The sequence below is a fragment of the Leisingera sp. SS27 genome, from assembly GCF_028368855.1.
In the GTDB taxonomy this organism is placed as follows: domain Bacteria; phylum Pseudomonadota; class Alphaproteobacteria; order Rhodobacterales; family Rhodobacteraceae; genus Leisingera.
In genome coordinates this window covers 220,365-329,643 of record NZ_JAQNCY010000004.1, presented here as the reverse complement: position 1 = coordinate 329,643, position 109,279 = coordinate 220,365, and the positions used below count along the sequence as shown (strand labels likewise).

The following is a 109,279-nucleotide window of genomic DNA, read 5'->3' as shown; positions in this document are numbered from 1 at the left end:
ACGGCAAGTTCCTGTTCATCTCCGCAGGCTCCGGCATCACGCCAAGCCTGTCGATGACCCAGTACCTGTTCGACCGCGGCCAATCGCCGGACGTCTGTTTCATCAACTGCGCCAAGCGCCCGAGCGAGATCATCGCCCGGCGCCAGCTGGAAGGCATGGCGGCGCGGGTGCCGGGGATCAAGCTGCATTTCGTGGTGGAAGAGGACGACTCCTATCAGGTTTGGACCGGCTACCGCGGGCAGCTGAACCAGATCATGCTGGGTCTGATCGCCGGCGACTATCTGGAGCGCGAGGTCTACTGCTGCGGGCCGGAGCCGTTCATGCAGGCCGTGCGCGACATGCTGAACGGCCTTGGCTTTGACATGGAGAACTACAACCAGGAAAGCTTTGGCGCGCCGGTGGAGACTGAGGCCGATGCGCCTGAGCTGGACGATGTGGTTCCAGAGGAGACCGCGGCGGCGGAGATCAGCTTTGCCGCGTCGGGCGTCACCTCCGCCTGCACCGAGACCGACACCGTACTGGCCGTGGCCAAGGCGTCGGGCCTCAACATCCCGTCAGGCTGTACCTTCGGCATCTGCGGCACCTGCAAGGTCAAGAAGACCGCAGGCGACGTGCATATGGTCCACAATGGCGGCATCTCGGAAGAGGACATCGAGGCAGGGTATATTCTGGCCTGCTGCTCCAACCCGATTGGCCGTGTCGAAGTGGACATCTGATCTGACGGAGGGCCTCCTGAGGGCCCTCCGCTCCCTTCTGGTCCGGGCCTGCGGCGATAAAGGGATTGACGCCGCGCCCGTCCCTTGGTCAACACGGGGCCAAGCCTCATACCCCCGTTGCGACACAGGACCATCAGACCATGACTGCCAGCAAACGCATTGCCCTTTCCAGCGACCACGCCGCCATCGAGCTGCGCAAGGCCGTTGCCGCCCATATCGAAGCCCAGGGCTGGGAGGTTGAGGACATCGGCCCGCAGACCCCGGAAAGCACCCATTACCCCAAGCATGGCGCCGCCGCGGCACGGCTGGTGGCTTCGGGCGGCTGCGCGCTGGGTATTGTCCTGTGCGGCACCGGCCAGGGCATCATGATGGCAGCCAACAAGGTGAAGGGCATCCGCTGCGGTGTCTGCTCCGACACGTTCTCTGCCAAGATGATCCGCGCCCACAACGACGCCAACATGCTGTCGATCGGCGCCCGTGTGGTCGGCGAAGGACTGGCACTGGAAATCGTCGATGCCTTTCTGGGCACTGAGTTCGAGGGCGGCCGCCACGGCACCCGCGTCGACATGATCAAGGCGCTGGAAGACTAAGGACTCTCTTCAGTTTTGATGCGGGGCGCAAGAGCCCCGTGTCAGTCGGCAAACAGATAGCCGGTCCCGGCAATCTGCCGGGCCTTCTCTTCGGTCAGGTTCAGGAAGCTGCTGAGTTCGCCCGCGTTTGCCTCGGGAGTGCTGCCTTCGCGGATCTTGTAGAGATGGCTGAAGCCCGCATCGCGGATGCGGTCGCTTTCATGCAGGATGTCATTGCGGATTGTCGGCAGCAGCCGCTCCAGCGTTTGCTGCGGCGTGCGTTCGCCGGCCAGGCCAACGCGGTGGGCATGGCCAATCAGGTAATCGTCGCTGAAGTCGCATTCGATATGCAGAAAGCGCGTCGAGGACCGGTCTGAATGAAAATCATTCATCAGCTCAATGGCCCCGGGATCCAGGCAGATGATCAGCTGGTCGGACTCGTAATATTCGAACAGCATCCGCATCAGCGCCCGGCGGTGGCGGGTGCGTTTCATCAGTGCCGCCTGAATCCCGCCGAGGTCGGGCAGGGGGGTGTCCTCCTCGTTGAACAGGTATTCGATCGCCGGAATGTTGGTGACCTGGCGGATCTGTTCCAGCAGCCGCTTCGCGACATGCCATTTCTTGCAGACCACGATCAGCAGTTCGCGCTCCCGGCCGAGGGTGCTTTCCGTCTCCCAGAACCGCGGCGCAAAGCGGCGTCCGTCGCGGCCGCGCTGTGCGAGGAACTTGTAGAGGCTGCGTCCCTCGTTGGAGATCTGGAACTCCACCCCCTGTGCTGCATAAAGCCGCCCGAGCCGTGACTTCAGCTCCTTGGCGTCAGAGCTGATCTTGCGGGCGAACAGAAAGTCCTGGCTGAGCAGAAGGTCATAGTGGTCATTGTAGAAGTTCACCGGCATCCCGTAGTCGGTGAACATCAGAAAGGTGAGGGTGCGGGCCTCGATCTCAGCCTCCGGGATGAGGTGGCGCACCAGGGTCTGAAAGAAGGTTTCATCCGGAATCCAGGTGGTCCGGAAAAAGCGCATCACGTCGCGGCGCTTGCGGATGAAGCCCAGGATCCATTCAACGGTGCGGCGGCGCAGGCACCACCATTGACTGCCGATCTGGACCTGTATATCGGCCGGGATACTCCGTTGCAGCCCCAGCCGTTTCTGCAGGCCGTGGCTCCAGTAGAACAGCTGCTTGTGCTTGCGCTCGTTGAAGAAGTGCCGGTAAATCAGCCGGTCCTCCTTCATGCCGGTCTTGATCCAGTCGCTTTCGAAGAAATCGAAGCTCTCGATGAAATCCTTGTCGTTTTCGTCAAGGAACCGGTGTGCGTATTCCGCGGTCTTCACCGCCATGCAGTCCCCGGACAGCATGTAGAAGTGGGTGGCGCGCGGAAACTCCTCAACGGCGCTGCGCAGGGCGTGCAGCGTGGCCTCTACCAGCGACCATTCCCCCCAGCCGCATTTGATCCGCTTTTTGGCAAAAGTGACGTTGGGGTTGTCCGCAAGCTCCGACCGGATCCTCTGGTAGTCCTCCGGAGCCGCCCGCCCGTCGAAGTGAATCGCCATGCAGTCACCAGCCGCCGTCAGCCGCTCAGCCTGCTGGATGATCGCGTCGGGGTCTTTATGGCACAGCAGAATATATGCGATTTTTGCCATAGTGGGGACGGACTGCCTTGTTCTGCCTGATTGTTTACCTTGATAAGCGGGCGGCGCGCGCGAATAAACCAGATAGTTCCCGTTTCGGTAAACATATGCAATTACTGCTTGGAACAGGCAAAGACGGACAAGAGGGCGGCAAATGGGGTTCCCAGGCACCTGGATGACGGAAAGTGAAACTGTGGTCTACCGGGTGGTGCCGAAATGCGCCTGCTCGACCATCGGGCAGATCCTTTACTATTCCGACCACGGGCAGTTTTTTGACGGCGACATCCATGATGCCAAGGACGGTCTGCATAAATGGGCGCTGGAGCACAGTCAGGGGCCGATCACCCGTAACGTGCAGGGGCAGCAGTCCTATGCTTTCACCTGCGTGCGCAACCCCTACACCCGTATCCTGTCGTCTTTCTTCGACAAGATCTGTGGTATCCAGCGCAACGGCAAGCGCTACCGCGGCAATCTGGTGCCGAAGCTCGCGTATGAATACGGGATCGAAGTCGGCGGCGATGACGGCAAGCAGGAGTTCGATCAGATCGCCAGCTTCCGCCGCTTTCTGCTGTTTGCCCGCGACACCATCCGCTGGCGCCGCCCGATGGATCCGGACATCCACTGGTCGGCGATGTCGGGGCATGTGTCGACCTTCATTCTGAACGGCGGGCGCTACAACCGGATCTTCTGGACCGAGGCGTTCAATGACGGAATGCAGGGGGTGCTGAACGCAATCGAAACGCCGCATCCCGTGGACCTGGCTGCGATTCCGCGTTTCAACGAAAGCGAAGGCCACGGCCCCAAGCGCGCGCATCCGGTGGAGGAGTACTTCGACGACCTGTCGATGCATCTGGTCTACGAGATCTACAAGCGGGACTTCGAGCTGTTCAAATACGATTTCGAGAACCCGGCCAATAAGATGCCGGTGGGAGAGATCGACCTGGACGAGGTGCACGCCAAGCTGGGGGAATAGAGGCTCCCGCGCCTAGCCGCAGCATCACAGATGCAGCGCCAAGCCTTGGGCCCGGCGCCGCTGACGCGGCGCAGGCGTGTGCTGCAATGAGCCATTTGGCTTCACTTTCGGCCAAATACTCCCGCCGGAGGCACGCCGTGCGTCAGCACGGCGCCGCGCCTAACACCGCAGGGGGTGTTGGCGTCAGCCAGCAGGCTGCAGCGGGGGGCGGGAGATCTAAGGTGCTGAAGGAAATTTGCTGAGAAGCGGTTCAGGGGCAGGTGTGCCCTGAACGCGCCTTGTCCGTTGTGAAGCCCCTGATGCCGCCTCAAGAGCAAGCGGCTGCGCCGCCGCGCTTTGCGCGGCCCTTGACCCGGCCTCAGGAGCGGAGGCCAAAAGAAAACCCGCCGCGATTGGGGCGGCGGGTTCTGTGTGCTCCAGGTCTGAGCAGTATCAGTCTTCGTCGGGCAGTGCGCGCACGGCGCCCTTGGCCGCAGACGTGGCCAGCAGCGCATAGGCTTTCAGCGCCTTGGAGACCTTGCGCTTGCGCGGCTCAGCGGGTTTCCAGCCCTTGGCGTCTTGCTCTTCGCGGCGCGCGGCCAGCTCTTCGCCGGAGACCGCCAGATGGATCGAGCGGTTGGGGATATCGATCTCGATCTTGTCGCCCTGACGCACCAGGCCGATGGTGCCGCCTTCGGCCGCCTCGGGCGAGACATGGCCGATCGACAGGCCCGAGGTGCCGCCGGAAAAACGCCCGTCAGTCAGCAGGGCGCATTTTTTTCCGAGGCCCTTCGATTTCAGATAGGAGGTCGGATACAGCATTTCCTGCATGCCGGGGCCGCCGCGCGGGCCCTCGTAGCGGATCACCACCACGTCGCCTTCGGTCACCTTGCCGGTCAGGATGTCATTGACCGCCTGATCCTGGCTTTCGCAGACATAAGCGGTGCCGGTGAAGGTCAGGTTGCTTGCGTCCACGCCTGCGGTTTTCACAATGCAGCCGTCCAGCGCGATATTGCCGAACAGAACCGCAAGGCCGCCGTCCTGGCTGAAGGCGTGCTCCTTGGAGCGGATCACACCGTTTTCACGGTCGTTGTCCAGTTCTTTGTAGCGGTTGGACTGGCTGAACGCCTGCGTGGTGCGCACGCCGCCGGGGGCCGCTTTGAACAGCTCTTCAGCTTCGGGGTTGTTGGCAACCTTGATGTCCCACTTGGCGATGGCTTCGCCCATGGTCGAGGAGTGCACGGTGCTGCAGTGGTTGTGCAAGAGGCCTGCACGGGACAATTCACCCAGGATCGAGAAGATGCCGCCGGCCCGGTGCACGTCTTCCATATGCACATTGGCCGTGTTCGGCGCCACCTTGCACAGGCAGGGCACCTTGCGGCTGAGGGCGTCCATGTGGGACATGTTGAAATCCACCTCGCCCTCGTTGGCGATCGCCAGGAGGTGCAGCACGGTGTTGGTGGAACCGCCCATGGCGATATCCAGGCTCATTGCGTTTTCAAACGCCTCAAACGTGGCGATCTCGCGCGGAAGCAGGCCTTTTTCCTCTTCCGCATAATGCCGCTTGGTGATCTCAACGATCTTGCGGCCCGCCTCCAGGAACAATCCCTTGCGGTCGGCGTGGGTGGCGAGCGTCGAGCCGTTGCCCGGCAGCGCCAGGCCCAGGGCCTCGGCCAGGCAGTTCATCGAGTTTGCGGTGAACATGCCCGAGCACGACCCGCAGGTCGGGCAGGCGTTTTCCTCGATATGCTTCACCTGATCGTCGGTGAATTTGTCATCCGCCGCCGCCACCATGGCATCGACCAGGTCGATCTTTTTCATGTCGAGATCGGCAATGTCGATCTTGCCCGCTTCCATCGGGCCGCCAGAGACGAAGATCGCAGGGATGTTGAGGCGCATGGCAGCCATCAGCATGCCGGGCGTGATCTTGTCGCAGTTGGAGATGCAGACCATGGCGTCAGCGCAGTGCGCGTTGACCATGTATTCGACGCTGTCGGCGATCACCTCGCGCGAGGGCAGCGAATAGAGCATGCCGTCATGGCCCATGGCGATGCCGTCGTCCACCGCGATGGTGTTGAATTCCTTGGCAACGCCGCCGGCCGCCTCAACCTCGCGGGCAACCATCTGGCCCAGGTCTTTGAGGTGGACGTGGCCGGGCACGAACTGGGTGAAGGAGTTGACGATTGCGATGATCGGCTTGCCGAAATCATCGTCTTTCATGCCGGTTGCGCGCCATAGTCCGCGCGCGCCCGCCATGTTGCGGCCATGGGTGGAGGTTCTGGATCGGTACATCGGCATTTGAGCGCTTCCCTTTGAATTTGACCCCAAACACACGATTTGCGCAATAAAGGCAACCTGCCGGGGCATGCTTCGGTAATTTTGGCGCAGATTGCGCCGGAATTTGTTGGCGGTTTCTGTTTTGCGGCGGCTCTGTCAGGCGCGGGTCGGGACGGGGGCGTGGCCGCGCAGCCAGTGATTCACAGCCAGCCCCAGCACCAGTGCCCAGAACGGCGCGCCGATTCCGTAAAAACTGATGCCGGAGACCGTGGTCATAAAGGTGATCAGGGCAGCTTCCCGCCCCTGCGGTTCTTTCAGCGCGGCGGAAAGGCTGTTGCCGATGGTTGCCAGCAGCGCAAGGCCTGCAACGGTGGCAACAAGCGCCTTGGGTGCGATCAGGAACAGGCTGATGACGGTGGCGCCGCCAAGCCCCACCAGGATGTATACAAGGCCCGTCATCACCCCGGCCAGATAGCGGGTGTCTGGGTTCTCATCCGCCTCCGGGCCTGCGCAGATGGCGGCGGTGATGGCGGCGAGGTTGAAGGCAAAGCCGCCGAAGGGGGCAAGCAGCAGCGACGCCAGGCCGGTGACGGTGAGGCTGGCGGAAACCGGCGGTTCATAGCCGCAGGCCTTCAGCGCCACGACGCCGGGCATGTTCTGCGAGGACATGGTGACGATGTAGAGCGGCAGGCCGATACCGATGAGCACCGGTAATGAGAAGGCAGGCATGACGAATTCGGGGCGGGCGAGCGTCAGGTCCAGTGCCTCCAGGCTACCGAAGGCGCCGGTGGCAGCGCACCACGCCACACCGGCGGACAGCACGGCGGGAATCGTGTAGCGCGGGAACAGCTTGCGCCCGGCCAGGAAGGTAAGGCCCATCACGGCCACCAGTGCAGTGTCGGTCTGCAGCGAGGTGAAGGCGGACAGCCCGAACTGGAACAGGATGCCCGCGAGCATCGCGCTGGCCAGGCTGTCCGGGATCAGCCGGGAAAGGGCGGCGAACCAGCCGGTGATGCCGGTGAGTGTCAGGAGCACTGCGCAAAGGAGAAAGGCGCCCACCGCCTCCGCCAGCGGCACGCCGTTGAGGCTGACCGCCAGCAGCGCCGCTCCGGGCGTCGACCAGGCGGTCAGGATCGGCATACGGTACACGAGCGACAGGATCAGGCAGGTGATCCCCATTCCAAGCCCCAGCACCAGCATCCAGCTGTTTGCCTGTGCCTGGGTGGCACCGACGGCCTCGATCGCCTGGAAAATGATGGCAACCGAGCCTGTGTAACCGACCAGCACTGCAACCGCGCCGGAGACGAGATGCGAGAGCTTCAGATCTTTGAGCATGCGGGTTTTCCTTGGCGGCCGGGCAGGGTAGGGTTGCGTGCGTTATAGCGCACACTACAATCCGTGCGTTATAGCGCACAAGGCTTTTTTGACGGGCAGACACAATGAACAATGACGGCATCACCCTGAACCTGCGGGAAATCCGCGCGGCGGCGGGGCTTAGCCTCAGCAAGGCGGCGGAGGCCACAGGCGTCAGCAAGGCGATGCTGGGGCAGATCGAGCGCGGCGAATCAAGCCCGACGATTGCCACGCTGTGGAAGATTGCCAAAGGGTTCCACCTGCCGCTGACCGCCCTGCTAGGAGAGGCCGCACGGCCGGTGAGCGAAGTGACGGGCGTCTATGAGACGGTGCAGTTTCCCGGCAGCATCGGGGTGAAGATCGTCTTTCCCTTTGATCCGCTGCTGGGTGCGGAGACCTTTCAGGTGACGCTGAAACCCGGTCAGAGCCACCAGTCGCAGCCACACGATACCGGCGTGACCGAGGAAGTCTATGTGCTGCAGGGCTCCATGGAGGTGCTGCGCGATGGCGCGTGGGTGGCGCTGGAGCCGGGGCAGGGCCTGCGCTTTGCAGCCGATCAGCCGCATGGCTACCGCAGCCTTGAGACCGGCGCGTCTTTCCTCAACATGCATCACTATCGGCAGGCGGTTCTGACGCAGCGGGATTGATCCCCGCTCTTGTGCATGGTCCGCTGCGCCCCTACCACTTGCGCAAGTGATTGAGTTTACGGGATTTGGAACCGGGAATGGATACGCTGCGCGGAAGCCTTCTGATGGTGCTGGCCATGGCCGCCTTTGCGCTAGAGGACATGTTCATCAAGTCCGCCGCCGCCAGCCTGCCGGTGGGGCAAATCCTGATCCTGTTCGGGCTGGGCGGCATGGCGGTCTTTGCCGCGCTGGCGCGTGCGCAGGGTCACGCCCCCTGGCACCCGGGCTTCGGCACGCGCCCGATGGTTTTGCGCTCTCTGGCGGAGGTGGTCGGGCGGTTGTGCTTCACGCTGGCAATTGCGCTGACACCTTTGTCTTCGGCCTCCGCCATTTTGCAAGCGACACCCTTGGTGGTGGCCGCGGGTGCGGTGGTGTTCTTTGGCGAGACCGTTGGCTGGCGGCGCTGGCTGGCAATCGGGCTGGGCTTTGCCGGGGTTCTTCTGATCCTGCGGCCGGGCCTCAGCGGGTTCGAACCAGCCTCGCTGTTTGCGGTGGCGGGCACGCTGGGATTTGCGGGCCGCGATCTGGCGACCCGCGCGGCGCCGAAGGACATGAGCAACAACCAGCTGGGATTTCTGGGGTTTGCCATGCTGGTTGTTGCCGGGATCATTGCGCTGGGCTGGACCGGCGGCGCAGTCTGGCCGGAAGCGCGCAGCTGGCTGGATATCGGTGCTGCGACAGTGATCGGGGTGATTGCCTATAACGCTCTGTCCGGCGCGATGCGGGCAGGGGAAATCTCTGTCATCGCACCGTTCCGTTACACACGGCTTGTTTTTGCCATGGTGCTGGGGGTGCTGGTCTTCGGCGAACGCCCCGACGCGCTTACCTTGATCGGGAGCACGGTGATCGTCGTCAGTGGTGTTTTCACGCTGCTGCGCAGCCGCAAGGCGTAAGCGGCATCTTGCGCCTGCCGCAGCGCGGCCTTACATCTGCCGCCCATGGCCAAGAAGAAGCAGACATCAGACCCGAACTACAAGGTGATCGCCGAAAACCGGCGGGCGCGCTTTGACTACGCGATCGAAGACGATATCGAATGCGGCATCGTGCTGGAAGGGTCCGAGGTCAAGGCGCTGCGCGGCAACGGAACCAACATCGCCGATAGTTATGCCGCGGTGGAAGATGGCGAGCTGTGGCTGGTGAACTCATATATCCCGCCCTATGCGCAAGCCAAGGTCTTCAAGCACGAGGAACGCCGCCGCCGCAAGCTGCTGGTGTCGCGCAAGGAGCTGTCGGACCTTTGGAACCTTACCCAGCGCAAGGGCATGACCCTGGTGCCGCTGGTGATCTACTTCAACCACCGCGGCCGCGCCAAGATCAAGCTGGGCATCGCCAAGGGCAAGAAGCTGCACGACAAGCGTGAAACCCAGGCCAAGCGCGACTGGGGCCGCCAGAAACAGCGGCTGCTGAAGGACGCGCGGTAAGCTTCGGGCTTGTCATTCATGCTGACGCGCACCGGTGACGTATCTGGCGATCTGCTTCCGCCCAAGCAGCCGCCTGTGCGGTCCGCTTTCCGGCCCGGCATAGAGGATTCTCAGGTTTTCCGTTCTGAGCAGCGGCAGGAGAATATCTTGAGGCAGGCCAATGGCCCGCAGGATCGACAGGTTCTTCAGACCTTCGAGCGGTTGCAGGTCCCGGATGCCTGTTCCGGAAATGCCGAGCTCCTTAAGCTCTTGCATATGCCGGACCGGTGCCAGGCTGGTCACTGCGGTGCCAATTGCTGAGAGTTCCCGAAGGCTGCCGCCTGCGAGCGGTTCAAGGCTGCTGACCGGGGTTCCGTCCAAAATCAGTTTGCGCAGCAGAGTAAGGTTCGACAGGGGGGCAAGGTCTTGGATTTGCGTATCCGCAAGGTCCAGCTCTGCCAGCCTTCGCGAGCCTGCCAAAGGCGACAGGTCGGCAACGCGGCTGCCTGCCAGGATCACGGTATGAAGGGCTGGTTTGTTCTGCAGGCCCTCCAGGCTTTGCAGACTGCTTCCGTCCGCGCGCAGCATTTCCAGGTTGCTGGAGGCCGCCAGCGGCGCCAGGCTCTGGACGGGGCAGCCGGAGATCCAGAGCACGCGCAGGTTTGCTGCGGCAAGTGGTGCCAGGTCGGATATCCCGGTGTTGAAGGCCAGCAGGTTTTCCAGTGACGCGACCCCTTCCAGAGGAGTCAGATCCGTGACACCGGTGCCAGCAATATTGAGGCTTTGCAAACGGGTATAGCCGCGCAGGAAAGAAAGGTCGGTTACCTCCCCGATACCCCAGATGGACAGGTGCTCAAGCGCGGTCATTTGCGTTAGCGGAGTGAAATCCGGCGCGTGAACAGAATCAAGGCTCAACCGCCGCAGTTCCGGCAACCCGGTCAGTGGCGTCAGGCCGGATACGGTAAGCCCCACCAATGCCAGCTTTTGCAAGCTGGCAAGTTGAGCGAGCGGCGACAAATCCACCAGGCCCTGATATCCCGGTTCAGCTATCAGCGACAGATCGGTCAAATGCTGAAACTGTGCCAGTTCCTGTAGGTCTGATGTGGTCCCGCCGATCCGGATGCTCGCCTTTAAGTCATTGACGGATATGCATGCATTTTCAAATTGTGTGCATTCTGCGCTGGCGGGCGGCGGTGCTCCTAAACAGGCTGACGTCAGGAAAAATGCGAAGTAACTGCGCAGACTGGGCATTTGAATACCTTATCGGAAACATGTCGCAATTATGCAGTATACTTGTTGCTGCTTCGTAAAACGCGGGCAAGATGCATGCATTGGCGTGTGAGGCGTCAGGATGGCTTGCACCGCCCAGCCCCGGGATGTACCCATGGCGCTAAATGCAGATAGGGAGACGCTTTGATGCAGGACGATCCGAAGACGCTGGTTTCCACGGACTGGCTTGCGGCCCATCTGAAGGACCCGGATCTTCGGGTGCTGGACGCATCATGGTATTTGCCGCAGCAAGAGCGCGACGCCAAGGCGGAGTATGAGGCCGCCCATATCCCTGGCGCGCGGTTCTTTGATATCGACGAGATTTCCGACAACCGCTCCGACCTGCCGCATATGGTGCCGCCGGTTGAAAAATTCATGTCCAAGCTGCGTGCCATGGGCGTCGGTGATGGCCACCAGGTGGTGGTCTATGACGGTGCCGGGCTGTTTTCGGCGGCTCGTGTCTGGTGGCTGTTCCGGCTGATGGGGCAGACCAATGTTGCGGTGCTGGACGGCGGCTTTCCGAAATGGCAGGCCGAAGGCCATCCGGTCGAGGACCTGCCGCCGGTGATCCGCGACCGCCATATGACCGTGCGGGTGCAGAACCACATGGTGCGCGATGTGACCCAGGTCTCTGCCGCGGCCAAGCTGGGCGATCACGAAATCATCGACGCCCGCTCCGCGGAACGGTTCCGAGGCGACGCGCCGGAGCCGCGCGAGGGGCTGCGGGCCGGCCATATTCCCGGTTCCCGTAATGTGCCTTTCGGTCAGGTGCTGAATGATGACGGCACGATGAAGGATGCCGCTGGCATCCGCGCCGCCTTTGAGGCCGCCGGCGCCGATCTGAGCAAGCCTGCGATTACTTCCTGCGGATCGGGCGTTACCGCCGCTATCCTCAGCCTCGCTCTGGAGCGTATCGGCAAGGCCGATCATTCGCTTTATGACGGGTCCTGGGTGGAGTGGGGTGCCTTCCCGACGCTTCCCGTTGCTACCGGAGAGAACTGAGCAATGTTCGAGACCCTGAAACCCCAGCCCGCCGACAAGATCCTGGCGCTGATGCAGATGTACCGCGACGACCCGCGCGCGGACAAGATCGACCTTGGCGTCGGCGTCTACAAGAACGCTGAGGGCGTCACCCCGGTGATGCGCGCGATCAAGGCGGCTGAGCACAAGCTTTGGGAAGAGCAGACCAGCAAGTCCTATGTCGGCCTGGCGGGGGACCCGGCTTACTCTGATGCCATGATCAAACTGATCCTGGGCGATGCGGTTGCACGTGAAAACATCGCGGCTGCTGCGACCCCCGGCGGCACCGGTGCGGTGCGGCAGGCGTTTGAACTGATCAAGATGGCCAACCCCAAGGCGCGCGTCTTTGTGTCGGATCCGACCTGGCCGAACCACGTGTCGATCCTGAAATACGTCGGCATCGAAGCCGTCGTCTATCGATATTTCGACCGCGACACCCGCGGTGTGAACTTTGACGGGATGATGGAAGACCTGAAAGGCGCGCAGAAAGGCGACGTGGTGCTGCTGCACGGCTGCTGCCACAACCCGACCGGCGCCAACCTCAACGAGGTGCAGTGGAAAGAGGTCATCGCGCTGTTGAACGAGCGCGGCCTGATCCCGATGATCGACATCGCCTATCAGGGCTTTGGCGACGGCCTGGAAGAAGACGCGCTGGGCGTGCGCCTTGTAGCCTCCAGCTGCCCCGAGACTCTGATCGCGGCCAGCTGCTCCAAGAACTTCGGCATCTACCGGGAGCGCACCGGCCTGCTGATGGCGGTCTCCAACGACGCGGGTGCTCAAGCGCTGAACCAGGGCACCCTGGCGTTCCTGAACCGGCAGAACTACTCCTTCCCGCCGGATCACGGCGCCCGGCTGGTGACCATGATCCTGAACGACGACGCCCTGCGCGCCGACTGGGCCGCAGAGCTGGAAGAGGTGCGGCTCGGCATGCTGGGCCTGCGCCAGAGCCTTGCGGATGAGCTGCAGCGGCTGACCGGCTCTGACCGGTTCAGTTTCATCGCCCAGCACCGCGGCATGTTCTCGCTTCTCGGCACCACGCCGGAGCTGGTCGAGAAGATGCGCGTGGACAACGGCATCTACATGGTCGGCGACAGCCGCCTGAACATTGCAGGCCTCAACGCGCAGACCGTGCCGGTGCTGGCCAAGGCGATTGTCGACGCCGGCGTCTGAGCGTCAGGCACGTTGAAATTCAGGAACGCGCCCCTTGCGGGCGCGTTTTTTTGGCGCGGTGACTCGCAGCATTGCAGGGGCAGGGCTCCCGCGGCTGCTGTACACGCTGGCTGCGCCAAGTTCCTTGCAGGCTTGGGGGTGGCACCGCTGACGCGGTGCGGGATGCCGCTTGACGCCAGGTTATGCGTGATGGGGCGACGGAAGCGCCAAAGCCCCGCGTTTGTGCTTGCGGAAGCCACATAGCAACACAGCCCAGGAGACCTGAAATGACCCTCGCAAAATCCGCCCTCGCCGTGATCCTTTCCGCGGCCGTTGCCCTGCCGCTGGCCGCCCCCGCCTTTGCAGCAAACGGCGAGGTCATCGACCGGGTTGAAAACCGCGCCGACCGCCGCGAGAACCGCCGGGATGAAGCCATCGACACTGGCGTCTGGGACGTGGTTGAGGATCATCTGGACCGCGCCGAAGACCGCCGCGATTACCGGGACCAGAAGGTGCCCAAGGTGATTGTTGTCCCTCAGGGCTGAGCCCGGGACCGTGCCGCACCAGCGGCGCCCGGCCCAACAGGGAGGGATCATCTTTTGATGATCCTGCACCTGGCGGGAGCCCGCCGCCGAAACGCAAGCGCGGCGCCTGAAACAGGCGCCGCGTTTTTTGTCCTCTGGGTCCGCATTCAGCTCGGCGAGAACTCCGGGTAGGCCTCCATGCCCAGTTCCGCCATGTCCAGGCCGTTGACCTCATCCTCTTCCTCGACCCGGATGCCGGTGGTTGCACGCAGGATGATCCAGACCACGGCAGAGGCTGCGACTGTGAATACGCCCACCACGGCAATGCCGGTCAGCTGGGTCAGCAGGCTGGCTTCGGGGTTCGACAGAACCACGGCCACGGTCCCCCAGATGCCGCAGAGCAGGTGCACCGGGATGGCGCCGACCACGTCGTCGATCTGCAGTTTGTCCAGCATCGGCACGGCGAAGACTACGATCACACCGCCGATGGCGCCGATCAGGGTGGCCAGGCCCAGGCCCGGGGTCAGCGGCTCAGCGGTGATCGCCACCAGGCCGGCCAGCGCGCCGTTCAGGATCATGGTCAGGTCCGGCTTCTTGAACAGAAGCTGGGTCAGCACCAGAGCAGCCACTGCGCCGCCTGCCGCAGCAGCATTGGTGTTGGAGAAGATGCGGCTGATGTCAGCCACGTCGCCGATCGAGCCCATCGCCAGCTGCGAGCCGCCGTTGAAGCCGAACCAGCCCATCCAAAGGATGAAGGTGCCGAGGGTTGCCAGCGCCAGGTTGGAGCCGGGCATCGGGATGGTCTTGCCGTCCTTGTACTTGCCGATACGGGGGCCGAGGATCAGCGCACCGGTCAGCGCGGCCCAGCCGCCCATCGAATGCACCACGGTGGAACCTGCGAAATCCAGGAAACCCATCTGCTCCAGGAAGCCGCCGCCCCATTTCCAGCTGGCCTGGAACGGGTAGATCACGGCGGTCAGGATGATGGTGAAGATCAGGAACGGCCACAGCTTGATGCGCTCTGCCAGGGTGCCCGACACGATCGAGGCGGTGGCGGCACAGAACATCAGCTGAAAGAAGAAGTCGGAGCCGGTGGAGGCATAGGAGTAATCATCCGCACCTTCCGCGGTGATCCCGACCGCCTCCAGCACCCCGGGGCCAAAGACGCCGGACAGCACACCGTCGATGGCCCAATTGCCCAGCGGATACATCAGGTTATAGCCGATCAGCCAGTAGAACACGGCGGCCAGAGAGAACAACGCCATATTCTTGGTCAGCTGCATGGTGACGTTTTTGGAACGCACCAGGCCGGCCTCCAGCATGGCAAAGCCTGCTGCCATCCAGAACACCAGGCAGCCGCCGATCAGGAACAGCAGCGAGTTCAGGATGAACACGGTGTCGGTAGCAGGGGTCACGCCCGGGGCCGGGCTGTCCTGGGCCAGCGCCAGGCTTGGCAGTGCCGCCAGTGCCAGCGCCGCAAGGGGGAGTTTCAGGGTCTTCATAAATCTTTCCTCCATGCCGGGCTCGCTCAGAGCGCCTCGAGATTGGTTTCGCCGGTGCGCACCCGCAGGGCCTGTTCCACATCCAGAACGAAGATCTTGCCGTCGCCGATCTTGCCGGTGCGCGCGGTCTCGGATATCGCGCTGACGGCCTGTTCGGCCTGGTCTGCAGGCACCACCAGTTCCAGTTTCAGCTTCGGCACGAAATTCACTTCGTATTCGGCGCCGCGGTAAATCTCGGTATGGCCCGCCTGGGCGCCGAAGCCCTTGATTTCGGTGACCATCAGCCCGCTCACGCCAAGACCGGTCAGCGCCTCGCGGACCTCGTCCAGCTTGAAGGGCTTGATGGCGGCTATGATCATTTTCATCTCTGCATCCCTTAGGTTTTGCGCTGCCCCGGCCCCCTGCCGATGCATTGTGCACCTGCAGCAAAACCGCCGCCCCGAGTCGTGCAAAGTGAACGCCAGCAAATTTCCGCGCGTCTTTCTGCGGGCGCACAATAATTTTGCGCCTTTTGACCGGTTCGCTTAAAAACCGGCCATCTGGCAAAGGGGGAAAGGTCCGGATTCTGCCCCCTCTACAATCCGGCGCGGGCAGGGTATTGTCGCCGGACAACGGGCAAACCGGGCAGGAACAGACGATGGCACAAGGATCCGGGCGCAAGCCTTTGGTGGCAGAGAAACGCTATTCCGCGGGCGGCAAGGGGAAACCAGCTGCCAAGAAACCTGCGCGCAGGAAAACGGCAGCCAAGGCGAAGAAGCCGGGTCTGCTGGGGCGGCTTTTCGGCCGTAAGAAGTCCCGCGCCAGGCCCGCACCCAAAAAACGCGGGCCCATTGGCTGGCTGCTGGCGCCGTTTGCCTTTGTATTCCGGCTGGTCTGGGGGTTTACATGGCGCATTGGGATGGTGGTCTGCGGGCTTGTGGGCCTTGCTGTGGCCTTTCAATATGCGCGCCTGCCGGATGTCTCGGCGTACCTGGACGGCCGCGCCCGCGGTTCCGTCACCATTCTGGACCGCGAGGGCGAGGTCTTTGCCTGGCGCGGCGACCAGTTCGGCGGTGTGGTGACAGCGGACACCGTCTCACCGCATCTGAAGAACGCAATTGTGGCGACCGAGGACAAACGGTTCTACCGACATCTCGGTCTGTCGCCGCGCGGCATCGCAAGCGCTGTGCGTATCAACCTGAGCGAGGGCCGAGGGCCGCTGTCAGGCCATGGCGGCTCCACCATCACCCAGCAGGCGGCAAAACTCCTGTGTTTGGGCAAGGTCTATGACCCAACGGAGTGGAAAAGCGAAAGCGCCTATGAGGCGGACTGCCGCAAAGGTTCGCTCTGGCGCAAAGGCACCGAGGCGATCTTTGCCCTGGCGATGGAGGCCAAGTACACCAAGGATGAGATCCTCTCGATCTATATGAACCGTGCCTACATGGGCGGCGGCGCCTATGGGGCGGAGGCTGCGGCGCAGCGCTATTTCGGCAAGTCGGCGAACCAGCTGAACCCGGCGGAGGGCGCAATGCTGGCGGGGCTGCTGACCGCGCCCTCGACGCTGGCACCCACCAACAACCTGCAGCGCTCGCAGGACCGGGCCGCCACTGTGCTGCGGCTGATGCAAGAGCAGGGCTATCTGACCACGGCGGAGATGCAGAAGTACCAGAACAAACCGGCAGAGCTGAGCGAGGCGGCAGCGGCACGGGCGGGCGGGTACTTTGCCGACTGGGTGATGGACAGCATCCCGGATTTCCTGGGCGATCAGACGACTGAGGACGTGGTGATCCGCTCCACCATGGACCAGCGCCTGCAAAGCGCGGCTGAGGAAGCGCTGAAATTTGTGTTTGAGAACAAGGTCCGTCAGGGCTCCAAGGCGCAGGCCGCCATCGTGGTGATGAGCGCCGACGGCGCCGTGCGGGCGATGGTGGGCGGGCGCAAGACCCGCGTCTCGGGTGTGTTCAACCGCGCGACCCAAGCCAAACGGCAAACGGGTTCGGCGTTCAAACCCTTTGTCTACGCCACCGCGCTTGAGTTGGGGTATTCGCCCTATGACCGGGTGCTGGATGCCAAGTACTGCCTGCAGATTCTCGGCTCCGGCCAGTGGTGCCCTGACAACTACACTCGCAAGTTTTATGGCGAAGTAACCTTGGCGCGGGCGCTGCGGGACTCGCTGAATGTGCCGGCTGTGAAAGTGTCCGAAGCCGTTGGCCGTGACAAGGTGAGCCTTGTGGCCAAGGATTTCGGCATTGACAGCGACCTGGCTGCAGGCCCGGCGCTGGCGCTGGGCGCGTCGGAAAGCACGTTGCTGGAGATGACCGGGGCTTATGCGGGTATCCTGAACGGCGGTTCCTCTGTGACGCCCTATGGTGTGACGGAGCTGAAGCTGGTCGAGGACAGCGAGGCGCTGATGGGCGCCAGCGGCGGTATCGGCGAGCGGGTGATCCGGCCGGAAGCCGCGCAGCAGTTGGTCTGGATGATGGAAAAGGTGATTGCCGGCGGCACCGGCCAGCGGGCGAAGATCCCGGGCTGGCAGGCGGCGGGCAAATCCGGCACCACGTCAGCCGCGAAGGACGCCTGGTTCATCGGTTTCACGGCCGACTATGTTGCCGGTGTCTGGATGGGCTACGACGACAACACGCCCCTGTCCGGCGTGACCGGCGGCGGCCTGCCCGCCGAAATCTGGCGCGAGACAATGGTGCGCGTGCACGACGGGCTGGAGCCGAAGCCGCTGCCGATGCTGGAACCGGCACCGATTGCTCCGCCGCCGCAGCCAACCCGCCGCGAGCGCCGCCGCCAGGGGCCGAACCTCGGTCAGGAACTGGGCCGCGCGGTCGACAACATCCTGCGCGATATTCTCGGCAACTGAACCTGAGGACAGGGCGTGCTCCCGCCCGTCGCCAGCCTCCTTGCGGAGGCATCGCCGGTTGGGCCCGGCGCCGCACCTTGCAGGTGCGGCGCGCGCCCGTCCCGCAGGGCCGGGCGCCGTGCCCAACGGGAGCGCGGTATCCTGGATGCCGCTGCGACGGGCGGGAGGACTTGCCGCATTCAGCTGGCAGTCCGAATGGTCTGCCCTCTAACAGTAAAGAAAAAGGCTCCCCGGAGGGAGCCTGTCTTGCAATCTGCATTCTGCTTCTCAGCTGAGCCGCTTCAGCTCGCCGATCAGTGCGTCGATGTCGCCCTTCTTGCTGTCCAGAATCGCACCAATTTCTGTGCGCTCGGTCAGCAGAAGGTTCACACCCTCAATGAACATGTTGAAAAACAGGTCGCGGCCGGAGCGGTCCGACACCAGGAAGGTCACCTCAAATGGGGACTGGCCCTTGAGGTAGGCAATGGTGCTTACCTCATACCATTTCTTCACCTTCTTGACGCCCTTCACTTCCAGCTTGCCGCCGATGAATTCGCGGAAGCGCTTGCCGTATTTGCGCGAAATATAGCCCTGGAAGGCTTTGGAGAACGCCTTCTTCTGGGCCGAGGACGCGCGGCGCCCATCGGCACCCAGCGCATAGGCTGCGATATAGGATGTGTCGCTGTATTGCTGGAAGATCCGCTCGAAGTCGCGGAACATGGCAGTTTCACCCTTGCCGGATTCAATCACCCGGTTGATGTCGGCCACCAGCCGGTTGATCAATGTGCTGGCACTGCTTTCGGTCAGCGCCCACAGGGCCTGCGGTGCGGCAACCAGTGCGGCAGCTCCGGCACACAGGCCGGTCAGGAATTCGCGGCGGTCCATGTTCAAAATCCTTCAGTGTTCAGTTCGAACGGGTCGATTTCCTTGATCTCCTCGCCATCCCCCAGCTGGAACCGGCGGTTCTGCAGGTAGATCAGCCGCGATTGCGCATAGCTGTCGGCGCTCTCATAGAGAATCGAGTCGATCGTGTCGGAATAGTTGCCACGATCGCCCATGCGGCGCACGATCTCGGCGTAGATGGTGATGTTGTCGGCAGTATTCTGCTCGACATGGCCAAGAGGGTTGGTGAAGAAATCAACTGCTACCCCCACGGCGTCACGGCTGGTCGAGGGGCCGAGCAGCGGCAACTCGACGTAGGCGCCTTCACCAACGCCCCATTTGTGCAGTGTTTCACCGAAATCGGTATCGACCGCAGGCACCTTGAATTCGGTAGCAGGGTCAGCCAGGCCCGCAAACCCCACAGTGGAGTTGATCACGAAGCGCGAAAATGCATTGCCGGCCGTTTTCAGATCACCCTGCAGCAGCGCGTTGACCATCTGGCCGGGCATCGAAAGGTTCTCTGCGAAGTAGGAGAAGCTGGTGACCATCGGGGCGGGCACAATTGCCACATAGCCCTTGGACGCAGGGCGGAAAGCGACCCGGTCCACACCGCGGTTGAAGGCATGAATTGTGCGGTTTGTCCGCTCATAAGGGTCGAACACTTCGCCGGAGGCGCGCGCAACCGGGTCCTGGGTGGCGCAGCCCGCAGCAAAAGCGGCCAAAATCAGCGCAGGTACAAATTTAAGCGGTCGCAACATCAAGGGCATTCGGATAAGTGTCCAATTGGAACTGGAACGGGCGCATCGGAGGGCAAATAAGAGTTCTTGGCCCGAATTCCAGTCTGATTACATTTTTTTACCTGGCTATGCCACAACTGGTACTATTCCAGCCCTGACCTGAAGCCATCGAACCACTATTGCAGTCTGAGCATGAATAAAACCCTTTACAAAAACGGATATGAGGAACTGCGACAGGTGCGGCGGCAAAGCCGCGGCTTGTACTGGTTCACCGGGGTCTTCAGTTTCTTTGTGAATTTGCTGATGCTGACCGGCCCTCTGTACATGATGCAGGTTTATGACCGGGTGCTGGGCAGCCGGTCGGAGGCGACGCTGCTGGCGCTGTCGCTCTTGGTCGTGTTCCTCTACGGGATGATGGGGCTGCTGGATTACGCCCGCGGCCGCATTATGGCGCGGGTCGGCGCGCGGTTCCAGGCAGCGCTGGACAAGCGGGTGTTCGACGCAATGATCCGCCGCTCGTCGGTTGCGCAGGATCCTGTGGCGCAGACTGGCCTGTCCGATCTGGAGGCCCTCCAGCGGCTGATTGCCTCGCCGGTGCTGACTGCGGCCTTCGACCTGCCTTGGACGCCGGTATTTTTGGCGGGGATCGCGTTGTTCCATCCCTGGCTGGGTTTGCTGGCACTGGCTGGCGGGGCGGTGCTGGTGGTGATCGCGCTGCTGAACCAGCTGTTCACGCGGGTCCCGCAGCAGAAGGCGAACATGACCGGCCACAAGGCCAATCTGATGTCCGAGGAAATCCGCAATGAGGCGGAGATGATCCAGTCGATGGGGATGCGGGGGGCGTCTTTCGCACGCTGGAAACAGGCCAGGGATGCGGCGCTGACCGATAGTGTGACGGCCAATGACACCGGCGGCGGTTTCACCACGCTGACCAAGACGCTGCGGCTGTTCCTGCAATCGGCGATGCTGGGTCTGGGCGCGTATCTGGTACTGCAGAACCAGGTGACACCGGGGGCGATGATCGCTGGCTCCATCCTGATGGGGCGGGCGCTCGCACCGATTGAGCTGGGGCTGGGGCAATGGGTGCTGGTACAGCGGGCGCTCAAGGGCTGGCACAATCTGGCGGAGCTACTGGACAAGGTGCCTGAGGAGGATACGCGCACCGCGCTGCCCAAGCCAAAGGCGCTGCTGGAAGTGCAGGGACTGGCAGTGGTGCCGCCGGGCAGCAGCGCGCCGCTCTTGCGCAACGTGAATTTCCGGGTGCAGCCCGGCCAGGCGATCGGGGTCATCGGGCCGTCCGGGTCGGGCAAGTCGACACTTGCCCGCGCCTTGACTGGAGTGTGGCGGCCTGCGGCGGGTTCTGTCCGGCTGGACGGAGCCTCGCTGGATCAGTACGCACCGGACGTGCTGGGCGGGCACATTGGCTATCTGCCGCAGCGGGTGCAGGTGTTTGATGGCACAATTGCCCAGAATATTGCCCGCCTCCATCAGCAGCCAGACGCCGAGAAAGTGGTGGAGGCCGCCCGCAAGGCCGCCGCGCATGAGATGATCCTGAAGCTGCCTGAGGGATATGACACCCGTGTCAGCGCCACCGGCGGCCGGCTGTCGGGCGGGCAGATGCAGCGTGTCGGGCTGGCACGGGCACTGTTCGACGATCCGGTGATCGTGATCCTCGATGAGCCGAACTCCAACCTCGACAACGAGGGCTCGATCGCGCTCAACCAGGCGATCAAGCAGATCAAGGCGGAAGGACGCTCGGTCCTGATTATGGCGCACCGGCCAGCGGCGATCCAGGAATGCGATATGCTGCTGGTGATCGACAAGGGCACCCAGACGGCCTTTGGCCCCAAGGACAAGGTGCTGCAGGAAATGGTCGCCAACCATCAGAACATCCGCCAGGCAACTGGCACGGGAGGTGTGCGATGAACGTGGAAACCAGCTGGCCTGCGCGGCGGCCGCTGATGATCGGCCTGATTGCCCTTGTGGTGCTGGTGGGCGGCTTTGGCTCCTGGTCGGTGCTGTCCTCGATTTCCGGTGCGGTGGTGGCAACGGGACGCATAGAGGTCGATCGCAACCGGCAGGTGGTGCAGCACCTGGATGGCGGCATCGTTGCGGAGATCCTGGTGGATGAAGGCGATACCGTAACAGAGGGCACGACCCTGATCCGGCTGGACGCCAATGAACTGGCCTCTCAGCTGGTGATCGTGGAAGGCCAGCTTTTCGAGCTGATGGCACGGCGCGGCCGGCTGGAGGCGGAACGGGACGAAGCGGCGGAGGTCGCCTTCGACCCTGAGCTGCTGAAAACCGCAGAAGCCCAGCCGGAGGTCGCGGATCTGGTCGATGGCCAGCGGCGCTTGTTTCAGGCCCGCAGAGACACGACCGCACGTGAGATTGAGCAGCTTGAGAAACGCCGGGCGCAGATCCAGGAACAGATCCGGGGCATCCAGGCGCAGCAGAAATCGATGAATGTGCAGCTTGATCTGATCGGCGAGGAACTGGGCAACCAGCAATCGCTCCTGGACCGGGGTCTTGCGCAGGCGGCCACGGTTTTGAACCTGCGCCGCACCCAGGCCAGCCTGGAGGGGCAATTGGGTGAGCTGGTCGCTTCAGAGGCACAGGCGGAGGGGCGGATCACCGAGATCGACATTGAAATCCTGAAGCTGGGCACAGGCCAGCGTGAAGAGGCGATTACCCGCTTGCGCGACTTGCGCTACCAGGAACTGGAACTGGCCGAGACCCGACGCTCCCTGCAGCAGCGTCTTGCGCGGCTGGACATCACTGCACCGGTTTCAGGCGTGGTCTACGGGTTGCAGGTTCAGACCCCCCGGTCGGTGATCCGGCCGGCCGATCCAGTGCTCTACCTGGTCCCGCAAGACCGGCCGCTTGTGATTGCAGCACAGGTTGCGCCCACTGACATTGATCAGCTTTTCACCGGGCAGGAAGTGACCCTGCGGTTCTCGGCTCTGGATCAGCGCTCGACACCGGAACTGTTCGGCCGTGTAACCCAGGTTTCGGCCGATGCGTTTGAGGATCAGGGCAGCGGCCTTTCCTACTACCGGGCTGAGATCGAGCTGAACCCCGGGGAGCAAGGCCGCCTGCCTGCGGGCGCGGTGCTGATCCCTGGGATGCCGGTGGAAAGCTACATCCGCACCGCCGACCGTTCGCCGCTGGCCTATCTGGTCAAGCCGCTGGCGGATTACTTCAACAAGGCCTTCCGCGAAAGCTGACGCCCCGCCGTTTTGATCGCATGAAACCGGAATGCGGCGGCCCCCGCGCCTGCAGGTGCGGAAAGCTGCGATGGGGCACCGCATTTTCCCTTTCCGAAACCTGCCGGGGCGGGTAGCGTCCCGGCAATTGAAGACTCGGAGGAATGCGCCATGAGCATCGAAGCAAAACTGAAAGAGCTGGGTGTGACCCTGCCTGACGCGCCGGCACCGGCAGCCAACTATGTGCCTTATGTGGTGGCGGGCGACATGGTCTATATCTCCGGTCAGATTTCTGCGGATGAAAACGGGCTGATCACCGGCACCCTGGGGGCCGACATGGACGTCGATGCAGGCCAGGCTGCTGCCAAGCGCTGCGCGATTGCGCTGCTGGCACAGCTGAAGGCAGCCTGCGGCGGCGATCTGGACCGTCTGGTCCGCGTTGTGAAACTGGGCGCCTTCGTGAATTCAACCGCTGATTTCACCCAGCAGCCGCAGGTGGTGAACGGCGCCTCCGACTTCCTGGTCGAAGCGCTGGGCGACATCGGACGACATGCGCGGTCCGCCGTCAGCTCGCCGTCGCTGCCGCTGGGCGTTGCCGTTGAAATCGACGGCGTGTTCCAGATCAAATGACACGGTCCCTGCCTGCCGCATTCCTGACCGTCCCGCTGGCCCACCGTGCCTTGCATGATGTTGCGGACGGGCGTCCGGAGAACAGCCGGGCTGCCATCCGTGCAGCAATTGCGGCAGGCTACGGGATCGAGATTGACCTGCAGCTGTCCAAGGACGGCTGCGCAATGGTTTTTCATGACTATCAACTGGACCGGCTGGCCGAAGGCTCTGGCCCGGTTCGTGCGCTGACCCGTGAGGCGTTAGGCTCGGTTCCGCTAAAGGGCGGTGATGGTGAAGGCATTCCTGATCTTGCAGAGGTGCTGGACCTGGTTGCAGGCCGGGTACCGCTGCTGATTGAACTGAAGGACCAGCAGGGGGAGATGGGGATTGCCGATGGTGTTCTGGAGCGTGCCACGGTGGAAGCGCTGCATGGCTACACCGGCCCGGTAGCGCTGATGTCCTTCAATCCTAACTCCGTGGCAGCACTGGCCTCTCTGGCACCGGATATTGCCCGCGGCATCACCACCAGTGCCTATGATCCGGCGGACTGGCCGGAGTTGCCCAAGGCAGTCTGCGATGACCTGCGCGGCATTCCGGATTTTGACCGCAGCGGTTCCAGCTTTATCAGCCACGAGGCAAGCGACCTGGCACGGCCGCGGGTTCAGTCGCTGCGCAGCAGCGGGGTGCCGGTGCTGTGCTGGACCATCAGATCGGCGGCTGAGGAATCCGCGGCGCGGGCCTTTGCCGACAATGTGACATTTGAACAGTACCTTTCGCCGCTAACATCTTGATCGGTCTGGTCTGCACCCCACATCTGAAAAACGGTGCGGAGGAATTGCATGGCTCAGGCGCAAATCGACATCCGGGTGCTGGCGTCGCTGTCTCAGATCACGGCAGCGGACTGGGATGCCTGCGCTTGTCCCGAAGCCGCGGACGGCGGCCATCCTCTGGACCCTTTCACATCCCACCGCTTTCTCAGCGCGCTGGAGGACAGCGGCTCAGTCGGGCCGGGCACCGGATGGCAGCCGCAGTATCTGACCGCCTATCAGGAGGGCCGTCTGATTGCGTGTGCCCCGCTTTATGCCAAGGGGCACAGCCAGGGCGAATATATCTTTGACCACAACTGGGCGCATGCCTATGAGCAGGCGGGCGGCCATTATTACCCCAAGCTGCAGATTGCGGTGCCTTTTACCCCCGCCACAGGCCGCAGGTTCCTGGTGCGCCCTGGTTTTGACGGCATCGGTCATTCGGCGTTGCTGCAGGGGGCGGTGCAACTGGCAGCTGACAACAACCTGTCGTCGCTGCATGTGACCTTCTGCACCCAGGATGAGGCGCGGCTGGGTGAGGAAATGGGCCTGATGCAGCGCACGACGCAGCAGTTTCATTGGCAGAATGATGGCTACGCTGATTTCGAGGCATTCATGCGGGCCCTGTCCTCGCGCAAGCGCAAGAACATCCGCAAGGAGCGGATGCAGGCGCAGTGTTTTGGCGGCGATATCCGCGTGTACCAAGGCAGTGACCTGCGTCCGGAGCACTGGGATGCTTTCTGGGAGTTCTACCAGGACACCGGCGCGCGAAAATGGGGCTCCCCCTATCTGACACGGCACTTCTTTGACATTGCCCACAGGACGATGGCGGATGACATCGCTCTGATTCTGGCGGAGCGCAACGGACGCTACGTCGCTGGGGCGCTGAATTTCATTGGCCGCAAAACGCTTTACGGCCGCTACTGGGGCTGCGTCGAACAGCATGCCTGCCTGCATTTCGAGTTGTGCTATTATCAGGCCATAGAACTGGCGATCGCTTTGGGCCTTGACCGGGCGGAAGCCGGCGCACAAGGTGAACACAAGCTGGCACGCGGCTATATGCCGTGCCAGACACACAGCTTGCACTGGATCGGCGATCCCGGGTTTGCCGGGGCCGTTGGACGCTACCTCAAGGCTGAGCGGGCCGCCACCGAGGAAGATATCGAAATCCTGACCGATTACGGCCCGTTCCGCAAAGCCAATGTGGAGGAGCAAGAATGACGGAAAAACTGTCCGACGCCACCCGCGGCCCGCTGCTGGAGCCGCTGTTCGCCACCGGCTGGGAGATGGTGGAAGGCCGTGACGCCATCACCAAGACCTTCAAGTTCAGCAATTTCGCGGATGCCTTTGGCTGGATGACCCGTGCCGCGATCTGGGCTGAGAAATGGAACCACCATCCTGAATGGAGCAATGTCTACAACCGGGTGACGGTTGTGCTGACCACCCATGATGTCGACGGGATCAGCGCCCAGGACGCCAAGCTGGCGCGCAAGATGGATGGGCTGTTCGGCGAGCCGCAGGAGTGATGCTTGCCGGTTGAAAGTAGGTCAGAAATTCTGTCCAAATGTTTCGCGCGCGAAACATTCCGGCAGTGATTATGACCTTATTTTTTACCAAATATTAAGAGGTTGGCGCGGCGGCCGCCTGCTCCGGCGGCCGCCAGAAACTCAGCTTCAGCCCATGGACTCCAGTAGGCCTTCGCCTGCGGACAGTTCGCACTGACCGGGGTTTTCTTCCTTGTTGAGGATCTTCACTTCGCCGTCTTCCACCAGCATTGCATAGCGCAGGGAGCGGCCGATAAGACCTGCCGGCGGGGCGTCAAAACGCATGCCGATGGACTCGGTAAAGCTGCATTCGGCATCCGACAGCATTGTGATGCCGGCTTCGGTGGCACCGGTGTTGTCGCCCCAGATCGACATCACGAAAGGATCATTGCCGGCCAGGCAGATGATCTCCTCGACGCCTTTGGCGGCGAACTGGTCTTTGGTGCGGATGAAGCTGGGCACATGGGCGGAATGGCAGGTGCTGGTAAAGGCACCGGGAACCGCAAAAATCACAACTTTGCGCCCTTTCAGCTTGTCCGCGAGCTGCACCTGTTCAGGGCCGTCCTCCCCAATCCGTGTCAGTGTCGCGTCCGGCAGCTGGTCTCCAACAGAAATCATTGCACGTTCCTCTTTCTCCTGATTGCGTTTTGGGGCCCCGGGTATATAGGGTCCGGTGAAAGCGTGACGGGAACTATTGCGGGAGGCAAGGGGATATGTCCCATATCGTCGTGATTGGAGCGGGGCAGGCAGGATCCTCGCTGGTGGCAAAGCTGCGCAAGGATGGGTTTGACGGGGAGATCACCCTGATCGGTGCGGAAGCAGCGCTGCCCTATCAGCGGCCGCCGTTGTCCAAGGCATACCTGCTGGGTGAGATGGAGCTGGAGCGGCTGTTTCTTCGCCCTGAAAGTTTTTACATCGACAACAACATTACCCTGAAGCTGGGCCGGCACGTCACCGGAATTGATCCTGCGGCCAAGACGGTCTCGCTGGGTGATGAGGTGATCTCTTACGACCAGCTGGCGCTGACCACAGGGTCCGACCCGCGTCGCCTGCCTGCTGCGATTGGCGGTGATCTGGACGGCGTTTACGTTGTGCGGGGCCTGACGGACGTGGACGCGATGGCGCCCAATGTCACTGAGGGCAAGCGCGCGCTGATCGTCGGTGGCGGCTATATCGGGCTGGAGGCGGCAGCAGTCTGTGCCAAGCGCGGTGTCAAGGTGACCCTTGTTGAGATGGCCGACCGCATCCTGCAGCGGGTTGCGGCGCCGGAAACCTCTGATTTCTTCCGCAACCTGCACACTTCGCACGGCGTGGATATCCGCGAGGGTGTCGGCCTGGAGCGGCTGGAAGGCGAAGGCGGCGCGGTCACCCGCGCTGTGCTGAGCGGCGGCGAAGTTCTGGACGTGGATTTTGTTGTTGTTGGTGTTGGCATCACACCGTCCTCGCAGTTGGCAGAGATGGCCGGGCTGGAACTGGACAACGGTATCAGGGTGGATGCCAAGGGCCGCACCTCCGATGCGTCCATCTGGTCGGCGGGCGACTGCGCGTCCTTCCCGTTCCAGGGCGGCCGGATCCGGCTGGAAAGCGTGCCCAATGCCATCGATCAGGCTGAAGTGGTGGCGCAGAACATGCTGGGCGCGGACAAGGACTACATCGCGACACCCTGGTTCTGGTCGGATCAATACGACGTCAAGCTGCAGATCGCAGGCCTGAACACCGGCTATGACAATGTGGTAACCCGCCAGGGCGAGGGCAGCCAGGTCTCCTTCTGGTACTACAAGGGCGATCAGCTGGTGGCCGTGGACGCGATGAACGATCCGCGTGCTTATATGGTCGCCAAGCGCCTGATCGATGCGGGCAAGACTGCGGACAAGACGGTTGCGGGCGACCCAGCCGCGGATCTGAAGCCGCTTCTGAAAGCGTGAGGATCATCGCAGGAGATTTCCGCGGCCGGGCCTTGGCCGCGGTGGGTAAGGGGGATGCAGGCGCTCATCTGCGTCCCACCACCGACCGGGTGCGCGAAAGCCTTTTTAACGTGCTGATGCATACAGGCGCCATTCCAGGCGCCCGGGTGCTGGACCTGTTCGCAGGAACCGGTGCCTTGGGGCTGGAGGCGCTGTCGCGCGGTGCGGCGGAAGTGGTGTTTGTTGATGATGGGCGTGTCTCCGGCGGGCTGATCAAGAAGAACATTGCTATCTGCAAGGCAGAAGGCCGCTGCACGCTGGCGCGCCGCGATGCGGTGAAACTGGGGCAGAACCCGCATGCGCCCTATGACCTGATCTTTCTTGACCCGCCCTATGGTAAAGGCCTGGGGGAGAAGGCGCTGGTGGCTGCTGTGGCGGGGGGCTGGGTGGCCGATGAAGCGCTGGTGGTCTGGGAGGAAAGCACCCCGATGGCAGTGCTGGAGGGATTTGAACTGCAGGATAGCCGCAAATACGGAGATACCCATATCACTCTGATGTGGCGGGACGCAGCAGCCTGAGCCGACGCAGGCAGAATACAGTTTGCCGCTCATTTGCTGCGAGGCAGATGCTGCACTAGTAATGTGAAGCAGTAGGGCCTGCGTGCCGCGCAGGTGTCGCCTTTCCCGCGATGAGGTGCCTTTACATGCCCAAAACCTTTCCAACTCCTAAGCTGGTGGTCTTTGCTTGCGACGGCGTCTTGGTGGACAGCGAACCGGTGTCGAGCCAGGTGCTGATTGCAAACCTGGCCCACCATGGGCTGGCGCTGACAATGGAACAGTCGATCGAGTTGTTCGTTGGCGGCACCATGTCCGGGGTGATGGCCAAGGCCCGCATGCTGGGCGCGGAACTGCCGGAAGACTGGACCGCGGAAGTTAACACCGAGACCTATGCACGGCTGCAGCAGGGCGTGCCGCTGATACCGGGCATTCCCGGACTTCTGGCGCGGCTTGATGCTGCAGGTATCTCGGTGTGTGTTGCATCAAACGGCAGCGAGGAAAAAATGCGCATTACCCTGGGCCAGAACGGGCTGTGGGAGCGGTTTCACCCGCTGGCGATGTTTTCGGCCCACGCGCTGGGCGTGGCCAAGCCGGAACCTGGCCTGTTTCTGGCGGCGGCCAGCCACTTTGGAGTGCAGGCGCGCGATTGCCTGGTGATCGAGAACAGCGGCAGCGGTGTGACAGCGGCAGTGCGCGCAGGCATGCGCTGTCTGGGCTTTGCGCCGCAAGGCGGCGGCAAGAAGCTCGCTTCATTGGGAGCTGAAGTTTTCACCGGAATGGAAGAAGTGCCGGCGCTTTTGTCGATCTGAAACTGTTATGGTAGGGTCCTGCGTATGGAACAGAGCTTGCGCGCACCCATACTGCGGTACTCAAAGGACGCTGAAACGCAAAGCCGGCCTAAGCCGGAACGCCTGCGGGCACCGGTGTTCATTCAGGATGCTGTGACACCGCTTGGCGATGGCACGCTGTTGCTGGCGCTCTGGCGGTTTCAGAAAGCAGAGGGTCAGGACGACGCAATGTCCTGACCGGATCAGTCCTTCATCTGGCTGAAAATATCCCGGGGGTGCGGGGGCTGGCCCCCGCCGCCGTCCTTGCAGTTTAGCCGTAGGTCGGGTGGAACTTGCCTGCGGGTGAGAGGGTGAAAATCTCAGCCCCGTCAGCGGTGACTCCAATCGAATGCTCGAACTGCGCCGACAGGGACTTGTCGCGGGTGACGGCGGTCCATTCGTCTGCCAGGATCTTGGTTTCCGGGCGGCCCAAGTTGATCATGGGTTCGATGGTGAAGAACATGCCTTCCTCGAGCACCGGTCCGGTACCAGGACGGCCGTAGTGCAGCACGTTGGGCGGCGCGTGGAACACGGTGCCGAGACCATGGCCGCAGAAATCGCGCACCACGCTCATCCGCTGCGCCTCTGCATAGGTCTGGATTGCATGGCCGATGTCGCCGAAGGTGTTGCCTGGCTTCACTGCCTCGATACCCACCATCAGCGAATCATGGGTGACTTGAATGAGCCGTTCCGCCTTGCGGCTGAGCTTGCCTGCGACAAACATGCGTGAGGTGTCGCCGAACCAGCCCTCAACGATCACGGTCACGTCGATGTTCAGGATATCGCCATCCTTCAGTTTCTTGTCGCCAGGAATGCCGTGGCAAACCACATGGTTCACCGAAATACAGCTGGCGTGCTGATAGCCCTTGTAGCCGATGGTGGCTGACTTGGCGCCCGCGTCCTCGACCATTTGCGTGATGATACGGTCGATCTCGCCGGTCGACTGGCCCGGGAAAACATGCGCTGCGATGTCATCCAGAATGCGCGCGGCAAGCGCACCCGCCTTGTGCATGCCGGCATAGTCACCAGCTTCATGAATGCGGATGCCGTCCTTGGTAGTGCGGCCGTCTTTCGATCTCATCACGCAGAGCTCCATCACGTTCTTTGCGTAGCTATGTAAGGGGTTCCTGTCAAAAGGGCCAGACCGGGGTTGCGGGAACTTTTGCCGCCACGGTGCGTTCAACCGTTGGCATATTCGATTTGGCAACAAGGGGAACGCAGCGGAATGGACAGCTTCAACAGTCTTATGCAAACCGAAATCTATGATGGCAGGACGATTGCGGATCTGGTGACCTTGGAATTCCTGGCGCAGGCGCTGGGCAGCGTTCTGGCTGCAGTCATTATTCTTCTGGCCGGCTTCATCGTTGCCGGATGGGTCAAGCGGCGGATCGTGCAGTTGGGCGACAGCAACGCCAAGCTGGATGTGACCCTGTTCCACTTTCTGGGCAATCTCGCCCGATACGTTATTTTGGCCTTTGCTGCCTTGTTCGTGCTCAACACCTTTGGCGTTAAGACCACTTCCATTGTGGCGGCAATCGGTGCTGCCGGATTGGCCATTGGCCTGGCCATGCAGGGGGCACTGTCGAATGTGGCGGCAGGGGTTATGATCATCCTGTTCCGCCCGTTCAAGCTGGGCGATTTTATCGCAGTGAACGACGAGATGGGCACAGTTCAGGAAATCACCTTGAACAATACCGTCATTGCCAGTCTGTCCAATCTCAAGGTTATTGTCCCGAATTCCGAAGTCTGGGGTAACACGATCACCAATTACTCGTCTTTCGACACCCGCCGTGCTGAGTGGACATTTGGTGTCGGTTACGGTGCCAATCTGGCAACAGCAGAGCGGGTGATCCGTGACACGATCATGGGCGACCGCCGGTCGCACAGCGATCCGGAGCCGTTCATCCAGGTCAATGAGCTGAACAGCAGCTCGGTTGATTTTCTGGTGCGCGTCTGGGTCAGCGCTGAGGACTACTTTCAGTACCAGGCCGATATGAAGCGCAAGGTGAAAGAGGCGCTTGACGATGCGGGAGTGGATATTCCCTTCCCGACCCGTACGCTGATCCAGGCCCAGCCGGAGCGTGAGGAGGAGGGGTCCGGAAAGCAAGTGGGACAGGCAGCCTGATCTGCCGCCCGGTCCGGGTTGTTACTCTGATGAGAGCGGCCCGGCGACCTCAACACCCTGCGGGGTAATCCGGGTGCCCAGAACCAGTTTCTCTACCCCGGCGGCATAGGCGCTGGCAAAGGCATCTGCGTAGGCCGGATCAATGTCGGCGGCCAGTTGGAAGCGTTCGCAGTCGGTGCGCTGGACCAGATACAGCATGACAGCCCGGTGGCCCTGGGCCACCATGTTGGCCAGCTCCACCAGATGTTTGGTGCCGCGGGTGGTGACGCTGTCGGGAAACTCAGCCAGTCCAGGTTCACGGGACAGTGTCACGCTTTTCACCTCCACATAGCAATCTGGCAGCCCGTCCTGGCTCAGCAGGAAGTCGATGCGGCTGTTTTCCCCGTATTTCACCTCGGCGCGTACGGTTTGATAAGCGGCAAGGTCCGCGACCGCACCGGCCTCCAGCGTGGAGCGCAAGGCACGGTTCGGCACCGACGTGTCGACGCCGGTGAAATGGCCGTCTGAGTGCTCCACCAGCCGCCAGCCGAATTTCAGCTTCTTCTTAGGGTCGTTGTTGGGCTCCAGCCAGATCTTCATGCCCGGTTCCGCCAGCCCCATCATGCTGCCGGGGTTGGCGCAATGGGCGGTAACTTCCTGTCCGTCCTCCAGCCGGCAATCTGCAAGAAAGCGTTTGTAACGGCGGATAAGAGTGGCGGGGATGAGGGGCTGGGAAAACTTCATAACCGGATGACTATATCAGCCCCGCCCTGCGGCAAAGTCTTAGTTGCGGCCGGCCATGATGCCGCCGTTAACATCCCAGATGGCGCCGGTTACCCAGGCAGCCCTATCGCACAGCAGGTGCACAACCGTTGCCGCAATGTCAGCCGGAAGCCTGCGCGTCCAATCGGATGGAAAGTGCCGACGCCGGCTGTCAGCTTATCATCGATCTGCGCGGGGTCGGTAAATGCGCCGTAAATCGGGGTGACCACCACTGCAGGAGCCACCGCGTTCACCCGGATACCATGGTCTGCCAGCTCCATAACCAAGTGCTGGGTCAGGGCACGCAAGCCTGCCTTGGCCATTGATTAGGCGGAGCTGGGTGCCGCCTCGATTGCTTGTTTGGCCCGCATTGAGCCGGTGTTGACGATAGCGCCGCCGCCATTGTGCGCCATGTTGGCTGCAACTGCCCTTGTCAGGAAGAAAGCCGCGCGGTTCAGGCCCATGTAGCGATTATAATACTCAGGGTCATGCTCCAAAGCCGGCTTGGGGGAAAGACTCCGGCTGCATTGACTAGTTTGCTGAAATGGCGGCTGTCAGCCTTAAGCTCTCCCGTCAGCGCCTGAACGGCTGCGAAGTTCATCAAATCAACTTTCCGGGCCTCTGCGAGGGTTCCAAGCTCAGTCTCGGCAGCCTCCAGCGTGGCAGCAGACGAACCGAGCAGGGTGACATGATGTCCCGTTTTTGCCAGCTGGCGGGCAATTTCCAGACCCATTCCCGGCGATCCGCCGATGATCAATGCGGTCTCAGTGCTCATTGCGATTAATCTATCTATTGGTAAGTGGCAGATGTGGATTGTGCTCCATTCTGCCAAGACCTATCTGCAGGTAGGGCAGCGACGAGGTGAGCATGCCTGGATCTGACACCGCGGAACGTATACTGGGGGTCGCGGAGAAGGCCGCGCGCTTGGGTCGTTGCAACGCTTTCAGTTTTCGGGAAATCGCTGCCGAAATCGGCACAAAGTCAGCCTCGGTCCATTACCATTTTCCTGCCAAGGAAGCGGCGGGAAAGGCCTTGGTTGAGCAGTATTCAGATAATTTTTCAAGATCTTGGGTGATCCGCAAAGCGCGGCTCCCGCGGAGTTGATCAGGCGTTAGGCAGCAGCTTGCGGCGCGGCTATGAAGAAGGAAGGCCTGATTGCCTGTGCGGTTCTTCGGTGCCGAGATCGCTGATCTGCCACCACTCGTGGCCAGCACCACGCGGGTTTTTTGAGCGTGACCTGGAATGGCTGCAGCAGGTTCGCAGCCGGAAGGGGCTGGGGCCAGAAGCTGCCGAACAGGCCGCGGTGCATATGGTTGCGACCCTGGAAGGTGCGATGATCCTTGACCGTGCAATGGGAGATGCCGCACTGTTCGACGCTGCGGCTGCCGGGCTTTCCTAATCGCTTTGGCACTTGTGCCGACTGGGCTGCGGGGTATCTTCACGAACAGCAAAGGGAGATGCCTGATGTCCGCTACACCGAACCCTACTGCCGCCATGCTGGTTATCGGGGATGAGATCCTGTCGGGCCGCACCCGCGATGCCAATATGCACTTTCTGGCGGGGGAACTGACCAAGCACGGTATCGACCTGAAAGAAGTGCGTGTTGTGAGTGATGACGAACCCGCGATCATCGCTGCGGTGCGGGCACTGTCTGGCGGTTTTGACCATGTGTTCACTAGCGGCGGCATCGGGCCGACCCATGACGATATCACTGCGGATTGCATCGCCAAGGCATTTGGGGCGCGTCTGGATGTGCGCAACGACGCCCGTGCGATCCTGCAGGCGCATTACGATACTCAAGGGCTGGAGATGAACGAGGCGCGGCTTAGGATGGCGAGAATTCCCGACGGTGCGGCCTTGATTGACAATCCTGTCTCGGCGGCGCCGGGGTTTACTATCGGAAATGTGCATGTGATGGCCGGGGTTCCGATGATATTTCAGGCGATGGTGGCCAGTGTGATGCCGACTCTGACCGGTGGCCGCCCGATGCTGTCGCAGACCCTTCGGGTGCTGCGCGGCGAGGGCGAAATCGCGGCTCCGCTGCGCACCTTGGCGGAGGCTTACGAGGATCTTTCGGTCGGCTGCTACCCGTTTCAGAAAGACGGTGCATTCGGCGCCAACATTGTCATCCGCGGTACTGATGGCGCCCGCATAGATGCAGCGATGACCAAACTGGCAAAGGAGCTGGAGCTGTGACCACCGACCCACGTTACTATGCGGTAACTGAGGCAACATGGCCGCCTGCTTCGGTGCGCGAGCTGGGGCCTGTCGTGGTGCGCGAAGGGCAGGGCGGCGGCAGCCGGGTGTCGGCGGCGACAGTCAACGGCGCAGCCTCAGACGCAGAGATCGGTGCGGCTGAAGATGCGATGCGTGCGATGGGCCAGGATTGCCTGTTCATGATCCGCGATGGCGAGGCCGAGCTTGATGCGCAGCTGGAGGCGCGCGGATACGTGATAAAGGATCCGGTCAACCTCTGGACCTGCCCGGCGGAGCAGTTGACGGATGTCGCCGTTCCGCGTGTCACTGCCTTTTGCGTCTGGGAACCGCTGGCGATCCAGCGCGAAATCTGGGCGCAGGGCGGCATAGGGCCCGAACGGCTGGCTGTGATGTGCCGGGTGCAGGGGGCAAAGACGGGGCTGCTCGCCCGCCATAAGGACAAACCGGCGGGCGCTGGTTTTGTGGCGGTTCACGACGGGGTTGCGATGGTGCATGCGCTTGAAATCCTGCCGCATCAGCGCCGGGCTGGCATGGGTGCCTGGATGATGCGCCAGGCGGCATTCTGGGCGCTGGAGAATGGCGCCAGTGAATTGGCAGTTCTTTGCACGAAGCGTAACGAAGGGGCAAACGGGCTTTACGCTTCCCTAGGCATGGACTGTGTTGGAGAGTATCACTACCGGATTTTGCAACAAGGCGATTGAACACCATGAGTGACCAGACCCAGCCCACAGCCCTTGACCTGCCAATGGTGGACCCGCTGCCGCCGGAAACGCAGAAATACTTCGACATCTGTGTCGAAAAACTGGGCTTTGTGCCAAATGTGCTGAAGGCGAACGCCTTTGATATTGATAAGCTCAACGCTTTCACCGCCATGTATAACGATCTGATGCTGGCGGACAGCGGCCTCAGCAAGCTGGAGCGGGAGATGATTGCGGTTGTGGTCTCGTCGATCAACCGGTGTTTTTATTGCCTGGTTGCACATGGCGCGGCGGTGCGGCAGCTGTCTGGCGATCCGCAGCTGGGCGAGATGCTGGTGATGAACTACCGGGTGGCGCCACTGGAGGCCCGTCAGCGCGCGATGCTGGATTTCTCGGCCAAGATGACCACGGGGAGTGCGGAGATCGAAGAGGCGGACCGGCAGGCCCTGCGGGATGCGGGTTTCAGCGATCGGGATATCTGGGATATCGCGAATGTTGCAGGTTTCTTCAACATGTCCAATCGTGTAGCCAGCGCAACTGCCATGGTGCCTAATCCGGAATATCACAGCCAGTGCCGTTGAGATGTTTGATTGCAGCGGCTGCGGCGGCATTCTTACCTGGAATGCTGACCGCGGCCGAGCTTACTTTGCCTGCTGATTCTGCAGCTGTTTCCGAGCGGGCTACGGTGCTTGGTGTTTACCAGTTGCCCGTTGGCCCGGAGCAAGGCGATAAAGTGCCCTCTGAGCGGTTCGAGGGGCAAATCAACCGTCGGACCTGGCGCGTTGAAGGCAGCGGCACGGTGTTGCAGATTCTGGCCCCGCTGCGGGAACAGCTGGTTGAGCAGGGCTATGAGGTGCGTCTGGACTGCGCAGCACGCGATTGCGGCGGCTTTGGCTTCCGGTTCGGAATCGAGGTGGTGCCGGCGCCGGACATGATGGTCGATATTTCCCGCTACCATTTTTTGTCAGCCGTCCGCGGGCAAGAGGCAGTCTCTGTCCTGGTGTCCCGTGCCGGGGAGGCCGCCTTTGTTCAAGTGATCAGTGCAGGACCGCGGGATGCAGCCGCTGAAGTGCAAAAGCCCTTTGTGCAATCAGAGACGGGTCCGGCGCGGCCTGTTGATCTGTCCAAGGTTCTGGAAGTGCGCGGCCATGCCGTGCTGACCGATCTTGTTTTTGAAAGCGGTTCCACCCGCTTGCGCGATGGTGAGTATGACAGCCTGAGAGAACTGGCGGTGTTTTTAGACGCCAACCCGCAGTACCGGCTGCTGCTGGTGGGCCACACCGATACAGTCGGCTCGCAGGCGCAGAACGCCGGTATTTCGGAGCGCCGGGCGCAGTCGGTGAAAGACAGGCTGATAGAAGCTCACACAGCGGACGAAGGACGTATCGACGTTGCAGGCGCCGGATACCTGGCGCCGATTGCCAGCAATCTGATCCCGGAAGGCCGGGAAGCCAACCGGCGGGTCGAGGCGGTTTTGCTGGCCGATTGAGGCTCTTGGCCTGAGATCCGCGTCGCAACACCCGCTTTTACGGAAGCACTGGAATGGAATGCATCTTAAAAAAGCAGCCCAATTTGAGACGAACGGCAGGCTGTCTTGAGGGCTTGCGGGTTTTCACCCATTTGGGACGAAATCCCGGGTCGTGAACTTTTGCTAGTTGCGCATCACATTAACAACTGCTGCGCTTAATTCCTTAAGCGCAGTGTTGCGCGCCGCGAAATCCGCATCCGTGTCGGATATATAGATGGCGGCGACCCAAGGGGCGCGGCCTTCGGGCGTGACAAGCGCAATGATGTTTCGGGTGTGGCTGCCGGCGCCGGACTTGTCTGAAAACGCCCAGGTTGCAGGTGCTTTATTTCGCAACAGTGTGCTGGTCACATTGCCATGGCTCATCCATTCGGCCAGAAGGTTGCGGGAAGACACCGACAGCGCATTGCCAACCAGAAGGGCGCGCAGCGTTTCTGCCATTGCGGCTGGTGTCGTCGTGTCGAGAGGGCTGTCAGGAGCGAAGGCGTTCAGTTCCGGTTCATACCGGTCCAGCCGGCTGACCGTATCGCCGATGCTGCGGAAGAAATTTGTGACCTCATCGGGGCCTCCGAGACGTGAGATCAGCAAGTTCGCCGCGGTATTGTCGCTCCAGTCGAGCGCAGCCAGGCAAAGATCTGCAATCGTCATGGTTCCGCCGGCATGTTCCTTGGTAACCGGAGCATAGGAGAGCAGATCGGATTCGCGGACAGGAAGTTGCTCTGAGAGGGACAATTCTCTTGCATCGCTGCGCGCCAGAACGGCTCCGCAAACCGGTGTCTTCACAGTGCTGTTCATGAGGAACTTCTCGTTTGCACGATGGAACCACACCTTGCCCGTACCTGTATCCACCAGTGCAATTCCCACGCGGCCCTTGAGCCGTTCTTCTATTTGAGAGACAGAAGCGGTCAGTATCTTGAGGGGCGACTGCGCAGCGGGAGCGGTGGCAAGAGACAAGCCGAGAGAAATCCCTGCCGCAATGCGCAGCAGGACGGAGGCGGAGAGCCGCATGAGTGAATTCCTTTTGAAAGTGTGCCCTGAGCGGCGCGTCAATTTTGTGGGGACATCAATTGATGTCATGCGGAAGTCATAAATCAACTTGAATTTCCGGATCAAACGACAAATTTTATAGGCTGCCATTAGGTGAGATAATGCATTGGACCGTCCTGATCTGCCGCTGAACGCTCTTAGGGTGTTCGAAGTTGCCATGCGTCAAGGCAGTTTTACCCGGGCTGCAGTAGAGCTGCGCGTGACACAGGCCGCCGTTAGCCATCAGATTGCGCGGTTGGAGGATCTGCTGGGAGCCACGCTCTTTTTGCGCACGCCACAAGGCTTGATGCCGACAGATGAGGGGCTGCTGCTGTTTCCTGTCTTGGAGCATGGTTTCGAAGCGATTTCCCGTGTCCTTGACCAGCTCGGCGGACGCCGGGATGTTGAGCTGCTGAAAGTCGGTGTGAACACTACCTTTGCGCTCGGTTGGCTGCTGCCCCGGCTTGATGTCTTTCACAGGCTGCACCCAGAAGTCGATCTCAGGATATCGACCAACAACAACCGCGTGGAAATTTTGCGCGAAGGGCTCGACATGGCGATCCGGTTCGGATCCGGAGCCTGGACGGGCCATGATGCGGTGCCGTTAATGGAGGCGCCACTGGCACCTCTCTGCGCGCCTGCCCTTGCCGCGCGCTTGAAGCATCCGGCGGATCTAGGGGCGATTACTTTGCTGCGGAGCTATCGCAGCGCGGAATGGCCAGGCTGGTTTGACGCGGTTGGTGCTGCTTGTCCTCCTGTCACCGGTCCTGTTCTGGACAGTTCGATTGCTCTTGCCGAACTTGCCGCTTCTGGTGCAGGTGCCGCGCTGCTGCCAGTCCGCATGTTCGAACGCTATCTGGAGCAGGGCCGTCTCGCACAGCCTTTCGGTGCCACTGTGGCGGCTGGTAACTACTATCTGGCTTGGCCGTCAGACCGTCCGTTTACTGAGGCAATGAGGAGTTTTTCGAACTGGCTGACAGGCGGGTAAGGACACGTTTAAGGTAAAGGCGGAGCGGTGCGGTCTGGAGAGGCACTGCGGCAGCGCCGGCAGACCCCACGGGTTCTGGAATTGGAAACTGACAATGCCGGGCGCACAAAAGAGCCCCCGCAAACAGTGCGGGGGCAGGTCTTCGAGGGAGGTCTTGGTTTTGCTGAACCGTTTCAGGTTTTCCATTCAGACGGGTCGCGGTCGGCAAAGGCCGCCACCAGGAAGTCGATAAAGGCCCGCACCTTGGGCTGGGTGAACTTGCCGGGCGGGTAGACCGCATAGATGCCTTGGGTTTCCACCGGCAGGCTGGGCATCACATCCTCAACGAGGCCCTCTTCCAGGGCCTCTGAGTAAAGGTAGCTGGGCAGATAGGCGATGCCGAGGCCGGAGATAGCAGCGTTCAGAAGGGATTGACCGTCGTTGACGGACAGCCAGCCAGAGGTGCGCACCTGACGTTTTTCACCTGATGGCGCAGTAATTTTCCACACATTGCCGCTGGATTGACTGGAGTAGTGCAGGAGCTTGTGGGTGTTCAACTCGTCGATCTTTTGCGGGCGGCCGAATTTTTCCAGATACTCTGGAGAGGCGATCATCCGCTTTGTTGTCTCGGTCAGCTTGCGGGCGCGGAGGCTGCTGTCCTCCAGTTCGCCGATCCGCACTGCCATGTCGAAACCTTCAGAAATCAGCTCCACATAGCGGTTGTTCAGCACCATGTTGACGGTAATATCCGGGAAGTCGCGCAGGAAGTCCGACAGCACCGGCGACAGATGGTTCACGCCGAAATCGGTGGCAACGGAAATCCGCAGGAGGCCGGAGGGGGCGGATTGCATCGAGGTGACCAGCGCATCCGCTTCGCCTGCATCATTCAGCACCCTGCGGGCGCGGTCGTAATATGCAAGGCCGATCTCGGTCGGTGACACCCGGCGCGTGGTGCGGTTGAGAAGCCGCGCGCCCAAGCGCGCCTCCAGGCTGGAGACATGTTTGGAGACAGCCGACTTGGAGATCCCCATTTTCCGGGCCGCATCGGTGAAGCCGCCTTGATCCACCACATTGGCGAAGGCTTCCATTTCCATCAATCGGTCCATTTTCACCCATCCTCGTAAAGCCGTGTTGCCCCGAACCTGATGGTGAAATCGGGCAAGAACGGGGCGGGGGTGGGATAATTACGAGGTTTCGCGGGGATCGTTTGCGTTGTGGAAACGGCTGCCGCGAGATGGGAACGAAGATCTTGAGGAGGTTACTGAAACCTTAAATCACAAGCCTGATTGTGAGTATCCACAGCGGCAGTGTCACCGCGCTGAGAAGGGTGGATTGCGCAATAAGTGTGGCAGCCAACGTGCGGTCGGCGCCAAAGGCGGATGCGAGCACATGAGCGGCGGAAGCTGTCGGCAAGGCCGCAAACAGCACCAGCACTGATGCAAAGCCAGGATCAGTCCCCAGCAGCAGGCAGGCAGCCAGAACAATGGCGGGTACCAGAACCAGACGCACCAGGCAGAGGTAGCCGTTGAAGAAATCAAGCCGTGCCAGCGCGCTCCAGTTCATGGTGGCGCCAATCGACAGCAGTGCAATTGGAATCGCGGCATGGGCCAGCATCTCGGCCGGAGCCAGGATCGGGGCAGGGATTCTGTAGCCGGAAAGCCCAACGGCGACGCCTGCGACTGATGCCAGCAGAAACGGATTGAGCGCGATCTTTACTGCGGTTTCACGCAGTGGAAGGCTGCCGCCGCGCGACAATGCAGTGACAGCCATGAAATTGGCTACCGGAACGGCCATGCCGATGGCAACCGCCATCTGGCCAGTCAGCTCCGTGCCGATTGATGGCAGGGCGACAAATGCAATGGCCGTGTTGAAACGCCACGCAGCCTGCCAGGCACCTGCGAAATCAAGAAACTTATCCGGTCCGGCTCTGCGCGCCAAGAAACCAAGGGCAAGCGCGAGGGCCAGGATGCTCCAGACGGCGGGTCCGATGCGGCCGAGGTCTGAAAAGGCAATCGGGCGGCCACTGGCGGCAAAGAACAGCAGGGCTGGAAACAGCACCTCAAAGTTCAATTTGTCCAGGCCTTGCCAGGCGTGTGGTGACAGCCGCCTGCGTACCAGTCCGCCAAGGGCGACCATCAGGAAGCTGGGAGACAGGCCCATCAGGATGACTGCAAATACCACGGGTGCCCTCGATTTGCGGTTCGGGTGCAACACTGCCGCCCGCGGAGTGTGCGGGCAAGAGGAATGCGGGCCGCCACGGTGGCCTTCTGTGAAGATGACGCAAAATTGTTCCTCCAGCGCGGCCGAAAGGCTTGCTGCCGCCGGCCGAACGCTTAGCTTTACTCCGATTGTTGAACACATTGCTGGAGGATCCGCCATGAAAGTTTTGTTTGCTGCCGCAGCCGCCCTTTGCCTGGCCGCACCGCTTGAAGCTCAGGAGCTCACACCGTCTCACCCGGATGCCAAGGTGTATTTCGTCAACCTGATGGATGGAGATACCGTCACCTCTCCTGTGACTGTCATCTTTGGCCTTTCCAGCATGGGGGTTTCACCGGCGGGTTTGGAAAAGGAGAATACCGGCCATCACCACCTGCTGATTGACCGGCCAGCTATTGGCAAGGGCGAGGATGGTGCGGATGAGTTGCTGTACGGGCTGCCTGCGGACGAGCACCATGTGCACTTCGGGGGCGGGCAGACCGAAACCGTCATTGAGCTGTCCCCGGGTCGCCACACGCTGCAGCTGGTGCTTGGCGATGCCAGCCATGTGCCGCATGAAACGCCCGTGGTGTCTCAGGTTATTACGATCAATGTGGAGTGACACTTCGGTCCGCGGCGAAGCTTCGGACGGTTGATGCAGGCTACGCAGGAGGTCCTGAGAAATCAAAGGACCTGACATGCTGACTTGCATCATCCGCTACCACATCGATCCCGCCAAGAAAGCGCAGTTCGAACAATACGCCCGAAATTGGGGTCAGGCGATCCCGCGTTGCGGAGCGGACCTTGTTGGCTACTATGCGCCGCATGAAGGCTCCTCGACATTGGCTTACGGGATCTACAACGTGGACAGCCTTGCGGAGTACGAAGCCTACCGGACGCGTCTGGCGGCAGACCCATTGGGGCGCGAGAATTACGAATTTGCGCAAAAGGGCCGGTTCTTGCTGCGCGAGGACCGGACCTGGCTCAAGCTGGTCTCGTTGCCGCATGGGGATGGATGAGAGGTGCGCAAATGATTGCCGTGATATTCGAAGTGGAAATCGCCGCGGGACAGAAGGATGCTTATCTGGAAATTGCTGCAGAGCTGCGCGGACTGCTGGAAAAGACGGAGGGGTTCATTTCCGTTGAACGATTTCAGAGCCTGAGTGCGCCTGACAAACTGCTGTCGCTATCCTTTTGGCAGGACGAAGCCGCCGTGCAGCGCTGGCGTCATCTGGCGGAACACCGTGTGGCACAGAGTAAGGGCCGGGCAGGGATCTTTGCAGACTACAGGCTGCGGGTCGCCGGGGTGATCCGGGACTATGGCATGGCGGTGCGGGAGGAGGTCCCGGCGGACAGTGTGGCAGCACACGGCTGAGCGCGTCTGGAGACTGGATGCTGCAGGGATTCCGCGGAGCGCCAGTCCGGCTTAAGCGCATTGAATATGCGCCGCGCCCGCTAAGCGCAGCGCAGAGCAAAGTGCGGTGCCACCCGCCGCGCCGGCGGCGCGGCGCCCGGCCCAACTGCGGGCCGGGCCTGACAGGACCGGCTGCCGCAGGCGGGAGATCCTTGTTTGCTTCAAAGACTGGCGGCCAGGCGGGTGCCTTGGTTGATGGCGCGTTTGGCGTCCAGTTCTGCGGCAACATCCGCACCGCCGATCACATGGGCGGTGATACCGCGTTCTGCCAGCAGATCCGCCAGCGATCGCTCGGAAACCTGGCCTGCGCAGAGGACGATAGTGTCCGCCTGGATCACCCGCGGATTTTCCCTTGCCTCGCCAAAGCTTACATGCAGGCCTTCGGCGTCGATGCGCTCGTAATTGACGCCGCCGACGAATTCCACATCTTTCATCTTGAGCGTTGCCCGGTGAATCCAGCCTGTGGTCTTGCCCAGCCGCTTGCCGTGGCGCTCGGCCTTGCGTTGCAGAAGAGTCACCTGGCGCACAGGCGCTGCGGGCTGCGGACCCTCAGGGGCTAGGCCTGCACGGTGTTCTGCCGGGTCGGCCACGCCCCATTCCTTCATCCAAGCGGGCAGGTCGGTGGCAGGGCTGTGGCCCTCTTCCAGCAGGAATTCGGACACGTCAAAGCCGATACCGCCTGCACCGATCACGGCGACCTTTTGGCCTACTCGCTTATTGTGTCGCAGCACGTCGATGTAGCTCAGCACATTGTCCCGGTCCTGGCCCGGAATAGCGGGGTCGCGCGGCAGGACGCCGGTGGCGATCACCACCTCGTCAAAGCCGGTCAGATCGTCCGCAGAAACCTCGCGGCCCAATTCCAGCGTGATACCGGCACTGTCCACCATCGCACGGTACCAGTCCACAAGGCCCCAGAATTCTTCTTTGCCAGGCACCTGCTTGGCCATGTTCAGCTGGCCGCCAATTTCGTCGGCGCGGTCGAACAGGGTGACCTTGTGGCCCCGTTGCGCTGCCGTCAGTGCGGTCGACAGCCCGGCAGGGCCAGCGCCCACTATGGCTACCGTCTTGGCGGTTGCGGCCGGTTCGATCACCAGCTCGGTCTCGTGGCAGGCGCGCGGGTTCACAAGGCAGGAGGTGAGCTTGCCGCTGAAAGTATGGTCGAGGCAAGCCTGGTTGCAGGCGATGCAGGGGGCGATCTGGTCTGCCTGTCCGGCCTCGGCCTTGGCCACGAAATCCGCATCCGCCAGCATCGGCCGGGCCATCGACACCATGTCGGCGCAGCCCTCGGAGAGCACTTGCTCGGCCACTTCGGGCGTGTTGATGCGGTTGGAGGTGATTACTGGGATGCCGACTTTGCCCATCAGTTTCCTGGTGACCCAGGCGAAAGCCGCGCGCGGCACGGAGGTGGCGATCGTGGGGATGCGCGCTTCATGCCAGCCGATGCCGGTGTTGAGGATGGTGGCGCCGGCCTTTTCAATTTCCTGCGCCAGTTGCACAACTTCCTCATGCGTTGAGCCGTCCGGCACAAGGTCGATCATAGACAGGCGGTAGATGAGGATGAAATCGCGGCCCACGGCCTCGCGGGTGCGGCGCACGACCTCAACCGGCAGCCGCATCCGGTTTTCATAGGAGCCGCCCCAGCGGTCGGTGCGCTTGTTGGTGTGGGTAACCAGGAACTGGTTGAGGAAATACCCCTCGCTCCCCATGATCTCGACGCCGTCATATCCTGCTTCTTGCGCCAGCCGGGCGGCGTTCACGATGTCGGCAATCTGCTTTTCGATACCATCCTCGTCCAGCTCATGCGGCGGGAAAGGGGAGATCGGAGATTTCACAGGGCTGGGACCGACGCATTTGGGACCATAGGCATAGCGGCCGGCGTGCAGGATCTGCATGGCGATCTTGCCGCCCGCTTCATGCACGCGGCTGGTAATCACCCGGTGGTTTTCTACGTCCTTGGGTGTGGTCATCATCGAGGCGCCGGGCAGCACCGAGCCCTCCAGGTTCGGGCCGATCCCGCCGGTTACCATCAGCGCCACGCCGCCGCGGGCGCGGGCCGCGTAGAACTCGGCAACCCGGTTCCAGTCTCCGGTTTCCTCCAGCCCGGTGTGCATCGAGCCCATCAGCACCCGGTTCTTCAGCGTGGTAAAGCCCAGATCCAGCGGGGCAAGCAGATTGGGGTACGCAGTCATCTTGAAACTCTCCCTGGCAGTTGCCCCTAGGATCAAGGGCGCGGGCCGCCTTGTCACGGGCAAACGCCGCGTCACCCCCTTGCGTGCCCCGGCGGCAAGCGGTCTAAGGTTGTGAAAACCTATGTTGAGGAGAGCCTGATGACGCCGGAAGAAATTGCCAAGCTGCCCTACCGCCCCAACGTAGGGGTGATGCTGATCAATGCCGAGGGTGCGGTGTTCGTCGGCCAGCGCAAGGACCGCTACAAGGATGCCTGGCAGATGCCGCAGGGGGGGATCGACGTGGGCGAGGACCCGCGGATTGCAGCGCTGAGGGAGCTGGAGGAAGAAACCGGTGTGGCACCTGACCTGGTCGAGATCATCGCTGAGAGCAACGGCTGGCTGCCGTATGACCTTCCGCATGACGTGGTGCCCAGTTTCTGGGGCGGCAAATACCGCGGGCAGGAGCAGAAGTGGTATCTGATGCGGTTCCTGGGCACGGACGATCAGGTCAATATCGAGACGGATGATCCCGAGTTCTCAGCCTGGTGCTGGCAGCCGTTGGAGAGCCTTGTGGAGAAAATCGTGCCGTTCAAGCGTGAGGTCTATGCGCGGGTGGTGGCAGAGTTCCGGGAGTATCTGTGAGATGGATTTGCGAGCCTGTTTTCGACCTGCCAGAACCGGTGCTGCCCTGACCGCGTGTATTCTGGCTGTTGCAGCCGGCCCGGCTGCTGCCCTCAGCTGCCTGCCTTGGGGACCTGCGGATGCCTATCTGCATGCTGCGAACTCGGACAGAGTTTACAACGTCATTGCGGGCGAACTGAAGTTTGACGAAAGCCTGCTGCCGCAGTCTCATTCGGACAATCCCAACGACACGCCGCCGTTGACCCGCATTCCGGCACAGCTCTCAGGCAAGCTGCTGGAGGGAAAGTATTTCTCCCGGCGGGTTAGTGTGTCTGCGGTGATTGAGGTGGAGTGCCTCGGGCCCTGGTGCGGCGGGATGAAATCCGGTGCAGATTATGTGGTCTTTGCCGAACAACGCGGGCAGGAATTGGTGGTCAGGGCCAATGCCTGCGGCGGGTTTGCGTTTGACGACACCTCCACAGTGCGGCGGCAGGTTCTGGACTGCCACCGCGGCAAGGCCTGTGAGCCGGCCCAGCCGCGGTGATACTGGTTATTCAGCTGCCGTTGCGGAGGGCCGGGACCGCAGCCGCACCTGGCCGAGCCAAAGGCTGAACAGGGCCAGTGCGGCGCCCAACATCTGGTTGGGCGTCAGGATTTCCCCCAGCAGTAGCCAGCCCAGGATCACGGCAGACAGAGGGCTCAGAACGCCGAGAAGCGACACTTGCGACGGGCCGATCCGGGCGAGGCCGCGGAACCACAGGATATAGGTCAGCGCTCCGCCGATGAGGCTCATGTAGGCAAGGCCAAGGATATTGGCAGCCGTGAAGACCGGCATCTCCGGCACCATCCACAGCGCAACAGGCACCAGCAGCAGCCCGCCAGCGGTCAGCTGCCAGGCGGTGAAGGTGAGCGGGGGCACCGGCGGCTGCCACTTGCGGGTCAGAACTACGCCTGTGGCCATCGACAAGGCGCCGCCAAGGCCCGCAAGGACGCCCAGCGTGTCCAGCTTGGCCGCCGGGGTCAGCACCAGCAAGGCAACGCCTGCCATGCTCAGAAGTGCGGCGGCAACGGCAGCGGCGCGGATCTGCGTCTGCAGCAGAAGGGCGGACAGGAACACCACGATCAGCGGCTGCACGGCGCCCAGCGTGGCAGCGACCCCACCGGGCAGGCGGTAGGCGGACAGGAACAAGAGCACCCAGAACAGCGAGAAATTCAGCGCTCCAAGCACCATCAGTCGCGGAAGCCAGCTGAGCGGCGGCAGCTGGCGCACCAGCAGCAGCAACAGCAGCCCAGCAGGCAGCGCCCTGAGCAGTGCCACAACCAGCGGTGAGTGGCCAGGCAGGAAAGTTGTCGTCACGATGTAGCTGCTGCCCCAGATTGCAGGGGCCAGCGCGGTCAGCAGAAGGGTCCGGATCGGCATGTGTTTCTCCTTGTCTCGATATCGAGATAAGGGATTTTATCTTGACGTCAAGATGTAAATGCCTAAACCAGTGGCATGGACCATGTGGATTTTATCACCCAGCAATGGGAGCAGGAACGGCCGGACTTGGATGTCACGGCTATGGGAGTAATTGGCCGGGTCGCACGGCTTTATCTGGCTTATCAGCGCGAGATGCATAAGACCTTTGCGGAGTTCGGTCTGAATGCCGCCAAGTTTGACGTGCTGGCAACGCTGCGCCGGTCCGGAGCGCCTTACACCTTGTCGCCGGGTGATCTGCTGAAGGCAACTATGGTGGCGTCCGGCACCATGACCAACCGCATCGACCGGCTAGAGGCGGACGGACTGGTGAAGCGGGCGGTGAATCCGGAAGACAGCCGCAGCTTTCAGGTCGGCCTGACAGGGGAGGGGTTTGCCTTGATCGACAAGGCGGTCACCGCCCATGTTCAGACCCAGACACGGTTGCTGGAGGGATTGAGCGAGCGGGACATGGAGGAGTTCACGGTGCTTCTGTCCAAGGCGATGGCGGCAGCGGACAGTTAAACTTGAGGAATGAGTGGCAAGGGCCTGCAGAAGGCAGGCGGCGCAGGGCGGCAATGCCGCTCTGCGCTATGCCCAAACGCTGGCAGGTGCTGTTTCAGCGGACGGAAGGGGGTGATTGGCTTAGACCAGCCCGGCTTCTTCCAGGAGGTGGCGCACGTTTCTCTCCGGACGCGGACCGATGTGCCGGATCACCTCGCCTGCGCAGATACAGCCCATGCGAGCGCAGATTTCCATGCTGCGGCCCGTTGCCATGCCAAACAGGAAGCCGGCGGCGAACTGGTCGCCGGCACCGGTGGCATCGACCGGGGTGATCATCTCAACCGGCACATCGATGCGCACACCTTCGTTCAGCACTGTCACACCATCTCCGGACCGGGTACAAACCACCAACGGACAGATCGCGGCGGTTTTGGCCATTGCCTTCTCCAGATCATCGGTCTCGAAAAGGGCGCGGATTTCATCCTGGTTGCCGATTACAAAATCCAGCTCCTCGCCGATCAAGGTGAGGAAGTCCGCGCGATGGCGTTCGACGCAGAACGGGTCAGAGATCGAGATGCCAACCTTGCCGCCGCCTTCGCGGCAGCTGCGTGCCGCTTCCAGAAACGCTGTTTTACCCCTGTCCTTATCGAACAAATAACCTTCCAGGAACATGATCTGCGCTTGGCCGGCTACATCCTGCGGCACGTCTTCAGAGCTCAACTCGGAAGAAATGCCCAAGTATGTGTTCATCGACCGTTCTCCGTCCGGCGAGACAAAGATCATTGACCGCGAGGTCGGCAGCACATCCCCCGAAACAGGCGCATTCACAAAGCCTACGCCCTCGTTGTTCATTGCATCGGCATAGAATTTACCAAGCGCATCGTCACGGACCCGGCCAATGAAAGCGGCCTCAAGCCCCAGAGCGCCAGCGCCTGCGATAGTATTGGCGACCGAACCGCCCGGGGTCAGCACCCGGTTACCCATTGCTGCATATAAATCTTCGCAGCGATCACGCTCAATCAGCTGCATGATGCCTTTTTCAATGCCTTGTTCAGTCAGAAAGCTGTCTTCGCATTGAGCGATCACATCCACCACGGCATTGCCAATGCCGACGAGCTGGTAGGTTTTGGTCATGGTCCCTCCTCGGGGATTTCCAAAGCGGTGTAAGTTGAAGCGATTATGCCGCTCAAAAAGTTTACAGGTTCTTGTCTTCGAACATGCAGAGGTCGCGGATGATGCAGGTCCCGCACATCGGTTTTCGCGCCTTGCAATGATAACGGCCGTGCAAGATCAGCCAGTGATGGGCATGCTGCTGGAAGTCCGCCGGGATATTGTCTTCCACGGCGCGTTCCACGGCATCGACATCTTTCCCAGGCGCGATGCCGGAGCGGTTTCCTACACGAAAGATATGCGTGTCGACGGCTTGTGCAGGCTGCTTCCACCACATGTTCAGAACCACATTGGCAGTCTTGCGGCCCACACCAGGCAACGATTGCAATGCCGCGCGCGAGTTCGGGACCTCACCGCCGTAGTCCTCGACCAGGATCTTCGACAATTTGATCACGTTCTTGGCCTTGTTACGGTAGAGGCCAATCGTCTTGATATGCTCAATGAGCTGCTCTTCGCCAAGGTCCAGCATCTTTTGCGGGGTGTCGGCGATCTTGAAAAGCTCGCGGGTCGCCTTGTTCACGCCGGCATCGGTTGCCTGGGCCGAGAGTGCCACCGCGACCACCAGAGTGTAGGCGTTGACATGCTCCAGCTCGCCCTTGGGTTCGGGCTCGGCTGCTTGGAACCGCGTGAAAATCTCGCGCAGGGTATGATAATCGAGTTGCTTTGCCATCGCGCGCCATATGTACAGAGCAGGTGCCAAAGAGCAATTGAAATTGCGCCCTTTCTGCCGCGGGTACTTTCTTGCGAGGATAACCCGCAAGTTCCGGGTCGATTGGCGGGGCTGGCCCGGATAACTTAGTGATACACGTTTAATACAGGCTGGACCGATGAATATCGAAGCGCGGGAAAACACCTACCACTATGGCGTCATGCGGCGGGCGATCGGGCTGATCGACGATGGCGGCGAGGATTTGACCCTGGAGCAGCTGGCCGCCCGGATGGATATGAGCCCTGCACATTTCCAGCGTTTGTTTTCAGCTTGGGTTGGTGTGTCCCCCAAACGCTACCAGCAGTACCTGCGGCTTGGTCATGCCAAGGCGCTGCTGCGCGACCGCTTCACAACGCTGGAGGCGTCTCATGCGGTCGGATTGTCCGGTTCAGGCCGGCTTCACGACCTTTTCCTGCGTTGGGAGGCGATGAGCCCAGGCGAATACGCCCGCAATGGAGACGGGCTGCGGATTTTCTGGGGATGGTTTGACAGCCCCTTTGGGCTGGCGCTGGTGATGGGTACAGAGAAGGGCATTTGCGGACTGGCTTTCGCTGCCGAAACCGGGGCCGAACCCGCGATGGCCGATATGCGCGCCCGCTGGCCGCAGGCTGAATACATTGAGGATGCTATGGCCTTGAAGCCGCTAGCAGAGGCTGCCTTTGCCCAGAAAGGCGAGACCGCGCTTCATATGATTGGTGCACCTTTGCAGATCAAGGTTTGGGAAGCACTGCTGCGCATCCCCTCGGGCCATGTCACGACCTATTCTGAGCTGGCCAGCGCAATCGGTTCCCCCAAGGCGGTGCGCGCCGTTGGCACCGCTGTGGGCCGCAATCCGGTGAGCTGGCTGATCCCTTGCCACCGCGCGCTGCGCAAATCCGGTGCGCTGGGCGGCTATCACTGGGGCCTGCCGGTCAAGCGCGCGATGCTGGCCTACGAGGCCGCGCGGGATGAGGAGGCTGCAGCAGGCGGTTTTCAGGCCGCCGGTTAAAAAGCCGCTCCCGAAAACTTGCCACTGGCGGTTTTGCCGCCAATCGTGCCTCATAGCGTTTTCGCGCTTCCTCGCGTTCAATCTCATGAGGGGCAGTCGGTACCCGCTGGCTGTCCCAGCGGTCCAGGCCCAGCGTGATCATCACTATCCAATCGTAGCTCAGCATTGGCTCTCTCCTCTTTCGACTGCCAAAAAAACAAAACTCTGCTGACAGGTTGGTGTCAGTGGGATGTGCTAGAGTGTCAGCAGAGTGTCACTGGAGACCGACTTATGCCTCGTACCGGCCGCCTGTTCGAAATCATCCAGATCCTGCGGTCCGCCTCCGCTCCGGTGCGGGCGGAGGATCTGGCGGAGAAGCTGGAAGTGTCCAAGCGCACCATCTACCGGGACATCGCGGCCCTGCAGGCGATGCGCACGCCGGTGGAGGGCGAAGCAGGTATCGGCTACATGCTGCGCAAGGGCTATGACTTGCCACCGCTCAATTTCGACGAAGAGGAATTGGAGGCCTTGCACGTTGGGCTGGCGATGCTGATGCGCACCGGGGATGGTGCTCTGCAGAAAGCAGCAGAGCGGGTGAGCCACAAGATCAAGGATGTGCATGCCACCGCCGACTGGCTGCAGGTCGCCCCCTGGGGCGCGCCGCTGGATGATCCGGAGCAAGGGTGCGTGTCCAAGGCACTCTTGCGCCAAGCAGTACGGGAAAGCCGCAAGTTGCATCTGACCTATTTCAGCCCGGAAAGTGGCGAAAGCCGCCGCACGCTGCGGCCACTGGCACTGATCTATCACATCGAATGCACTATGCTGGCTGCCTGGTGCGAGCTGCGCGGCGGGTTCCGGCATTTCCGCACCGACCGGATGCTTGCGGCGGACCTGCAGGAGGCGGGTTTTGCTGCGGAGGCTGGTTCCTTGCGTAAACTTTGGATGGAGCAGGAAGGCTGGAACTTCGCTTTTGCGCCCTGAAACCCCTCGGTTCCGCAGGTTTTGCGCGGTAATCCGCCTAAGTTGAGACTCTTTGGCTTGAGAACATGGTCTTGCGCCCCGATATTCCAGCGGACGCCGGGTGTTGCCCGGACCTTAGAAACCAGAAGGCAATTTTGAGATGCAGATGAAACTCACCACGGCTGGTATTGTCGCCGCAACCCTGGCTCTTGGCGCCTGTACCGATCCCGCAACCATCGGTACTCCGGGCAGCAACACGCAAAAAGGGGCGGTTTTAGGCGGTATCATCGGTGCAGGTGTCGGGGCCATCGCAAATGACTCCGATCGTGGCTTGGGTGCCGTGACCGGCGCGCTGGTTGGTGCCACAGCCGGCAGCGTGATCGGCAATCAGCTTGACGCGCAGGAGCGAGAGCTTCGTCAGACACTTGCCAACGATGACATCACAATTGTCAACACCGGTGACCGGCTGATCCTGTCGTTTCCGAATGACCTGACTTTTGCGACTGACAGTGCCGCGGTCTCACCGGTCGTGCAGGGCGATCTGCGCCGGGTTGCCGACAGCCTGGTGCGTTACCCCAACAGCATAGTGCAGGTGATCGGCCATACCGACAGTGATGGTGACGCAGGGTATAACCAGGGCTTGTCCGAGCGCCGCGCCAATGCGGTCGCGGATCAGATTCAGGCCGGAGGGGTTCCTTACAGCCGCCTGCGTATCATCGGCCGCGGCGAGAACCAGCCAGTGGCGTCGAACCTGACACCTGAAGGCAAGGCACAAAACCGCCGTGTGGAAGTGGTGGTGATCCCGCAGGCGGCCTGAGCCTGAAGCCGCCTGGAATGATTGCAGCCCGCTCCATTCTGAAGCGGGCTGTTTTCGTGCCGGCAGGCCCCCGCGTTACGCAACGCTGCACATGGACTGCGCGGCCATGGCTGTTTCATGCTGGTCGAGGCCTCATACATGATGTGGGTGAAATTGACGCAAACAGAAGGATTTCCGCATGCCTGACCCCGTTTTGCTGACAGTCTCCGGCTCGCTGGGCCGGGAAGCCACCAATCGTAAGCTGCTGGCTGAAGCTGCGCGGGTTTTTGGAGCTGCTTCGGTCCTGGAGGCGGATCTGAATTTGCCGCTTTACGATGGTGATGCAGAAGCAGCAGAGGGTATCCCGGCTTCAGTGCAGGTGCTGGCCGATCAGATTGCGGCGGCGGATGCCATTGCGATCTCCACTCCGGAATACAACAAGGGTCCGTCGGGTGTTCTGAAAAACGCGCTGGACTGGGTGAGCCGTACCGAGGGCAATCCATGGGCAGACAAGCCTGTAGCCGTGATGTCGGCGGCGGCAGGTCGAGCAGGAGGCGAGCGCGCGCAGATGATCCTGCGTGGCTTCCTGGTGCCGTTCCAGCCGCGGTTGATTACGGGACCGGAGGTGCATCTTGCAGGCTCCAGCAAGGAATTCGACACGAACGGGCGGCTGACGAGCGAGCACTACGAGGCCACGCTGACCAAGCTGATGCAGAAACTGCGGGCCGACTTGGCGAAGTAAGCGCGGGAAAGCGCAGCCTTCAGGCGGTATGGAGGGCAGGGGCTTTACCTGCCGTGCCATGCGGCTTTCACGCCATGAGTATCCGGGACGTAACAGAAGCTGGCTGGTTACAGATTGTCCTCGACCCGGAAGCCCCGCGGGATGCTGTCCCGGTTCTCAAGCAGCAAGTCCACCATTACGTGAGCCACCTTTGGAGCCATGCCGAAGCCGATCTTGAAGCCGCCATTGGCGATGAAGTGGTCCGGGCGTTCAGGCCAAGAGCCAAGCATCGGGGCCCGGGACTTGGCGCGGGGGCGGACGCCGGCCCAGCGTTCGATTACCTCAGCACCGTGCAGCACCGGCACCGCTGCGCGGGCGCGTTCGATAATGTCGTCCAGATGGCTGTCGGTAGACTTGCCGTCTGCAAATTCCCGCTCGCTGGTGGAGCCGATTGCAAGCGTTCCGTCCGCGTGCGGTATGATGTGCAGGCCGTCGGCGTAGAGCTGCGCCACTTCGCCTTCGTTGAACCGCAGGAGTGCAGCCTGGCCCTTGACGCCACCACCGATGGATTTTCCCAAGGCTTCGTTCAGCTCCAGCAGGCCGGCGTAGCCCTTGGCATGGACCACCTTGCCCTGATCCGGGGCCTCGGCCTGGATTCCGACGCCCATCACAGCAAGTGCGGACACCAGAGCGGCGCAGGCGCGGCGGGGGTGCATACGGGCGCTGAGGGTGTCATGGATGACATAGCCGGTGGTGCTGGGGGGGACCCACGGACCCAAGGAGGCAGCCTCGCAGACGCGCCATTCCGCCTGATCTTTCCACAGTTCGCGGGCCGAAACAGCACGCTGACGGGCCAATTCCAGTGCACGCTCGTCATTGATCGGTTGCACCCGGCCAGTGCGGCCATAGCCGGGGGAGACGCCGCCGGTGGCCTCAACTTCCGCCCAGAAGCCTTGGGCCATCAGAAGGCTTTCCAGCTGGAACTGTTTCTTGGGGTTCCAGTTTTCCGGCACATGGGGAGCGAGGGCGCCAACAAGGCCGCCGCTGGAGCCAGCGCCAGCTCCAAAAGGATCAACCACCTGCACACGCGCGCCGCGGCGCGCGCAGAGCCAGGCGATTGACAGGCCGAAAATACCTGCTCCGCGCACTGTTACATCTGCCATTGCCATTTCGGTATCCTTTCGCCAGTGTCGCGCCGTTCCAGGCACTCACTTAGGGGATTTTAGCATGGCAGACCAGCAGGCCCGGCTCAGCTGGCGCGATGGCACCGTGCCGGTGTCGGATCAGTTTGATGATCCCTATTTCTCAATCTTGGACGGGCTGGCGGAGACAGAGCATGTTTTCCTGGCAGGCAACGGTCTGCCTGCCCGGTTTGCACCCGGTTTCCATATTGCCGAGCTGGGCTTTGGCACCGGTCTCAACATGCTGGCGGCCTGGCGTGCCTGGGAAGCAGCAGGGCAGCAAGGGCCATTGCGCTTCACCAGTTTCGAGGCCTTTCCGATGGCGCCCGCCGATATGGCCAGGGCGCTGGAGGCGTTCCCGGCGGTGGCCCCTTGGGCGGAGCGGTTTCTGGCAAAATGGACGGGTCCGGGCGCTTGCGATCTGGGGAGTTTGCAACTGGAGGTGATCCAGGGCGACGCGCGGGTGTCGCTGCGGGAGTGGACAGGCCAAGCAGATGCCTGGTTTCTGGACGGGTTCTCTCCGGCCAAGAACCCTGAGTTGTGGGAGGAAGCGCTGATGGCAGAGGTTGCGGCACATACAGCGCCCGGCGGGTCAGCGGCGACCTACACGGCGGCAGGCTTTGTCCGCCGCGGGCTGGAAGCGGCAGGATTTGAAGTGACCCGCATCCCCGGTTACGGGCGCAAGCGGCATATGACAAAGGCGGTTCTGAGATGAGCATGGTTCCACAGGGTAAAAGCCTGCCTCAGCCCCGGGTGCAGCAGAACAACGTGCCGCTGGGTATCCTGCTGATGATCGGTGCAACCGTCGTCTTTGCCCTGCAGGATGGTATTTCGCGCCATCTGGCGGGCACCTACAACACCTACATGGTGGTGATGGTGCGCTACTGGTTCTTTGCTGCTTTTGTGGTTTTCCTGGCGGCACGGGCACCGGGAGGGATCAAGGAGGCTGCCCGTACAGATCAGCTGTGGCTGCAGATTTTTCGCGGCGTGCTGCTGGTGGCTGAAATCTGTGTGGCGGTCTATGGCTTTACCGTGCTGGGCCTGATTGAGAGCCAGGCGGTGTTCATCTGCTATCCGCTGCTGGTCGCGGCGCTGAGCGGCCCGGTTCTGGGCGAAAGCGTCGGCTGGCGGCGCTGGGCGGCGATTGGCGTCGGCTTGATCGGGGTGCTGATCATCCTGCAGCCGGGCATGGGCGTGTTCAATCCGGCGGCGGTGATCCCTTTCATCTCTGCGCTGATGTTTGCCGTCTACGGGCTGGTGACGCGCTATGCCGCGCGCAAGGACAGCACCGCCACCAGTTTCTTTTGGACCGGTATTGCGGGCATGGTCTTCATGACCGCCATCGGCATCTGGTTCTGGGAGCCGATGAGCCAGGGCGACTGGTTCTGGATGGCGCTTTTGTGCGTTTCGGGGGTGACCGGCCATTGGCTGCTGATCAAATGCTATGAGATGGCCGAAGCCAGCGCTGTGCAACCCTTTGCTTATTTCCACCTGATCTGGGCGGCCATGTTGGGTATGGCGGTTTTCGGCGAGGTGATCCGCACCAATGTCGCCATCGGCGCGGGCGTCATCATAGCAGCCGGGCTGTTCACCTTATGGCGCGAACGCGTGAAGGGTTGAGCCCATCAGCTCCTTGGAAAACGGTACCGGCAGCGGCGCCTTGCCCAGCCGGGCCCGGTAAACAGGCAGGCTTTCAGTGACCCGCATCACGTAGTTGCGGGTCTCGTTGAACGGAATGTGCTCAATCCAGTCTACGATATCAGGATTTCCGTCCCGAGGATCGCCATAGCGCCCCATCCAAGTAATGGGGCGGTGCGGACCAGCGTTGTAGCCTGCGGCCATCATGACAACATTGCCGCGGAACTTGCCGGCCAGGCCAGCGAGGTAATTGGCGCCCAGCTTAGCGTTGTAATCCCATTCCGCGGTCAGGCGGGATGTCTTGTGGTTTGCCAGTATGCCAAGCTCTGTTGCCACCAGCTTGGCCGTCGCAGGCATCACCTGCATCAGGCCGCGTGCGCCAGCATGGCTGATGACCGCTGGATCAAATTCGCTTTCGCGCCGGGCAATGGCCAGAATCATTTCCTCCGCCATGGGCAGCTTATGCTTGGCGACAGGGTGCAGCGGGTAATAGGCGCCTTCCAGTTCTACCCCGCCGCGGGCTGCACGCTTGGAGATCATCACGGCCAGATGCGGCTGGTCCATATCCACCGCCATCTGCCCCAGCTGCCGGGCCTGTACCGGCGGCAAGGTTTCCACGAGGTGGGTTAGGAAGCGCTCAGCCAGAGCCAGATCACCGGCCTTCAGCAGCATCAGTCCGGCCTCCGTTACAGATGACTGCATGAAAGCGGCCTCGCGCCAGTCAGGCATGGGTGCGGGCTTCACTAGTGCCGGATCAAATGGGCGCCCCAGCTTCTCGGCGGCCAGAAGACCGTAAAAGGATGTTTGATATTCTGCGCCCTTAGCGTAGGCTTCATGCGCCTTGTCTGCCTTTCCCATCGCGGCATAGGCCCGGCCCAGCCAATAACCGCCGCGACCGATCGAGATCGGGGTCTCGACCGAGGCCAGGAAGCGCTGAAAATGCACCGCGGCGAGCTCAGGGTCGCGCAATTTCTGCAGGGCGATGTAGCCGGCCAGCCATTCGCAATCTGAATAGCCGTAACCGTCCTCGGGAGAAGAGAAATGATAGGCCGCGAGCTGGTAGGCGCGCTCATGATCATCATCCCGCATCAGCTGGCGTGACAAGTCACGGCGGCGGCGCAGCCACTTCCCAGGTTCGCCCAATTTTTCGGCGCTGGTGCTGCGGTCCAGCAGCATTTCGATGGCACTGTCTTGCAGGCGTTTTCGGTCGCGCCAGGCAAAACGGTCATAGGCGAGGCCTGCAGCGCCTTGCAGGCGGTCTGGAACCGCTTCGATCTTGGCATCCACACCGGGTGCGCGTTCCTGAAGCGCTATGCGCGCTTCGGCCAGCTGCCGCTCGCCTTTCGGCACCAGAGGCAGCATGCGCTTGGAACTGACCAGATGCTCCTCCCACAAGAGCCTGTTCAGCCGCGCGGTGTGATGCGCCTTCAGGAGTGTTCCGAAGTCTCGCAAAAAAAGGCTCTGGATGGCGCTGCCCATCGCCATAGTACGCCAGGCGATAACGATCTCAGCCTCGCCATCTCCGCGCCGCCCGGCGGCAATCAGCGCCTTGCCCAGGCTCAGTGCGCCTTCGGCAGTTTGCGGGCGTTGCTTGGCGTAATAGGCTAGAACAGTTTCACGCCCGGCGGAAGCAATAGCGTCCTCGTTCTGGCGGCGCAGGTAGTCCAGGCCTGGCCAGTCGGGTCGCCGCTGCAGAAAGGCCATCACATCACCGGCAGATCCCAGCCCGGCCCGCAGCCGGTGCCATTCTATGATGTCCCGGGCCACGCTATCGCGCTTGCCGGCTTCCCGTACGGCCTCGTCCCACTTTTCCGCGCGCATCAGTTCAAGCGCCGCGCCTAAGTTGCGGGCCAGTGCTGGGGGGGCGGGCAGGGCCGCAGCTATCAGCAGAATAAGGGCCAGGATGCGTGTCATCTCTTGCATTTTCCATTGGTCCGGGGATAGAGGCATGAACGTTACTCATTGGCGTGCCGGTATCAACTCAAATCACCGGCATTCCATATCTTGACGGCGGCGGATTGCCGCCTGCACCTGCAACGAAGGGAGCGTGCCCATGTTTAAAGGCTCTATGCCAGCACTCGTCACCCCGTTTTCGAACGGCGAGCTGGATCTGGATGCGCTCAAACGTCTGGTGGAATGGCAGATTGCCGAAGGCTCGACCGGGCTGGTGCCTGTCGGAACTACTGGCGAAAGCCCGACCCTGTCCCACGAGGAGCATGAACTGGTCATCGCCGAGACGGTTAAGGCGGCGGCAGGCCGTGTGCCGGTGATTGCGGGTGCAGGCTCCAACAACACCGTCGAGATGATTCGCTTCGTCGAATTCGCCAAAAAGGTCGGTGCTGATGCGGCGCTGGTCGTGACACCGTATTACAACAAACCAACCCAGCGCGGTATGGTGCAGCACTTCCAGGCCGCCCATGATTGCGCGGATTTGCCGATCATCATCTACAACATTCCCGGCCGCTCGGTTGTGGACATGACGCCTGCGACCATGGGGGAGCTGGCCAAACTGCCACGGATCATCGGGGTGAAGGACGCCACCGGCGATCTGGCCCGCGTCAGCCAGCAGCGTGCGGCTTGCGGCAAAGACTTCGTGCAGCTGTCAGGTGAAGACGCAACCGCGCTGGGCTTCAACGCACATGGCGGCATTGGCTGCATCTCGGTGACCGCAAACGTCGCGCCGAAGCTCTGTGCAGAATTTCAGGCCGCCACGCTGGCAGGCGACTATGCTACGGCGCTGGAGTATCAGGACAAGCTGATGCCGCTGCATGAGGCGATTTTCATCGAGCCCGGACTGGCAGGGGCGAAATACGGTCTTTCCAAGCTTGGCATGTGCAGTGAAGAAGTGCGCTCGCCACTGACCACACTGGAAGACAGCACCAAGGCAGCGATTGATGCAGCGATGCTGCACGCGGGCTTGCTGTAAACTTCTGCCAATAATCAAATTTGTCAGGGCGGCCTCCCTCGGAATGCCGCCCTTTTTGCTTCTTTCTGGTTTGGAACCCTCCGGGGTGGATTGCCGCTATAAGGCAAGAGGTCTGGCGCCTTCAGTTTAGAGCACCGGCCAGATGCCGGGTTTTGTCTGGATTACGGGTCACGTAGATCTGTGTGATTTTGCCATTCGTGATTTCCAGCGATGTCGCTTGCAAGATGCCGTCCTCCGCCTGGTTCAGAACTGCCGGGAGGCCGTTTAGGCGGCAAAAACGCCAGCGTTTCGGAAGCGTGTTGGCGAACTTGCGTGCGATGCCTTCCATCAGCCGCAGCACCTTGTCCCGGCCGTTAATCGGATTGAGGGCAGCCATCGCCTTGCCGCCGCCGTCGGAGATCAGCTGTACATCTTTCGCCAGAAGTTGTGTGAGGGCCTCTGTGTCACCGGTTCTGGACGCGCGAAAGAAAGCCTCGGTTATTTCCCGGCCCTGTTCCGGGTCGGAGGGGCGCTCTGGCCGCAGTTCCCGCACCTTGCGTCTGGCGCGGGCAGTCAACTGGCGGCAAGCCTCGGGAGAACGGTTCAGTGCGGTGGAAATGTCGTCATAAGAGCTGTCGAAAATATCATGCAGCAGGTAAGCAGCGCGTTCCAGCGGCGAAAGGGTTTCCAGTGCCAGCAGCAGTGCAACTGAGACGTCATGGTCCAGCTGTTCGGTTGCATCCTCGGTCAGCAGCGGCTCCGGCAGCCATTCACCAGGGTAGGTTTCGCGCCGGACGCGGGCGGATTTCAGCTGGTCCAGGCACAGCCGGGTGGTGATCCGCATCAGATAGCCAGTGGGGTCCTGCACATTAGCCTTGTCCGCTGCCTGCCAGCGCAGGAACGCATCCTGAAGAATGTCCTCGGTGTCGCTGACCGTGCCCAGCATCCGGTAGGCGGCCGCAAACAATCGCGGCCGCGCAATCAGGAACGCATCGGTTCCTTCGTTCATTCCCTGAGCTGTCACGCGGCGTTTGCCTCCTCAGCGGCAGGATGAGGAGTGCGGAAGCCGATTGCAATGCGGTTCCAGGCGTTAATGGCGCTGATCAGCAGTGTTAGCACCACCTGCTCTCGCGGAGAGAATAGTTTGGTTGCCTCTTCATAATCCGCATCCGGAGCACCGGTTGTTTCCACCCGTGTCAGCGCCTCGCACCATGCCAGCGCAGCACGTTCCCTTTTTGAGTACAGCGAGGATTCGCGCCAGGCATTCAGCAGCTGCATACGGTCTTCCCTTTCACCATGGGCGCGCAAATCGTGGCTGTGCATGTGAATGCAAAAGGCGCAGCCGTTGATTTGCGAGGCCCGCAGCTTCACCAGTTCTACCAGACTGTGTTCCAGGGTGCTGTCCTTGAACAGCTTTTCCTGCTCCAGCATCGGCTGGAACAGTTCGGGGGCAATGGCGAAATAATCTAGGCGTTGGGTCATGGTTCTGTTCCTTTATTTGGTTTCAGGAACAGGACGAGGCAGCCACGGCGTTTGTGACGCCTTCGGTGGAAAATACACTAAAAAACTGGGGCGCCTCAGTGGGCGCCCCGGAGTCAGTCAGCGTTTGCCGTAGTAGAGGCCGACCACATGTTCGGCCTGGGCAAAGAACAGCCAGCGCGAGGTGGCGGCACCGGCCAGATGCGACAGCACCGCAAGAGCGGCAAACACATGTTTAATGGCCACACCCTCAACCGGGGTCAGGATCAGCAGGAGCGGCAGGGCAAAGCCCAGAACAAAGGCGATCATCCGCAGCTTCTGGGCGTGTTTGCGGCCCACCACATGCACGAATTCGCGCAGGAGGTAGTTGGAGCCGGTGTGCGGCGGCTCAAAGGCGCGCACGGCGCCGCGGTCGCCGAGACCGGTTGCGGTGCCGATATTGGTGCCCGAGTTTTCCAGCGCCTTGTCACCCTTGGCCCAGTAGGCGAGTTGAACGGCACCGGCGATGACCAGCAGCCAGGGCGCCAGGCTCTCGGCACCCGCCAGCAGCGCGCCGCCGGCCAGGCTGAAAGAGAGGAACATCACGGGTGTCAGCTCCATGTTCCAGCGCGGGATGGTCTTTAGCTGAGTGTAGATCATCGAGGTGGTAAAGACGGTGGCGAGGCTGAGTGCGGCACCGATCCAGCCCAGCAGGGTCCACTGGCTGTCCATGAACACTGCGCCAAGCGCATAAAGCCCCATGACGATCAGGGCGCCCACGGCGCAGACGCCCTCGCGGCTGAGCCAGCTGGATTTCCACTGGGTGAGGGCGCGCCAGGCGCGTTCCGGGTGGCCCAGGTGGAAGGTGGAGGCCAGAAGGCCGCCGCAGGCCAGGCCAAACGCGATGGCGTAGAACACGAAAGCCACTGTGCCGGTCACAGCCGGCTGGCCAAGACCGAGGAAGAACAGCAGGCCAAAGCCCAGACCCGACAGGGTGGTAAAGATGATAACTGAGGGTGCGGGATGCATCAGTTCGCTCCTCCCGGAAGTTTGTCGAGGGCCTTGTCCAGCCAGCCCATGAAGCCTTGCGGCTCCTCAGCGACGGGTGCCAGCAGTGGGGCGAGGATATCGATCTGATCCTCGATCTGGTCTTTGGGACGAGGCGGCAGATACTTGTTCACCGGTTTGGTGCCCATCTCGGGCATCAGATCCATGCCGCCGCGCTCTGCCACCAGTTTGGAGACATCGCTTTCCGGGTCGCCAAGATCGCCGAAATGGCGGGCACCCGCCGGGCAGGTCCGCACGCAGGAGGGGATGCGGTCCACCTCCGGCAGGTTCTCGTTATAGATCCGGTCAACGCAGAGGGTGCATTTCTTCATTACCCCTTCGGCCAGATCCAGTTCCCGTGCGCCATAGGGGCAGGACCAGGCGCAGAGACCGCAGCCGATGCAGTGGTCTTCGTTGACCAGCACAATGCCGTCCTCGGCGCGCTTGTAGCTGGCGCCGGTGGGGCAGACTGTGACGCAGGGCGCGTCCTCGCAATGCAGGCAGGATTTGGGGAAATGGATCAGCTGTGCAGCCGGGTTAGGCTGGCTGCTGCAGGGGGAGGGTTGCACTTCGTAGGAATGCACCCGGTTCAGAAAGGTGCCTGACGGGTCGCCGCCATAGGGGTTCTGATCCGACAAGGGGGCGCCGTAGTTTTCGGTGTTCCAGCCTTTGCACGAGATCACGCAGGCATGACATCCAACGCAGGTGTCCAGGTCGATGACCAGGCCCATCTTGCGGTCTGTGGAGTTGGGGAGCTCGGTCATTTGCCTACTTTCCACTTCAGTTCTTTCGGGCCGGTGCCGACCGGGGATTCCTGCGCCGGGAAGGCCGGCTGGCATTCCTGCATGTCCATCGGTGCAGCGGCCTTTTCGATTTTGACTTTCAGGTCGAACCAGGCCGCTTGGCCGGTGATCGGGTCCGAGTTGGCCCACCGCATGCCGTCGCCCTTGGCAGGCAGCAGCTCATGGATCAGGTGGTTGAGCAGGAAGCCCTTGGTAGCTTCCGGTGCATCTTCCTCCAGCGCCCAGGCACCCTTGCGCTTGCCGATGGCGTTCCAGGTCCAGACGGTGTTGTCGTTGAGCGCAGCCATCTCCATCACCGGCACGGTGATTTCGCCGTGCGGCGAGGTGACCTTGGCCCAGTCGCCGTCCTGCAGATTGTTTTCGCGCATCAATTTGGTGGGCACATAGAGCGGGTTGCGGCCGTGCAGCTGGCGCAGCCAGGCATTCTGGGTGCCCCAGGAGTGATACATTGCCATCGGACGCTGGGTCAGCGCGTTGACAGTGAAGCCCTCGTTGCCTTGCTGGTCAGTCTCATACCAGATCGGCAGCGGGTCCATCACGTCTTTCACCCGCTGGCGCAGATGCTCGGGCGGCTGGCGCTCGCCATGGCCTTCGGCGGCCAACTGGAACTTGCGCATCGGCTCCACATAAAGCTGGAACAGATAGGGCTGCGGGCTGTCGTAGATGCCCATGTCCACGGCCCAGTCCTGATAGGCGGTGTTCCAGGGTTTGTAATAATCCGCTCCTTCGGGGATGTGGGCCACATGGAAGCCGCCGTTCTCAATGTACTTGTTCAGCTGCTCCGGGTTCACTTCACCGCGCCCGGTTTTGCTGCCGTCTTCACCGCGGAAACCGGACAGCGGGCCGATGCCCGGCTTGCGCTCGTGGTTGACGATATAGTCGGCGTAGTCTTTCCACTTGGCGGTGCGGTCCTCGTTGGTGAAGCCCGGCAGTTTCATCCGGTTGGCCAGCTGGATCAGAACCGTCTGGAAACCGCGCACATCGCGGTCCGGTTCGATTACGGGCCAGCGGATCGCATCCGCCGCCGCATCCGCCTCGCAGATCGGGCGGTCCAGCAGTGAGATACAGTCGTGGCGCTCCAGATAGGTGGTGTCGGGCAGGATCAGGTCGGCAAAGGCTACCATTTCGGAGCTATAGGCGTCCGAGTAGATGATATGCGGGATCTTGTAGTCGCCGTTCTCATCCTTGTCGGTCAGCATCTCCATCACACCCTTGGTGTTCATGGAAGAGTTCCACGACATGTTGGCCATATACATGAACAGCGTGTCGATCTTGTAGGGATCACCCGCATGTGCATTGGAAATCACCATGTGCATGAGTCCATGGGCCGACATCGGGTTTTCCCAGGTGAAGGCTTTGTCGATCCGGGCGGGGCTGCCGTCTTCTTTCAGCGCCAGATGCTCGGGTCCGCGCACAAAACCCAGATGCGGGCCGTCCAGCGGGGTGTCGGGCGTGGATTTACTGTGCGGGGTCGGGTGCGCCTCGACCGGCTTGGGGTAGGGGGGCTTGAAGCGGAAGCCACCTGGGACCTCAACGGTGCCTAGGAGGATCTGCAGCACATGCAGCGCACGGCAGGTCTGAAAGCCGTTAGCGTGGGCCGAGACACCGCGCATCGAGTGCATGGCGACCGGGCGGCCGATCATCTTGGAGTGTTTCTCACCGCGGAAGTCGGTCCATTCGTGATCAAGCTCAAACGCCTCGTCAAAGGCGACGCGGGCCAGCTCACCCGCGATGGCGTGAATGCGCTTGGCCGGGATGCCGCATTTGTCAGCGACGGCTTCGGGGGCGTATTCATCCGCCAGATAACGCTCGGCCATCTGGTGGAAGACCGGACGGTGGGTGACGCCGTCCTTTTCGTATACCGCCGACAGGTCCGGGCGCACGCCGGGCTGGTCGAACGGGGTCAGCTTGCCGGTGTTGCGGTCAATGACCAGCATCTTGCCGTCTGCATCACGCATCAGCAGGCCCTTTTCAGGCCCTTCCGCGGCGTTCACCAGAACCGGCGCATTGGTGTAGCGGCTGAGGTAGTCGAGGTCGATCTTGCCGGCCTTCATCAGCACGTGGATCATCGACAGGATGAACAGACCGTCGGTGCCGGGGGTGATGCCGACCCAATCGTCCGCAACTGCGTTATAGCCGGAACGGATCGGGTTCACGCCGATCACCCGTGCGCCGCGCTTCTTGATCTTGCCGATACCCATCTTGATCGGGTTGGAATCGTGGTCCTCGGCAACGCCGAACAGCAGGAACAGTTTGGTGTGCTCCCAATCAGGCTGGCCGAATTCCCAGAAGGCGCCACCCATGGTGTAAATACCCGCTGTCGCCATATTGACCGAACAGAAGCCGCCGTGCGCAGCGTAATTTGGCGTGCCATAGCTTTGCGCCCAGAAGCTGGTGAAGCTTTGCGACTGGTCGCGGCCGGTGAAAAACGCCAGCTTTTCCGGCGCCTCGTGGCGGACAGGCTCCAGCCAGCCCACCGCAATCGCCAGCGCCTCGTCCCAGGTGATTTCCTTGAACTGGCCTGATCCGCGCGGCCCGGTGCGCAGCATCGGCGCCTTCAGGCGGGACGGCGCATTGACCTGCATGATCCCGGCGGAGCCTTTGGCGCAAAGCACACCCTTGTTCACAGGGTGGTCGCGGTTCCCTTCGATATAGGCAACTTTGCCGTCCTTCATGTGCACATTGATGCCGCAGCGGCAGGCGCACATGTAGCAGGTGGTCTTCCGGATCTCGTCCGAAACCTTGGGCGAGGTGTTCAGGATTGGCTGCTGGTGGGTCATTGGCGGGTCCTGTTGGGAGTTTCGGGCGACCGTATGACGGATTGCCTCAATTTGGGAATAGTGTTCTGCACTGGTTCAATGTTTTGGAACATATGTTCAACTTTCCGGACGCTTGGCGCTTGCGGCCTGCAGGATCGTGACAGCGATGATCTGGGTCACGTCCTCGGCGCTGCAGCCGCGCGACAGGTCGTTGGCAGGTTTGGCAAGTCCCTGCAGGACCGGGCCGATGGCGGAGTAGCCGCCCAGCCGCTGGGTGATCTTGTAGCTGATGTTGCCGGCGTCCAGGTTCGGGAAGATCATGACGTTGGCCTGGCCTGCAACGGCAGAACCCGGCGATTTGCGCTCCCCGACCGAGGGGACAAAGGCCGCGTCAAACTGCAGCTCGCCATCGGCGGGCAGTTCCGGATGCTCTTCCTGGAACAGGCTCAGGGCTTCAGTCACCTTGTCCACAGCCGGGTGCTTGGCGCTGCCTTTGGTCGAAAAGCTGAGGAAGGCCAGTTTCGGATCCACCCGCAACAGAGCGCTGGCTGATTGGGCCGAAGCTGCGGCGATGGAAACCATTTCGGCGGGCTTGGGGTCAATCACCAGTCCACAGTCCGAGTACAGCATCGCGCGGGCACCTTCGGGCGCGTCTGCCGGCGGGTACATCAGGAAGAAGGAGGAGACCATGCCGGCATCCGGCGCCATGCCGATCACCTGGATGGCGCTGCGCACCACATCGCCGGTGGTGTGCACAGCACCGCCGACGGTGCCGTTTGCATGGCCAAGTCGGACCAGCATGGCGGCATAAACCAGCGGCGTTTCAGCCGCAGCACGGGCCTTGGCCTCATCTACGCCCTTGTGTTTGCGCAGTTCATAATACTCGGCAGCAAAGCTTGCAGTCAGATCCGAGGTGGCCGGATCGTGGATTGTCACACCTTCACCAGCCTTGGAACCTTCGGCTTCCAGGGCAGCCTCAACCTCGACCCGCGGGCCGACCAGAATTACGTCGGCGATACCGGCCTGATGTGCGGCCAGAGCGCCTGCAACCACACGGGGGTCGGTGCCCTCGCTCAGCGCAACAACGGGGCGGGTCGCCGGGGCTTCGGCCTTCAGCAATTCGAGCGGGGACAAGGTTTGGGTCACGGGCATGCGTCCTGTAACAGTGGTTTCGGGGCAGGGCGCGGCAGTCAGAATGCCAGCCGTGCGATATTGATCAGCGACAGTGCGGTCAGCATCAGCACCACCGCGTGGCGGAACAGCGATTGCGAGACCGCTTTGAAACTGTGAGACCCGGCCAAGATGCCGAGGCCCAGAATGGGAAAGGCCAGCAGGATGCCGGTCAGGGTTTCTGGCCCGACCAGCCCGTTTGCGGCCATAACCGGCAGCGCCATCATGTCGATGCCGGTCAGGAAAACGATCATCGTCGCGCGGAACACCGCAGGCGGAACTGGCTGGGCGGTCAGAAAGGCCGCCACCGGCAGCCCGCCGACGCCGGCGCTGTTGGCGATGCCAGCAATGGCACCTACGCCCACATTTCCATTGCGTCCAACAGGGCGCTCCAGTTGCCAGCCGCTCAGCAAAACCAGGCTTAGAACCAGGATCAGGCTCGAGATCGCCAGCCGGGCCTCCTGTTCACCCAACCGCGCCATGATGGCGATGGCTGGAACGGTTGCGATGGCAGCCCCGGCCAGCAGAGCAAAGGCCCGGTGCCAGTCGATATACGGGCGGATGTCGCGGGCCTGAAAGGCGGTCATGGCGATTTCGCAGGAAAACACCACGGGGATCAGCGGCAGGGGATTGGTGGTGAGGGCCGCCAAAATGATGAAGATCGCGGAAAATCCGAAGCCGGAAAAGCCCCGGATAACGGCCGCCGCGAATAACGCGGCGGCCAGAAATGCCCCCTGGCCGGTGGACAGGTCAAAGGGCAGATCCATTTTCTCAGACTTTCTGCGGACGCATGTCGTCCTTGCTGATGCCTGCAACCTGAACCGGCTTCTTCATCGCGTCGCGGCGGAAGGGCTCGCCCAGTTCCTGATTGATCATCGCTTCGATCAGGGTGGTGATGCCTCTCTTCTGGTCTTCGCAGGCCTGGCGCAGGGCGTCGGTCAGCTCTTCCTGAGTGCGGGCAACCACACCTTTCAGGCCGCAAGCATTGGCGATACCGGCATAAGACACCTGGGTGTCCAGCTCGGTGCCGACAAAGTTGTCGTCGAACCACAGGGTGGAGTTACGCTTTTCCGCGCCCCACTGGTAGTTGCGGAAGACAACCTGGGTCACGGCGGGCCATTCCTCGCGGCCGATTGCGGTCAGCTCGGTCACAGCGATGCCGAAGGCGCCGTCGCCGGAGAAGCCGACAACCGGAACGTCCGGGCAGCCGATCTTCGCACCGACAACCGCCGGCAGGCCGTAGCCGCAGGGGCCGAACAGGCCGGGAGCCAGGTACTTGCGGCCTTCCTCGAAGGACGGGTAGGCGTTGCCGATGGCGCAGTTGTTGCCGATGTCGGAGGAGATGATCGCATCCTTCGGCAGGCCGGCCTGGATCGCACGCCATGCGCGGCGCGGCGACAGCCAGTCAGGCTTGGCAGCGCGGGCACGCTCGTTCCAGGTGGTGCCGGGATCGTCCTGCTCGCTGTCCATCGAGGACAGTTCCTGTGCCCAGGAGGATTTGGTGTGCGCGATCAGCGCCTTGCGCTCTTCACGGCCCTCGTCGCCTGCGGTGCCGGACAGTTTGCCCAGGATGGTGTCTGCAACCTGCTTGGCGTCGCCGACGATGCCGACGGTGACTTTCTTGGTCAGGCCGATGCGGTCCGGGTTGATGTCAACCTGGATGATTTTCGCGTCGGTCGGCCAGTAGTCGATGCCATAGCCGGGCAGGGTCGAGAACGGGTTCAGGCGTGTGCCCAGGGCAAGGACGACGTCGGCCTTGGAGATCAGTTCCATGCCGGCCTTGGAGCCGTTGTAGCCCAGCGGGCCAGCAAACAGCGGGTGCGAGCCGGGGAAGGCGTCGTTGTGCTGGTAACCAACGCAGACCGGGGCGTCCAGGCGCTCGGCCAGGGCCATCGAGGACGGGATCGCGCCGCCGATGACAACGCCGGCACCGTTCAGGATGACCGGGAATTTCGCGTTCGACAGCAGTTCGGCGGCTTCGTTGACTGCGTCTGTGCCGCCTGCGGGGCGTTCAAAGTCGACAACTGCCGGCAGATCGATGTCGACAACCTGGGTGAAGTAGTCGCGCGGCACGTTGATCTGGGCCGGAGCGGAGTTGCGCTTGGCCTGCATGATCACGCGGTTAAGGACTTCAGCCATACGGGACGGGTCACGCACTTCTTCCTGGTAGCAGACGCAGTCGGCGAACATGCGCATTTGTTCCATTTCCTGGAAACCGCCCTGACCCATGGTCTTGTTTGCTGCCTGCGGGGTAACCAGCAGCAGCGGGGTGTGGTTCCAGTAAGCTGTTTTTACCGCGGTCACGAAGTTGGTAATGCCGGGGCCGTTCTGGGCGATCATCATCGACATTTTGCCGGTGGCACGGGTGTAGCCGTCTGCCATCATGCCGCCGGAGCCTTCGTGTGCGCAATCCCAGAAGGTGATGCCCGCCGGCTCAAAGATGTCGGAGATCGGCATCATGGCCGAGCCGATAATACCAAAGGCATGCTCGATGCCGTGCATCTGAAGCACTTTGACGAAGGCTTCTTCGGTGGTCATTTTCATGGGTCTTGCTCCTGAGTGAGACGCATAATCCGCCCGGGCCAAAGTGCCGGGAGTTGACTCTGGTTTAGGGGGCGCTGGGGTGTCCGGTTAGGGCCAGTTGGAATGCTGGAGTAGGTCCAAAATTGGACTTATGAAAATAGCTAAGCAGGATTTTCACATAAGGTTCAGCCGTTCACGCCTATTCGGCGTTCGAAATTATTCGTATCGCCTGATGATACTATTCGTATCATTTTTGATTTTTAGGCGAGCGTGCAGGTTAGGGCTGTTCAAGCGCTTGAGCCAGCAGGGCCAGACCCGGTTCAATCCGCGTTGCAGGAATCGAGGAATAGCCCAGTCTGTAGTAGTTTTTCTTGCGGCGTTCGGCGGCAAAGAAGGGCGCGCCAGGTTCAATGATCACGCTTTTTTCGCGCAGCCTTTCGGCAACTGCGGTGGTATCGGCATTCTCAGGTGCCTGCATCCAAAGGGCGGAACCACCAAAGCTGCCGACGCCGGCGATAGTCAGATCGTATTTGCGGATTGCATCCTCGATCACGGCGCGCCGGTCGTGCAGGACCTTGGCGATGCGGCGGATTTGTGCGTCGTAGTGGCCGAGTGAAAGAAAATAGGCAACTGTGCGCTGAACGTGGCCAGGAGGGTGCCGCAGCACGCTTGCCCGCAACGCACGGGCCTGCCGGATAAACGGTTCAGAGCCGACTAAGTAGCCGAGCCTGAGGCCTGGGAACAGCGACTTGGAAAAACTGCCCGCGTAGATAACCCGACCTTCAGTGTCGAGCGACTTGAGTGACGGTGAGGGCGCGCCGAGGAAGGACATTTCGAACTCGTAGTCGTCCTCGACAATCACGGCATCGATTTCGCTGGCACGCCGCAGCAGTTCCTTGCGGCGTTCCATTGGCATTGTGAATGTGGTCGGGCTCTGGTGGCTGGGAGTGCAGAAGATGACATTGGTGTCATCAGGGATGCTGCCGGGTGGCAGGCCGCAGTCATCCACCGGAATGCAGTCGACCTGGCATCTGGTTTGCACTACCTGGTCACGTAAGGTGTAGTAGGCCGGGTCCTCAACAGCTGCGCGGCGTCCGCGGTTCAGCAGAAGCTGGCAGGTGATCCACAGTGCGTTTTGGGCGCCCAGCGTGATCAGAATTTCCTCCGGCCGTGCCGTGATACCGCGCCGTGGCAGTGTATGGCGGGCGATATACTCGATCAGCAGCGGGTCGTCCTGATCGAAGTAATCATTGGCCAGGGCAGAGAAATCTTTTTGCCCCAAGGCGCGCAGCGCACAAAGCCGCCAATTGGCGTGATCGAACAGCGAGGCGTCCGCCTGTCCGTAGATGAATGGGTACCGGTAGTCGCGCCAGTCCTGCGGTTTGCGGGGGGTGTCGCCGCCTGTAAAGCTGCGTGACATCACCTTGCCCCAGTCCACAGTATCGCCGGATTTTTGTTGCGGTGTATAGGAGGGCGGTACGGGCGCATTGTCGGAGACAAAATACCCTGAACGCCCGCGAGAGGTGAGATAGTCGTTCGCCAGAAGTTCTGTATAGGCTAACGTCACGGTGATCCGGCTGATGCCCAGATGCGCGGCTAGTTTGCGCGAGGAAGGCAGCTTCTCGCCAACCCGGAAGCGGCCGGACAAGATACCCTCGGCAATCATTTCCTGAATCTGCGCCTGCAGTGTTCCCTGCGCGTCCGGGTTCAGAAAGAAGGTGTCAACGGAAATGGCCATGCAGGCACCTTAGAGTGGACTTAAGTGGGGTGCAATCTGGACTTAGGGCCAGTTTAGTGGAATCTGCGCCTTGTACTGGCCGGGCGGGCAGTGCCAGTTTGCCGCATGTTGAAAATCATTGGCCACTTAGCATTTACCCTTCTATTAACCCTTCTCACACAACTCGGCGGGATTGCTTGGTTAGTGGCGCTTATGTTCCGGCGCAGGCTTGCAGCATTCCTGGTTCTTTACTTGGGTCTCAGCCTTTCGGCCATCTGGACCGCTCCGCACTTCGGGCGGGTTGCGCTCAGCTGCTGGCAGCAGGGCCCTCTGCAGATGCAGTCTTGGTATTTTTGCCTGTTAAACCGGAACTTTGTGACACCGGAGCTGGCCGAGGTGCTGCAGGAAACTGCGACAGCGGTTGATACAGCTTATCCCGGTACCGTTACGCTGGTGCTAGATGCAAATTTCCCTTTTCTGGCCGGCTTTCCGCTGCTTCCGCACTTGTCACATAGTGACGGGCGCAAAGCGGATATCGCTTTCTATTATTCCGACGCATCAGGCTATAGGCCCAAGGCGGTCCGGTCTCCGATCGGCTATTTTGCCTTTGAACAGGGAGTGTCGGAATGCCCGGCTGCCTGGCTGTCACTGCGCTGGGACCTACAGGCGCTGCAGGTATTGTGGCGGGATTTGGAGGTCGATGCGGACCGCACCCGTCATCTGCTGCGGGTTCTGGCTGCAGACGGCAGGGTCAGAAAAGTCTTTCTTGAGCCGCATCTGCAAAGCCGGTTTGGGGTGAGTTCCGGCAAACTGCGCTTTCAGGGGTGCCGTGCTGCGCGGCACGATGATCATATCCACCTGCAGCTCTAGCTTGGCAGGAACCTGTCTCCTCTTGAAACTTGGCGTTAAGGCTATAAAACTAGTTTTATCGAATCGATTGGAGTTGAGATTATGGAGTGGGAAGAAGCTGCTCAAGGCTTCGCAGCCATGGGGTCCGAAGCACGCTTGCAGGTTCTGCGATGCCTGATCCGGGCTGGAGACAGCGGGCTGACTGTCGGAGAAGTTCAGAGCCGCACCGGTATCGCGCCTTCGACTCTGGCTCACCATCTGAGATTTCTGACCGCGGCGGGCGTGATCGGGCAGGCGCGCGACGGGCGCAGCACCGTCTGCCGGGCCGATTATGGGCGGCTAGAGGCGCTTGCGGGCTTCATCTTGCAGGAATGCTGCGTGGATGCAGGCACGAGGGATGCAAGCGATGGCTGAACTGACACAGCAACCCCACACTGTGAAGATGCTGCGCCGCTGGCTGAAAACACCTTGGACGCTAAGCGTCGCATTGCTGGCAGCTGTGGCAATTCTTGATCCGGGCAACTTCCGATCTGTTCTGGAGTTCACCCTGGCGGCACTGGGCAGCACAGCACGATATATCCTGTTTGCAGTGCTGCTGTTGGCCTATCTCAAGGCAACAGGGGCCGAGACGATGGTTGCACGCGCTTTTGAAGGCCGTGAAACCAGGATGATCTTCCTAGCCGCTTTGTTTGGCGGCTTGGCACCCTTCTGCTCTTGCGAGGTGATTCCGTTCATTGCAGGGCTTCTGTCGCTCGGTGCGCCGTTGTCGGCGGTGATGGCGTTCTGGCTGTCCTCACCGCTGATTGACCCGCCGACGCTGTTAATCACGGCGGGCGCTTTGGGCTGGCCATTCGCCATCGGTAAGGCAGTGGCTGCAGTGGCTTTGGGGCTGTTTGGCGGTTTTGCCATCAAGCTGTTGCGTGGGCAGGGCGTCTTTGCCAGCCCTCTACGGCATCAGAAGCCCAGAAGTTGCTGCGGTTGTGGCAGCACGAGTACGGATGCCAGGCCAAACTGGAGTTTCTGGACTGAGGCAGAGCGACGGGCGAACTTTCGCAGGGAGTTCGTTTCAAACGGCCTGTTCCTGTTGAAATGGCTGGCGCTGGCTTATGTGCTGGAGTCTGTTTTAGTCCACTACGTGCCGGCCGGAGTGATTGCCGGACTTGTCGGCGGGGATGGTGTGCTGCCAATTGCCGTTGCGGCTCTGGTCGGGATGCCAGCCTACCTCAATTCCTATGTAGCGCCACCGCTTCTGGCTGGTCTGATGGAGCAGGGAATGAGCGCGGGTGCGGCGATGGCCTTTATGGTGGCAGGCGCGGTCAGCTCAATTCCTGCCATGGCCGCGGTCTGGTCGCTGGTCAAGCCAAAAGTATTTGCCGCCTATCTGGGACTGGGAGTAAGCGGCGCGATTCTGTCTGGCATTCTATTCCAGCTGATCTGAAAATTCCAAAAGCGGGCGCCGCGCTGACGCGCGGCGCCGTTTCCCGTCCAAAGGAAGTCACGGTGACTCGAGCCTCCCTCCGGACCGGCAACGGAGTTCATTTGAACCCACTGCGCCGGGGCCAGCTGCCCAGCAGCAGGCCATTGGCAGCATTGTCTCGCGTTTCGCAAAAGAAAACGCCCCGGATTCCGGGGCGCAGTTTTTCGTCCAACAGGGAGAAGTTGTCAGCCGAATACTTTGGTCAGTGCTTTGTCGACCGCATCGCAGATTGCGTCGATGTCATCGGCGGTGGCAATCAGCGCGGGGCTGAAGCAAAGGGTGTTGTTGCGGCCGGGCAGCGAGCGGTTGGTGACACCGATGATCACACCCTGCGCGCCGCATTCCGCGACAACTTGCTGGGCCAGTTTCTCTTCCACCGGCTCCTTGGTTTCGCGGTCTTGCACCAGCTCAGCGCCCAGGAACAGGCCCTTACCGCGGACGTCGCCGATCACGGCATGCTTTTCCTGCAAAGCGCGCAGGTTGTTCAGCATCCGCTCACCCATGGCTGCGCAGTTTTCCAGAAGGTTCTCGTCTTCGATGATGCGCATGTTTTCCAGCGCAGCTGCGGGACCTGCGGTGCAGCCGCCAAAGGTTGAAATGTCGCGGAAGTAACCCATCGGATCGGACGCGTCTTCCTTGAACATGTTGAAGACTTCCTCAGTGGTGACCATGCAGGCAATTGCCGCATAGCCGGAGGCAACGCCTTTGGCCATGGTCACGAAGTCCGGCTTTATGCCGTACTGCTGGTAGCCGAACCATTTGCCGGTGCGGCCGACGCCGCAGACCACTTCGTCGATGTGCAGAAGCACGTCGTACTTCTTGCAGATCTCCTGCACGCGCTCCCAGTAGCCTTCCGGTGCTTCGATCACACCGCCGCCTGCGGTCACCGGCTCCAGGCACAGGGCGCCGACGGTTTCCGGGCCTTCGCGCAGGATGACTTCTTCGATTGCGTCAGCTGCGGCAATACCGAACTCGCGGCCGGACAGATGTTCCAGTCCCAGCTCATGCTTACGGTACTCCATGCAGTGGGGCACGCGGACGAAGTCAGGCGCGAATGGGCCGTACTGCGCGTTGCGCTCATCCTGGCCGCCTGCCGACATGGTCGCCAAGGTGGAGCCGTGATAGTCGCGGTCACGGTACAGGATCTTGGTTTTCTTGCCGCCGTATTTCTTGTGGGCGATCTGGCGGACCATCTTGAAGGCTTTCTCATTCGCCTCGGATCCGGAGTTGGTGTAGTAGACGCGGGTCATGCCCGGCATCTTCTCGATCAGCTTTTCGGCAAACAGTGCGCCAGGGATGGAGCCTGCGGAGTTGGCGAAATAGCAGACCTTCATCAGCTGGTCATAGACGGCCTTGCAGATGTTTTCGCGGCCATAGCCCACGTTGACAGTCCACACACCGCCGGAAACCGCGTCCAGGAACTCCTTGCCGTTCTGATCCCAGACGCGCATGCCTTTGCCCTCGACAATGATGCGCGGGTCAGTGGTTTCCAGCGCCTTGTGCTGGAACAGGTGGTGCCACATGTGGGCCTTGTCGGCCTCGACCACGCGGGAGAGATCGTTTTCGTTGAACGTGCCGTCCATGACATGTCCTTTCGGCGTTAGAAGTGAATCAGGCTGCCCGGAACCCTACAGGGCTTCTGAGGCGTATTATGTACCAGAAACGTCAGAATCCGGGAATTCGTTAGGGCCAGAGAATGTGCTTGCTTAGGTCCAGAGGCGGGGCATTCCGGTTCCTTGGCGAGGTGCAGCCGAGGGCTGACCCTGAAAGAGCAAATGTTATGGAATTGCCTCGTTGAGTTTATCTGTATCATGATGCCAGCTTGTGCAGGTGTTTAATATGCAAGCGGCGGCAGTATGGCCGAAAAGGAGAACACCCGTGGCAAAGTTTACTTTGATGGTGGCCCCAAATGGTGCCCGGCGGACACGCGCGGATCACCCGCAGTTGCCTTGTACGCCGCAGCAAACGGCTGAAGTGGCGGCGGCTTGTTTTGCTGCGGGTGCTCAAAGCCTGCATTTGCACGTGCGCGATGATACCGGGCGGCATTCGCTTGATGCGGGCCGCTATCGTGAAGCCATTGATGCAGTTCGGGAAAGTGTGCCCGCAATGGCGGTTCAGATCACTACGGAAAGTGCGTGCTTGTATGATGTGGCCGCCCAATTTGACTGCCTGAAGGCTTTGCGTCCGGCCGCAGCTTCGGTTTCAGTCCGGGAAATGGCCCGTGACCCGCAATTGGCCAGTCAGGCCTATGCGTTTTGCCGGGAAGCAGGTACCAAGCTCCAACACATATTGTACGGTCCTGACTGCATCGCCCAGTTGCGTGCCTGGTATCAGGACGGCACCGTGCCGGGCATTATGCGCGATGCCATTTTTGTTCTGGGCAATTACACCCCCCCGGTTCTTGCCCGGCCCGAAGGCTTGGCTGTCTTCTGTGACGCTGCGGCGGATTTGCGCCTGAACTGGACTGCCTGCGCCTTCGGCCGGAACGAGCACGCCTGCCTGCTGGCCGCAGTGGCTGCAGGCGGGGATGTGCGAATCGGATTCGAGAATAACATCGAAACACCTGAGGGCGGGCTGCTGGCAGACAATGCAGCCTCAGTTGCCGCCTTCGCCCAGGCCGCGCGGGACGCGGGCCATCGCCTCAAGGAGTGCTGAACATGTCTCACGTCTTTCCCCGCCACACCAAGGCTGACCTGCCCACCGCTGTTGCAGGCGACGGCTGCTATCTGATTGACGCGGAAGGCAAGCGCTATTTCGACGGTTCCGGCGGCGCAGCGGTGTCCTGCTTGGGGCATTCCGACGCCGATGTCATTCAGGCAGTGCAGGATCAAGTGGGCAAACTGGCCTTTGCCCACACTGGTTTCCTCACCTCCGAACCCGCCGAGGAACTGGCGGACCTGCTGGTCGCCAATGCACCCGGTGACATTGACCGGGTTTATTTCGTCTCCGGCGGCTCCGAAGCTACAGAGGCTGCAATCAAACTCGCCCGCCAGTACCATCTGGAGCGCGGCGAGCCGCAGCGCCGGCATCTTATTGCTCGCAAACAAAGCTACCACGGAAACACTCTTGGTGCGCTGGCTGCGGGTGGCAATGAATGGCGCAGGACACAATTTGCGCCGCTCCTGATCGAAATCTCTCACATCTCGCCCTGCTATGAATACGTGGGCAAGGCAGAGGGCGAGAGCAGCTATGACTACGGCCAGCGGGTTGCCAATGAGCTGGAAGAGGAAATCCTCCGCCTGGGGCCTGATACCGTGATGGCTTTCATGGCGGAGCCGGTGGTTGGAGCAACCTCTGGTGCAGTGCCCGCGGTGGAGGGCTACTTCAAACGCATTCGTGAGATTTGCGACCAATATGGCGTGCTGCTGATACTTGACGAGGTTATGTGCGGCATGGGGCGCACTGGGTATCTTTTCGCTTGCGAGGCCGACGGCGTGGCGCCTGATATTCTCTGCATCGCAAAGGGGCTGGGGGCGGGCTACCAGCCTATTGGCGCTATTCTGTGCACCAGGCAGACTTATAAGGCGATTGAGTGTGGTTCCGGATTTTTTCAGCATGGCCACACCTATATCGGTCACCCGGTGGCAACAGCGGCGGGGCTTGCTGTGGTCAGGGCGATGCTGGAGCGCGGTTTGGTGCCGCGCTGTGCCGAGATGGGAGAGAAACTGCAGGCTGCGCTGGAAGAACGTCTGGGACAGCACCCCAATATTGGCGACATCCGTGGACGGGGGCTGTTCCGCGGAGTGGAGCTTGTCGCTGATCGCGAGACCAAGGCTCCGTTTGATCCGGCACTGGGTTTGGCAGGAAAAATCAAAAAGGCAGCGTTTCAGGCTGGCCTGATCTGCTATCCGATGTCAGGCACGCGGGATGGCCGGAACGGCGACCATATCCTGCTGGCGCCTCCATTCATCATCACAGATGAACAGATCGCTGAAGTGGTGGATAAGCTGGAAACAGCCATCGCTCAGTGCCTGCCTGCAGAGTAGTCCTTTATCGGGCCGGCGCGGCAGTCAGGTGAAAGAGGTTCCGGACCATCTAAGCTGCTCCAGAAGGCTGACATAGTTTTCCACGCCCTGCGCGCCGGCCACCAGGTGGCGGCGATTGAATACCATGGCGGGAACTCCGCGAACACCTTGACCAGTCCAGAACGCTTCACGCTGGCGGACAGTGTCAGCGTAGGAGCGGCTCTCAAGTGCCGTCCGGGCCTCGGATCCTGCTAATCCGATAGCTTCCGCGGTCTCTGCCAGGACATCCGGGTCTGAGACGTCCGCGCCATCTGTGAAGTATGCGCTGAGAAGCGCTTGTTTCATCTCGTGGCCCTTGCCGCGCTCACTCGCCCATTCGATTATCTGGTGGGCTTGAAAGGTATTGTAGATCCGCATGCCGTCAAAAAAGCGGAATGTGAAACCAAGAGCGTCCCCCAATTCAGTCAGCTGTTTTCGCACTTGTGACGATTGCTCGGCCGTGCTGCCGTACTTTGCTGCAAGATGTTCCCGCAGATTTTCGCCTTCGGGTGCCATGTCCGGGTTCAGCTCAAACGGTTGCCAGCTGATGTCGAGTGCAACGCCAGCGCGCTGGGCGGCAATGGCAAGCTGGTTATAGCCCACCGCGCACCATGGGCAGACGACGTCTGAAACAATATCGACCTGAACGGCGGGACGAAGTGTCGAAGCCTCTGCCATGGATCGTACCTTTGGTTCTGATTGCTTATGGGAAACATGGGGCTACTGGACCGCCAAAACAACTGCTGACGCAGTGCTGCTAGCTGTTCACCAATGGCAAGAGTGTGCTCAAATCAGTCTTTGCCCAGCCTGCAAGCCTTGCGGGCCAGGTCCTCAATTGCGCTCCAGTTGCCAGACTGAACCAGATCCTTGGGAGCGACCCAGCTGCCGCCGGCGCAGACCACATTGCCAAGGCTCAGGTAGCTTTCTGCATTGGCCGGGCTGATTCCACCAGTGGGGCAGAAGGATATCTGCGGCAGGGGTGCGCCGAGGGCCTTAAGAGCGGGGGCGCCGCCGGATGCTTCTGCCGGAAAAAATTTCAGCATACCGTAGCCGCGGGCCAGGAGGCGCATTGCCTCAGTTGCGGTGGCCGCTCCTGGAAGCAGGGGCAGGCCGATGGATTCGCAGGCATCCAGCAAATAGTCAGTGGCACCGGGCGAAACACCGAATTGGGCGCCTGCATCCTTGGCGGCTTCGGCGTCTTTGGGGGTGATCAGCGTGCCGGCTCCGACAACACCGCCTTTCACCTGCGCCATCTCGCGGATAACATCCAGCGCCGCACCGGTGCGCAGGGTGACTTCCAAGGCGGGCAGCCCGCCTGCCACCAGTGCTTCGGCAAGGGGACGGGCATGGGATGCGTCCTCCACCACCAGCACCGGCATCACTGGCGCCAGGGCGCAGATCTCGCAGGTGCGCAGGCTGGCTTCCTTAGGGATGATCCGCATCATTCAAACTCCAAATACGCTGGCGCCTTCGTCGGCCGAGGCAACCGAACGGCGGAAAAGGGAAAACAGCTCGCGGCCGGTGCCGTGCTGATATGCGCTGAGGTCGGCAGTAGCAGGGGGGCGGTTCAGCGCTGTCTCAGTTAGGACTTCGAGGGTGCCCTTAACCGCATCGAGCCGGAGGAGATCGCCATCCCGGATCCGGGAAATCGGGCCGCCATCCAAGGCTTCCGGCACCACATGGATTGCCGACGGGATTTTGCCGGAAGCGCCGGACATCCGCCCGTCGGTGACCAGAGCCACCTTCTGGCCGCGGCCCTGAAGGATACCGAGGAATGGCGTCAGGCTGTGCAGTTCAGGCATGCCGTTGGCTTTTGGCCCTTGAAAGCGGACCACTACAATTACGTCGCCGGTCAATTCGCCCGCCTTGAAGGCGGCCTTGGCCTCTTCCTGGTCGTGAAAGACCCGGGCTGGGGCTTCGACCACTTGGTGTTCTTTCGCGACTGCCGAGACTTTGATGACAGAGGTGCCAAGATTGCCGGTCAGCCGCTTCAGCCCGCCGGTCTTCTGGAAGGGCGCATCCGCGGGGCGCAGCACTGCGTCGTTCAGGCTTTGCCCCGGGCCGGGGCGGAAGGTGAGCCCATCCTCCGACAGGAACGGCTCCTGCGTATAGGTCTCCAGCCCTTCACCCGCGACTGTCCGGGTGTCCGGGTGCAGGAGCCCCGCCTTCAGCAGCTCGCCAATCATGTAGCCCAGCCCGCCTGCGGCGTGGAAATGGTTCACGTCGGCCAAGCCATTGGGATAAACTTTCGCCAGCAGCGGCACAGACTCAGAGAGTTCCGCAAAATCCTGCCAGTCGAGGAGAATGCCGCCCGCCCGCGCCATGGCAATGAGGTGGATCAGAAGATTGGTGGAGCCGCCGGTGGCCATCAGCCCGACAATGCCGTTGGCATAGGCCTTTTCGTCCAGCACATCGCAGACAGGGGTGTAGTTGTTGCCAAGGGCGCTGAGCGACAGCGCCCTCTTGGCGCCTTCAACCGTAAGTGCCTCGCGCAGGGGCGTGCCGGGATTGACGAAAGAGGAGCCGGGCAGATGCAGTCCCATGAACTCCATCAGCATCTGGTTGGTGTTGGCAGTGCCATAGAAGGTGCAGGTTCCGGGGCCGTGGTAGGCAGCCATTTCTGCCTTCAGGAGCTCCTCGCGTGAGATTTCTCCTGCAGCGAATTTCTGGCGGATCTGTGCCTTTTCGTCATTGGCCAGGCCGCTGGTCATTGGTCCTGCGGGAAGGAATACTGCCGGGATATGGCCAAAAGCCTGGGCGCCGATCACGAGGCCCGGCACAATCTTGTCGCAAACGCCGAGAAACACCGTCGCGTCGAAGACGTTATGGCTGAGCGCGACGCCTGTTGCCATGGCGATGGTGTCGCGGGAAAACAGGCTGAGTTCCATGCCAGCTTCGCCCTGAGTGACCCCGTCGCACATCGCAGGCACCCCGCCGGCCACCTGCGCGGTGCCGCCTGCCTTGCGCACCGCATCGCGGATCAGCGCAGGATAGGTTTCAAACGGCTGATGTGCCGACAGCATGTCGTTATAGGCAGTGACAATCCCTAGATGCCCCTTGCTTCCTTCTGCCAGCGTTTGCTGATCTGTACCGGAAGCCGCATAGGCATGGGCCTGACCGGAGCAGCTGAGATGCGCCCGGGCCGGTCCTTTGCCCTTTGCAGCGCGCATCCGCTCCAGGTAGGCGGTGCGGGTCGCTTCGCTGCGCAAGAAGATGCGCTCCGTGACGGCTGCCAAAGTGGAATTCAGGGTCATGTCGTGCCTTTGCTGTCATTTGCGAGGGCGGAGGAGAGGGTATTCATCTTATGCTCCGATGCTGCGCCAGCGGCGGCCGTCGCGATGGATGAGAAGGAGCGAGTCATCGGGTCCGGAGCTGCCGCTGTCATAGGGCTGCGGTGTGTCGCCCGCTTCCTGCCAGCCGCCAATGATCGGGTCAGCCCAGGCCCAGGCGGCCTCAACCTCGTCCCCGCGCATGAAAAGTGTCTGATTACCGCGGATCACATCCATGATCAGGCGCTCATAGGCGTCCTGCGGGCGTCCCGATTCCGCCAGTTCATCGGCAAAGGTCATGTCCAGGTTTGCACCTGTCAGCCGCATGCCGCCGGGGCCCGGATCCTTGATGGTAGTTTTCAGCGTGATGCCTTCATCGGGCTGCAGCCGGATCACCAGCACATTTCCATGCACAGGCCCTGAACCTTCGAAAATATTGTGCGGCGGGTCGCGGAAGTAAACGGCGATCTCACTCACCCGCTCGCGTAGACGCTTGCCGGTGCGCAAGTAGAAAGGGGTGCCTGCCCAGCGCCAGTTCGCCACCTCAACCTTGAGAGCAATGTAGCTTTCAGTACGGCTGGCTGCATTGCCAGCATGATCGCGATAGCCATCGCCGTTCAGGCCGCTGTTTCTGCTACGGTACTGGCCGCGGGCAATGCTGGCCTGTGGCACCGGGCGCAGCGCCTCGATCACCTTGACCTTTTCGTCCCGTACCGAGTTGGGGGTAAACTGCGCGGGCGGTTCCATCGCCGTCAGGCAGAGAAGCTGCATCAGGTGGTTTTGCACCATGTCCCGCATGGCACCGGATTTGTCATAATACTCGCCGCGCCCCTCAACGCCGATGCTTTCGGCCACGGTTATTTGCACATGGTCGATGTGGGAAGAATTCCAAAGCGGCTCGAACAGCGAGTTTGCGAAGCGCAGAGCCATCAGGTTCTGCACTGTCTCCTTGCCCAGGTAATGGTCGATCCTGTAGATTTGCTGTTCTTCGAAATGTTCTCGGAGAGCAGCGTTCAGAGCCTTAGCTGAAGCAAGGTCGTGGCCAAAGGGTTTTTCCAGAACAATGCGGCTTTCAGGAGTTGCGATCCCGGTCTCGCTGAGACGGCGGGCGATGTCGGTGAACAGCGACGGGCCAACTGACAAGTAGAAAGCGCGCACTGCGTCGTCACGCAGTTTTTCGCGGATCTCATCCCACCCGGCATCGCCGCGGGCATCAACGGCAGCATAGTCCAGCAGCGCGGTGAAGGAAGCGATCTCCTTGGGTGTGGTCTCTACTTCCTGTCCGAATTCGCGGATCGCATCTGCAGTTTGATTGCGGAACTCTTCAGCAGTCAGTTCGCTGCGCGAAGTGCCGATGATCCGGCAGTCACTGCTGAACTGGCCGATCTGAAAGCGATGAAACAAGGCGGGCAGGATTTTACGGCGGGCCAAGTCACCGGTCGCGCCAAACAGCACGAGGTCAAAAGGATCAACTGGGATGACGCGGGAAACCATTGATATTACATCGCTGTTCCATTGGGGCCGAAAGGCCAGAGCATTGTGCCGCCAAGGGCGCGGCAATTCAATTCCCTCTGCTGGCCTAGGGGCAGATTAAGTTTCGTTATCGCTAACATGCTGGCTGCCTAAGGGCTACAGAAAATTTGGTTAGCGGGAGCATAGCCGCACGGATTTTGCAGAACTGGGAGTCTTGCGTCTTAAAAGTGCAATTTGATCAAATGTTGCCAGGGGGCGCGGCAGGGACTAAGCATATCGGGAAGAATACAGTTTCCGATAGGAAGGAATGCCGATGAAGCCGCTTGCAGGCCTGAAAGTGGTCGAACTTGCCCGTATCCTGGCCGGGCCGTGGATTGGTCAGTCGTTGGCAGATCTGGGTGCCGAGGTCAAAAAAGTGGAAAGCCCCGACGGAGATGATACCCGCAAGTGGGGCCCGCCTTTCATCGAGCGGGATGGCGACAAGTCAGCCGCTTATTACTATGCCGCCAACCGTGGGAAAGACTGCGTGACAGCTGATTTCAGGACAGCAGAAGGCAGGCAGGCAGTCGTCAGACTGGTCCAGGATGCCGATATCCTGATTGAAAACTTCAAGGTTGGCGGGCTGAAAAAATACGGGCTCGATTACGAGACGCTCTCCAAGATCAATCCGCGGCTGATTTATTGTTCGGTCACAGGATTTGGCCAGGACGGGCCTTATGCGTCGCGTGCAGGTTACGACTTCCTACTGCAGGGAATGTCCGGGCTGATGTCGATCACCGGCGCGCAGGATGGTCAGCCGCAGAAAGTAGGAGTAGCGATCACCGACATCGTAACAGGGCTCTATGGGACTATTGGCATTCTGGCTGCGGTGGAGCATCGCCATACAACGGGGCGAGGCCAACACCTGGATATGTCCTTGATGGATTGCGCAACGGCGCTGCTGGCAAACCAGGCTATGAATTATTTGGCGACCGGCGAAAGCCCGTCTCGGCTGGGCAACGACCACCCCAATATCGCGCCTTACCAGGTGATGGCGGTCGGTGACGGTCATATTATCCTGGCGGTTGGAAATGATGGCCAGTTTCAAAGGCTGTGTGATGTCCTTGGATTGCCTGAAGCGAAATCCGATGCACGCTTTCAAACCAATCAGCTGCGGGTGGCAAACCGAAAGGAATTGACTGCTGTCCTTGAAGCGGTGCTGGCTGATTGGTCGCAAACGGAGCTTCTGGCCGCGCTGGAGGCAGCAACTGTGCCGGCTGGACCGATCAACACCATTGGGCAAGCCTTTGAGGACCCGCAAATCAGGCACAGGGGCATGCAAATTGCGCCGGAGGGCGTGCCGGGCGTGCGTGGTCCTTGGAAATTTTCAGAGGCAGAGCTGTCATTGGAAAAATCGGCACCCAAGCTGCCGAAACAGCTGACCTGACTTGCGCGGTTAAGACCTGAACGCGCGTAAACTCGCTTACATTCGCGCAGGAACGCTCACTTTGCAGCAGGCGCGGATTTGGCGAAGGTGCGGGCAAAGGCGGACGCAAACAACAGTCAAAGGAAATGCCCATGCCCGGTGCATACAGCATCACTGAAAACACCTGGATTTCCCTGCCCGACGGGCGCAGGCTGGCGGCCCGCATGTGGCTGCCTGAAGGCGAGGGACCCTTTCCAGCAATCCTGGAATACCTTCCATACCGCAAACGTGACGGCACAGCACCGCGGGATGAGACTACGCATACGGTCTTTGCCGCCGAAGGTTATGCGTGCCTGCGGGTGGACATTGCAGGCACCGGTGACAGCGATGGAGTGTTCGATGACGAATACTCAGATCAGGAGCTTAGCGACGGCGAAGCTGTGCTGGAATGGATGGTTGCTCAAGACTGGTGTGACGGCAACATTGGTATGATCGGCATCAGCTGGGGCGGCTTCAATGGGCTGCAACTGGCGTTTCGCCGCCCGGCCGCACTGAAGGCTGTGGTTTCGGTCGCCTCGACTGTGGATCGTTATTCCGACGACATTCACTATATGGGAGGCTGTCTGCTAAGCGACAATGCGAACTGGGGCAGCCAAATGTTTGCCTATCAGTCGCGCCCTTCAGATCCGGAGCTTCGCAAGGATTGGCGGGAAGATTGGATCAAGCGGATCGAAGGCATGCCCTTCATGGCTGCGGAATGGCTGCGGCAGCAGACGCGGGGCGATTTCTGGCGGCACGGTTCTGTGTGTGAGGACTGGTCAGCCATTCAGGTTCCAGTTTTGGCGATCACTGGCTGGGCGGATGCCTATGTGAATGCTCCGCCTGCGCTGGCTGCGAATTTGACGGTGCCTGCCAAAGCCTTGATCGGTCCTTGGGAGCACCGCTACGCGCATATAGCCAAACTGGACCCGGCGGATTTCCATGGTGAGGTGCTGGCTTGGTTCGGCAAGTGGCTGAAGGGTGAGGAGACAGGGGTCGAAGCTCTGCCGGACTACCGCGTCTACATTCAGGAGCATTTCAACCCGACCATGCAGAACAAGCCACGTCAGGGCCGCTGGGCAGCAGAGGCAGAGTGGCCCTCGCCCAATGTTCAGCTGCGGGTGATGCATCTGGGGGATGGCGTGCTGGCAGAAAGCGCCGCAAGCGGCACATTGGCGGTCAGCAGCCCGGCAACGGTGGGGCAGGCGGGCGGCTACTTCTGCCCGGGCATGCGGTTTGACAATGAACTTGCAGGCGATCAGGCCGGGGATGACAGTTTGTCGGCCTGTTTCGACACGGCGCCATTGCCTGAACAACTGGAAATGCTGGGCCGTCCGCGGGTGAAGGTAGCCTTCTCAGTGGACAAGCCGGTTGCTCAACTGGTGGCGCGGCTGTGCGATGTATCCCCGGAGGGCGTGTCGCAGCGGATTACCTTCAGGGCGTTGAACCTTGCCTGCCGGAACGGATTCGAGATGCCGGAAAAGCTGGTGCCGGGCGAACGCTACGAAGCTGAGATCGAATTGAATGAGTGCGCTCACCGCCTGCGGCCGGGTCATGTGCTGCGGTTGGCATTATCGACGTCTTACTGGCCGATTGTCTGGCCTGCGCCAGAAGCAGCGGAAGTGATACTGTATTTGGACGGCTGCTCGCTGGTGCTGCCGGAGCGCAGGGTTACGGAGGAGATCAGCCCGCAAAATCCGGGAGCGCCGCGCGGGTATCCCGTGTTGAAATCCGAGATCCTGCGGGAGGCGGGCGGTGCCTCCAAGACCTGGACCCGCGAGGATGGGGCGCTGGTGCTGGATACCTTTGACGACTACGGAAAGGCCGTGGATCCCTATCACGGCATGTGTGCCGGCAGCCATGTGACGATGCACTACGAGATCCACCCGGATGATCCGGCGGCGGCTGCATTTGCCAGCGACTGGAATTTTGAGTTCCAGCGCGGCGGCTGGCAGGTCTCCATCGATACCGAGAACAAGATGACCTGTGACCGGGATAATTTCTACCTCTGGCGCAGGGTCACAGCCTATGAAGGGACGAACAAGGACGTGCTGGTGAGCAAGGAGTGGCAAGAGGCCATTCCGCGGGGGGTATTATAAAGGCTGCAGGCCGTATTTCGCAGGCCGGGGATTGCCCCCGGCTCTTCGGCTCAGAAATCGAGGCCGAGATCCAGCGTGCTGGCAGAGTGGGTGAGCGCCCCGGAGGAGATATAGTCGACACCGGTTGCGGCGACTTCAGCAATTCGCTCCAGCCGCATGTTGCCGGAAGCTTCGGTCACCACGTGGCCCTTGGCCAGTGTCACCGCTTTGATCAGGGTGGGTGTGTCCATATTGTCCAACAGGACCACGTCCGCGCCGCCTGTGTCGATGACCTCAGCCAGCTGATCCAAGGTATCGACCTCGATCTCCACCTTCATCATGTGGCTGACGTTGTCCTTGGCTGCCTCCAGCACTGCCTTGACACCGCCCGCGGCGGCTATGTGGTTGTCCTTGATCAGGATTGCGTCCGACAGGCCGAAGCGGTGGTTGTACCCGCCGCCGTGCAGCACCGCCTGTTTTTCGGCAATCCGCAGGCCCGGCGTGGTCTTGCGTGTGCATGTGATGCGGGTTGCGGTGCCTTTGGTTTCGGCCGCAAAGGCGGCGGTCAGAGTTGCGATGCCGGTCAGACGGCCGGCAAAGTTCAGCGCCACGCGCTCGCCTGACAAGATCGACGCAGCAGAGCCTTCGATGGTCATCAGCGTGTCGCCCTTTTTACAGGGGGTGCCGTCGGGCAGAAAAGTTTCGACTTTAAGGCCGGCATCCACCAGGTGAAAGGCGATGCGGGCGATCTGCATGCCGGAGACCATGCCATCTTCGCGGGCGTTCAGCCGTGCGAAGTAAGTGGCAGAGGCCGGGATCACCGCACGGGTGGTCACGTCGCCGTTCTGGCCCAGGTCTTCCATCAGTGCGGCGCGCACCATCGGTTCCAGGATCAGGTCGGGCAGGGTGGCGAATTGGGTGCTCATGTCAGCTCCTCTTGAACCTTGGCGCGGATGGCCATGGCCTCATCCAGGGTGATGCGGGTGCGGTGCGCCTGTGCGGGATCGGCCTCGGGGTAATCGTCGCGAAAATGGCCGCCGCGGCTCTCGTCACGCTGGAGCGCTGCCGCAGCGATCAGCGTCGCTGTGGCGCACATGTTGAGGAAGTTTTCATCTCCGGCCTGTTCATCCTCAAGCCGGGCGATGGCGGCGAGTGCCTGTTGCAGGCCGTTTGCGGTTCGGCGGACTCCAGCATGGGCGGTCATCACTTCGCGCAAGGTGTTCACGGCTGTCGGGTCAAGCTCCTGGCCACCTTCCGGGAATACCGGGAGGACTTCGGCGGCTTCTGCCGGAAGGTCCAGGGCGGCAATGTCCCGGGCCGCATTGCGGGCGTAGACAAGTGCTTCCAGCAGACCGTTGGAGGCAAGCCGGTTGGCGCCGTGCAGTCCGGTGGAGGAGGCTTCACCGCAGACCCAAAGATTGGACAGGCTGGTGCGGCCCTGAAGGTCGGCTTCGACCCCGCCCATGTGGTAATGGGCAGCAACGGTAACGGGGATCGGCTGCGCCACTGGGTCGATGCCCGCGCGGGCACAGGTTTCGGCAACGGTGGGGAAGCGAGACAGCACCTCAGCGCCCAAAGCATGGCGGGTGTCGAGCATCGGGCGGCGGCCTGCCTGCATTTCGGCAAAAATCGCCCGGGCAACGATATCGCGCGGGGCCAGTTCGGCATCCGGGTGCGCCGGGACCATGAATCGATCTCCATCCGCGTTGACCAGCACCGCGCCTTCGCCGCGTAAGGCTTCGGTGGCCAGCGGAGCCGGGTCTTCGCCGATGTCAAAGGCGGTGGGGTGAAATTGCACGAATTCCGGGTCGGCGATGCGGGCGCCTGCACGGGCCGAAAAACCGATCACTTGGCCGCGGATGCGGGGCGGGTTGGTGGTATGGGCGTAAAGCCCGCCGGAACCGCCGCCAGCCAGCAGCACACCCGGGCATTTGATCAGCACTGGAGCAGAGGGGGTATCAGCGCGGGTGATCCAGATGCCAGTGACCGTTTCACCGTCTGTTTCCAGCCGCACGGCCTGGGTGTTCTCCAGCACCTGTACAGACGGGGCTGCGCCTACGGCCGCTATCAGCGTCTGCATGATCTGATCACCCGCCTGGTCGCCCTTCACCCGCACAACTCGGGCGGCGGAATGGGCGGCCTCGCGGCTCATCACATAGTTGCCGTCAGCATCGCGGTCGAAGGGGGTGCCAAGCTCGGTCAGGTCAATGATGTGCTCGCGTGCAACCCGTGTGACCATCGCGGCAACCTCGGGGTCGACGGTGCCGGCCCCGGCCTGCAGGGTATCGTCAGCATGCGCCTCTGGCGTGTCGTGATTGGCCATTGCCGCCGCCACGCCGCCTTGGGCCCAGGCCGAGCTTGCGCCTTCGCCCAAGGGTTCGGGCGAAATCACAAGAACCGGCCGTGGGGCCAGTTCAAGCGCCGCATAGAGTGCGCCAAGGCCTGCGCCGGCAATGACGATACGGCTTGTTTCGGTCACGGGTCAGATGCCCAGTTTCTGGCTGAGGTCGATCATCCGCTGCACCGCGACACGGGCCTTGTCCGCAACCTCCGGGTCAACCTCGACCGGCTCGGACATGGTGTGCAGCGACCACAGAATCTTCTCCAGAGTGATCTTTTTCATGTAGGGGCACATGTTGCAGGGGCCGACAAACTCCACCTCGGGCAGCTGGTCGGCGATGTTCGAGGCCATCGAGCATTCGGTGATCAGCAGCGCCTTCTCCGGCTTTTCGTCGGTCACGTATTTGACGATGCCGCTTGTCGAGCCCGAGAAGTCGGCCTCGGCCACTACATCTGGCGGACATTCGGGGTGAGCAATAAGCCGTGTGCCCGGGTTCCATTCACGGAAGTCACGCAGGTCCTTGGCGGTGTATTGCTCATGCACGATGCAGGACCCCTCCCACCAGACGATGTTCTTTTCCGGAACCTGCTGGGCAATGTTCTGGGCCAGATACTGGTCTGGCGTCATGATGATGGTGTCTTCTTCCATCGCGGCAGCGATTTGCGCGGCGTTGGAGGACGTGCAGCAGATGTCAGAAGCGGCTTTGACCTCGGCGGTGGTGTTCACATAGGTGACCACTGGCGCACCAGGGTAGCGGCGGCGCATTTCCGCGACTCCTTCGGCCGTGATGCTTTCTGCCAACGAACAGCCTGCCTCCATATCAGGGATCAGCACGGTCTTTTCCGGGCTCAGTATCTTGGAGGTTTCGGCCATAAAATGCACGCCGCATTGCACAATCACGTCCGCCTCGACCCGGGTGGCCTCAATCGCTAGCTGCAGGCTGTCGCCGACCACGTCCGAGATGCCGTGGTAGATTTCGGGCGTCATGTAGTTATGCGCCAGAATCACCGCGTTACGTTGCTTTTTCAACTCCAGGATGGCTGCAACATAAGGCGCATGCGTGGCCCATTCGATGGGGTTCACCACGCGGTCCATGCGCGCGTAGACATCTGCCATTTGTTCGGCCAGAGCCGGATTGGGGGCCAGATCGTAATGGTTGGCGAGCTGATCCCGCATGGATTGCAGGTCGAACATGGCGTATCCTCAAGGTTGCGTCTGCGGTGACACTTTGGGCGGGGGTTGTTTCATGTTCATATCATCCGCGCAAGCGCGTGTGAGCGGAAACGGAGCCAAATACGGTGGTTTGGCGCTAACAGGCGGCATCTCAGTGAACCCGTTGTTTATCAAATGGGTATCTGAAGCATGATTTTCCAGCCGGTTTGCCGTTTTTGGCTGTCCCGGCGTCCTCTCCTGTGATTTGGAGCCGCGCTAAGCCATGTTAGAACGGCCGGGAATTTGGCCTTTGGGAAAGTGACCACACACTATGAATGATCTGTGGGCAGGACTGAGCCAAGCTTTTTTGCTGCTGGTGACGCTGGACGCGGATCTGGTGGAAATTACCCTGCGTTCGCTGCGTGTGACGCTCTCTGCGCTGGCCATTGCCTGTGCCATTGCGCTGCCGCTGGCAGCTTTCCTTGCCGTGCGCCGGTTCCGGATGCGACGGGCTGCGATTGCGGTGCTCAATGCGTTGATGGGCCTTCCTCCTGTTGTCGTTGGGCTGGTGGTCTACGTATTTTTGTCCAGATCCGGACCGTTTGGTGTTTTTGGCCTGCTGTTCACTCCCACTGCCATGATCATCGCGCAGGTGATCATCGTGGTTCCGCTGGTGGCTTCCGTAGCGCATCAGAGCTTGCGTGAATTGTGGAGCGACTATCACGACCTGCTGATCTCCATGAACGCGACCCAGTTCCAGCGCGTTCAGGCGTTGTTATGGGATGGTCGCAGGGCGCTGCTGACCGCGGCTTTGGCTGGCTTTGGCCGCGCGATTGGCGAAGTGGGTGCGATCATGGTGGTCGGCGGCAATATTGACCATGCGACTAGGGTTCTGACTACGGCGATTGCACTTGAAACTGGAAAGGGTGATTTTGCAATGGCCCTGGGCTTGGGCTTCGTGCTGATTGCGCTGGCGGTTGCGGTCAATCTGGCAATCCACTGGCTGGGCCGCACTGAGAGCGAAGGACGCTGGTGATGCAATTGTTCCCGCTCGTCGCCCAAGGCGCCCAGGTGCGTCGCCGGGGCAAGGTGCTGGTAGGACCGGTTGATCTGTCCCTGCGGGGACAAGGCACGTCGATAATCATTGGTCCGAATGGCGCGGGTAAGACTACGCTTTTGAAGATGCTGCATGGCATTGTTCGGATGAATGGCGGCAGCCTGGATTGGGCCTGTCCGCTGGAGGAAGCGCAGAAACACCAGGCCTTCGTGTTCCAGACCCCTGTGATGATGCGGCGTTCGGTGATCGAAAACATCGCTTATCCACTGCGGTTGACTGGCTTGAGCCGCCGCCAGGCCCGCGCGCAGGCCGCGGATTGGGCCGCCCGTGTCGGCTTGGGTGAAATTCTGGAGCGTCAAGCCACTATGCTTTCAGGCGGTGAAAGGCAGAAACTGGCGTTGGCCCGAGCGCTCGTGCGCGAGCCGCAAGTGCTGTTTCTTGATGAGCCTTGTGCGGCGCTGGACGGCAGGGCTACCCGCGAGATTGAGGAAATTCTTGTTCATGCCGCCGGCAGTGGTACGCGGCTGATCATGTCCACCCACAACATGGGCCAGGCCCGGCGGCTGGCGGATGAAGTGATCTTCGTTCTGCAGGGCCGCATCCACGAGTTTAGCCCGGCTGCAGAGTTTTTCGCCGGGCCTGAAACCGCGCAGGCGCGCGCATTTCTGAATGGAGATATTGTAGAATGAAACATTTGATTTTGGGCGCAGTCGCCTCCCTTGCTTGGGCCGCGGCCGCGATGGCGGAAGACATGAAGATGGCGGTGACCACTTCTTTTCATAATTCCGGTTTGGCTGAGATTCTTTTGCCGGAGATCAAGAAGGACTTGGGACTGAATGTGCAGCTGCTTGTTGTTGGCACAGGTCAGGCAATTCGCTTGGGTGAGGCAGGTGATGTCGATGCGATCCTAGTGCATTCGAAACCGGCAGAGGAGAAGTTTCTGGAAGGCGGCAACGGCACCCACCGCCGTGAGATCATGTACAATGATTTTGTTCTTATCGGGCCCGAGGGCGATAATGCAGGGATTGCTGCCGCTGAAAATGCAGCCGAAGCGCTTCAATTGATTGCTGAGACGAAAGCGGCTTTTGTCAGCCGCGGAGATGACAGCGGCACCCATAAGAAGGAGCTTAGCCTCTGGAAGGCCGGGGGGCTGGCGCCAGAAGGCTTTGGTGAGTGGTACCGCGCTGTAGGTTCGGGTATGGGAGCCGCTTTGAACACTGCTGCGGGCATGGATGCCTATATCATGTCGGACCGCGCCAGTTGGCTGAATTTTGGCAACAAGGCGGGGCTGAGCCTGTTGTTCGCCGGTGATCCAGTTTTGTTCAACCAGTATGCTTTTATTCCTGTAAATCCGCAGAAACACAGCCATGTGAAGAATGGTCTCGCAATACAGCTTGAAGAATGGCTGGTCTCGGACAAGGCCAAGGAGCTGATCAACGCGTACCAGATTAATGGGGAAACGCTGTTCGTTTTTAACGCCCAGAAGTGATTTGATCTGAACTGGTTAAACGGAGCCCCCTGCCTTTGGCGGGGGGCTCTTAGTGTTTATGGAGTGCGTCCTCAGGTTTCGCGGCCCACGGTGAGTGTTACCCGGTCGCCGGCAAACCAGGTGCGGCCAAACTCAACAGGCTGCCCCTGAGGATCAGCATTGACGCCTGTTGTGCGCAAGATTGGACTGCCTTCGGCGATTTTGAGATGCAGTGCCTGCATTGCAGTTGCAAGCTTCGCGGTGATCCGGGTCTCGATCCGGGTGTAATCTTCAACTCCAAGCTTCTGAAGCGCAGCGGTGACCGAATGCTGCTCCTGCAGGGCATCGAGAATCCCGGGAAAGCGGTCCGCAGGAAAGATGCTCTGAAACAATGCAATGGGCTGGCCGTCTGCCAGTGACAGCCCGTCATAGACATGCACCTCAGCACCCGGATCCAGCTGCAGAGCATTTGCTTCGCGCGGTGCAGCAATGCGCGTCTCCAGAGTCAGGATCTGTTTGGCGGGGTTGCGGCCTTCGCGGGTGAGGTTTTGGTGAAAGCGCACCCGCTTTCCGATTGGATAGTCTGTGGGTTTCGCAGCCACGAAAACACCGGCGCCGCGCCTGGGAAAAACAAGACCCTGCTCAGCCATTTCTGCTAGCGCCCTGCGCACGGTGTGCCGGTTCACCCCGAAACGCGCAGACAGTTGTGCTTCGGCGGGCAGCTTGCCGCCGGTTTCATAGCGGCCCTGCGCGATGTCGTCGGTCAGGGCAATGGCAATGGATTTCCAGACGGGGGTGCGGGCCATGTCACGGAACTTTCACAACTCTGGTATTGCGCCGAAGAAGGCGACTCGGATAACATTTGTCTAGTTGTATAGGTGATGTAGACAGCTTAGCAAGAGGCTTAGACAAATGAATACCCTTGATTCAGCAGAAGACCGTAAAGGCTGGATGAGCTTGCTGGCTTGTGCTGATGAAGCCCGGCTGACCGAGCTTTGGAAGAACTTCGGGGTAGACCCGGATTTTAAGTTCCTGCGCGCGCCCGAAGCAGGCGGCGTAATGGTCCGCGGTCGCATGGGGAGTTCTGGCGCCCCGTTCAATCTGGGTGAAATGACCGTCACCCGGTGCGCTCTTTCGCTGGCCGACGGCACGGTCGGCCATGGCTATGTGCAAGGCCGGAGCAAGGGGAAAGCGGAGATTGCAGCCAAGATTGATGCGCTGATGCAAACCGGTGCTGCCGAGGCATTGAGCGCAGCAGTGCTGGTGCCGCTGGCACAAGCGCGGCAGGCGAAGAAAACTTCCCGCGCGTCCAAGGCTGCCGCAACCAAGGTCGAGTTTTTTACGATGGTACGGGGAGAGGACTGATGTGTCAGCAATCCCGGAACACTGTTTTTACGGGCGGCTTCAGCAATCCGCCGGTCGCTGCTGCGCAAGCTTTCCGAGCGGCGATGAACGCGATGGCACGCCCCGGCAAGGTGCAGGAGATAACTGGTGCAGCCCCGCCGGAGGGGATTTCGGTTGCTGCAGGCAGTCTTCTGCTGACTTTGTGCGATCCTGAAACCGGCGTGTATTTAGCGCCTGATGTGGACAGCGAGGCTCTGCGCGGCTGGCTGGCTTTTCACACCGGCGCACCGATCGTTTCTGCTGAGCAGGCGGGTTTTGCCTTGGGTTGTTGGCAAGAGTTGCAGCCGCTCAGCCGCTTTCGCATCGGGACCGCGGAATATCCCGACCGCTCGGCCACGTTGATTGTTGAAATGCGCAGCCTGAATGTGCCGAATGCTGGACTGAACGGCCCGGGGATCAAATCAACCGCTTCCATGCAGTTGCCAGAAATTGCCGCGTTCCAAGCCAACGCAGCTTTGTATCCGCTGGGACTGGACTTCTTCTTTTCCTCTGGATCGCAGATCGCGGCGCTTCCGCGGTCAACTCAAGTCACCGTGGGGGCCTAGGCGATGTATGTAGCAGTGAAGGGTGGCGAGCGCGCCATTGCAAACGCTCATGCCTGGCTCGCCGAAGAGCGTCGGGGTGATACTGATGTGGCGCAGCTTTCTCTCGCTCAGATCCGCGAGCAGCTGAGCCTTGCAGTGAATCGGGTGATGGCCGAAGGGTCTTTGTACGACCCCGAGCTTGCCGCGCTGGCAATAAAGCAGGCGCGAGGTGATCTGATCGAGGCAATTTTCCTGATCCGCGCCTATCGTACTACCTTGCCACGGTTCGGTTACTCCCGGCCGGTGGAAACCAGCGAGATGACCTGTGACCGGCGAATTTCGGCGACTTTTAAGGATGCGCCGGGCGGGCAGGTGCTTGGTCCGACATTTGATTACACCCACCGCTTGCTGGATTTCAAATTGGCCGCCGACGGTGAAGTTCCTGAAGCCCCGGTTGCCGAGCCTCGTGAGCAAGCCACGCCGCATATCACTGCCTTCCTGCAGGGGGAGGACATTATTGAGCGCGAGCCGATCTCGGACGCCGTGCCGGGCGATCTAACGCGCGAACCGATGGGCTTTCCGGCCGGCAGGGCAGTGCGCCTGCAATCACTGACCCGCGGTGACGAGGGATTTATCCTGGGCATGGCCTACTCCACCCAGCGCGGCTATGCGCGCAACCATGCCTTTGTCGGAGAGCTGCGCATCGGCACCGTTCCGGTGGAAATGGAGATCCCGGAGTTGGGTTTTGCCATTGAAGTAGCAGAGGTGGAACTGACCGAATGCGAGACGGTGAACCAGTTCAAGGGCTCCAAGAAGGTGCCGCCGCAATTCACCCGCGGCTACGGGCTGGTCTTCGGGCAGTCGGAGCGCAAATCTATCGCTATGGCGCTGGTTGACCGCGCGCTGCGCTGGGAGGAACTGGGAGAGGAGAATCTGGGGGCACCTGCGCAGGATGAGGAGTTTGTCCTGAGCCACTCAGACAATATCCAAGCTACTGGATTTCTGGAGCACATCAAGCTGCCGCACTACGTGGACTTTCAGTCTGAACTGGAGCTGGTCCGCAAGCTGCGCCGTGAAGCCGCGGAACTGGCTGAAACGCTTGCGTCAAGGGAGACGGCGGAATGAGTTCAGTCGCAGCCTCCGCCTCCGTCGCCGCCACCATCGCAACTGTCATGTCCAACGAAACCAAATGTCACGCCAGCATCGGAACTGCTTGTTCTGCGAGGGGTGGTTTTGCGCGTTGGCGTGCGAATGATTTGAACGATTACGAAAACCGCAAAGGCGAAAAGCAGAATGGCGACGACAGGAATGTCTTGCAAAGCCGATGCTCCCTCAGTTGGGCGGTAAAGGAAAAGCCATGAGCGATTACAACTTCGCATATCTGGACGAGCAAACCAAGCGGATGATCCGCCGGGCAATCCTGAAGGGGTTGGCGGTGCCGGGCTATCAAGTGCCTTTTGCCAGCCGCGAGATGCCGATGCCCTATGGCTGGGGTACCGGGGGCGTGCAGGTCTCTGCTGCGGCCCTGACGCTGGACGATACGCTGAAAGTGATCGACCAGGGCGCGGATGACACCACCAATGCAGTGTCGATCCGACAGTTCTTTGAAAAAACAGCAGGCGTTGCGACCACTGAGGAAACGAAGAAGGCCAGCGTCATCCAGACCCGTCACCGGATACCGGAGGCGGAGCTGACTGAGGAGCAGATCCTAGTGTATCAGGTGCCGATCCCGGAGCCTCTGCGTTTTCTGGAGCCGCGGGAAACCGAGACCCGTAAGATGCATGCCTTGCAGGAATACGGGCTGATGCATGTGAAGCTTTATGAGGACATCAGTCAGCATGGCGCCATCGCTACTGCCTATGCATATCCGGTCAAGGTGGAGGGGCGCTATGTGATGGATCCCTCTCCGATCCCGAAGTTTGACAACCCGAAAATGGAGATGGCTGCAATCCAGCTTTTTGGTGCGGGCCGTGAGCAGCGCATCTATGCAGTGCCGCCCTATACCAGGGTCGTGTCTCTGGACTTTGAGGATTACCCGTTTGAAGCAACCAAGGCTGAGCACCCGTGCGACCTCTGCGGTGCGGAGGACAGCTATCTGGATGAGGTGATCCTGGATGACGCTGGCTGCAGGATGTTTGTCTGCTCGGACACGGATTATTGCCGCACGCGGCGCGAAGCGGGCCACCTTGGCCGTATGGGAGAACAAGCAGCATGAGCATGGATGTACTGGGCATTGACCATCTGGGGCTGACAGTGGGTGATCTTGACGCCAGCCTTGGTTTTTTCACGGATTGCCTGGGGTGGGAGCAATTCGGCGGGAACCCTGATTATCCTTCGGCCTATGTTACCAACGGCCATGCCAAGCTGACGCTTTGGCAGCAGGTAGAGCAGGGTGCGGGCTTTGACCGCAGGGCCAACATAGGCTTGCATCACGCCGCGCTGAAAGTTCCGGATGAGGCCGCGCTGGAAGACCTTTTCGGCCGGATCAGCAGGTGGCCGGGTGTCGTGGTTGAATTCTCTCCTGAACTCTCGGGCAGCGGCCCCAAGAAGCATTTCATGATCCTTGAACCGGGCGGGACCCGGCTGGAGTTCTCCTATGACCCGAGATGATGGAAAACCGGCAGTGCCGCTGCTGCAGGTGAAGAACGTTGCGAAACACTATGGCGCCCGGGTCGGCTGCACGGATGTGAGCTTTGATCTCTATCCCGGGGAAGTGATGGGGATCGTCGGCGAAAGCGGGTCTGGCAAATCAACATTGCTGAACAGTCTGGCGGGCCATCAGCCTCCGGACCGGGGCGAGGTGATCTTTGACACCCGCGCAGACGGGCCAGTGGATACCGTTACCATGTCCGAACCGGAGCGCAGGATGCTGAGCCGAACCGACTGGGCGTTTGTGCATCAGCATGCCCGTGACGGATTGAGGATGTCGGTATCGGCCGGCGGCAACATCGGTGAGCGGCTGATGGCTGTGGGGAACCGCCACTATGGGTCAATCCGGGAGCGGGCAGTTGACTGGCTCGGGCGGGTTGAGATCAGCGAGAACCGGATTGATGACCGCCCCTTGGCTTTCTCTGGCGGCATGCAGCAGCGGCTTCAGATCGCCCGCAACCTGGTGACCGGCCCACGGCTGGTCTTCATGGATGAGCCGACCGGCGGGTTGGATGTCTCTGTCCAGGCACGTCTTCTTGACCTCTTGCGCGGGCTGGTGCGGGAGATGGGGCTAAGCGCCATTATAGTAACTCATGATCTGGCCGTGGTGCGGCTGCTGGCTGACCGGCTGATGGTCATGAAGGACGGCCGTGTGGTGGAAACCGGGCTGACCGACCAGGTGCTGGACGATCCCCAGCACAGCTATACCCAGCTGCTGGTTTCCAGCGTGCTGCAGGTGTGAGGGCAAGGCATGATAGAACTGAACAATGTGAGCAAGAGTTTTACCTTGCACAACCAGGGCGGGGCGGTGATCCCGGTAATGCAAAACGCAACACTCAGCGTGAAACGCGGAGAATGCGTCGGGCTGACTGGAGTGTCTGGTGCGGGCAAGTCCACTTTGATGCGGTTAATCTATGGCAACTATTTGGCGGCTTCTGGCAGTGTCATGGTTGGAGGTGTCGATGTTGCCTTGGCCGAGCCGCGTGAAATACTGGCGTTGCGCCGCGAAACCTTGGGCTATGTCAGCCAGTTCTTGCGTGTCGTCCCACGGGTGCCGACGTTGGATGTCGTTGCTGAGCCTTTGCTGGTGGCTGGAACTTCCGTGCAGCAGGCTCGCGACAAGGCGGCCTCTCTGCTGGCACAGCTCAGCATACCGGAACGGCTTTGGGGCCTGAGCCCTACGACCTTTTCCGGCGGTGAACAACAGCGGGTGAATATCGCCCGAGGCTTTGCTTATGACTATCCCGCGATGCTGCTGGATGAGCCAACGGCCAGCCTTGATGCGCAAAACCGCGCTACCGTTCTGGGCCTGATCGAAACCGCCAAGGCACGGGGGGCGGCCATTATCGGGATCTTCCATGATGAGGCCGCCCGAGAAGCAGTATGCGACCGTTTCGTGGATGTCTCGGATTTTTCACCGAAGGTCATGGCATGAGCAGTGAGGCACAAAAAGGTCCGGTCATTGCGGTGGTTGGGCCATCTGGTGTTGGAAAGGACAGCCTCATGTCCGCTCTAGCTGTCTCAGGCCCGCAACTGCGGCTGATGCGCAGGGTGATTACTAGAGCGCCCGAATCCGGTGGCGAAGACTACCAGGCCGTATCTAAAGACGAGTTTTCTGCCCTTGCCGAAGCCGGAGTCTTTTCGCTGCATTGGCATGCGCATGGGCTCCACTATGGAATCCCGCGGGACATCGAGACCCTGCGTGAAGGAGCTGGTGGTGTGCTGGTAAACTTGTCCCGTGCGGTGTTGCTGGAGGCTCAGGAAAAGTTCGGCCACTTCATTGTGCTTTCGGTGACTGCGCGCCCGCAGGTGCTGGCAGAGCGCCTTGCTGCCCGCGGCAGGGAGAGCGAAGATGAAGTGCAGCGGCGTCTGGCCCGCGCGATAAAGCCGCTGCCTGCGGGCTTGCGCCGGGTCCATCAGGTCGACAACAGCGGACCGCTTAGTGCTGCGGTGAACGCTGCGCTGGCTGTTGTTCAGCCGGAGAGTGCATAGCGATGGATGACGTGAAACCTGCCATCCGTCGCTTCGCCCACCAGCGCCAGGTCGCGGATCACAAAAGGCGCAGGCAACAATGGGATAAGGTGCTCATTCAGTGCGGCCTCCACGGCGGGCAGTTCTGGTTTGGGCAGCTTTCCCGTCAGGGTAATGTGAAAGCGGAAATGACTGAGAACATACGGGTAGCCCCAGCGAGTGAGGTTCTCATCCTGCTCCGGCGTCAGGCCAGCAGCGCGGCGGCGGTCCAGATCTGCCGCGGGCGGCGGCGCTCGAAACATATCGAATTCAGTCACGCAATTTGCCGCAAGGCTGTTCAATGCAGCCTCGTCTCCGGTTGGGCGCAAAGCGAGAAAACGGCCAAGGCGGGCCAAGTGAAGGCCGTCGAGCCCAACAGGCTTCTGCGAAGACGCAAAGGTTTTGCAGGCGGCTTCAAGCGCTGCCTGCGTGTGCCCTTCGGCCAGTCGCATCGGCGGCTTCATCGTCGCGTGCAGCCCATACTTTCGCGGCGCTTCAGTGAACGCGCCGATGCCCAGCCCTGCAATATCGGGATGCGGCAGGTAAGTGCCCGTCTCCATGTCCCAGCCTAGCCAGCTGGCTGCAAACCGGCTCCATTCCGCATCGGCGGGCGGGGCGTAATAGATAGCGTATCGCGTGAATGTCACATTGGCCTCCTAAACGTGGCCTTCCATAGCTCGAAAGATGTGAAGCTCAGATGACAGAAGAGATGATCCTTGCCAATGCTGCTTTGGTTCTTCCGGGCGAGATCCGGACCGGCAGCGTAAAAGTTACACGCGGTGTGATAGCAGACATTTCCGACGGAGCATCGGTCCCCGCGGGCGCAATAGATTGCCAAGGGGATTTCGTTAGCCCTGGCCTGGTGGAACTGCATACTGATAACCTGGAACGCCATATTCAGCCGCGTCCGAAGGTGGACTGGCCGCATGCCAGCGCCATTATTGCTCATGACACGGAGCTCGCGGGCACCGGCATCACGACAGTGTTTGACGCTATGCGCGTGGGATCGATCAGCCGCCGGGAAAGCCATTATGGCGCGTATGCCCGGAAATTGGCGTCTGAGCTTTTGGACTTGCGCGCGGCGAACGCTCTGAAAATCTCGCATTTCCTGCACCTTCGGGCGGAGGTCTGCACTGATACGCTAGTGGAGGAATTGAATGCCTTCGGAGAAGAAGATCGGGTCGGACTGGTCTCTCTCATGGATCACACACCGGGCCAGCGCCAGTTCCGCGACCTCGCCAAGCTGGAGCAATATGTAAAAGGCAAACACGGGTTTGATGATGCCGCCTTTAAATCGCATGTAGCGCATCTGATGGAACTGCAGGCAAGTTATGGCGCACTGCACGAAGCGGCGGCTGTTGCCGCGGCCAAACGATTTGGTGCTGTGCTGGCGAGCCACGACGACACAACCGCAGCTCAGGTGGCGGTGTCCGCAGGCCATGGGATCCGCCTAGCTGAATTTCCTACGACGGTCGAGGCCGCGCAGGCGTGCCGTTTGCAAGGCATCAAAGTCATGATGGGGGCGCCAAACCTGATACGCGGCGGATCGCATTCAGGCAACGTTGCCGCGCATGAATTGGCAGACCTGGAACTGCTGGACATTCTTTCGTCTGACTATGTGCCTGCCGCGCTGTTAATGTCTGCAGTCAAGCTGGGAGAGCTATGGGGTGATTTGGCGCGAGGATTGGGCACTGTTACCCATGCGCCCGCTGCTGCGGTCGGGCTTGATGACCGCGGGCGGCTGGAAGCAGGCAAACGTGCTGACCTGGTCCGGTTCAGCATGCTGGCGGGGGTGCCCGCTTTGCGAGGTGTCTGGGCGCGCGGAGTGCGGGTAGCTTAGGTGCGGTGAGCCTGAGTCCGGCGAAGGTCGCATTCAGCTGGCGCGGTAAAACATATAGCGCCCGGCCGGGATGCCGTCGGGGCCACTCAACTCCTCAAAGCCGGTCAGAGGCTGGCCGGAAACGATGATCCCGCCGGGGACCATGACTTGAGCAATCACTGGTGAGAGTGCGGCAGCTTCGGCAACGTCTTTTTCCTTGATCCCGAAACCGAAGTCATAGTGTGCGAGGGCGACTTTGTGACCACTTGCCGCAAGCTGCTCCAGCATCGGCCTGGCTTCGCCTTGCAGGAAGTCCTTTTCCGGCGGGACGCAGGATGGATGGCATTGCAGAATCCTGTCAATCACCCAGATCCGGCGGGGACTCATGATCTCGCGTAAATGGTCATAGGTGCGCCCGTTGCCGAGCCCCATATCCAGAACATCGCCTTTGACCTGGTTGATCTGGTCCGCGGCCCAGTTCAACCCGTCGCGCTGGGCAGTCAGACGGCGCAGCATGGAGTCGAGACGGCTCATTCAAGACATCCTTTCGTCATAGATCCAGGCCTCACCCGGACCATCAAGAAGCCGCTTTGCGAGCGCGCCGATGAAGGACCAGATTGCGTCATCATGGACAAGGTGGTGGGTGAGGAGCCCATAGGGTTCCGTATTGTCCGCATCGCCCATTCGGCGGTCGCGCAACTGACGTGTCACCTGCATTATCAGATTGTCCAAGGGTAGCAGGCCGCGGCCACCTTTCCAGTCTATCGGATCCAGATGCGTGTTTACCCGCAACAGGCCGGAAGCGGGTTTGGCAGCCTTGCGGGGAGTGAAGGTTGAAACAGCAGTATAGCCGGCGCCTGCTAGCCAAGTTAGCATTTCCGGTGAAATCCGGTTCCACGGCGGTACAAACATTGGACGCAGGCAACCGCCAAACAAGTTCTGCATCGCAGTCAGGCCGCGCTCGGCGTCATCCAGCAGTTCTTCCAGCGGTCGGTGCGCGCCGAATTCGGCTTTCTTTTCGCCAGCCGGTGCATGGTTCTGGTGAGCCCAGCCGTGGACGACCGGGACGAGTGTTGGATGCTCCGCAATGAAACGGGCCAGATCAGGTGTCGCGCCTTGCGGGATCACGGCCAAATGTACCGGAAGATCTAGGTCTGCCGAGAGAGCGGCCAACCGTTCCAGTTCAGAAGATTGGGACATTGCATCATCGTCCCTCCACCAAAGAGGCAGCCTCAGCCCTGCCTGCTGCCAGTGGTCCAGTTCCTGGTCCAGCCCGCTCCAATCAGGTTTCATTCGCGCCCTCCCGCAAGTTCTGCGGCAATCTCCACGCTCCGGGCTGCTCCGTCAAACCTGAAACCGCCTGTAAGCCGCGGCGGTGCCTGCATTGCCGTCTTGACCGCAGCGCATAGCGATTCAGGAGAAAGGCAGGCAGTTTCCAGGACTTCTATGCCCTTCAGTGGTGCGAGACTGGCCGCGCGCAGACCTTGCTCGGTCTCGTTTCCAGCGTCGAAGGGCACAAAAACAGCAGGTGTGCCAGCCTGCAAAATATCCAATGCAGTATTGTAGCCGCACATGCTGACGGAGGCTGCGGCGTAGGAAAGCATCTGGCGGAAGTCCTGACGGGCAGGCTCCAGCAGAGCAGGGGACCTGGACTTGGAAAACTCTGCAATGCGAACATCGGCATCTGAGCCGCCAACGAGCAATCGCCAGGGCGTGCCCGGCATCAGCCTGGCGGCCTCCAGGGCGCAGCGATAGAGCGGTGTTCCTACGCTGCCGCCGCCAGCGCTCACGAGCACTTCGCCGGCGCCTGCGTGATCCGGGTGAGAACCAGCAGCGGCCGGGGCCACATACCCCGTGTAGCGCAGTTTGGCTGCCAGAATATCAGAGACCGGCCAGCTGGCGTTGAGCCGGGTGGCTGCGGGATCAGAGTGAACCAGCACCGCGTCGAAGTACTTTGCGATCAGTGCGTCGGCCTTTTCCGCCTTCTCCGGCTTGGAAGGAGGGGCGAGGATGTCGCGGATAGAGGACAGGATTACCGGCCGCCGAGGCAGTGTTTGGGCAGTTTCAAGCAGAGCTAGGAACTCCCTTCGCAGGGAGCGCCGGCCAAAAGGGTAGAGTTCTGTGATCAACACGTCGGGTCGCAAGTTCCTCAGCGCAACGCAAAGGGCTGCCTGTCGTTGTGCCAAGTATGCTTCATTAGCTAGCGTACTGTTTTCTGTCAGGAGGCGGGTGAAGTTCACCCCGTCGGAGCGCAACGGAGGCAGCTGAAGCAACTCAACCCCTTCAGTTGTGAGCTGCGGTGCCGGTAACCCTCCGGAGATGACTTGCACCCGGTGGCCCTTTTCGATGAAAGCCCGTGCCAGTGTGAGGGCTCTGGACAAATGGCCAGTACCCAGCAGATGCGTGACGGCAATCAGAACTTTCATGAGGCATCCTTGCGGAGCAGCCGGACCGGGTCCGGCCAGGGGCGAAGGTCTCGACCATCAATCTCGACTACGAACAGGCGGTTTCGCTTTATGCGGAATGGGGCGGGGCCATCGAAATCCCAGTCATGCGCCCGTGCCAATATCATTCGCATGATACCGATATGGCAAACGGCAATAGCATCCTGTTTCAGCGCATAAAGCCAAGGTTCGATACGCGACCAGACTTGCGCCGGGCTCTCTCCCCCGGGTGGACGGTAGTTCCAGCCCCATTCTTCGATGTCGCGAAATCCGCTGTCCGGAGCAGCCTTCAGATCTAAACCGTGGAGCCCTTCCCAATCTCCCCAGTTCATTTCGATGAGTTCTGATGCAGTTCGAGGGTTGTGTCCGGCGACGAGAAGGGCGGTTTCCGCTGCACGTGTCAGTGGACTGGACCAAAGCTCTGCCTGCTGCCAGTCCTTTGGCAAGGTGTAGCCGATTAGCTCTGCGCGGGCAGCGCGGTCTAGCGGTATGTCACTGCGGCCTTGGATGCGGCCGGCGCGGTTCCAGGCAGTATGCCCGTGGCGTAGTAGAGCAAGGCGGATCATGCGGCGGGGTCCTTCAGAGGCAGAACTGTTCCCCAAAAAGCCTGAGCGGCAGCGGGAGCAAGGTGCTTGTTTGAAACATAGTCGCGGGCATCCTTGGCAGTTTCTGCACGCAGCTCAGAGTTTTCAAGCAGCTGGGCGGTAAAGGATGCGAGAGCCTGTGCCCCTGATTCCGGTGCAGGGTAGGGTTTGGACAACAGTACGTCCCGCACTCCTGGGCGGTCCTGAGCCGCAACTGGAAGTCCATGGGCCTGGGCCTCCAGATAAACCATGCCAAAGGCTTCGTTCACTCCGGGCCACAGAAACAAGCTGGCCTTTGCATAGGCTGCAGCCAGTTCCGCGCGAGTGAGTTGGCCCAGGAAACGGACCCTATCCGCAAAGGGGGCCATAAGTGCCTCGACCTCAGGCCGAGCCGGACCATCGCCTGCGATATCCAGGCGCCACTTTCCCGGCAGGTGGGCGAGCGTTTCTGCTATGATGCTGTAGGAGGCTAGTTTGTCTCCAGGGCGCATCATGCCGGCTGTCAGGATGGGGCCGTCCAGAGAAGAGAGAACAGGCAGCCCCTCACGCGGAAGGAAGGGCGGCAAGCAAGTGATGATCTGGCTGCCATGCCGGTCACGATCCAACGCAAATCGGTCCTGTTCTGTGAAATAGAATATTGCATTTGCAGCATCAGCGGCCGTGTGAGCCGCTTCAGCGAAATCAGACCAAGGGCCGGTTAGGCGTTTTTGGGCGCGGGTAGATTCGATTTGTACGTATGGGACACCCCGGGCGCGCGCCACGACTGGGCCGATCAGGTCCGGGGCTTTGTAGTAGTTGTGATACGTGACCCAAAGGTCCGCTTCAGGCATCTGCTCGATCAGCCTGCGGATTTCGGCATCAGCCTCGGCGCGCAGGGCAGTTTGCCTGGAAGTATCACCGTGTTTGTCATAAACCCGCAAGTCCGATGCAAGCTGCACCTCAGCGCCGCTGGACTCTAGCAGGACCATCAGGTTGCGCGAAATTTCGCGGTCGCCGGAGGGAACAGGATGGTACGGCGGTTTCATCGGCGCGTAAAAGGCAACGCGCTTTCCGGCTCCCGGCAGCATGAAGGTCAGCCGTTCTTCAACATGGAATTCAGCCGTCCCGAAAGCTGGGTAATTCCAGGATCCATGCCGAAATCGCTGCGCAAACGGGCTAAAGCGGCCTGAGCCATTTCTGTCAGTTTCTGGGGGTGCCGGGCGGCGTGGAGCAGGCTCTCCGCCAGCGCCTCCGGGCTGTCTTCGCTCAAAAGCCCGTGGATTCCGTGATCTATGAACTCCGGGATCGCTGAGACAGGGGTCGACAAGATCGGTAAAGCCTGCGAGGCCGCCTCCATCAGCACGTTCGGCAGTCCGTCCCTGTCACCATCAGCTGCTACCCGGCTAGGCAGTACGAAAAGGTCAGATGTGCGCATTTCTTCGATTACCTCCGGCTGGTCACAGGCGCCGCGCCAAGTGACGCGATCGGCAATCCCTGCATCTTCGGACATACCTTGCAAAAGATCATCCAGCCCGCCGCCGCCGATATGAGTCCAGTGCCAGTCAAGTCCTGCAGGCAGCAAAGCCAGCGCGGCTATCAGGCGGTCGAACCCTTTTTTTTCGACCAAGCGGCCGACCGACATGAAGCGGATAGGGTCTTGAGGCTGGCGCGGCCGGCGTTCCGGCGGCGCAGGAAAACGGGTCAGGTCCAGCCCGTGATAGACCAGATCAACACGTTCAGGTGTATCCGCCGCTTCCTGCAGATGCTTGGCACCAAAGCCAGTGCACGTGGCGCCGAAGGCAGCGCCGTAATGGGCTGCGGAGAGCTTTTCCTGGATTTCCCATCCTGGTGAAGTCCAGATATCCTTGGCGTGGGCTGAAAAGCTCCACGGCAATCCCCGCATGATTGCCGCATAGCGAGCAACAGAGGAGGGAGTGTGCAGGAAATGCGCGTAGAGGCCCAGAACCCCATCGGGCATTTCCGCCGCCAGAACACAAGCCTGGCCGAAACGGCGGATACGGTTAGGCGTCGCGTCACGGCGCAAGTCGGCCCGCCAAATGCGGTAGGCCGCGCGGTATCCAGGCAATTGCTGAGCAATTTCGCGCGCGCGCCAGACCCGGACCGGTTCTTCATGGAGGTATTCAGGCAGGTAATTTACACGCGCCTTAAGCTGTGCATGCAAGGGATGGCGTTTGATGTCCGTAGGGTGGCGCAGCGACCAAATCTCAAAAGCATGGCCAACGGCTTCCAGTGCAACCAGTTCCTGGGCGATGAAGGTTTCGGACAGGCGTGGCCAGCCCTTTACCACCACCGCAAGGGGCGGGCGGGCAATGCTCATTCGGCGGCCTCTTTGCGGGTGTCCAAAAGCAGCGCGGCAACACGCCGGGTCACATAGTTAAGCCCGTCCAGCAGCCCTTCGGAGCCGGCGGCGGAAGGCGGGGGCTGGGTGGCCAGGGCCCGGATTGCCTTGGCCAATGCCGACGCGGTCCAGCCATCCCGGGTTTCATCCAGCATAGTCGTCAGGCCAATTTCTTCAGCCCGGCTGGCGCGTATCCACTGCTCCAGCCGAGGGGTGGTGCGGGGCACAATAACTGCAGGTTTGTCAAAAGACAGAACCTCGCAGAACGTGTTGTATCCCCCCATGCAGACCACGCCCTGAGCGCCAGCAAACAAAGTCTCAATCTGAGATTCGAAGCCGACAGCGGTGACACGGCCGTTCAGCCGGGCAACCCGATCCTCAAAATCCTGCCGGGTCTCGCCGGACAGGAAGGGGCCGTAAACCAGTACCGCGCGCGGAGAGAGTGCCGGGTCGGCTTCATATGCTGACAGCACCAGATCCACCATCATCTCGCCATCACCGCCGCCGCCAGGGGTGACCAGCAGGTATGGCTGCTCGGGTGGTTCTCCGACGTGGCCAAGATCGCGGCGCAGGTAGCCGGTCCAATGCATGCGGGCTTGCATCTCTGCAGTGAAGGGGAGACCCGCGGTCGGGTCATATACGGACCGGGGGCCATAAACCCAAATCTCATCATAGAAATCACGCGTGGCTTCGACAGCGTGCTTGCGCTCCCATTCAGCTGCCAGCACCTCCGGTTCATCAAGCACATCCCGCAGGCCCAGCACCATCTTGCAGCGCCCGCGCGTTTTCAGAAGGTCCAGTGCCGGCATCAGCTCGCCGCGAAACCCGGTGGGTTCCTTGTCGGCGACAAGCACATCAGGATCGTATTGCTCAACGGTGGAGCGGATCAGTGCCGCACGCAGTTCGGCGGTTTCCTCGATGCTCATGCCCATCGTGCGCGACGCGTAGGATCCGTCAGAGCGCTTGATTACGCCGGGAAGGCGCACATGGTCGACACGGGTCGGAAATGAGAACCTGCCTGCCACCGGCGATCCCGTAAGGATCAGTGCCGAAGCGTCCGGGTTTGCCGCAGTTATTGCTCCTGCCAGCGCCCGTGAACGCCGCAGATGACCCAGTCCGAAAGTGTCGTGGCTGTAGAACATGATCCGGGGACCACGCTTGCCGGTGTCCGAATAGGGTTGGTTAAAGCCCGTGTCCGTCATTTGACTACCTGAAAGGGATTCCGGGCTGCTTCCCTCAATGGGCATGCCGCGGCGGCTGAGGAGGCGCGCCAGCCTTTGCTGCCGGTCGTCTCCGGGCGCGTGCTTCCATGCTCGGCCATCTTTCGCCTCAGTTTGCGCGTCCAATGTCCTTTTGCGGCAGGGGCGCGGTCAGTATTTGCTTTTGCCGTTAGAGGTCCTGGCGGATTGCCGGCCTGGGCCGCGGCATTGTGGTGATATGCCCAACGAGCAGATATCGGGATTTGTATAGCCCGGAGCCGTAGTGCATGCAATCATGCGGCAATGTTGCAAGGCGCACGGTAATTTGCTCGCGCGCCATTTGCGCAACGCTCCGGCAGATGGTTAATTTGACTCAAGTTTCCATGAGGATAGCAGATCATGCAGCACTATTTTTTTCGTTTCCTGCTCTGTCTGCTGCTGGGGATCGGGCTGACAGCTCACACCAGTGCGCAAGAAAGTGACGCTGGCGGCACAGAAGCACTGTCCCGAGCGATTGAGCAAGCGGCTGAAAGTGGTGTCAATGTTGTGGTTGTTGACAGCAGTGGCCGATTTCTGAATGCGCCGCCCGAGGGTGGGACGCCAGAAGACCATTCTGCGCCGGGAGCGATGGAACAGCCATCGGCTCTGATGAAGGCGCAGTCCAAAGTTGCTGCGTTCCGGGCGGAGCTGAGCAGCCGCCTGGAAGCTCTGCCTTATTCAGTCTTCGAAATGCAGTACATCCTGCGTCAGACCAGCCCGGACGGGCGCATCATGACCTACGTGGAGGTTCTAGGCTGGAGTGTACTGTTTCTTTTAGTCGGACGCTGGCTGTCAGTGGAGATTTACGGCAAGCGGTTTGCCAAAAAGTTTGTGGTTTCACGTATCCGCGAAACTCCTGAAGGGTATCAGGAGAAAATGCCGTTCTTAGTGTTTCGTTTCCTCATGGGGATTGGGGCCACGATCTTTGCAATGATCTTTGCGGCGCTGATTTCGTATCTGATATTCGGCGCCTCGGGTGATCCGTCCATCGAGTTTACTGTCACGGCGATCTACACAGCCTACTTCCTTGCTCGCACGGTGTCGGACCTTTGGCGGATGGTTTTGTCACCTTATCTGGCGCAGTACCGTATCCCGGTATTTTCCGATCGGGATGCCAAGCGGCTATATATTTGGGCATCCTTGCTGGCAACCTACGACATTTCCTCGACACTTTTTGCAACTTGGGTTGGGGATTTCGGTCTCAATTACAACGTCTACGCACTGGTCTACGGCGTTCTGGCATTGGCAGCGACCTTGGGTAACCTGCTGATGGTCCTGGTCAATGGCCGTGCCATTTCGAATGCTATCCGGGCCGGCCGCCTGCCGGAGGACTGTTCGTGGCTGGTGCGTGTCTTGGCAGTGGCCTGGGCCCCTGTGCTGATGGTCTACATGGCTTTTGGCTGGCTCAAGCTGGCCTTTGACCTCGTTCTTGAACATGAAGTCTCCATTCCACTGATGGCTGGGAGCTATTTCGTTCTGACTACGATCCTAGTGGTCTATGGAGCGATCAACTATGTAATTGAAAGGTATTTCCGCCGCGGTCTTACCTTAAAGCCAGCAATTGACGAAAGCTTTGCACGGGACGAGGACGGGGTTTCTTCTGAGCATGGAAATGAGCAGGAGGAAAGTGCGGATGAGGATCCGGGAGACGAAGCAGACGTCCCCCTAAAGCCCAGACATCCGATCGCCACTTACGAGGACCTCGCTCGCAGAGTGGCAGGTATCCTGGCCTTCGTCGTTGGGGCTTATTCACTGGTAATTGTTTGGAACCCGGATGCCAGCTGGCTCAGGACCACTGCTGCCGAACGGGTAGTGGATGTGACTGTCATCCTGTTTATCGGTTACATTGTTTATCACCTTTTCCGGATCTGGATTGACAGCAAGATTGACGAGGAAGTGGGCGACGTTTCGGAGGCGGAGCTGGGTGATGAAGGTGGAGCAGGCGGCGCCAGCCGCCTGGCGACTCTGCTGCCCCTGTTCCGCGGCGCAATTCTGGCAGTGGTTTTGGTGTCGATTGTCCTGATTCTGCTGCTGGAGCTGGGGATAAATGTCAGCCCGCTCTTCGCCGGAGCTGGCGTCGTAGGCTTGGCAGTGGGCTTCGGCTCGCAGACGCTTGTGCGGGACATCTTCTCCGGCGCTTTCTTCCTGATCGACGACGCTTTCCGGAAGGGCGAGTATATCGACATCGGAGATGTGAAGGGCACTGTCGAAAAGATATCTGTCCGCTCCTTTCAGCTGCGCCATCATTTGGGCGCGCTGCACACCATTCCTTTTGGGGAGATCAAGGTTCTGACCAACTATTCCCGGGATTGGGTGATGATGAAGCTGCCCCTGCGGGTAACCTACGACACCGATGTGGAAAAAGTCAGGAAGCTCATAAAGAAGCTGGGCCAAAAGCTGATGGATGATCCGGTTGTTGGTCATACGTTTATCCAGCCGCTGAAGTCGCAAGGGGTGATCGAAATGCAGGACTCGGCAATGATCATCCGGGTGAAGTTCATGACCAAGCCAGGTGACCAGTGGATCGTGCGCAAGCGGGTATACCAGGAGATCCGTGAACTGTTTGCACGCGAAGGTGTCAAATTTGCGCATCGTGAAGTGACGGTGCGCCTTGCTCCGGATCAGGCGGACGAGGCGACACCGAAACAGAAGGAGGCTGCTCTGGGTGCCGTTCAGGCTGCTATAGACGAGGACGTACTCGAGGACATGGGCGGCCCGGACGGCGATGACCGTTGAGAAGGCTCGGGCTCTGGCGTTTGTGCTCTCCAGCCTCCTCGCCAAGCTATGGCTGGAACCAGGTGCTGTACCGGCAGGCAGCGTTTTCTCCTAGGTGATGGAGGGCGAGATGCCTGTCAAACACCTCGGGTACCCTTTTCATTGCGGAAAGTGGCATGGGGCAGGAGTGCTTTGCTTTACGCCAATCAATCAGTCCAGGCAGCGGATGCACTGCCGCACCGGGTTGCGGCCGACTCCCAGTACATAGCCGCGCCGCTCAACCGGAGCGGGGCTGTAAGCCGGAGGCCAGGCCCCCAGCCGCTTTTTTCAATGTATGCCGAGTAATCGCTGTCAACTGGTCCGATAATTTCCGGACCTTCGGTGGATTTCTTCATCCCGGCCAGCAGCTCTGCTGTGCGGGCCAGTGACAGGTGGGCTTGCGGCACCAACTCACCTTGTGCCGCCGCGGTGAGAGCCGAAAGGACTGCAGCGGCCATTAGGTATCCCGTGGCATGATCGAGCGCTTGCACTGGCAAGGGATGCGGCCTTTCCGTTCTGGCCCACTGCCGGCCCGCATCGGCTATTCCCGCGCTCATTTGCACCAAGCTGTCGAAACCGCGCCGCGCGGCCCAAGGACCCGTCCAGCCATAGGCGTTCAGCTGCACTTCGACTGCGTTTGGCGCAAGCTGCCGACGGGTCACCGCGCCGTACCCCAGCCCATTCAAGGCACCGGGCCGGTAGCCGTGCACCAGCACATCGGCCTGAGCAAGCAAAGTTTCGAATATCAGCCGGTCTTCGCCATTAGTCAGATCGAGCCCGGCCATGCGCTTACCTAGCGAGATGTCTGTGATCACCCCCGGCTCATCCCAGCCAGGCGGGTCGATGCGCAGCACGTCAGCCCCGAAACCCGCCAGGGTCCGGGTCGAGACCGGGCCCGCCAGAACACGAGTAAGATCCAGCACCCGCAATCCCGCCAAAGGCCGTTCTGCCGTTGCTTCCGGCCTGTCCCGCATCTTGACCGGAGAGAAATCTGACCAGTGAATCAGGGGTTCTGATGCCACTGAACGGCCCTGAGGGTGCACCGTCCAATCAGCGCGGTTGCGCATGGCGGCAGCTACGCCGCCGGCTGCCACAATCTCGCTTTCAAGCCCGTCTGCCGGCCAGTGTTTGACCGCATCAGCTACAGCATTTCTCGTACCTGGGCAGCCTAGAATTTCCAGTGCGGCCTTACGGTGAAGCGGCAGGTTAGTGTGCAGGCGGATCCAGCCTTCCTGGGTTTCGTACACGCCAGCCAAGGCATCCCACAGGTTCGGAAGTTCCCAGCCTTGGGGCCGGAAGCTGTAACCGAACCAGAGTGATGCAAGCCGCTGATCCACAGCAATTTCCGGTGCAGAAGGAGCTAGGTTCATCGCTGCGATCAGCCTTGCCAGTTCCTGCCCCACAGCGCCAATTGAACCATTGGCCAGTTCGCTGACTGCAAAGGCACTGCGCAAATGGCCGCTGCCGGTTACCTCGTACCGGCCCGCTGCGGGCAGGCTGGTAAGGAGGGTCATTGCTGATACGGGTCCAAGCTGTCGCGCAGCCCGTCGCCAAGGAAGTTGAAAGCAAGCACGACGACAACAATCGGCAGCATCGGAATGGCGAGCCAAGGATAGATTTCTACAGACGTGAGGTTCTGCGCGTCATTGAGCATCACCCCCCAGCTGACTGCAGGCGCGCGCAGGCCAAGGCCGAGAAATGACAATGCAGTTTCACCAAGGATCATCGCCGGAATCGACAGAGTGGCTGACGCAATCAGGTGCGACATGAAATTCGG

At 61.0% G+C, this 109,279-nt stretch carries 113 protein-coding genes (2 of these 113 only partly in view); 62 read left to right on the top strand and 51 right to left on the bottom strand.

Annotated features, from left to right (window positions below; genetic code table 11):
• Together N6L27_RS11700 and rpiB are read left to right on the top strand one after the other, a co-directional pair.
• A protein-coding gene (locus N6L27_RS11700) for a hybrid-cluster NAD(P)-dependent oxidoreductase (RefSeq protein WP_271907436.1) crosses the window boundary here: on the top strand, window positions 1-716 show its 3' portion. Its footprint begins 370 nt before the window's first position; only the last 716 of its 1,086 coding nucleotides appear in the window; its start codon lies beyond the left edge, outside the window; the stop codon is at window positions 714-716.
• A 140-nt stretch (window positions 717-856) separates the two neighbouring features.
• A complete protein-coding gene (rpiB, locus tag N6L27_RS11695) occupies window positions 857-1,306 on the top strand; it encodes a ribose 5-phosphate isomerase B (protein ID WP_271907435.1) in 450 nt (149 codons plus the stop codon).
• Window positions 1,307-1,347: 41 nt separating this feature from the next.
• On the opposite strand, the gene N6L27_RS11690 is transcribed toward rpiB, so the two are convergent.
• Window positions 1,348-2,925, bottom strand: a complete 1,578-nt coding sequence (locus N6L27_RS11690) for a DUF5928 domain-containing protein (RefSeq protein WP_271907434.1) — start codon at window positions 2,923-2,925, stop codon at window positions 1,348-1,350.
• Window positions 2,926-3,067: 142 nt separating this feature from the next.
• Between N6L27_RS11690 and N6L27_RS11685 the strand changes: the two genes are divergently transcribed.
• Window positions 3,068-3,886, top strand: a complete 819-nt coding sequence (locus tag N6L27_RS11685; RefSeq protein WP_271907433.1) for a sulfotransferase family protein — start codon at window positions 3,068-3,070, stop codon at window positions 3,884-3,886.
• Between the two features lie 432 nt (window positions 3,887-4,318).
• On the opposite strand, the gene ilvD is transcribed toward N6L27_RS11685, so the two are convergent.
• A complete protein-coding gene (gene ilvD / locus N6L27_RS11680) occupies window positions 4,319-6,163 on the bottom strand; it encodes a dihydroxy-acid dehydratase (RefSeq protein WP_271907431.1) in 1,845 nt (614 codons plus the stop codon).
• Between the two features lie 135 nt (window positions 6,164-6,298).
• Window positions 6,299-7,477 carry a benzoate/H(+) symporter BenE family transporter gene (locus N6L27_RS11675; protein ID WP_271907430.1) on the bottom strand — a complete coding sequence of 393 codons (1,179 nt, stop codon included), beginning with the start codon at window positions 7,475-7,477 and terminating at the stop codon, window positions 6,299-6,301.
• Between the two features lie 104 nt (window positions 7,478-7,581).
• Here N6L27_RS11675 and N6L27_RS11670 point away from each other — a divergent pair, with 104 nt between their 5' ends.
• From N6L27_RS11670 to smpB, 3 genes are all read left to right on the top strand, one after another.
• Window positions 7,582-8,142, top strand: coding sequence for a helix-turn-helix domain-containing protein (locus N6L27_RS11670; RefSeq protein ID WP_271907429.1), 561 nt, complete (start codon window positions 7,582-7,584; stop codon window positions 8,140-8,142).
• Between the two features lie 77 nt (window positions 8,143-8,219).
• On the top strand, window positions 8,220-9,074 hold the full coding sequence (locus tag N6L27_RS11665; protein WP_271907428.1) for a DMT family transporter: 855 nt from the start codon (window positions 8,220-8,222) through the stop codon (window positions 9,072-9,074).
• Between the two features lie 45 nt (window positions 9,075-9,119).
• The gene (gene smpB / locus N6L27_RS11660) at window positions 9,120-9,602 is read left to right on the top strand and encodes an SsrA-binding protein SmpB (RefSeq protein ID WP_271907427.1); all 483 of its coding nucleotides are present in this window, start codon (window positions 9,120-9,122) and stop codon (window positions 9,600-9,602) included.
• Window positions 9,603-9,614: 12 nt separating this feature from the next.
• On the opposite strand, the gene N6L27_RS11655 is transcribed toward smpB, so the two are convergent.
• A complete protein-coding gene (locus N6L27_RS11655) occupies window positions 9,615-10,649 on the bottom strand; it encodes a leucine-rich repeat domain-containing protein (RefSeq protein ID WP_271907426.1) in 1,035 nt (344 codons plus the stop codon).
• A 348-nt stretch (window positions 10,650-10,997) separates the two neighbouring features.
• Here N6L27_RS11655 and sseA point away from each other — a divergent pair, with 348 nt between their 5' ends.
• From sseA to N6L27_RS11640, 3 genes are all read left to right on the top strand, one after another.
• Window positions 10,998-11,852, top strand: a complete 855-nt coding sequence (gene sseA, locus N6L27_RS11650; protein ID WP_271907425.1) for a 3-mercaptopyruvate sulfurtransferase — start codon at window positions 10,998-11,000, stop codon at window positions 11,850-11,852.
• A 3-nt stretch (window positions 11,853-11,855) separates the two neighbouring features.
• Window positions 11,856-13,040: an amino acid aminotransferase gene (locus tag N6L27_RS11645; RefSeq protein WP_271907424.1), complete on the top strand. Its 1,185-nt coding sequence runs from the start codon at window positions 11,856-11,858 to the stop codon at window positions 13,038-13,040.
• Between the two features lie 266 nt (window positions 13,041-13,306).
• The gene (locus tag N6L27_RS11640) at window positions 13,307-13,564 is read left to right on the top strand and encodes a hypothetical protein (RefSeq protein ID WP_271907423.1); all 258 of its coding nucleotides are present in this window, start codon (window positions 13,307-13,309) and stop codon (window positions 13,562-13,564) included.
• Window positions 13,565-13,710: 146 nt separating this feature from the next.
• Here N6L27_RS11640 and N6L27_RS11635 read toward each other — a convergent pair whose 3' ends face one another.
• On the bottom strand, window positions 13,711-15,045 hold the full coding sequence (locus N6L27_RS11635) for an ammonium transporter (RefSeq protein WP_271907422.1): 1,335 nt from the start codon (window positions 15,043-15,045) through the stop codon (window positions 13,711-13,713).
• 26 nt (window positions 15,046-15,071) lie between these two features.
• Window positions 15,072-15,410, bottom strand: a complete 339-nt coding sequence (locus N6L27_RS11630) for a P-II family nitrogen regulator (RefSeq protein ID WP_027257453.1) — start codon at window positions 15,408-15,410, stop codon at window positions 15,072-15,074.
• 272 nt (window positions 15,411-15,682) lie between these two features.
• Here N6L27_RS11630 and N6L27_RS11625 point away from each other — a divergent pair, with 272 nt between their 5' ends.
• Window positions 15,683-17,893, top strand: a complete 2,211-nt coding sequence (locus N6L27_RS11625; protein ID WP_271907420.1) for a transglycosylase domain-containing protein — start codon at window positions 15,683-15,685, stop codon at window positions 17,891-17,893.
• A 267-nt stretch (window positions 17,894-18,160) separates the two neighbouring features.
• Here N6L27_RS11625 and N6L27_RS11620 read toward each other — a convergent pair whose 3' ends face one another.
• Both N6L27_RS11620 and N6L27_RS11615 read right to left on the bottom strand, forming a co-directional pair.
• Window positions 18,161-18,757 (bottom strand): MlaC/ttg2D family ABC transporter substrate-binding protein, encoded by a 597-nt coding sequence (locus tag N6L27_RS11620; protein ID WP_271907418.1) that lies wholly within the window; start codon window positions 18,755-18,757, stop codon window positions 18,161-18,163.
• Window positions 18,758-18,759: 2 nt separating this feature from the next.
• Entirely contained in the window at window positions 18,760-19,521 is a 762-nt protein-coding gene (locus N6L27_RS11615) for an MlaA family lipoprotein (RefSeq protein WP_442915765.1), read from the bottom strand.
• Window positions 19,522-19,683: 162 nt separating this feature from the next.
• On the opposite strand from N6L27_RS11615, the gene N6L27_RS11610 reads away from it, so the two are divergent.
• The 6 genes from N6L27_RS11610 to N6L27_RS11585 all read left to right on the top strand — a co-directional run bounded on the left by N6L27_RS11610 (window position 19,684) and on the right by N6L27_RS11585 (window position 25,638).
• Window positions 19,684-21,417, top strand: coding sequence for a type I secretion system permease/ATPase (locus N6L27_RS11610; protein WP_271907415.1), 1,734 nt, complete (start codon window positions 19,684-19,686; stop codon window positions 21,415-21,417).
• The gene (locus N6L27_RS11605; RefSeq protein WP_271907414.1) at window positions 21,414-22,718 is read left to right on the top strand and encodes an HlyD family type I secretion periplasmic adaptor subunit; all 1,305 of its coding nucleotides are present in this window, start codon (window positions 21,414-21,416) and stop codon (window positions 22,716-22,718) included. Before N6L27_RS11610 ends, N6L27_RS11605 begins: the two co-directional genes overlap by 4 nt.
• 150 nt (window positions 22,719-22,868) lie before the next feature.
• On the top strand, window positions 22,869-23,327 hold the full coding sequence (locus N6L27_RS11600) for a RidA family protein (RefSeq protein WP_222479067.1): 459 nt from the start codon (window positions 22,869-22,871) through the stop codon (window positions 23,325-23,327).
• On the top strand, window positions 23,324-24,097 hold the full coding sequence (locus tag N6L27_RS11595; RefSeq protein WP_271907413.1) for a glycerophosphodiester phosphodiesterase family protein: 774 nt from the start codon (window positions 23,324-23,326) through the stop codon (window positions 24,095-24,097). The genes N6L27_RS11600 and N6L27_RS11595 overlap by 4 nt, the downstream gene beginning before the upstream one ends.
• 48 nt (window positions 24,098-24,145) lie before the next feature.
• The gene (locus N6L27_RS11590) at window positions 24,146-25,333 is read left to right on the top strand and encodes a GNAT family N-acetyltransferase (protein WP_271907412.1); all 1,188 of its coding nucleotides are present in this window, start codon (window positions 24,146-24,148) and stop codon (window positions 25,331-25,333) included.
• The gene (locus tag N6L27_RS11585; RefSeq protein WP_039181257.1) at window positions 25,330-25,638 is read left to right on the top strand and encodes a 4a-hydroxytetrahydrobiopterin dehydratase; all 309 of its coding nucleotides are present in this window, start codon (window positions 25,330-25,332) and stop codon (window positions 25,636-25,638) included. Before N6L27_RS11590 ends, N6L27_RS11585 begins: the two co-directional genes overlap by 4 nt.
• A 147-nt stretch (window positions 25,639-25,785) precedes the next feature.
• Here the strand turns inward: N6L27_RS11585 and N6L27_RS11580 are convergent, their stop codons facing one another.
• Window positions 25,786-26,274 (bottom strand): peroxiredoxin, encoded by a 489-nt coding sequence (locus tag N6L27_RS11580; protein WP_271907411.1) that lies wholly within the window; start codon window positions 26,272-26,274, stop codon window positions 25,786-25,788.
• Window positions 26,275-26,369: 95 nt separating this feature from the next.
• Here N6L27_RS11580 and N6L27_RS11575 point away from each other — a divergent pair, with 95 nt between their 5' ends.
• The 4 genes from N6L27_RS11575 (at window position 26,370) to N6L27_RS11560 (ending at window position 29,142) form a co-directional block, all read left to right on the top strand.
• A complete protein-coding gene (locus N6L27_RS11575; protein WP_271907410.1) occupies window positions 26,370-27,581 on the top strand; it encodes an NAD(P)/FAD-dependent oxidoreductase in 1,212 nt (403 codons plus the stop codon).
• A complete protein-coding gene (gene rsmD, locus N6L27_RS11570) occupies window positions 27,578-28,138 on the top strand; it encodes a 16S rRNA (guanine(966)-N(2))-methyltransferase RsmD (RefSeq protein ID WP_271907409.1) in 561 nt (186 codons plus the stop codon). Before N6L27_RS11575 ends, rsmD begins: the two co-directional genes overlap by 4 nt.
• A gap of 125 nt (window positions 28,139-28,263) precedes the next feature.
• Complete coding sequence (locus N6L27_RS11565; RefSeq protein ID WP_271907408.1) at window positions 28,264-28,926, top strand: HAD family hydrolase; 663 nt, start codon at window positions 28,264-28,266, stop codon at window positions 28,924-28,926.
• A gap of 24 nt (window positions 28,927-28,950) precedes the next feature.
• Entirely contained in the window at window positions 28,951-29,142 is a 192-nt protein-coding gene (locus tag N6L27_RS11560; protein WP_271907407.1) for a hypothetical protein, read from the top strand.
• 73 nt (window positions 29,143-29,215) lie between these two features.
• On the opposite strand, the gene map is transcribed toward N6L27_RS11560, so the two are convergent.
• Window positions 29,216-30,025 carry a type I methionyl aminopeptidase gene (gene map / locus N6L27_RS11555; RefSeq protein ID WP_271907406.1) on the bottom strand — a complete coding sequence of 270 codons (810 nt, stop codon included), beginning with the start codon at window positions 30,023-30,025 and terminating at the stop codon, window positions 29,216-29,218.
• A gap of 144 nt (window positions 30,026-30,169) precedes the next feature.
• On the opposite strand from map, the gene N6L27_RS11550 reads away from it, so the two are divergent.
• Window positions 30,170-31,069 carry a mechanosensitive ion channel family protein gene (locus N6L27_RS11550; RefSeq protein ID WP_271907405.1) on the top strand — a complete coding sequence of 300 codons (900 nt, stop codon included), beginning with the start codon at window positions 30,170-30,172 and terminating at the stop codon, window positions 31,067-31,069.
• A 21-nt stretch (window positions 31,070-31,090) separates the two neighbouring features.
• On the opposite strand, the gene sfsA is transcribed toward N6L27_RS11550, so the two are convergent.
• The 4 genes from sfsA to N6L27_RS11530 all read right to left on the bottom strand — a co-directional run bounded on the left by sfsA (window position 31,091) and on the right by N6L27_RS11530 (window position 32,585).
• On the bottom strand, window positions 31,091-31,792 hold the full coding sequence (gene sfsA / locus N6L27_RS11545; protein WP_271907404.1) for a DNA/RNA nuclease SfsA: 702 nt from the start codon (window positions 31,790-31,792) through the stop codon (window positions 31,091-31,093).
• Window positions 31,793-31,881: 89 nt separating this feature from the next.
• On the bottom strand, window positions 31,882-32,091 hold the full coding sequence (locus N6L27_RS11540) for a hypothetical protein (RefSeq protein WP_271907403.1): 210 nt from the start codon (window positions 32,089-32,091) through the stop codon (window positions 31,882-31,884).
• Window positions 32,092-32,136: 45 nt separating this feature from the next.
• Complete coding sequence (locus N6L27_RS11535) at window positions 32,137-32,274, bottom strand: hypothetical protein (protein WP_271907402.1); 138 nt, start codon at window positions 32,272-32,274, stop codon at window positions 32,137-32,139.
• A complete protein-coding gene (locus N6L27_RS11530; protein WP_271907401.1) occupies window positions 32,265-32,585 on the bottom strand; it encodes an SDR family NAD(P)-dependent oxidoreductase in 321 nt (106 codons plus the stop codon). The genes N6L27_RS11535 and N6L27_RS11530 overlap by 10 nt, the downstream gene beginning before the upstream one ends.
• A gap of 92 nt (window positions 32,586-32,677) precedes the next feature.
• Between N6L27_RS11530 and N6L27_RS23285 the strand changes: the two genes are divergently transcribed.
• The 6 genes from N6L27_RS23285 to N6L27_RS11505 all read left to right on the top strand — a co-directional run bounded on the left by N6L27_RS23285 (window position 32,678) and on the right by N6L27_RS11505 (window position 36,214).
• Window positions 32,678-32,914 (top strand): TetR/AcrR family transcriptional regulator, encoded by a 237-nt coding sequence (locus N6L27_RS23285; RefSeq protein ID WP_442915763.1) that lies wholly within the window; start codon window positions 32,678-32,680, stop codon window positions 32,912-32,914.
• Between the two features lie 70 nt (window positions 32,915-32,984).
• On the top strand, window positions 32,985-33,209 hold the full coding sequence (locus tag N6L27_RS11525) for a hypothetical protein (protein WP_271907400.1): 225 nt from the start codon (window positions 32,985-32,987) through the stop codon (window positions 33,207-33,209).
• A gap of 65 nt (window positions 33,210-33,274) precedes the next feature.
• A complete protein-coding gene (locus tag N6L27_RS11520) occupies window positions 33,275-34,006 on the top strand; it encodes a competence/damage-inducible protein A (protein ID WP_271907399.1) in 732 nt (243 codons plus the stop codon).
• Window positions 34,003-34,728, top strand: a complete 726-nt coding sequence (locus N6L27_RS11515) for a GNAT family N-acetyltransferase (protein ID WP_271907398.1) — start codon at window positions 34,003-34,005, stop codon at window positions 34,726-34,728. The genes N6L27_RS11520 and N6L27_RS11515 overlap by 4 nt, the downstream gene beginning before the upstream one ends.
• Window positions 34,729-34,733: 5 nt before the next feature.
• The gene (locus tag N6L27_RS11510) at window positions 34,734-35,306 is read left to right on the top strand and encodes a peroxidase-related enzyme (protein ID WP_271907396.1); all 573 of its coding nucleotides are present in this window, start codon (window positions 34,734-34,736) and stop codon (window positions 35,304-35,306) included.
• Window positions 35,307-35,347: 41 nt separating this feature from the next.
• Window positions 35,348-36,214, top strand: coding sequence for an OmpA family protein (locus N6L27_RS11505; RefSeq protein ID WP_271907395.1), 867 nt, complete (start codon window positions 35,348-35,350; stop codon window positions 36,212-36,214).
• A 162-nt stretch (window positions 36,215-36,376) separates the two neighbouring features.
• Here N6L27_RS11505 and bla read toward each other — a convergent pair whose 3' ends face one another.
• Entirely contained in the window at window positions 36,377-37,387 is a 1,011-nt protein-coding gene (gene bla, locus N6L27_RS11500) for a class A beta-lactamase (protein ID WP_271907394.1), read from the bottom strand.
• Window positions 37,388-37,403: 16 nt separating this feature from the next.
• Between bla and N6L27_RS11495 the strand changes: the two genes are divergently transcribed.
• Entirely contained in the window at window positions 37,404-38,264 is an 861-nt protein-coding gene (locus tag N6L27_RS11495; protein WP_271907393.1) for a LysR family transcriptional regulator, read from the top strand.
• A gap of 173 nt (window positions 38,265-38,437) precedes the next feature.
• Here the strand turns inward: N6L27_RS11495 and N6L27_RS11490 are convergent, their stop codons facing one another.
• Window positions 38,438-39,349: a LysR family transcriptional regulator gene (locus N6L27_RS11490; RefSeq protein WP_271907392.1), complete on the bottom strand. Its 912-nt coding sequence runs from the start codon at window positions 39,347-39,349 to the stop codon at window positions 38,438-38,440.
• A 163-nt stretch (window positions 39,350-39,512) separates the two neighbouring features.
• Window positions 39,513-40,424: an AEC family transporter gene (locus N6L27_RS11485; RefSeq protein ID WP_271907391.1), complete on the bottom strand. Its 912-nt coding sequence runs from the start codon at window positions 40,422-40,424 to the stop codon at window positions 39,513-39,515.
• Between the two features lie 196 nt (window positions 40,425-40,620).
• Here N6L27_RS11485 and N6L27_RS11480 point away from each other — a divergent pair, with 196 nt between their 5' ends.
• From N6L27_RS11480 to N6L27_RS11470, 3 genes are all read left to right on the top strand, one after another.
• Window positions 40,621-41,061, top strand: a complete 441-nt coding sequence (locus N6L27_RS11480) for a DUF4399 domain-containing protein (RefSeq protein ID WP_271907390.1) — start codon at window positions 40,621-40,623, stop codon at window positions 41,059-41,061.
• Window positions 41,062-41,137: 76 nt separating this feature from the next.
• Entirely contained in the window at window positions 41,138-41,458 is a 321-nt protein-coding gene (locus N6L27_RS11475) for an NIPSNAP family protein (protein ID WP_271907389.1), read from the top strand.
• 11 nt (window positions 41,459-41,469) lie between these two features.
• Complete coding sequence (locus tag N6L27_RS11470) at window positions 41,470-41,814, top strand: antibiotic biosynthesis monooxygenase family protein (RefSeq protein ID WP_271907387.1); 345 nt, start codon at window positions 41,470-41,472, stop codon at window positions 41,812-41,814.
• 200 nt (window positions 41,815-42,014) lie between these two features.
• On the opposite strand, the gene N6L27_RS11465 is transcribed toward N6L27_RS11470, so the two are convergent.
• Window positions 42,015-44,042, bottom strand: coding sequence for an NADPH-dependent 2,4-dienoyl-CoA reductase (locus N6L27_RS11465; RefSeq protein WP_271907385.1), 2,028 nt, complete (start codon window positions 44,040-44,042; stop codon window positions 42,015-42,017).
• Between the two features lie 138 nt (window positions 44,043-44,180).
• Between N6L27_RS11465 and N6L27_RS11460 the strand changes: the two genes are divergently transcribed.
• Together N6L27_RS11460 and N6L27_RS11455 are read left to right on the top strand one after the other, a co-directional pair.
• On the top strand, window positions 44,181-44,663 hold the full coding sequence (locus tag N6L27_RS11460; RefSeq protein WP_271907384.1) for an RNA pyrophosphohydrolase: 483 nt from the start codon (window positions 44,181-44,183) through the stop codon (window positions 44,661-44,663).
• 1 nt (window position 44,664) lies between these two features.
• Window positions 44,665-45,186 (top strand): hypothetical protein, encoded by a 522-nt coding sequence (locus N6L27_RS11455; RefSeq protein ID WP_271907383.1) that lies wholly within the window; start codon window positions 44,665-44,667, stop codon window positions 45,184-45,186.
• A gap of 6 nt (window positions 45,187-45,192) precedes the next feature.
• Here N6L27_RS11455 and N6L27_RS11450 read toward each other — a convergent pair whose 3' ends face one another.
• Entirely contained in the window at window positions 45,193-46,062 is an 870-nt protein-coding gene (locus N6L27_RS11450) for an EamA family transporter (RefSeq protein ID WP_271907382.1), read from the bottom strand.
• 75 nt (window positions 46,063-46,137) lie between these two features.
• Here N6L27_RS11450 and N6L27_RS11445 point away from each other — a divergent pair, with 75 nt between their 5' ends.
• Entirely contained in the window at window positions 46,138-46,623 is a 486-nt protein-coding gene (locus N6L27_RS11445; protein ID WP_271907381.1) for a MarR family winged helix-turn-helix transcriptional regulator, read from the top strand.
• 120 nt (window positions 46,624-46,743) lie between these two features.
• Here the strand turns inward: N6L27_RS11445 and N6L27_RS11440 are convergent, their stop codons facing one another.
• On the bottom strand, window positions 46,744-47,736 hold the full coding sequence (locus N6L27_RS11440) for an adenosine kinase (protein ID WP_271907380.1): 993 nt from the start codon (window positions 47,734-47,736) through the stop codon (window positions 46,744-46,746).
• 61 nt (window positions 47,737-47,797) lie between these two features.
• Window positions 47,798-48,442, bottom strand: coding sequence for an endonuclease III (nth, locus tag N6L27_RS11435; RefSeq protein ID WP_271907379.1), 645 nt, complete (start codon window positions 48,440-48,442; stop codon window positions 47,798-47,800).
• 157 nt (window positions 48,443-48,599) lie between these two features.
• Here nth and N6L27_RS11430 point away from each other — a divergent pair, with 157 nt between their 5' ends.
• From N6L27_RS11430 to N6L27_RS11415, 4 genes are all read left to right on the top strand, one after another.
• Entirely contained in the window at window positions 48,600-49,469 is an 870-nt protein-coding gene (locus tag N6L27_RS11430) for a bifunctional helix-turn-helix domain-containing protein/methylated-DNA--[protein]-cysteine S-methyltransferase (protein WP_271907378.1), read from the top strand.
• A 270-nt stretch (window positions 49,470-49,739) separates the two neighbouring features.
• On the top strand, window positions 49,740-50,429 hold the full coding sequence (locus tag N6L27_RS11425; RefSeq protein WP_271907377.1) for a helix-turn-helix transcriptional regulator: 690 nt from the start codon (window positions 49,740-49,742) through the stop codon (window positions 50,427-50,429).
• 139 nt (window positions 50,430-50,568) lie between these two features.
• Entirely contained in the window at window positions 50,569-51,225 is a 657-nt protein-coding gene (locus N6L27_RS11420) for an OmpA family protein (RefSeq protein WP_271907376.1), read from the top strand.
• 178 nt (window positions 51,226-51,403) lie between these two features.
• Window positions 51,404-51,946: an NADPH-dependent FMN reductase gene (locus N6L27_RS11415; protein WP_271907375.1), complete on the top strand. Its 543-nt coding sequence runs from the start codon at window positions 51,404-51,406 to the stop codon at window positions 51,944-51,946.
• A gap of 107 nt (window positions 51,947-52,053) precedes the next feature.
• Here the strand turns inward: N6L27_RS11415 and N6L27_RS11410 are convergent, their stop codons facing one another.
• Window positions 52,054-53,094: an NAD(P)/FAD-dependent oxidoreductase gene (locus N6L27_RS11410; protein WP_271907374.1), complete on the bottom strand. Its 1,041-nt coding sequence runs from the start codon at window positions 53,092-53,094 to the stop codon at window positions 52,054-52,056.
• A gap of 58 nt (window positions 53,095-53,152) precedes the next feature.
• Here N6L27_RS11410 and mnmD point away from each other — a divergent pair, with 58 nt between their 5' ends.
• A complete protein-coding gene (mnmD, locus tag N6L27_RS11405) occupies window positions 53,153-53,821 on the top strand; it encodes a tRNA (5-methylaminomethyl-2-thiouridine)(34)-methyltransferase MnmD (RefSeq protein WP_271907373.1) in 669 nt (222 codons plus the stop codon).
• A complete protein-coding gene (locus N6L27_RS11400; RefSeq protein WP_271907372.1) occupies window positions 53,818-54,726 on the top strand; it encodes a DMT family transporter in 909 nt (302 codons plus the stop codon). The genes mnmD and N6L27_RS11400 overlap by 4 nt, the downstream gene beginning before the upstream one ends.
• Here the strand turns inward: N6L27_RS11400 and N6L27_RS11395 are convergent.
• Window positions 54,700-56,658: a transglycosylase SLT domain-containing protein gene (locus N6L27_RS11395; protein ID WP_271907371.1), complete on the bottom strand. Its 1,959-nt coding sequence runs from the start codon at window positions 56,656-56,658 to the stop codon at window positions 54,700-54,702. The genes N6L27_RS11400 and N6L27_RS11395 overlap by 27 nt on opposite strands.
• 139 nt (window positions 56,659-56,797) lie before the next feature.
• Here N6L27_RS11395 and dapA point away from each other — a divergent pair, with 139 nt between their 5' ends.
• Entirely contained in the window at window positions 56,798-57,670 is an 873-nt protein-coding gene (gene dapA / locus N6L27_RS11390; RefSeq protein ID WP_271907369.1) for a 4-hydroxy-tetrahydrodipicolinate synthase, read from the top strand.
• Between the two features lie 121 nt (window positions 57,671-57,791).
• Here dapA and N6L27_RS11385 read toward each other — a convergent pair whose 3' ends face one another.
• The 9 genes from N6L27_RS11385 to pdxR all read right to left on the bottom strand — a co-directional run bounded on the left by N6L27_RS11385 (window position 57,792) and on the right by pdxR (window position 69,147).
• A complete protein-coding gene (locus N6L27_RS11385; protein ID WP_271907368.1) occupies window positions 57,792-58,673 on the bottom strand; it encodes a sigma-70 family RNA polymerase sigma factor in 882 nt (293 codons plus the stop codon).
• A complete protein-coding gene (locus tag N6L27_RS11380; RefSeq protein ID WP_271907367.1) occupies window positions 58,670-59,131 on the bottom strand; it encodes a carboxymuconolactone decarboxylase family protein in 462 nt (153 codons plus the stop codon). Before N6L27_RS11380 ends, N6L27_RS11385 begins: the two co-directional genes overlap by 4 nt.
• 117 nt (window positions 59,132-59,248) lie before the next feature.
• Window positions 59,249-60,136 carry a dimethyl sulfoxide reductase anchor subunit family protein gene (locus N6L27_RS11375; RefSeq protein ID WP_271907366.1) on the bottom strand — a complete coding sequence of 296 codons (888 nt, stop codon included), beginning with the start codon at window positions 60,134-60,136 and terminating at the stop codon, window positions 59,249-59,251.
• Window positions 60,136-60,918, bottom strand: coding sequence for a 4Fe-4S dicluster domain-containing protein (locus tag N6L27_RS11370; RefSeq protein ID WP_271907365.1), 783 nt, complete (start codon window positions 60,916-60,918; stop codon window positions 60,136-60,138). Before N6L27_RS11370 ends, N6L27_RS11375 begins: the two co-directional genes overlap by 1 nt.
• Window positions 60,915-63,737 (bottom strand): molybdopterin oxidoreductase family protein, encoded by a 2,823-nt coding sequence (locus tag N6L27_RS11365; protein ID WP_271907364.1) that lies wholly within the window; start codon window positions 63,735-63,737, stop codon window positions 60,915-60,917. The genes N6L27_RS11370 and N6L27_RS11365 overlap by 4 nt, the downstream gene beginning before the upstream one ends.
• Window positions 63,738-63,833: 96 nt before the next feature.
• Entirely contained in the window at window positions 63,834-64,868 is a 1,035-nt protein-coding gene (pta, locus tag N6L27_RS11360) for a phosphate acetyltransferase (protein WP_442915762.1), read from the bottom strand.
• A 38-nt stretch (window positions 64,869-64,906) separates the two neighbouring features.
• Complete coding sequence (locus N6L27_RS11355) at window positions 64,907-65,653, bottom strand: TSUP family transporter (RefSeq protein ID WP_271907362.1); 747 nt, start codon at window positions 65,651-65,653, stop codon at window positions 64,907-64,909.
• Between the two features lie 4 nt (window positions 65,654-65,657).
• Entirely contained in the window at window positions 65,658-67,430 is a 1,773-nt protein-coding gene (xsc, locus tag N6L27_RS11350) for a sulfoacetaldehyde acetyltransferase (RefSeq protein WP_271907361.1), read from the bottom strand.
• 256 nt (window positions 67,431-67,686) lie between these two features.
• The gene (gene pdxR, locus N6L27_RS11345; protein ID WP_271907360.1) at window positions 67,687-69,147 is read right to left on the bottom strand and encodes a MocR-like pyridoxine biosynthesis transcription factor PdxR; all 1,461 of its coding nucleotides are present in this window, start codon (window positions 69,145-69,147) and stop codon (window positions 67,687-67,689) included.
• 105 nt (window positions 69,148-69,252) lie between these two features.
• Here pdxR and N6L27_RS11340 point away from each other — a divergent pair, with 105 nt between their 5' ends.
• The 3 genes from N6L27_RS11340 to N6L27_RS11330 all read left to right on the top strand — a co-directional run bounded on the left by N6L27_RS11340 (window position 69,253) and on the right by N6L27_RS11330 (window position 71,413).
• Entirely contained in the window at window positions 69,253-69,996 is a 744-nt protein-coding gene (locus N6L27_RS11340) for a hypothetical protein (RefSeq protein WP_271907359.1), read from the top strand.
• An 81-nt stretch (window positions 69,997-70,077) separates the two neighbouring features.
• The gene (locus N6L27_RS11335; protein ID WP_271907358.1) at window positions 70,078-70,389 is read left to right on the top strand and encodes an ArsR/SmtB family transcription factor; all 312 of its coding nucleotides are present in this window, start codon (window positions 70,078-70,080) and stop codon (window positions 70,387-70,389) included.
• Window positions 70,382-71,413: a permease gene (locus tag N6L27_RS11330; protein ID WP_271907357.1), complete on the top strand. Its 1,032-nt coding sequence runs from the start codon at window positions 70,382-70,384 to the stop codon at window positions 71,411-71,413. Before N6L27_RS11335 ends, N6L27_RS11330 begins: the two co-directional genes overlap by 8 nt.
• A gap of 224 nt (window positions 71,414-71,637) precedes the next feature.
• Here N6L27_RS11330 and N6L27_RS11325 read toward each other — a convergent pair whose 3' ends face one another.
• Window positions 71,638-73,035 carry an aminotransferase family protein gene (locus N6L27_RS11325; protein ID WP_271907356.1) on the bottom strand — a complete coding sequence of 466 codons (1,398 nt, stop codon included), beginning with the start codon at window positions 73,033-73,035 and terminating at the stop codon, window positions 71,638-71,640.
• Between the two features lie 256 nt (window positions 73,036-73,291).
• On the opposite strand from N6L27_RS11325, the gene N6L27_RS11320 reads away from it, so the two are divergent.
• On the top strand, window positions 73,292-74,107 hold the full coding sequence (locus tag N6L27_RS11320; RefSeq protein WP_442915761.1) for a 3-keto-5-aminohexanoate cleavage protein: 816 nt from the start codon (window positions 73,292-73,294) through the stop codon (window positions 74,105-74,107).
• A 2-nt stretch (window positions 74,108-74,109) separates the two neighbouring features.
• Window positions 74,110-75,438 carry an aspartate aminotransferase family protein gene (locus tag N6L27_RS11315; RefSeq protein ID WP_271907355.1) on the top strand — a complete coding sequence of 443 codons (1,329 nt, stop codon included), beginning with the start codon at window positions 74,110-74,112 and terminating at the stop codon, window positions 75,436-75,438.
• Window positions 75,439-75,462: 24 nt separating this feature from the next.
• Here the strand turns inward: N6L27_RS11315 and N6L27_RS11310 are convergent, their stop codons facing one another.
• The 4 genes from N6L27_RS11310 to zwf all read right to left on the bottom strand — a co-directional run bounded on the left by N6L27_RS11310 (window position 75,463) and on the right by zwf (window position 80,219).
• Complete coding sequence (locus N6L27_RS11310) at window positions 75,463-76,134, bottom strand: DsbA family oxidoreductase (RefSeq protein ID WP_271907354.1); 672 nt, start codon at window positions 76,132-76,134, stop codon at window positions 75,463-75,465.
• A 113-nt stretch (window positions 76,135-76,247) separates the two neighbouring features.
• Complete coding sequence (gene eda, locus N6L27_RS11305; protein WP_271907353.1) at window positions 76,248-76,898, bottom strand: bifunctional 4-hydroxy-2-oxoglutarate aldolase/2-dehydro-3-deoxy-phosphogluconate aldolase; 651 nt, start codon at window positions 76,896-76,898, stop codon at window positions 76,248-76,250.
• A gap of 3 nt (window positions 76,899-76,901) precedes the next feature.
• Window positions 76,902-78,710 (bottom strand): phosphogluconate dehydratase, encoded by a 1,809-nt coding sequence (edd, locus tag N6L27_RS11300; RefSeq protein WP_271907352.1) that lies wholly within the window; start codon window positions 78,708-78,710, stop codon window positions 76,902-76,904.
• A gap of 48 nt (window positions 78,711-78,758) precedes the next feature.
• Window positions 78,759-80,219, bottom strand: coding sequence for a glucose-6-phosphate dehydrogenase (gene zwf / locus N6L27_RS11295; protein WP_271907351.1), 1,461 nt, complete (start codon window positions 80,217-80,219; stop codon window positions 78,759-78,761).
• Window positions 80,220-80,511: 292 nt separating this feature from the next.
• Between zwf and N6L27_RS11290 the strand changes: the two genes are divergently transcribed.
• Both N6L27_RS11290 and N6L27_RS11285 read left to right on the top strand, forming a co-directional pair.
• Window positions 80,512-81,624 carry a CaiB/BaiF CoA transferase family protein gene (locus tag N6L27_RS11290; protein ID WP_271907349.1) on the top strand — a complete coding sequence of 371 codons (1,113 nt, stop codon included), beginning with the start codon at window positions 80,512-80,514 and terminating at the stop codon, window positions 81,622-81,624.
• 131 nt (window positions 81,625-81,755) lie between these two features.
• A complete protein-coding gene (locus N6L27_RS11285) occupies window positions 81,756-83,741 on the top strand; it encodes a CocE/NonD family hydrolase (protein WP_271907348.1) in 1,986 nt (661 codons plus the stop codon).
• A 50-nt stretch (window positions 83,742-83,791) separates the two neighbouring features.
• Here the strand turns inward: N6L27_RS11285 and nadC are convergent, their stop codons facing one another.
• From nadC to nadA, 3 genes are read right to left on the bottom strand one after another with little or no spacing between them, the layout of a single operon-like run.
• Window positions 83,792-84,646, bottom strand: a complete 855-nt coding sequence (gene nadC / locus N6L27_RS11280) for a carboxylating nicotinate-nucleotide diphosphorylase (RefSeq protein ID WP_271907347.1) — start codon at window positions 84,644-84,646, stop codon at window positions 83,792-83,794.
• The gene (locus tag N6L27_RS11275; RefSeq protein ID WP_271907346.1) at window positions 84,643-86,199 is read right to left on the bottom strand and encodes an L-aspartate oxidase; all 1,557 of its coding nucleotides are present in this window, start codon (window positions 86,197-86,199) and stop codon (window positions 84,643-84,645) included. The genes nadC and N6L27_RS11275 overlap by 4 nt, the downstream gene beginning before the upstream one ends.
• Before the next feature lie 3 nt (window positions 86,200-86,202).
• The gene (nadA, locus tag N6L27_RS11270) at window positions 86,203-87,255 is read right to left on the bottom strand and encodes a quinolinate synthase NadA (protein ID WP_271907345.1); all 1,053 of its coding nucleotides are present in this window, start codon (window positions 87,253-87,255) and stop codon (window positions 86,203-86,205) included.
• A gap of 289 nt (window positions 87,256-87,544) precedes the next feature.
• Between nadA and N6L27_RS11265 the strand changes: the two genes are divergently transcribed.
• Genes N6L27_RS11265 through N6L27_RS11255 form a run of 3 tightly spaced genes read left to right on the top strand, consistent with a single transcriptional unit; the run spans window position 87,545 to window position 89,759 of the window.
• A complete protein-coding gene (locus N6L27_RS11265; RefSeq protein ID WP_271907344.1) occupies window positions 87,545-88,249 on the top strand; it encodes an ABC transporter permease in 705 nt (234 codons plus the stop codon).
• A complete protein-coding gene (locus N6L27_RS11260) occupies window positions 88,249-88,959 on the top strand; it encodes an ATP-binding cassette domain-containing protein (protein WP_271907343.1) in 711 nt (236 codons plus the stop codon). Before N6L27_RS11265 ends, N6L27_RS11260 begins: the two co-directional genes overlap by 1 nt.
• Window positions 88,956-89,759, top strand: coding sequence for a substrate-binding domain-containing protein (locus N6L27_RS11255; RefSeq protein ID WP_271907342.1), 804 nt, complete (start codon window positions 88,956-88,958; stop codon window positions 89,757-89,759). The genes N6L27_RS11260 and N6L27_RS11255 overlap by 4 nt, the downstream gene beginning before the upstream one ends.
• 71 nt (window positions 89,760-89,830) lie before the next feature.
• Here N6L27_RS11255 and phnF read toward each other — a convergent pair whose 3' ends face one another.
• Window positions 89,831-90,544, bottom strand: coding sequence for a phosphonate metabolism transcriptional regulator PhnF (gene phnF / locus N6L27_RS11250; protein WP_271907341.1), 714 nt, complete (start codon window positions 90,542-90,544; stop codon window positions 89,831-89,833).
• Window positions 90,545-90,650: 106 nt separating this feature from the next.
• Here phnF and phnG point away from each other — a divergent pair, with 106 nt between their 5' ends.
• From phnG to phnN, 9 genes are read left to right on the top strand one after another with little or no spacing between them, the layout of a single operon-like run.
• Window positions 90,651-91,103, top strand: coding sequence for a phosphonate C-P lyase system protein PhnG (gene phnG, locus N6L27_RS11245; protein WP_271907340.1), 453 nt, complete (start codon window positions 90,651-90,653; stop codon window positions 91,101-91,103).
• Window positions 91,103-91,687, top strand: a complete 585-nt coding sequence (gene phnH, locus N6L27_RS11240) for a phosphonate C-P lyase system protein PhnH (RefSeq protein ID WP_271907339.1) — start codon at window positions 91,103-91,105, stop codon at window positions 91,685-91,687. Before phnG ends, phnH begins: the two co-directional genes overlap by 1 nt.
• A 3-nt stretch (window positions 91,688-91,690) precedes the next feature.
• Window positions 91,691-92,791 carry a carbon-phosphorus lyase complex subunit PhnI gene (locus N6L27_RS11235; protein WP_271907338.1) on the top strand — a complete coding sequence of 367 codons (1,101 nt, stop codon included), beginning with the start codon at window positions 91,691-91,693 and terminating at the stop codon, window positions 92,789-92,791.
• Entirely contained in the window at window positions 92,788-93,027 is a 240-nt protein-coding gene (locus N6L27_RS11230) for a hypothetical protein (RefSeq protein WP_271907337.1), read from the top strand. Before N6L27_RS11235 ends, N6L27_RS11230 begins: the two co-directional genes overlap by 4 nt.
• Complete coding sequence (locus N6L27_RS11225) at window positions 93,024-93,881, top strand: alpha-D-ribose 1-methylphosphonate 5-phosphate C-P-lyase PhnJ (RefSeq protein WP_271907336.1); 858 nt, start codon at window positions 93,024-93,026, stop codon at window positions 93,879-93,881. Before N6L27_RS11230 ends, N6L27_RS11225 begins: the two co-directional genes overlap by 4 nt.
• Complete coding sequence (locus tag N6L27_RS11220; protein ID WP_271907335.1) at window positions 93,878-94,276, top strand: VOC family protein; 399 nt, start codon at window positions 93,878-93,880, stop codon at window positions 94,274-94,276. The genes N6L27_RS11225 and N6L27_RS11220 overlap by 4 nt, the downstream gene beginning before the upstream one ends.
• Window positions 94,263-95,057, top strand: coding sequence for a phosphonate C-P lyase system protein PhnK (gene phnK / locus N6L27_RS11215; protein ID WP_271907334.1), 795 nt, complete (start codon window positions 94,263-94,265; stop codon window positions 95,055-95,057). Before N6L27_RS11220 ends, phnK begins: the two co-directional genes overlap by 14 nt.
• Before the next feature lie 9 nt (window positions 95,058-95,066).
• Window positions 95,067-95,750, top strand: coding sequence for a phosphonate C-P lyase system protein PhnL (gene phnL / locus N6L27_RS11210; protein WP_271907333.1), 684 nt, complete (start codon window positions 95,067-95,069; stop codon window positions 95,748-95,750).
• Window positions 95,747-96,307, top strand: a complete 561-nt coding sequence (gene phnN, locus N6L27_RS11205) for a phosphonate metabolism protein/1,5-bisphosphokinase (PRPP-forming) PhnN (RefSeq protein WP_271907483.1) — start codon at window positions 95,747-95,749, stop codon at window positions 96,305-96,307. Before phnL ends, phnN begins: the two co-directional genes overlap by 4 nt.
• Here phnN and N6L27_RS11200 read toward each other — a convergent pair.
• On the bottom strand, window positions 96,289-96,972 hold the full coding sequence (locus tag N6L27_RS11200) for a DUF1045 domain-containing protein (RefSeq protein ID WP_271907332.1): 684 nt from the start codon (window positions 96,970-96,972) through the stop codon (window positions 96,289-96,291). The two genes, phnN and N6L27_RS11200, sit on opposite strands and share 19 nt — an antisense overlap.
• 50 nt (window positions 96,973-97,022) lie before the next feature.
• On the opposite strand from N6L27_RS11200, the gene N6L27_RS11195 reads away from it, so the two are divergent.
• Window positions 97,023-98,165: an alpha-D-ribose 1-methylphosphonate 5-triphosphate diphosphatase gene (locus N6L27_RS11195; RefSeq protein WP_271907331.1), complete on the top strand. Its 1,143-nt coding sequence runs from the start codon at window positions 97,023-97,025 to the stop codon at window positions 98,163-98,165.
• 33 nt (window positions 98,166-98,198) lie between these two features.
• Here the strand turns inward: N6L27_RS11195 and N6L27_RS11190 are convergent, their stop codons facing one another.
• From N6L27_RS11190 to N6L27_RS11160, 7 genes are read right to left on the bottom strand one after another with little or no spacing between them, the layout of a single operon-like run.
• Window positions 98,199-98,678 carry a class I SAM-dependent methyltransferase gene (locus tag N6L27_RS11190; protein ID WP_271907330.1) on the bottom strand — a complete coding sequence of 160 codons (480 nt, stop codon included), beginning with the start codon at window positions 98,676-98,678 and terminating at the stop codon, window positions 98,199-98,201.
• Window positions 98,679-99,437 (bottom strand): polysaccharide deacetylase family protein, encoded by a 759-nt coding sequence (locus N6L27_RS11185; RefSeq protein ID WP_271907329.1) that lies wholly within the window; start codon window positions 99,435-99,437, stop codon window positions 98,679-98,681. It abuts the gene before it with no gap.
• The gene (locus N6L27_RS11180) at window positions 99,434-100,570 is read right to left on the bottom strand and encodes a glycosyltransferase family protein (RefSeq protein ID WP_271907328.1); all 1,137 of its coding nucleotides are present in this window, start codon (window positions 100,568-100,570) and stop codon (window positions 99,434-99,436) included. The genes N6L27_RS11185 and N6L27_RS11180 overlap by 4 nt, the downstream gene beginning before the upstream one ends.
• Window positions 100,567-101,154, bottom strand: coding sequence for a histidine phosphatase family protein (locus N6L27_RS11175; RefSeq protein WP_271907327.1), 588 nt, complete (start codon window positions 101,152-101,154; stop codon window positions 100,567-100,569). The genes N6L27_RS11180 and N6L27_RS11175 overlap by 4 nt, the downstream gene beginning before the upstream one ends.
• The gene (locus N6L27_RS11170) at window positions 101,151-102,239 is read right to left on the bottom strand and encodes a glycosyltransferase family 4 protein (RefSeq protein ID WP_271907326.1); all 1,089 of its coding nucleotides are present in this window, start codon (window positions 102,237-102,239) and stop codon (window positions 101,151-101,153) included. The genes N6L27_RS11175 and N6L27_RS11170 overlap by 4 nt, the downstream gene beginning before the upstream one ends.
• Window positions 102,240-102,244: 5 nt before the next feature.
• Complete coding sequence (locus N6L27_RS11165; protein ID WP_271907325.1) at window positions 102,245-103,489, bottom strand: glycosyltransferase; 1,245 nt, start codon at window positions 103,487-103,489, stop codon at window positions 102,245-102,247.
• Window positions 103,486-104,712 (bottom strand): glycosyltransferase family protein, encoded by a 1,227-nt coding sequence (locus N6L27_RS11160; protein ID WP_271907324.1) that lies wholly within the window; start codon window positions 104,710-104,712, stop codon window positions 103,486-103,488. The genes N6L27_RS11165 and N6L27_RS11160 overlap by 4 nt, the downstream gene beginning before the upstream one ends.
• A 396-nt stretch (window positions 104,713-105,108) precedes the next feature.
• On the opposite strand from N6L27_RS11160, the gene N6L27_RS11155 reads away from it, so the two are divergent.
• Window positions 105,109-107,484, top strand: coding sequence for a mechanosensitive ion channel domain-containing protein (locus N6L27_RS11155; protein ID WP_271907323.1), 2,376 nt, complete (start codon window positions 105,109-105,111; stop codon window positions 107,482-107,484).
• Window positions 107,485-107,669: 185 nt separating this feature from the next.
• Here N6L27_RS11155 and N6L27_RS11150 read toward each other — a convergent pair whose 3' ends face one another.
• Together N6L27_RS11150 and N6L27_RS11145 are read right to left on the bottom strand one after the other, a co-directional pair.
• Window positions 107,670-109,016, bottom strand: a complete 1,347-nt coding sequence (locus N6L27_RS11150) for a CoA transferase (RefSeq protein WP_271907322.1) — start codon at window positions 109,014-109,016, stop codon at window positions 107,670-107,672.
• On the bottom strand, window positions 109,013-109,279 hold the 3' portion of the coding sequence (locus N6L27_RS11145) for an ABC transporter permease (protein WP_271907321.1). Its footprint extends 888 nt past the window's final position; the window shows 267 of its 1,155 coding nt (coding positions 889-1,155); the start codon falls outside the window, past its right edge — the gene reads right to left on this strand; its stop codon occupies window positions 109,013-109,015. Before N6L27_RS11145 ends, N6L27_RS11150 begins: the two co-directional genes overlap by 4 nt.

Excerpts from the sequence above, each read along its gene's own strand:
- rpiB (WP_271907435.1), top strand. The coding sequence starts at position 857 with ATGACTGCCAGCAAACGCATTGCCCTTTCCAGCGACCACGCCGCCATC.
- N6L27_RS11690 (WP_271907434.1), bottom strand. The coding sequence starts at position 2,925 with ATGGCAAAAATCGCATATATTCTGCTGTGCCATAAAGACCCCGACGCG.
- N6L27_RS11685 (WP_271907433.1), top strand. The coding sequence starts at position 3,068 with ATGGGGTTCCCAGGCACCTGGATGACGGAAAGTGAAACTGTGGTCTAC.
- ilvD (WP_271907431.1), bottom strand. The coding sequence starts at position 6,163 with ATGCCGATGTACCGATCCAGAACCTCCACCCATGGCCGCAACATGGCG.
- N6L27_RS11675 (WP_271907430.1), bottom strand. The coding sequence starts at position 7,477 with ATGCTCAAAGATCTGAAGCTCTCGCATCTCGTCTCCGGCGCGGTTGCA.
- N6L27_RS11670 (WP_271907429.1), top strand. The coding sequence starts at position 7,582 with ATGAACAATGACGGCATCACCCTGAACCTGCGGGAAATCCGCGCGGCG.
- N6L27_RS11665 (WP_271907428.1), top strand. The coding sequence starts at position 8,220 with ATGGATACGCTGCGCGGAAGCCTTCTGATGGTGCTGGCCATGGCCGCC.
- smpB (WP_271907427.1), top strand. The coding sequence starts at position 9,120 with ATGGCCAAGAAGAAGCAGACATCAGACCCGAACTACAAGGTGATCGCC.
- sseA (WP_271907425.1), top strand. The coding sequence starts at position 10,998 with ATGCAGGACGATCCGAAGACGCTGGTTTCCACGGACTGGCTTGCGGCC.
- N6L27_RS11645 (WP_271907424.1), top strand. The coding sequence starts at position 11,856 with ATGTTCGAGACCCTGAAACCCCAGCCCGCCGACAAGATCCTGGCGCTG.
- N6L27_RS11640 (WP_271907423.1), top strand. The coding sequence starts at position 13,307 with ATGACCCTCGCAAAATCCGCCCTCGCCGTGATCCTTTCCGCGGCCGTT.
- N6L27_RS11635 (WP_271907422.1), bottom strand. The coding sequence starts at position 15,045 with ATGAAGACCCTGAAACTCCCCCTTGCGGCGCTGGCACTGGCGGCACTG.
- N6L27_RS11630 (WP_027257453.1), bottom strand. The coding sequence starts at position 15,410 with ATGAAAATGATCATAGCCGCCATCAAGCCCTTCAAGCTGGACGAGGTC.
- N6L27_RS11625 (WP_271907420.1), top strand. The coding sequence starts at position 15,683 with ATGGCACAAGGATCCGGGCGCAAGCCTTTGGTGGCAGAGAAACGCTAT.
- N6L27_RS11620 (WP_271907418.1), bottom strand. The coding sequence starts at position 18,757 with ATGGACCGCCGCGAATTCCTGACCGGCCTGTGTGCCGGAGCTGCCGCA.
- N6L27_RS11615 (WP_442915765.1), bottom strand. The coding sequence starts at position 19,521 with ATGCCCTTGATGTTGCGACCGCTTAAATTTGTACCTGCGCTGATTTTG.
- N6L27_RS11610 (WP_271907415.1), top strand. The coding sequence starts at position 19,684 with ATGAATAAAACCCTTTACAAAAACGGATATGAGGAACTGCGACAGGTG.
- N6L27_RS11605 (WP_271907414.1), top strand. The coding sequence starts at position 21,414 with ATGAACGTGGAAACCAGCTGGCCTGCGCGGCGGCCGCTGATGATCGGC.
- N6L27_RS11600 (WP_222479067.1), top strand. The coding sequence starts at position 22,869 with ATGAGCATCGAAGCAAAACTGAAAGAGCTGGGTGTGACCCTGCCTGAC.
- N6L27_RS11595 (WP_271907413.1), top strand. The coding sequence starts at position 23,324 with ATGACACGGTCCCTGCCTGCCGCATTCCTGACCGTCCCGCTGGCCCAC.
- N6L27_RS11590 (WP_271907412.1), top strand. The coding sequence starts at position 24,146 with ATGGCTCAGGCGCAAATCGACATCCGGGTGCTGGCGTCGCTGTCTCAG.
- N6L27_RS11585 (WP_039181257.1), top strand. The coding sequence starts at position 25,330 with ATGACGGAAAAACTGTCCGACGCCACCCGCGGCCCGCTGCTGGAGCCG.
- N6L27_RS11580 (WP_271907411.1), bottom strand. The coding sequence starts at position 26,274 with ATGATTTCTGTTGGAGACCAGCTGCCGGACGCGACACTGACACGGATT.
- N6L27_RS11575 (WP_271907410.1), top strand. The coding sequence starts at position 26,370 with ATGTCCCATATCGTCGTGATTGGAGCGGGGCAGGCAGGATCCTCGCTG.
- N6L27_RS11565 (WP_271907408.1), top strand. The coding sequence starts at position 28,264 with ATGCCCAAAACCTTTCCAACTCCTAAGCTGGTGGTCTTTGCTTGCGAC.
- N6L27_RS11560 (WP_271907407.1), top strand. The coding sequence starts at position 28,951 with ATGGAACAGAGCTTGCGCGCACCCATACTGCGGTACTCAAAGGACGCT.
- map (WP_271907406.1), bottom strand. The coding sequence starts at position 30,025 with ATGAGATCGAAAGACGGCCGCACTACCAAGGACGGCATCCGCATTCAT.
- N6L27_RS11550 (WP_271907405.1), top strand. The coding sequence starts at position 30,170 with ATGGACAGCTTCAACAGTCTTATGCAAACCGAAATCTATGATGGCAGG.
- sfsA (WP_271907404.1), bottom strand. The coding sequence starts at position 31,792 with ATGAAGTTTTCCCAGCCCCTCATCCCCGCCACTCTTATCCGCCGTTAC.
- N6L27_RS11540 (WP_271907403.1), bottom strand. The coding sequence starts at position 32,091 with ATGGAGCTGGCAGACCATGGTATCCGGGTGAACGCGGTGGCTCCTGCA.
- N6L27_RS11535 (WP_271907402.1), bottom strand. The coding sequence starts at position 32,274 with ATGGGCCTGAACCGCGCGGCTTTCTTCCTGACAAGGGCAGTTGCAGCC.
- N6L27_RS11530 (WP_271907401.1), bottom strand. The coding sequence starts at position 32,585 with ATGAGCACTGAGACCGCATTGATCATCGGCGGATCGCCGGGAATGGGT.
- N6L27_RS23285 (WP_442915763.1), top strand. The coding sequence starts at position 32,678 with ATGCCTGGATCTGACACCGCGGAACGTATACTGGGGGTCGCGGAGAAG.
- N6L27_RS11520 (WP_271907399.1), top strand. The coding sequence starts at position 33,275 with ATGTCCGCTACACCGAACCCTACTGCCGCCATGCTGGTTATCGGGGAT.
- N6L27_RS11510 (WP_271907396.1), top strand. The coding sequence starts at position 34,734 with ATGAGTGACCAGACCCAGCCCACAGCCCTTGACCTGCCAATGGTGGAC.
- N6L27_RS11505 (WP_271907395.1), top strand. The coding sequence starts at position 35,348 with ATGCTGACCGCGGCCGAGCTTACTTTGCCTGCTGATTCTGCAGCTGTT.
- bla (WP_271907394.1), bottom strand. The coding sequence starts at position 37,387 with ATGGCAGCCTATAAAATTTGTCGTTTGATCCGGAAATTCAAGTTGATT.
- N6L27_RS11490 (WP_271907392.1), bottom strand. The coding sequence starts at position 39,349 with ATGGACCGATTGATGGAAATGGAAGCCTTCGCCAATGTGGTGGATCAA.
- N6L27_RS11480 (WP_271907390.1), top strand. The coding sequence starts at position 40,621 with ATGAAAGTTTTGTTTGCTGCCGCAGCCGCCCTTTGCCTGGCCGCACCG.
- N6L27_RS11475 (WP_271907389.1), top strand. The coding sequence starts at position 41,138 with ATGCTGACTTGCATCATCCGCTACCACATCGATCCCGCCAAGAAAGCG.
- N6L27_RS11470 (WP_271907387.1), top strand. The coding sequence starts at position 41,470 with ATGATTGCCGTGATATTCGAAGTGGAAATCGCCGCGGGACAGAAGGAT.
- N6L27_RS11465 (WP_271907385.1), bottom strand. The coding sequence starts at position 44,042 with ATGACTGCGTACCCCAATCTGCTTGCCCCGCTGGATCTGGGCTTTACC.
- N6L27_RS11460 (WP_271907384.1), top strand. The coding sequence starts at position 44,181 with ATGACGCCGGAAGAAATTGCCAAGCTGCCCTACCGCCCCAACGTAGGG.
- N6L27_RS11455 (WP_271907383.1), top strand. The coding sequence starts at position 44,665 with ATGGATTTGCGAGCCTGTTTTCGACCTGCCAGAACCGGTGCTGCCCTG.
- N6L27_RS11450 (WP_271907382.1), bottom strand. The coding sequence starts at position 46,062 with ATGCCGATCCGGACCCTTCTGCTGACCGCGCTGGCCCCTGCAATCTGG.
- N6L27_RS11445 (WP_271907381.1), top strand. The coding sequence starts at position 46,138 with ATGGACCATGTGGATTTTATCACCCAGCAATGGGAGCAGGAACGGCCG.
- N6L27_RS11440 (WP_271907380.1), bottom strand. The coding sequence starts at position 47,736 with ATGACCAAAACCTACCAGCTCGTCGGCATTGGCAATGCCGTGGTGGAT.
- nth (WP_271907379.1), bottom strand. The coding sequence starts at position 48,442 with ATGGCAAAGCAACTCGATTATCATACCCTGCGCGAGATTTTCACGCGG.
- N6L27_RS11430 (WP_271907378.1), top strand. The coding sequence starts at position 48,600 with ATGAATATCGAAGCGCGGGAAAACACCTACCACTATGGCGTCATGCGG.
- N6L27_RS11425 (WP_271907377.1), top strand. The coding sequence starts at position 49,740 with ATGCCTCGTACCGGCCGCCTGTTCGAAATCATCCAGATCCTGCGGTCC.
- N6L27_RS11420 (WP_271907376.1), top strand. The coding sequence starts at position 50,569 with ATGCAGATGAAACTCACCACGGCTGGTATTGTCGCCGCAACCCTGGCT.
- N6L27_RS11415 (WP_271907375.1), top strand. The coding sequence starts at position 51,404 with ATGCCTGACCCCGTTTTGCTGACAGTCTCCGGCTCGCTGGGCCGGGAA.
- N6L27_RS11410 (WP_271907374.1), bottom strand. The coding sequence starts at position 53,094 with ATGGCAATGGCAGATGTAACAGTGCGCGGAGCAGGTATTTTCGGCCTG.
- mnmD (WP_271907373.1), top strand. The coding sequence starts at position 53,153 with ATGGCAGACCAGCAGGCCCGGCTCAGCTGGCGCGATGGCACCGTGCCG.
- N6L27_RS11400 (WP_271907372.1), top strand. The coding sequence starts at position 53,818 with ATGAGCATGGTTCCACAGGGTAAAAGCCTGCCTCAGCCCCGGGTGCAG.
- N6L27_RS11395 (WP_271907371.1), bottom strand. The coding sequence starts at position 56,658 with ATGACACGCATCCTGGCCCTTATTCTGCTGATAGCTGCGGCCCTGCCC.
- dapA (WP_271907369.1), top strand. The coding sequence starts at position 56,798 with ATGTTTAAAGGCTCTATGCCAGCACTCGTCACCCCGTTTTCGAACGGC.
- N6L27_RS11380 (WP_271907367.1), bottom strand. The coding sequence starts at position 59,131 with ATGACCCAACGCCTAGATTATTTCGCCATTGCCCCCGAACTGTTCCAG.
- N6L27_RS11375 (WP_271907366.1), bottom strand. The coding sequence starts at position 60,136 with ATGCATCCCGCACCCTCAGTTATCATCTTTACCACCCTGTCGGGTCTG.
- N6L27_RS11370 (WP_271907365.1), bottom strand. The coding sequence starts at position 60,918 with ATGACCGAGCTCCCCAACTCCACAGACCGCAAGATGGGCCTGGTCATC.
- N6L27_RS11365 (WP_271907364.1), bottom strand. The coding sequence starts at position 63,737 with ATGACCCACCAGCAGCCAATCCTGAACACCTCGCCCAAGGTTTCGGAC.
- pta (WP_442915762.1), bottom strand. The coding sequence starts at position 64,868 with ATGCCCGTGACCCAAACCTTGTCCCCGCTCGAATTGCTGAAGGCCGAA.
- N6L27_RS11355 (WP_271907362.1), bottom strand. The coding sequence starts at position 65,653 with ATGGATCTGCCCTTTGACCTGTCCACCGGCCAGGGGGCATTTCTGGCC.
- xsc (WP_271907361.1), bottom strand. The coding sequence starts at position 67,430 with ATGAAAATGACCACCGAAGAAGCCTTCGTCAAAGTGCTTCAGATGCAC.
- pdxR (WP_271907360.1), bottom strand. The coding sequence starts at position 69,147 with ATGGCCATTTCCGTTGACACCTTCTTTCTGAACCCGGACGCGCAGGGA.
- N6L27_RS11340 (WP_271907359.1), top strand. The coding sequence starts at position 69,253 with ATGTTGAAAATCATTGGCCACTTAGCATTTACCCTTCTATTAACCCTT.
- N6L27_RS11335 (WP_271907358.1), top strand. The coding sequence starts at position 70,078 with ATGGAGTGGGAAGAAGCTGCTCAAGGCTTCGCAGCCATGGGGTCCGAA.
- N6L27_RS11330 (WP_271907357.1), top strand. The coding sequence starts at position 70,382 with ATGGCTGAACTGACACAGCAACCCCACACTGTGAAGATGCTGCGCCGC.
- N6L27_RS11325 (WP_271907356.1), bottom strand. The coding sequence starts at position 73,035 with ATGGACGGCACGTTCAACGAAAACGATCTCTCCCGCGTGGTCGAGGCC.
- N6L27_RS11320 (WP_442915761.1), top strand. The coding sequence starts at position 73,292 with ATGCAAGCGGCGGCAGTATGGCCGAAAAGGAGAACACCCGTGGCAAAG.
- N6L27_RS11315 (WP_271907355.1), top strand. The coding sequence starts at position 74,110 with ATGTCTCACGTCTTTCCCCGCCACACCAAGGCTGACCTGCCCACCGCT.
- N6L27_RS11310 (WP_271907354.1), bottom strand. The coding sequence starts at position 76,134 with ATGGCAGAGGCTTCGACACTTCGTCCCGCCGTTCAGGTCGATATTGTT.
- eda (WP_271907353.1), bottom strand. The coding sequence starts at position 76,898 with ATGCGGATCATCCCTAAGGAAGCCAGCCTGCGCACCTGCGAGATCTGC.
- edd (WP_271907352.1), bottom strand. The coding sequence starts at position 78,710 with ATGACCCTGAATTCCACTTTGGCAGCCGTCACGGAGCGCATCTTCTTG.
- zwf (WP_271907351.1), bottom strand. The coding sequence starts at position 80,219 with ATGGTTTCCCGCGTCATCCCAGTTGATCCTTTTGACCTCGTGCTGTTT.
- N6L27_RS11290 (WP_271907349.1), top strand. The coding sequence starts at position 80,512 with ATGAAGCCGCTTGCAGGCCTGAAAGTGGTCGAACTTGCCCGTATCCTG.
- N6L27_RS11285 (WP_271907348.1), top strand. The coding sequence starts at position 81,756 with ATGCCCGGTGCATACAGCATCACTGAAAACACCTGGATTTCCCTGCCC.
- nadC (WP_271907347.1), bottom strand. The coding sequence starts at position 84,646 with ATGAGCACCCAATTCGCCACCCTGCCCGACCTGATCCTGGAACCGATG.
- nadA (WP_271907345.1), bottom strand. The coding sequence starts at position 87,255 with ATGTTCGACCTGCAATCCATGCGGGATCAGCTCGCCAACCATTACGAT.
- N6L27_RS11265 (WP_271907344.1), top strand. The coding sequence starts at position 87,545 with ATGAATGATCTGTGGGCAGGACTGAGCCAAGCTTTTTTGCTGCTGGTG.
- N6L27_RS11260 (WP_271907343.1), top strand. The coding sequence starts at position 88,249 with ATGCAATTGTTCCCGCTCGTCGCCCAAGGCGCCCAGGTGCGTCGCCGG.
- N6L27_RS11255 (WP_271907342.1), top strand. The coding sequence starts at position 88,956 with ATGAAACATTTGATTTTGGGCGCAGTCGCCTCCCTTGCTTGGGCCGCG.
- phnF (WP_271907341.1), bottom strand. The coding sequence starts at position 90,544 with ATGGCCCGCACCCCCGTCTGGAAATCCATTGCCATTGCCCTGACCGAC.
- phnG (WP_271907340.1), top strand. The coding sequence starts at position 90,651 with ATGAATACCCTTGATTCAGCAGAAGACCGTAAAGGCTGGATGAGCTTG.
- phnH (WP_271907339.1), top strand. The coding sequence starts at position 91,103 with ATGTGTCAGCAATCCCGGAACACTGTTTTTACGGGCGGCTTCAGCAAT.
- N6L27_RS11235 (WP_271907338.1), top strand. The coding sequence starts at position 91,691 with ATGTATGTAGCAGTGAAGGGTGGCGAGCGCGCCATTGCAAACGCTCAT.
- N6L27_RS11230 (WP_271907337.1), top strand. The coding sequence starts at position 92,788 with ATGAGTTCAGTCGCAGCCTCCGCCTCCGTCGCCGCCACCATCGCAACT.
- N6L27_RS11225 (WP_271907336.1), top strand. The coding sequence starts at position 93,024 with ATGAGCGATTACAACTTCGCATATCTGGACGAGCAAACCAAGCGGATG.
- N6L27_RS11220 (WP_271907335.1), top strand. The coding sequence starts at position 93,878 with ATGAGCATGGATGTACTGGGCATTGACCATCTGGGGCTGACAGTGGGT.
- phnK (WP_271907334.1), top strand. The coding sequence starts at position 94,263 with ATGACCCGAGATGATGGAAAACCGGCAGTGCCGCTGCTGCAGGTGAAG.
- phnL (WP_271907333.1), top strand. The coding sequence starts at position 95,067 with ATGATAGAACTGAACAATGTGAGCAAGAGTTTTACCTTGCACAACCAG.
- phnN (WP_271907483.1), top strand. The coding sequence starts at position 95,747 with ATGAGCAGTGAGGCACAAAAAGGTCCGGTCATTGCGGTGGTTGGGCCA.
- N6L27_RS11195 (WP_271907331.1), top strand. The coding sequence starts at position 97,023 with ATGACAGAAGAGATGATCCTTGCCAATGCTGCTTTGGTTCTTCCGGGC.
- N6L27_RS11190 (WP_271907330.1), bottom strand. The coding sequence starts at position 98,678 with ATGAGCCGTCTCGACTCCATGCTGCGCCGTCTGACTGCCCAGCGCGAC.
- N6L27_RS11185 (WP_271907329.1), bottom strand. The coding sequence starts at position 99,437 with ATGAAACCTGATTGGAGCGGGCTGGACCAGGAACTGGACCACTGGCAG.
- N6L27_RS11180 (WP_271907328.1), bottom strand. The coding sequence starts at position 100,570 with ATGAAAGTTCTGATTGCCGTCACGCATCTGCTGGGTACTGGCCATTTG.
- N6L27_RS11175 (WP_271907327.1), bottom strand. The coding sequence starts at position 101,154 with ATGATCCGCCTTGCTCTACTACGCCACGGGCATACTGCCTGGAACCGC.
- N6L27_RS11170 (WP_271907326.1), bottom strand. The coding sequence starts at position 102,239 with ATGCTGCCGGGAGCCGGAAAGCGCGTTGCCTTTTACGCGCCGATGAAA.
- N6L27_RS11165 (WP_271907325.1), bottom strand. The coding sequence starts at position 103,489 with ATGAGCATTGCCCGCCCGCCCCTTGCGGTGGTGGTAAAGGGCTGGCCA.
- N6L27_RS11160 (WP_271907324.1), bottom strand. The coding sequence starts at position 104,712 with ATGACGGACACGGGCTTTAACCAACCCTATTCGGACACCGGCAAGCGT.
- N6L27_RS11155 (WP_271907323.1), top strand. The coding sequence starts at position 105,109 with ATGCAGCACTATTTTTTTCGTTTCCTGCTCTGTCTGCTGCTGGGGATC.
- N6L27_RS11150 (WP_271907322.1), bottom strand. The coding sequence starts at position 109,016 with ATGACCCTCCTTACCAGCCTGCCCGCAGCGGGCCGGTACGAGGTAACC.